This window comes from Mesorhizobium sp. M0778 (assembly GCF_040320105.1).
Lineage (GTDB): Bacteria > Pseudomonadota > Alphaproteobacteria > Rhizobiales > Rhizobiaceae > Mesorhizobium.
This window is the reverse complement of the sequence record NZ_JAMYPA010000002.1, coordinates 225,917-338,559: the sequence shown is the minus strand read 5'-3', so window position 1 is coordinate 338,559 and position 112,643 is coordinate 225,917. Positions and strand designations below refer to the sequence as shown.

Genomic DNA, 112,643 nt, shown 5'->3' with positions numbered 1-112,643 from the left:
CGGCAATGGCCCGACGCCTGGCATCGGCGACCGGGTTTTGGCCAAGACCTTTCCAACCGACGATCCGGCAGGCCCGGCCTATACGGGCCGGGTGATGAAGATCTTCGAGAAGCGCACCGATGCGGTTCTCGGCGTTTTCCGTGTGCTGAAGGACGGCACGTTCCGCATCGAGCCGGTGGAAAGGCGCCAGCCGGAGCTGGTCGTCGACAAGGAATTCCAGAACGGCGCCAAGAATGGCGACCTGGTCGAGGTCGAGCCGGCGCGGGCCTCCCGTTACGGGCTGCCGAGAGCCAAGGTGCTGGCGGTATTGGGCTCCTTGACCAGCGAAAAGGCGGTCTCGATGATCGCCATCCACGCGCACGACATTCCGCATATTTTGCCCGCCGACGTCATCGCCGAGGCAGAGGCGGTCAAGCCGGCGACGCTTGCCGGCCGCGAGGATTGGCGCGAGCTGCCGCTGCTCACCATCGATCCGGCCGACGCCAAGGATCATGACGACGCGGTGTTCGCCATGCCCGACACCGACGAGACGAACGCCGGCGGCGTGATCGTCACCGTCGCCATTGCCGATGTCGCCGCCTATGTGCGCTATGGCACGGCGCTCGACCGCGAAGCGCTGAAGCGCGGCAATTCGGTCTATTTCCCCGATCGTGTCGTGCCGATGCTGCCGGAGCGCATCTCGAACGACCTCTGTTCGCTGCGCGAGGCCCAGGATCGTCCGGCGATAGCGGTGCGCATGACTTTCTCGGCTGATGGCCACAAACTCAGGCACTCCTTCCATCGCATCATGATGAAGTCGGCGGCGAAACTCGCGTATCAGCAGGCGCAAGCGGCGATCGACGGCGCACCGGACGACACGACTGGCCCGATCCTCGATGCGGTGCTGAGGCCGCTATGGGACGCTTACGCGATCCTGAAGCGCGGCCGCGACACGCGCCAGCCGCTCGAGCTCGATCTGCCGGAGCGCAAGATCCTGCTCAAGCAGGACGGCACCGTCGACAAGGTCGTCGTGCCGGAGCGGCTCGACGCGCACAAGCTGATCGAAGAGTTCATGATCCAGGCCAATGTCGCCGCCGCCGAGACGCTGGAGGCGAAGCGGCAGGCGCTGGTCTACCGCATCCACGATGCGCCCTCGCTCGCCAAGCAGGAATCGCTGCGCGAATTCCTGCAGACGCTCGGCCTGTCGCTGGCGCGCGGTGCGCAGATGCGGCCGAACCAGTTCAACAGCATCCTCGCTCGCGTGCGCGGCGCCGACAATGAGGGACTGGTCAACGAAGTGGTGCTGCGCTCGCAGAGCCAGGCCGAATATTCGCCTGCCAATATCGGCCATTTCGGCCTCAACCTGAAGCGCTACGCGCATTTCACCTCGCCGATCCGCCGGTATGCCGACCTGATCGTGCATCGTGGGCTGATTGCCGCACTCGGCCTTGGTCCGGGCGGCCTGACGCAGGACGAGGCGGAACGGCTGGAAGAGGTCTCAGCACTGATCTCGGCGACCGAGCGCCGCGCGATGGCCGCCGAGAGAGACACGGTCGACCGGCTGATCGCCGCCTATCTCGCCGAGCGCATCGACGACCGTTTCGACGCCCGCATCTCGGGCGTCACCAAATCGGGACTGTTTGTCCAATTGCCGCAGTACGGCGCGGATGGCTTCATTCCGGTTTCAACGCTGGGCGGCGACTACTATATATACGACGAAACTGCCCGATCGCTTTTCGGAGAACGCACCGGCAAGGGCTATCAGCTTGCCGACCGCGTCGAGGTTCGCCTGATCGAGGTGGCGCCGATGGCCGGCGCGATGCGTTTCGAGATGCTGACCGAACCAAAGCCGCTGCCCGGCTCCAAACGGTCGTTCCACAAGGCCAAAGGCCGCGCCCGGGCGTCGCAATCGCGCCCAGGCACGCGCGGCAGGAGACGGTAATGCCAACAGAACTGCAGGTGGAAGAACGGGCCTTCGGCGGCGAACATCACTCGGGCCGGACCGCCCGGCCGCTATTGACGGCAATGAAGCGCGGCATGCTCGGCCGCTGCCCGCATTGCGGCGAGGGAAAGCTGTTTCGCGCCTTTGTCAAGACCGTCGACAAATGCGATCACTGCGGCGAGGAACTTCACCACCATCGCGCCGACGACCTGCCGGCCTATCTTGTGGTGGTCATTGTCGGCCATATCGTGCTCGGCGCCTTCATGGGTGTCGAGGCGACCTCGACGCTGTCGACCTGGCAGCACATTGCCATTTGGGTGCCATTGACCATCATTCTCGCCGTCGTCCTGCTGCAACCGGTCAAGGGCGCTGTCATCGGACTGCAATGGGCGTTTTATATGCACGGCTTTGGCGGTGAAAAAGATCTGATCGAGTCGCATCCCGAGGCTTGAAACCGAGGCTGGCGCAAATCCGCATGGCTGGACGCCACTTTCGCATCGGAGAAGATTCCGCTAGGTCGAGCGCATGGACGTTATGACCAAGGCGGAGGCCGACAAGGTTGAGCGGATCGCGCTCGACGCCAAACCTATACGCCCGCGCGACGCCGCGACGCTGATCCTGCTCGACCGCAAGGGCGACGAGTTCCTGGTGCTGATGGGCCGGCGCCACGCCCGTCATGCCTTCATGCCGGGCAAATTCGTGTTTCCCGGCGGCCGCACCGATCCGGCCGACAGCCGCACCCCGATAGCCACCGCACTTCATCCCGAGGAAGAAGCGAGATTGACCGCTGGCATCGGTCGCACCAGCCCGGCCCGCGCCCGCGCCATCGCCTTGTCGGCAATCCGCGAAACCTATGAGGAGGCCGGCCTGCTGATCGGCCAAAAAGGCACCTTCGCGACCGCCAAGCGCGACTGGCAGGGCTTTGTCGAACACAGTGTTATTCCATCACTGCAAGCGCTGCGCTTCGTCGCACGCGCCATCACGCCGCCCAACCGGGTGCGCCGCTTCGATACGCGCTTTCTCGCCGCATGGCGCGACGACGTCGCCGTGGAACTGCCGGGTGGCGGTCCGACCAACGAGTTGGAAGACGTCGTTTGGCTGCCGCTGGCCAAGGCCAGTCAAGCCGACGTTCCAGACATCACGCGCACGGTCCTGGAGGAGCTGGAAACGCGGCTCGCCCAGGATCCGCTGCTGAGGCCCGGCGGTCCCGTGCCGTTCTATCGGCTTGTCCGCAATCGCTTCGTCCGCGAAATTCTCTAGAGCAGCCAGGCATTCCATGACAGTCGATACCCAGCCGCAGAGCGAGGAACGCGTACACTGGCTGCCGATGGTCGCGGCGATCTCTTCGATCAGCGTCGTCGGCATCGCCATCGGCCTCGGCATGCCGCTGCTCAGCGTCATCCTGGAAACGCGTGGTCATTCGGCGTCGATGATCGGTCTCAATACCGCGGTCGCCGGCCTCGCCTCGATCGCCGGCGCGCCGCTCGCCACCCCGCTTGCCATGCGGTTCGGGGTCGCCTGGACGATGCTTGCCATGATCGTCGCCGGGGCGCTGGCCTTTGTCGGTTTCCATTTCGCGCCAGCTTTCTGGATGTGGTTTCCGCTGCGCGTCCTGCTGCACGTCGCGCTGACGGTGCTGTTCATCCTCTCAGAATTCTGGATCAGCACCTCGGCGCCGCCACACCGGCGCGGACTGGTCCTCGGCATCTATGCCACCGTGCTGTCTCTCGGCTTTGCCGCCGGGCCATGGCTGTTCGCTCATCTCGGCAGCAGCGGCTTCCTGCCCTTCGGCGTCACCATCGCTTTGGTGACGCTCGCTGCCATACCGGTTCTGGCAGCACGCAACGAGAGCCCGACGATCGTCGCCGACGGCGAAATCAGCAATTTCCTGCGTTATATCTGGCTGGTGCCGACGGCGACCGCGGCCGTGCTGGTGTTCGGTGCGGTCGAGACCGGCGGCTTTGCGCTGTTCCCGGTCTACGGCAACCGCATCGGCTACTCCGAGGCCGACGCAGCTCTTTTGCTCACTATGATCGGGCTCGGCAACGTGCTGTTGCAGATCCCGATCGGCATGATCAGCGACCGCGTCAGCGACCGCCGCTATCTGCTGATGGCCTGTGCCACGGTCGGGCTTGTCGGCACCGTCTTTATGCCGTTCTTCGCGCAGAATTGGCGCTTGATGGCAGCGCTTCTGTTCGTCTGGGGCGGCGTGGTCGCCGCCATGTACACGATCGGTCTGGCGCATCTCGGTTCCCAGCTTTCCGGCCACGAACTGGCCTCCGCCAACGCCGCCTTCGTGCTTTGCTACGGTGTCGGCATGGTGCTTGGCCCGCAGGCAATCGGCATCGGCATGGATGCTTTCGGGCCGTCGGGCTTCGGTTGGGCGCTCGGCCTGTTCTTCGCCTGCTATATCGTGCTGGTTGGCACCAGGCTGCTCCGCAAAATCCTCTGAGTGGGCCCGCTGCCGACATTGCTCCCACTGCTGACTAACTACTGACACCACCATGTCAGGAGCGCTCGCGTATATGCTCCCTCAAAGTGCATAAGCAGGGAGACCTCGGATGATCGACAGTGGCTTTGAGACGAAATCGGTGCGGATGGAATTGCTGCTGCTGGTGACCTTTCAGGCACCGGCCGCCGATGTCGACCGCATCATGGAGGCGGTGGTCGCGATCGCGCCGCTCAGAATGGGCAAATATGACAGCAATGCCTTTCAGTCAGCGGACGGCATCGAACGCTACCGGCCGCTTGAAGGTGCCGCCGCCGGCGCCGAGACGGAATTGCGCAGGCGGCCGGGCACTGTCGAGGTGTCGTTCGAACTGCCCGACGACCAGAAGCTCGCCGCTCGCGTCGTCGAAGCGATTTACCAGGTTCACAGTTATCAGGAGCCGGTGATCCGCATTCAGCCGCTGCTTGCCAGCCGCTCCAAGGGTCTCGACGACCGCGCCAACCCGAACCGCTGGTGGAACACGACTGGAGACTGGAAGAAGGCGCTGCCAGTCACGGAAGACGCTTGAACCTGGACAAGGGTTGACTTTCCGGGCGCGTTCTTTATGTGTCGCGGCAAGTTTCCCGCGTCCGGGTGTTTCCCCGTGCTCCAGCGGCCAAAACTTCACGTACATTAACGGACGAACATCATGGCCAAAGCCGCAAACATCAAGATCAAGCTTCTGTCGACCGCCGACACCGGTTTCTTCTACGTGACCAGCAAGAACAGCCGCACCAAGACGGACAAGCTGTCGTTCCGCAAATACGACCCGGTCGCCAAGAAGCACGTCGAGTTCAAGGAAACCAAGATCAAGTAATCCGGTTTTCTCTCGCAGTACCGAAACGCCGCCTTCCGGGCGGCGTTTTTCGTTTCCGGGATGCAGGACTAGCCGATGCGATCACCGCTTGCCGGATCGAACAGATGCAGCGACGCCGGGTCGGCCGACAGGCGCACGGCCTCACCCGGTTTCACACTGGCCCGACCCATGGCGAAGACGCACACCTGCTGGCCGGCAAGCTTGGTGTAGAATTGAGTCGACAGGCCGAGCGGCTCCACTACGCCCACCTCGCCTTTCAGCGCGCCATTGTCGGCAAGCCGGATATGCTCCGGCCGTAAGCCGACGGTGATCGCATCGCCATCCCTGAGCGGCAACCCGTCCGGCAGCCGCAGCTTCTGGCCGTCGGCCAGTACGGCATCCGACTTGGCGGTCTTTTCAACCACGGCAGGCAGGAAATTCATGCCGGGCGAGCCGATGAACCCCGCGACGAACATGTTGACCGGTCGGTCATACAGATCGAGCGGCGCACCGACTTGCTGGACGAGGCCGTCATGCATGACGACGATACGGTCGGCCATTGTCATTGCTTCGATCTGGTCATGGGTGACATAGACCGAAGTGGTCTTCAATTGCTGGTGCAGCGCCTTGATCTCGGCACGCATATGGACGCGCAGCTTGGCATCGAGGTTCGAAAGCGGCTCGTCGAAGAGAAAGACTTTCGGGTCGCGCACGATGGCCCGGCCCATGGCGACGCGCTGACGCTGGCCGCCGGACAATTGCCGCGGCAAGCGTTGCAGAAGCGCATCGAGCCCGAGCCGCTTGGCGGCACCGTCCACCCTTGCATCGATCGCCGGCTTGCCGGCCTTCCTCAGCATCAGGCTGAAACCCATGTTCTTCGACACGTCCATATGCGGATAGAGCGCGTAGGACTGGAATACCATGGCAATGTCGCGGTCCTTTGGCGCGATGTCGTTGACCAGGCGCTCGCCAATATGGATTTCGCCGTCGGAGACCTCCTCCAGCCCGGCGATCATGCGCAGCAGGGTCGATTTCCCGCAGCCGGATGGCCCAACCAGGACGACGAACTCGCCGTCGGCGATTTCGAGATCGACCGCGTGCAGGACGCGCACGGCTCCATAGTCTTTGCGGACTTTGTCGAGAGTGACGGAGGCCATCGATCTATCCCTTGACGGCACCAGCGGTAAGGCCGGTGACGAGGTAGCGTTGCAGGAAGGCAAAGAACATGCAGACCGGGATCAGCGCCAGGATGGAAGCGGCCATCATCTGCCCCCAGTCGACCGCGAATTTGCCGATATAGGTGAGCAGGCCGACCGCGAAGGTCTTCTGGTCGTCGCTGGAAATCAGCATCAGCGCAAACAGCAACTCACTCCAGGCGGCGGTAAAGACGAAGCCGAGCGTCGCGCCCATGCCGGGCAGCGTCAGCGGCACGATCACCTTGCGCATCGCCTGCAGGCGCGTGCAGCCGTCGATCATCGCCGCCTCTTCCAGGTCTCGCGGAATGCCATCGAAGAACGACTGCATCAGGAAGGTTGCAAAGGCCGTATTGAAGGCGGTGTAGATGATGACGAGGCCGGTCAAGCTGTTGATGAGGCCGATCTGCCCCATGATGCGGTAGATCGGCGGAATGACCATCACCAGCGGAAAAGTCTGGGTGAGCAGAAGCAGAATGGCCAGGGTCGCCTTGCCGCGGAAGGAAAATCGCGACATGGCGTAGCCGGCCAGCGTGGCAATGATCGTTACGAAGGCCGCCGTCGACACCGAAACAATAACGCTGTTCAGGAAGTAGCGCGGGAAATCGGTGGCTTCGAGCACGGTGACGAAGTTCTGCAGCGTCGTTTGCGACGGCCAGAAAGTGATGCCTTCGGAGTAGAGCAGCCGCTCCGGCGTGACCGAGATCTTCAACGTCCAGAAGATCGGGAACAGCGCGAAGGCCATATAGGCGCCGATGGCGCCGTAGAGGCCGATGCCGCCGAGAACGCGCGAGGAGACGGAGCGTCCTGCAATCATCAGACGTGCCTCACCAGCGAGCGGCGTATGCCGATCAGTGCAATCGCATAGACGATGAGCAGCACAAGCAGCAGCACCGCCACTGCGGAGGCATAGCCCTTGTCCAGCGACTTGAACGCGCTGACGTAGATATAGACCGGCACTGTGGCGGTCGAACCGGCAGGCCCGCCTTCGGTCATGACGAAGATCAGGTCGGCGAAGGTGGCGATCCATATCGTGCGCAGCATGACGGTGATGACGATGGTCGGCGCCAGGAACGGCAGCGTCACCTTGGTGAAGCGCTGCCACGGCGAGGCGCCGTCGATCGCCGCCGCCTCATGCAATTCCGAGGGTATCGACTTCAACGCCGCCAAAAGTGTGATGGCAAAAAAGGGAATGCCGAACCAGACATTGGCGACGATCGGCCCCCACATGGCTGTCGAGGGATCGGAGAGCACGTTGGTCGGCTCGGCTTTCAGCCCCAATGCATAGAGCCAGTGGGGCAGCGGCCCGATGATCGGATTGAACAGCCAGGCCCAGGTCAGGCCTGACAGGAAGGACGGCACCGCCCAGGGCAGGAACACCACCGCCTGCACGATCTTTCTGCCCCGGAACGGCGTGTCGAGCAGCAGCGCCAGGCCAAGGCCGAGGAAGAACTGGAAGAACAGGCTGGCTGCCGTCCACCACAGCGTGTTGACGAGCGCCTGCGCGAGCACGGGATCCGACAGCATCGCCTGATACTGCCCAAGCCCGACATATTCGGATTTGAATGCCGAGAACTTGCGGAACGAGTAGCCGATACCGATGACCAGCGGCACCAGGAGCACGACGACCAGCAGCACGATAGCCGGGCTGAGATAGAGCCAGGGCTCGATCGCGGCATGGGATAGCCGCTTCTTTCGCGGTCTGCCGGCGGATCGTATTTCGGACACGGCATAGGTCATTGGTGCTGGATTGTCTCCTGAGCAGCGTCGAGGACAGCGCCCTTCTCCCCGTTACGGTGAAAAGATGCCGGTCCACCCTCCGCAGCTGCTGCGGAGGACGGGCAGGCAGATGAGAGCCAGCACGAGCCACGACGGGTTGGCGCCGCCCCTCATCCGTCACTTCGTGACACCTTCTCCCCGTGAACGGGGAGAAGGAAGAAAAGCTATTTCTTGTTCTTGGCCAGCCAGTCCTGCTGTTCTTTGGTCAGGAACTTGGCCCATTCGTCGGCCACGTCCTTGGCCGCCTTCTGGCCAAGCAGCACTTCCTGAAAGTTCTTGATCGCCACCTGGTCGACGAAATTGCCGAGATTTTCCAGATGCGTCGGCGGCGTCACCATCTCGTATTTGTCGCCGTTGTTCAGTTCCTCGAACCAGCCTTTGAACTGCTCGGTCCTGAAGTGGGCGTCCTGGTCGGCGCCGTTGTGGATTGGAATGACGCCGACTTCCTTTGCCCATTCCAGATTGTCCTTGGGCGACAACAGCGTCGCCATCAGCTTCCAGGCATCGTCCTTGTGCTGGGAATTGGCGAACATCGCCCAGCCGGCATAACCGAGCGTCGGATAGGATTTGCCGCTCGGCCCGACCGGCATCGGCGCCACGGCGAAATCGTCGGCGCTCATCTTGTCGGCGATGCCGAGCAGCGCGTCGGGATCCTGGTTCAGCATGGCGCAGGTGCCGCTGTAGAAGCCGGTGACGGTCTCGTTAAAACCCCAGCTCACCGCATCTTTCGGCGCCAGGCCATTCTTGTACATGTCGGCGAGCATCTGCAGGCCCTTGACCGAGCCTTCCTCGTTGATGGTCGAGGTGCCGTCCTCGTTGAAATAGCCGCCCTTACCAGCGGCAATGTTCATGAACATGTGCATGCCGTTGAAGGCGCCCGGGCCACCGCGCAGGCAGTAGCCGTATTTGCCCGGTATCGCCGAGATCTTCTTGGAGTCCTCGACGAATTCGTCGAGCGTCGACGGCGGACCGTCCAGGCCGGCCTCCTTGAACAGCTTCTTGTTCCAGAACAGCGCGTTCAGGTAATAGCCGTAAGGGATCATGTACTGCTTGTTGTCGACCGTCGAGCCGAACTGCTTGGCGCGCTCGCCCAGCGTTTTGGCATCGTCCCATTTGGCCATGTATGGCCCGAGGTCCTCGAGCTGGCCGTTGGTCGCGTAGAGGCCCATCCAGCGTTCCGGCATCTCGACGATGTCGGGCGTGTCGCCGGCCTGCACCATGGTGAGGAACTTCTCGAACGCCTGGCCCCAAGGCAGCGACACGAGCTCGACCTTGACGCCCGGATTGGCCGTCTCGAACTCGGCGATTTGCTTCTTGAGGAATTCGGTACGCGGCGGGCTGGTAATGACCTCGACCATCTTGATGGTGGAATCGGCCAGCACGCTGCCGGCGGAAATCGCGAGACCCGCGACGGCACCAAGAAGGATGCTCAGTTTTTTCATGTTCAGCACTCCCATTTTGAACGGCTCCTTTTATCTTTTTGCTCTGTCGAAGGCCTGGGCGACATCCGCCCACAGGTCTTCGACACTTTCCAATCCGACACTGAAGCGGATGGTTCGCGGGCTGACGCCGAAGCGCGCCATCGAATTCAGGCCCGGCGTCTGCTCGAGCGAGGCCTTTGCCGGAACGACCAGGCTCTCATGGCCGCCCCAGCTGACGCCGATGCGAAAGAGTTTCAGCGCATCGACGAAAGCCGGGATGTCGACGTCTTCCGTCACTTCGAATGAGAACAGCCCGGCATAGCCGGCAAGCGTCGCCTTGCCTGGATGGTTGGAATAGGCCGGGTGGTTGACCCGCTCGACATGGCCATGCGCCTTCAGCCGCTCGGCGATGGTCAGCCCGCTCTTCATGTGGTGCGGCAACCGCAGCGGCAATGTGCGCAGCCCGCGCAGCAACAGCCAGGCCTCGAAAGGCGAAAGCTTGCCGCCGAGATAGGAATAGGTCTGCTCGTTGATGTGTCGGATATGGGCAGCCGAACCGGCCACCACGCCGGCGACTGTGTCGCTGTGGCCGCCGAGATATTTCGAGGCAGAATGCAGCACCAGGTCGACACCGTGTGAAATCGGCTTCTGGAACACCGGCGTCGCCCAGGAATTGTCGATCGAGGTGACGATGCCCTGCTCTTTGGCCAGCCGTGCCAGATGCGTTATGTCCTGGAGCTCGAACATCATCGACGTCGGGCTTTCCAGGTAGAGCAGCTTGGCGCCGGGAAGTGCTGCGGCGACCGCGTCCGGATCGGAACCGTCGACATAGTCGACCTTGATGTTGAGCCGAGGCAACAGCCGTTCGAACAGCCGGTAGGCATCGCCGTAGCAATTGCGCACGACAACCATGCGCTCGCCGGCACCGACGAAAGCAAGCACCGTGGCGCTGATCGCCGCCATGCCGCTGGAAAAGCCGCGCGCGGCTTCCGCGCCTTCGAGAGCCGCGACACGCGCCTCGAACTCCATGACCGTCGGGTTGTCGCCACGCGAATAGATCGGCTGGCGTCGCCTGCCGGCGAATGTGTCGGCCATCTCGGCATAATTGGCGAAGGTGAAGAGCGAAGTCTGGTAGATCGGCGGCACCACCGCACCGCCGGGAAAAGGCTCGTCATGGGCGAGAAGCGTCGCAGCCTCGGCGAGATAGTCGTTTTCGAAACCGGCGGGATGGTCGTTCATTTCTGGCCTGAGAGTTTGAGTTTGGCCGCACCGCGTTTCAGATCGTCCTCGACGGTGGCGATCAGCTTCAGCGCCTCGGCCCGGGCTCCCTCCGGATCGTGCGCGGCGATGCGTTCGTAGATGGTGCGGTGGTAAGGAAAGCTGGCGTGGCCGAAGTCGCGCACGCCGAGCGGATGTTCCCAGAAACGGTGGAACAGCTCGTGCATGGCGGCGATGATCTGCTCGAACAGCGGATTGCCGGAAGCGCGGTAGATCGACTGGTGGAATTCCCAGTCCTCCTCCGCCGACATGCCGGCGCGCGTGTGGAAGGCCTGCTCCATAATGTCGAGCTTGCGCCCGATCTCGACGAGATTTGCCTGGCCGGCGCGAACGGCGCAAAGGGCGGCTGCTTCCGCCTCCAGCGCGCGGCGGATTTCCAGCGTCTGCATCAGGCTGGTGAAATCATTGCCGCCGGCCAGCGTCAGCGGCATGTGCAGCATGTCCAGCGACACCACTCCCTTGAGATAAGTGCCGCTGCCTTGCCGCCGCTCGACCAGGCCGAGCCCTTCCCAGCGCGTCAGCGCCTCGCGCACGGTGTTGCGGCTCACCTTGAGGCGCTCGGCAAGGATGCGTTCGGTCGGCAGTCTCTGGCCGGGCCCGAGGGCTTCCCGCATCACAAAGCCGGCCAGGGCCTTGAGCACCGCGTCGTCGCGAGCAGTTGCCTGTATGGGCGAAAGGCCGAATTCGGTCATGCCAACGGGTCACCAAAAATGGCTCAATGGTCCAACCAATTTCTGCATAGAACACAGGCTCTGTCAATCGGCTGCAGGCACATGCGTACCGCCCCCAGCGTGCTGATCAAAAGGCGGCCTACCTGTCACGGCAAAAAGCCAGCATTTTCTGGATGCTGACACAGAGTCCTGATGTGTTTTGAAATTGGGGGCCGGCCGGCGTTTGGCAGCGGTACGAGGAGGCCACTATGTGCCAGCGCCGGCCGGCCGACCCCACGGACCCAGGAGATGCGGCGGACCTGAGCATCATGGGGTATTCTTCGGGTCGAACCGGCGATCTAGCCTCGTGCCGGTTACGTCTAAGGGCTGCACATTTGCGCACCAACTTATGAAAATCAACAGTCTCTTAACCAAGCCTCGCAAATCGCTTGGATTAAGGTAAATTCGTAACCTTGTCGCGTTGACTGGCTAATTGGTGTCCGGGCTATGCCGCCTTGGCGACGACGCGATTGCGGCCGCCGCTCTTGGCCTCGTAGAGCGCGAGGTCGGCGCGTTTCATTAGCGCCGCGACCGTGTCCACCCCTTTCAGCACCGACGACACGCCGACACTGACGGTGACTTCGATGGCCTTTCCTTCTGCGCCGACGGCAAACGGCAGTTGGGCGATTTCGGCGCGAATGCGCTCGGCGACCTTTTCGGCTACCGCACCGTCCGTGTCGGGCATCACCACGACGAACTCCTCGCCACCGAAGCGGCAGGCAAGGTCGATGCCGCGCACATTCTTGCGCAACCGCCGGGCGAATTCGCGCAGCACGTCATCGCCGCCGTCATGGCCATGCGCATCGTTGATGGTCTTGAAGCGGTCCAGATCGGTGATCATCACCGACAGCGGCCGGCGCCGTGCCACGGCGCGGTCGAACAGCGTCTGCAGATGGCTGTCGAGATAGCGGCGGTTGTGCAGGCCGGTCAGGGCATCGGTCACCGCCATCTCGATGGTCTGGGTGACGCTGGCGCGAAGCTGGTCGTTGTAGCGCTTGCGGCGCACCTGCGTGCGCAGCCGCGCGGTCAGCTCCTGCTGGTCGATCGGCCGCATCAGATAGTCGTTGATGCCGAGTTCGAGGCCGCGGATGATGCGCCCCTCCTCGCCCTCGTCCGCCAGAAGGATGATTGGCAGGAAACGGGTGCGATCGAGCGAGCGCAATTGCGAGCAGAGCCTCAGCGGGTCGAAATCGGCGAAGGCCGTCGAAATCATCACGCATTCGTAGGGCAACTCGGCAGCCTGAAAGAAACCGGCATGCGGATCGGTGGCGACGTCGAGATCGGCACTGCCGCGCAGCATCTTCTGGATGCGCTCGAAGGAGGATTTGCGCTCATCGACCAGCAGCACCTTCGGCACCGCGTCGTCGGCCGCGAAGTTGCGGCTCAAAAGCTCCTCGATGCCGATATTGCGCGTCGTCGAGGCGCGCAGCCGCAGCTCGTCTGTCAGCGACTTCAGCCTGACCAGGCTCTTGACGCGCGTCATCAGCTGCAGATCGTTGACCGGCTTGGTCAAAAAATCGTCGGCGCCGGCCTCGAGGCCGCGCACCCGGTCCGAAACCTGGTCGAGCGCGGTGATCATCACGACCGGGATGTGCGATGTCGCCGGATCACCCTTCAGCCGCCGGCAGACCTCGAACCCGTCCATATCGGGCATCATCACGTCGAGCAGCACGACGTCGACCTTGCCGTTCTCGCAGATCTCGATCGCATCCGGCCCGTTGGTGGCGGTCAGAACCTCGAAATATTCGGCGAGCAGCCGAACCTCCAGCAGCCTGACATTGGCTGGGATATCGTCGACGACCAGGATCCGCGCGGTCATGTCACAAAGCTCCGGCTCGGCTGGAAAGATACATCAGGCATCGCCCAGGTAGGATTTGATGGTTTCGATGAAACGCGGCACCGAGATCGGCTTGGAAATATACGCCTCGCAGCCGCCCTGGCGGATGCGCTCCTCGTCGCCCTTCATCGCGAAGGCGGTGACGGCAATGACCGGGATGACGTGGAGATCATCGTCCTCCTTCAACCATTTGGTCACCTCGAGGCCGGACACTTCGGGCAACTGGATGTCCATCAGGATGAGGTCCGGCCTGTGCTGCCGCGCCAGATCCAGCGCTTCCAGGCCGTTGCGTGTACGCACAGTCTCGTAGCCGCTCGCTTCGATCAGGTCGCGAAAGAGCTTCATGTTGAGCTCGTTGTCCTCGACGATCATAACCTTTTTAGGCATCGATTTCCCGTCCCGGCTGGCCTTCCACTCGAAGGGTGCCGTCATGCGCCCCTTGTCGGCACGCACCAAACCTGTTCCCACTATACGGCAATATGATTGACGAAACGGAAACCGGCCGCCGGAAAAGCGTTCGGATTCCAGGTCGGCGAGCTTGCTGCCGGCAACACTTGCCACTACTGCGAAAACAGAACGATTCCCCCACGAAGGAAAAGTAGCGATGGCAAACGCAGCGTCAATGCGCGAGGAAGCCGAAACCATTGCCGTAAAGGCGTTGGGCTTCGTCGCCGCCGATCCGGAACTTCTGCCCCGCTTCCTGGCGATCACCGGCATCGAGGCCCATTCCATCCGCCGGGCGGCCGGCGAGCCGGGTTTCCTGGCCGGCGTGCTGCAGTTCATGCTCGCCCACGAGCCGACGCTGATGCGTTTTTCGGAGGAAACCGGCACGCCGCCGGCCGCAGTGGGCAAGGCGTTGCGGGCACTGCCGCTCGGCGACGATAATCATGAGCATTCGACATAAGCCACGATGCCGAGACTGCGGGCAGATCGAAGAGCCTTCCGCAGACGATGGGCCACTGCTGGTGCTTTATGGCGTTGCCTCTTCCCCACTGTTGTCCGTCCCAACGGGGTCGGCCGGCTTCAGCATGGCGCCGTTGACCGTCACCGAACCGTCGGCTTTGGTGTTGATCACCCATTCAAGCCGGCCGTCCGGCAGCGTCTTGCCAAACCCTTTGATCGCCAGCGCGCCGGTAAAATACTGCGCGGCCTGCGGGTCCGTCTTCGCCGCCGTCTACAAGGTCTCCACGATCTTGTCGTAGCCGGTGATGTCGATTGTCACGTCCGCACGCGGCTTCTTGCCGGGGAAGGTCATCTCGCCTTCCATCGCAATCTCGATGTTGCCGTTCTTGATCGTGCTGTGTCCGAGAATGGCCTTTGGCGTCTTGGCCAGGAAATCGGCGGAGATCTGGTTGCCGAAATCTGCCGGCAGCGGTGGATCCTTGCTGAAATCAAGGGTTTCGATGGTTTTCTTCGCCATGCTGTCCAGATCGATGTTGGCGCCGCCGAAGTTGAGGTCGATATCCGTCGGCAGCAACGCAACGCTCCAGCTGGGCAGCACCTGCTGCGGTATTGTCAGGCCGGAAACCTTGAACGCGTAGTTGATCTTGCCTTCCTTGGCGATGCCGTCCATGCCGACAGCGGTATTCAGTTGCGTCGCACCGAACTTGCCGACCGGACTCTCCACCACAAGGTCCTTGAAGCCGTAGGTGCCGTCGATCCGCTCCCACAACGGCAGTGCTGCCGTCAGAAGCGATTTGAACTCCGCCCCATCCGCCTTGAATTTGGCTGCATCATCAGTCGCCACGATGAAAGCAAGCAGGTCGAGCAGCGGCTTTGTCCGCAAACCCTTGCCGGCCGCATCCACAGAAAGTTCAGGCGCTTTTACAGCAGCCGGAAAACTCAACCCACTTTTGGGATCGTTGACTTTGATCGTTTCGGCGAAGTTCGTTATTTTTTCCGTCACCGTGAAATCGACGCCGCCGTTTGCGGATTTGGTCGAAACTATTACGGCAGTGCCAGGATCGACCGTGACATCCGCCTGCTGCTTGGGCTCTCGGGTGGTCATCGTCATGCCAGCCATCGAACCGGTTGCGCTCGCGAAAGCGGCCAGGTCGGGGTCATAAACTCCGGTGAACTTGTTGTCCGACACGGAGAAGTCGATGTGCTGCGCCCCCTCAGGGCCAACGAAATCGATAGACCCCTTCGGGGACACGTCCGCCGAAACGTCCCAGTGTCCATCTTTGCGCGGCTTGACCAAGATGAAGTAAGGCGTGATGTCGAACTTGAAGGCTTGCGGCTTTGCCATCAAATCCGTGACTGGCTTGAAGTCGAATGCGAGCTTGTAGGCATCGCCGTCGACTGAAATTTTCACGAACCCGATATCGAACAGCTTCTTTCCGATATAGCGCGCCAGATCGTCGGAAAGCTGCTTCGCCCCTTGCCTGTCGACCGCTTGGCCGAAGGCCGGTCCGCTGCAGGCAAGCAGTAAAACAAGTGGCAAAACGCGCTTCATGTCGATCCTCACTTATTCGCGGCCGTCAAACCGTTTCTATCGCTGGTAGGGAATTACCATCACAACCGCAAGGCGAGCCGGACGGATCGATGTCGCCCGCGGCATTGCCTAAAGCACCAGCCGCACCAGCGGCCGGCCCGGCTTGCGCTCGACCAATCGCTGGAACCCGGCCTTTTCGAAGACCCGCGACGAGCCGACGAACAGCCCGATCGAGCGCGAATCCTTCGATAGATCGATCGGGCAGGCCTCGATCAGCCGGGCACCATTTTCCCGTGCGAAGTCGATGCCGCCTGTGACCAGGCGGTGCGACAGGCCCCTGCCGCGTGCCCTGGCGCGGATGAAAAAGCAGGAGATCGCCCAGACGCCGGGATCGGTGGCATCGGCGGGGTCGAGCGGCGCCGACCCCCTGCCCTGGTTGTTCCATTCGGGCACGTCGGCGCGCGGGCCGATCTGCATCCAGCCGACCGCCTGACCACCCTCGAAGGCCAGCAGGCCGGGCGGCGGCCCGGCCTCGATCCGGGCCTTGATATGATCCTTGTTGCGCTCCCGGTCGCTCGCGCGGCGCGCTGCCGGCGACAGCCGGAAATGTGTGCACCAGCAGCCGTAGCAGGCGCCTTGCTTACCGAAAAGATCTTCGAAATCCGCCCAAAGCTCGGGCACTAGCGGCGCTATGGTCGTATTCATGAGCTCTCTCCCGGCCCACCGCCTTGTCGTGGCGTCCGTCCTGACGTACCATTGCATTTGTTCTCTTTATGTTCGCAGCGATGGCGGCCCCTGTCAACAATCCCGAACACGGTTTTTGCCGCGACTGCCTGAATTTTCAGCGCAGCGAGGCACGCCGTTGCGAGCGCTGCGGCAGTCCGCGGCTTGCGCGCCATCCCGAGCTTTACCGGCTGCGCCTTGCCCATATCGATTGCGACGCGTTCTACGCGGCGGTCGAAAAGCGCGACAACCCGGCATTGAAGGACCGGCCGTTGATCATCGGCGGCGGCAAGCGCGGCGTCGTCTCCACCGCCTGCTATATCGCCCGCATCCATGGCGTGCGCTCGGCAATGCCGATGTTCAAGGCGCTCGAAGCCTGCCCGGACGCGGTGGTCCTCCCGCCGGACATGGAAAAATACGTCCGCGTCGGCCGCGAGGTGCGCGCCATGATGCAGGCGCTGACGCCGCTGGTCGAGCCGCTCTCGATCGATGAGGCCTTCCTCGACCTCGCCGGCACCGAGCGCCTGCATGGCCTGCCGCCTGCGGTGGTGCTGGCGCGCTTCGCTCTCAGCGTCGAAAAGGAGATCGGCATCACCGTTTCGGCAGGCCTGTCCTATTGCAAGTTCCTGGCCAAGGTGGCCTCGGACTTCCGCAAGCCGCGCGGCTTTTCGGTGATCGGCGAGGCCGAGGCTATCGGCTTCCTGGCCGAGCAGCCGGTGACGCTGATCTGGGGCGTCGGCAAGGCCTTTGCCGCCACGCTCGAGCGCGACGGCATCCGCACCATCGGCCAGCTGCAGCGCATGGAACGCGGCGACCTGATGCGCCGCTATGGCGTCATGGGCGACCGGCTCTACCGGCTTTCGCGCGGCGAGGACGACCGCCGCGTCGTTCCCGACCAGGACGCGAAAAGCGTCTCGGCGGAAACCACTTTCGACACCGACATCGCCTCCGTCGAGGAACTGGTTTCGGTGCTGAGGGCGCTGGCGGAGAAAGTCTCGGCCCGGCTGAAAAAATCCGGCATTGCCGGACGCACCGTCGTCCTCAAGCTGAAGACCCAGGATTTCAAGATCCGCACGCGCAATCGCCAGCTCGGCGATCCGACCCGGCTGGCCGACCGCATCTTTCAGACCGGGCTCGAGCTGCTACGCAAGGAAGCGGATGGCACGAAATACCGGCTGCTCGGCATTGGCGTCAGCGATCTCTCCGACGATGACCGGGCGGACCCGCCCGACCTGGTCGACGTCAAGTCACGCAAGCGCGCCATGGCCGAAGGCGCCATCGACACGCTGCGCGGCAAGTTCGGCCGCAGGGCGGTGGAAACCGGCTATACCTTCGGCAAGGGCCGTGATGCGCACCCGCCCGAACCGATCGAGGAGTGATAGTGCTAAGTGCGCCGCAGATCGATCCGGCTGGTAATCACGCGCTCGCCGGTTTTCGGGTCGACGTCGATAACGGTCAGCCGCATGCCGTCCTCGCCATTCTTCTCGACCGTCATTTGCGCCTTGCGATCGCCATTGACCTCCTTGGCCCAGCGGATGCCGAGATTGATTGCGTTGCCTTTTCGGCTGCCGCTCAATTGCGCCGGCCCGGTGCGCGATCCGACATAGGTGCCGCTGTATTTCGTCCCGCTGGACCTGAGGTCCGCGCTGATGTCGCGCGTCACCAAGATAAGACCGCGGCAGCTGCCGTCGAGCGACAATGAGTTCGACGTCGCGTCGGAATTGAAGTGACAGGAGACATTCACCGTCGGCGCATCGGTGGTGACCTTGACGATGCCCTTGCCGGCGAAATTCCCCTGGAATGAGCGAAGAAAATCCGGATCGTCGGCATGCGCTGCGCCGGCCCCGGCCGCCAGGCAGCCGGCAAGTACAAATCGTGCGAGTGATTTCATCGGACCGCTCCTCGTTGGTATCCAAACACAGCACGCAAACACTGAGGGACCAACGCTTCCCTCAGCGGCGGGTTCCGGCTTCAACATCACTGTTTGCAACGCTTCACGGCTGGCCCAGTCAAATGCGTCGGCTAGCGGTTGCGATGAAAGCGCCGGCTTGCGACATAGCGCGCATGGTACCCGCACCCTCGATCCCCAAGGCCGCGTTCTGGATGGCGCTGTCGATCGCCTCGTTCCTGGCGATGTCGGTCGCCGGCCGGGCCACGACGGCAGAGCTCAACGTCTTCCAGGTGCTCGAGCTGCGCTCGGTGATCGGCTTTTTCATCCTGCTGCCGCTGGTCATGATGTCAGGCGGTTTTGCGGCGATGCGCACCGGGCGTCCGCTGGCCCATATCGCCCGCAACGTCGTCCACTATACCGGCCAGGCTGCCTGGCTTTACGCCCTGACGCTGATCCCGCTTGCGGTGCTGATCTCGATCGAATTCACCACGCCGATCTGGACCGCCCTGCTGGCGGTCGTTTTCCTCGGCGAAAGGCTCTCCCGGCCACGGCTTGCGGCAATCGTGCTGGGGCTGATCGGCGTGGTGATCATCGTGCGTCCGGGCGTCGGCGCGGCCAATCCGGGGCAGGTTATCGTGCTGGGAGCCGCGGTCTGCTTCGGCGTCTCGGTGGTCCTCGTCAAGTCGCTGACGCGGACGGACAGCGTCGTGCGCATCATCTTCTGGATGCTGATCATCCAGTCGGTGCTTGGCCTCGTCCCGGCGCTGTACGAATGGCGCAACCCGCCGCTCGAGCTCTGGCCGTGGATCCTGCTGATCGCGTTTACCGGCATGTCGTCGCATTTCTGCATGGCCCGCGCACTTGTCTATGCCGATGCGACGGTCATCTCGCCAATGGACTTTTTGCGCGTGCCGTTGTCGGCGGTGATCGGATGGCTGCTCTATCACGAGCAGATCGACGCCTTCACTGCCGGCGGCGCCCTGCTGATCCTGCTCGGCAATCTGCTCAATCTGCAGCGCTCGACGACAAAACCGGCCGAAGTTGCGGCTTTGTAGCCTCGCGTTCAGACGTTGTCAGTGGTGCTCGCGGAGCTGTCGCTAGGGGCTCCATCTTTCTTCAACGCAATGCGCAGCTGATTGCCGTCCGGATCGCTTGAAAGGATTGCTTTCCCATCACTCTTCCAAGGAATATTGGCCGCGTTCAAACGTCGGGTCACACCGTCGAGCGCATCCTTCGTCGGCACTTCAATCAGGAATTGCTCAAGTCCGGCCGTATCCGGCGTGGTGCGGGTCGCGTCGGGGCCCGCCCAAGTGTTGTATGCCACGATGTGACGCCGTGAAGGCGTTCCGGCATCATACATGCCGAAGCGCGGCGCGCATATCCAAGCCTCGAAGCCGAGTATATCAGCATAAAAGGACGTGGTCTTCTTTGGATCAGCGATGTGAAGATGAATATGGCCCACGTAGGTCCCGACAGGGAGAGGATCGTGCAGCGACGTATCTCCCTTGAGTTCTCCAAGCAGCTCTTCGATTCGCAAGGGCTCAAGGCCGGAATGCGTCGACCCGTCCGCTGCGACCGCCCGGACTCCTCCATCGATATTTTCGAACCGTCCGCGATGGAACGTTTCGAAAGTGAGTTCGATTCCGTTGCCGTCAGGATCGGCGAGGTAGATCGATTCGGTCGCAAGATGGTCCGAGGCCGAATGCTTATAGCCGGCTGCACCAAGTCGCGCCGCCGCACGCGCAAACTCCTTGCGGGAAGGAATGTGGATGGCGACGTGATATAAACCCAGGCTTTTTGTCTGAAGGCGTTGTTGCGCAGAAGCATGGAGCACGACAAGCAACCGCCCACCAGCGCCCAATTCTACCTTTCCCTTTTCCTTTGCAAGAACGGAAAGTCCGACAATATCCCGCCACACATCCAAGGCGCGATCAATATCGGTGACGCGTAGATCAACGGCTCCCAATCCGGTGCCGTCAGGGAGCTGACCGAAAGGTTTTCCGTCCCCAGCAGATGTCTGCATTTCGATATGCGTCTAAAACGTGAAAGGACGGAGTTCACGAGGAGCGCTATACTTGCTGTGCGGTGCGATCCAAAGTCAAGTGTTGGCGCGAATTTCCTGACTACACCAGTTCCACCTCGACCACGCCCGGCACCGCCCGCATCGCCGACGCGATCTGCGGCGATACGCGGTAGCGGTTGGGCAACTCGATCTCGACCTCGCCCTCGCCGCCTTCCTTGATGACGATGATGCTCACCTGACTGTCGCCACGCTGGCCAAGCTGCGATTGGATTGTCGATGCCGGTGCGTCATTTCTGACGAAGATGCGCAGCGCTTTCTGGATGCGGCTTGCCTCGTCCTCCAGCGACTGAACGGTCTGGATGCGCAGATTGACGCCTTCCGGCCTGTCCTCGGCCGAAACGGTGATCACCACCGAGCGGCCGGGTTCGAGCAGGTCGCGGTATTGTGCCAGCCCCTCCGAAAACAGCACCGCTTCATACTGGCCCGACGTGTCGGAAAACTGCACGACGCCCATCTTGTTGCCGGTGCGCGTCTTGCGTTCCTGCTTGGTGGTGACGGTACCGGCGAGCCGGCCGGCGGCAGCACCGCGTTTGACGGCGGCCGAAAACTCGCCCCAGGTCTGCACCCGCATTTTCTGCAGCGCCGCCTTGTATTCATCGAGCGGATGCGCCGAGAGATAGAATCCAACCACCTGGAATTCGCGATGCAGGCGATCGGCGGCGAGCCAGGGGTCGGTCGCCGGCAGGTTGAGTGCCCGCGACTGTGCGCCAAGCGAAGCGCCAAAAATGTCATGCTGGCCGGTGACGGCATTCTGCTGCGCCAGCGATGCCAGCCCCATCATCCGCTCGACGCCGGCCATCATCGCCGCGCGGTCGTGGCCGAAGCAGTCGAGCGCGCCAGCCATGATCAGGCTTTCGAAGACGCGCTTGCCGACGATCTTCGGATCTACCCTTTCGCAGAAATCGGCGAGGCTCTTGAACGGCTTTTCGCCGCGCGTGGCGACGATGTGCTCGACCGCCGCGTCGCCGACGCCCTTGAGCGCGGCCAGCGAATAGAAGATGCGGTTCTCGCCGACCTCGAAATCCCGGAACGACGTCATCACCGATGGCGCCACCACTTCGATGCCGAGACGCAGCGCATCCTGGCGGAAATCGGCGAGCTTGTCCGTATTGCCCATGTCGAGCGTCATCGATGCGGCCAGGAATTCGACCGGGTAATGCGCCTTCAGATAGGCGGTCTGGTACGACACGACGGCATAGGCGGCAGCATGCGATTTGTTGAAACCATAGTCGGCGAACTTTGCCAGCAGGTCGAAAATGAAGTCGGCTTGCGGCTTGCCGACGCCACGCTCGACCGCACCGGAAACAAAGCGCTCGCGCTGCTTGTCCATCTCGGCGCGGATCTTCTTGCCCATGGCGCGGCGCAGCAGATCGGCTTCGCCCAGCGAATAGCCGGAAAGCTCCTGCGCGATCTGCATCACCTGTTCCTGGTAGACGATGACGCCTTGCGTCTCCTTGACGAGATGGTCGATCTTCGGGTGGATCGACGCCATCTCCTCCTCGCCATGCTTTCTGGCGTTGTAGGTCGGGATGTTCTCCATCGGCCCCGGCCGGTAGAGCGCGACCAGCGCGATGATGTCCTCGATACAGTCGGGCCGCATGCCGATCAGCGCCTTGCGCATGCCGGCACTTTCCACTTGGAACACGCCGACCACCTCGCCGCGCGACAGCATGGCGTAGGTTTCCGGGTCGTCGAGCGGAATGTGGGCGAGATCGATCTCGATGCCGCGGCGGCGGATCAGCTTGACCGCCCTGTCCAGCACGGTCAGCGTCTTCAGCCCAAGGAAGTCGAATTTCACCAGCCCGGCCTGCTCGACATACTTCATGTTGAACTGTGTGACCGGCATGTCCGAGCGCGGATCGCGGTACATCGGCACCAGTTCCCACAGCGGCCGGTCGCCGATAACGATACCGGCGGCGTGCGTCGAGGCGTGGCGGTAGAGACCTTCCAGCTTCTGCGCCGTGTCGAGCAGCGTTTGCACGATCGGCTCCCGCTCGGCCTCTTCGGCAAAGCGCGGCTCGTTGGCGATGGCGTCGGCGAGCTTGACCGGATTGGCCGGGTTCGACGGCACCATCTTGCTCAGCTTGTCGACCTGGCCGTAAGGCATCTGCAGCACGCGGCCGACGTCGCGCAGCACCGCGCGCGCCTGTAGTGTGCCGAAGGTGATGATCTGGCCGACCTGGTCGCGGCCGTATTTCTGCTGGACGTAACGGATGACCTCCTCGCGCCGGTCCTGGCAGAAGTCGATGTCGAAGTCGGGCATCGACACGCGATCGGGATTGAGGAAGCGCTCGAACAGCAGCGAAAAGCGCAGCGGATCGATGTCGGTGATGGTCGTCGAATACGCAACCAGCGAGCCGGCGCCCGAACCGCGGCCCGGGCCGACCGGAATGCCTTGTGCCTTGGCCCATTTGATGAAGTCGGCAACGATCAGGAAATAGCCCGGATATTTCATCTTCTCGATGACCCCGAGCTCGAAATCCAGTCTTTCGCGATACTGGTCGGCCGTGTAGCCGGGTGTGAGCCCATGCGCCGCCAGCCGCGCGTCCAGCCCTTCATGCGCCTGCCGGGCAAGCTCCTGCGCCTCCGCTTTAACCGCCGCTTCGGCGTCGGCGACATCGCGGCCGGCAAAGCGCGGCAGGATCGGGTTGCGGGTCTTCGGATAGTAGGAGCAGCGCAGCGCGATCTCGACGGTGTTGTCGATTGCTTCCGGCAGGTCGGCGAACAGCCTCGCCATATCGGCCTGGCTTCTCAGGAAGTGGTCGGGCGAAAGGCGGCGGCGATTGTCGGCCGCAACCACGGAGCCTTCGGCGATGGCGATCAGCGCGTCATGCGCCTCATAGTCTTCACGAGAAAAGAAAAACGCCTCGTTGGTGGCAACCAGCGGCAGATCGTGGCGGTAGGCGAGGTCGACCGACGACTGCTCGATCGTGCGGTCGTAGCCGGACACGCGCTCCAGCTCGACATAGAGCCGGTCGCCGAACAGGCCCTTGAGCGCCAGGAGCCGGGTCTCGGCGAGTTCGCGGCGGTCCTCTTTCAAGGCATTGCCGATCGGGCCTCGCGGCCCGCCCGTAAGGCAGATCAGACCGTCGGAGTGGCCCTGCAGCATCTCGGTCGTCAGATGCACCGCTTCGCCGGGCGGTGTCTCGAGGTAGACGCGGCTGACCAGCCTGACCAGATTGCCGTAGCCGGCCTCGGTTGCGGCGATCAGTACGACGGGCCGCATCTCCGGTCCTTGCCGCCTGCGGTCGCGCTGGCTGTCGCTCGCCTCGCCGGAAAAGGCGAGGTCGATCTGGCAGCCGATGATCGGCTGGATGCCGTCCTTCACGGCTTTCTGGGCGAATTCCAGCGCGCCGAACAGATTGTTGGTGTCGGTGACGGCGATTGCCGGGCACTCGTCCTGCACCGCATGGCCGACGATCTTGCCGAGCTGCAAGGCGCCTTCGAGCAGAGAATAGGCCGAATGCACGCGCAGATGAATGAACCGACGCGCCGCCTGCTCCGCCCGCGACGCCTTCGCATAGGCCTCGCGCAGCAAGGGATCGCGTGGAAGTCTCTCATCCGCCATGGTTTTTTCGCGCCGCCTCACAAGGACTCAGTCGATGAAGATGTATTGTCCGGCACCGGGTAACACGAGTCCAGCGGAAGCGATTGGAGCTTTGTGAGTTTAGAGCAACCGCCGAACCTGCCAATCTCCCCCCTCGTGGGGGAGATGTCCGGCAGGACAGAGAGGGGCGCTGTCCCGCCGACGTCAGGCCTGAAAACAAAAAACCCGCCACAGCGGGCGGGTCGTTGGAGCCATTTAGCACCATACCCAGACTAATAGCATAGCTGCCGGCACAAAGCAAGAACAAAATACGTTGCGGCGGCCAACGAATTGTCAGGTCGCGTTTCTTCGCGCCACTCTCTGTCCTGCCGGACATCTCCCCCACGAGGGGGGAGATTGGCCGTCACCTCGGCTTTCCCTAATCTCCAACGTCCCAGGCCGGCGCCGAGGCGGATTTCAGCCTCACGCGAATTGCATGATCACCGCATCGACCGCAAGGCTGTCGCCAGGCTTGGCGTTGAGCTTCGATACGATGAGATCGCGCTCGGCGCGCAGCACGTTTTCCATCTTCATCGCCTCGACCACAGCCAGCGTCTCGCCGGCCTTGACCTCCTGCCCCTCGGCAACCGCGATCGACACGACGAGGCCAGGCATCGGGCAGAGCAGCATCTTCGACGTGTCCGGCGCCACTTTTTCCGGCATCAGCCTTTCGAGTTCGGCCGTGCGCGGCAGCATGGCGCGGGCTGTCACAGACATGCCTTTCCAGGCAAGGCGGAACCCGTTCAGCACCGGCCTGACCTGCGCCGCGACTTTGCGGCCGCCGACCGTGCCGCGCCAGATGAGATCGCCCGGCCGCCAGTCGGAGGTCACCCTCAGTGCCTTGCCGCCGTCGATTGTGAGGTCGAGCTCCATCGGAATGGAAATCATGCCTTCGACGATGGCGACCGAAAGATAATCCCGGCCGATCTTCACCACCCAATCGCGTTTCAAGGCGCCAGAATGCGGCGCCAGCCGCCCGCCCAGCCGGTCGAGCCGGTCGCGGCGCAGCAGTTCGACTGCGGTAGCCATCGCGGCCAGCACCGCTTTCTCCTCGGCGTCTGGCACGATCGGCGCGAAGCCGTCGGGGTATTCCTCGACGATGAAAGCGGTCGATATCAGCCCTTCCCGCCAGCGCGGATGCTGCATCAGCGCCGCCAGGAACGGTATGTTGTGCTCGATGCCGTCGACGACGAAACTGTCCAGCGCTTCCGACATCGCATCTATTGCCGCAAGCCGTGTCGGCGCCCAGGTGCACAGCTTGGCGACCATCGGATCATAGAACATCGAGATTTCCGAGCCTTCGGTGACGCCAGTATCGTTGCGGATGACTATTTCGCCAAATTGCCCCTCGTCCGGCGGCCGGTATCTCGTCAACCGGCCAATCGACGGCAGAAAGTTGCGATATGGGTCTTCGGCATAGAGGCGGCTTTCCACCGCCCAGCCGTTCAGCTTGACGTCGCCCTGCTTGATGGCGAGCTTTTCGCCGGCCGCCACGCGGATCATCTGCTCGACCAGGTCGATGCCGGTGACCAGTTCCGTCACCGGATGCTCGACCTGCAAGCGCGTATTCATTTCCAGGAAATAGAAGTTCTTGTCGCTATCGACGATGAATTCGACCGTGCCGGCGCTCTGGTAGTCGACCGCCTTGGCCAGCGCCACAGACTGCTCGCCCATGGCTTTGCGGGTCTTGGGATCGAGGAACGGCGACGGCGCCTCCTCTACGACCTTCTGGTTGCGGCGCTGGATCGAGCATTCGCGCTCGCCGAGATAGAGCGTGTTGCCATGCGCGTCGGCAAGCACCTGGATTTCGATATGGCGCGGATCGACGATGAACTTCTCGATGAAGACGCGGTCATCGCCGAACGAGCTTTTGGCTTCCGAGCGCGCCCGGTCGAAGCCGTCGCGCACCTCGGCCTTGCTCCAGGCGATGCGCATGCCCTTGCCGCCGCCGCCGGCCGAGGCCTTGATCATCACGGGATAGCCGATTTCGCCGGCGATCTTTTCGGCATGGGCGGCGTTTTCGATGACGCCGAGCCAGCCGGGCACCGTCGAAACCTTGGCCGCGTTGGCGAACTTCTTCGATTCGATCTTGTCGCCCATTGCCTTGATGGCCTTGGGCTTCGGGCCAATGAAGACGATGCCTTCCTGCTCCAGCGCCTCGCAGAAGGATGCCCGCTCGGACAGGAAACCGTAGCCGGGATGCACGGCCTCGGCCCCTGTCGTCTTGCAGGCGGCGATGATCTTTTCCGGGACCAGATAACTTTGCGCGGCGGGAGAAGGCCCGATATGCACCGCCTCGTCAGCCATTTCGGCATGCACGGCATCGCGGTCGGCGTCGGAATAGACCGCGACGGTGGCGATGCCCATCTTGCGCGCCGTCTTGATCACGCGGCAGGCGATCTCGCCACGGTTGGCGATCAGGATCTTTGTGAACATGCAGGCCTCGTCCCTCGGCTGCCCTTCTTTTCTGGGCTTCCCGTTTTATGGGCTTCAGGGGGCCGGTCAAGGCAAAGTCGGAGCCTATCCCGGATGCAAATCGGCGAGCTCTGACGAAAATCCGGGATCAGAACGTCGCTTCGTGCATAGCGCAGAGCTGAGTGGTAAGTTAAATCTAACCTGGATTGCAGACTGCCATGGGAGGATTGCCTGATGAAAACGCGCGCCGCTGTCGCCGTCGCCGCCGGAAAACCGCTGGAGATCATGGAGGTCGACCTCGACGGCCCCAGTGATGGCGAGGTGCTGGTCGAGATCAAGGCAACCGGCATCTGCCACACCGACGAGTTCACGCTGTCGGGCGCCGACCCGGAAGGCCTGTTCCCGGCAATCCTCGGCCATGAGGGCGCCGGCATCGTCGTCGACGTCGGCAAGGGCGTCACCTCCGTCAAGAAGGGCGACCACGTCATCCCGCTTTACACGCCGGAATGCCGGCAGTGCCCCTCCTGCCTGTCGCGCAAGACCAATCTCTGCACCGCGATCCGCGCCACGCAGGGGCAAGGCCTGATGCCCGACGGCACGTCGCGGTTCTCGATCGGCAAGGACAAGCTGTTCCACTACATGGGCTGCTCGACCTTCTCCAACTTCACCGTGCTGCCCGAGATCGCGGTGGCCAAGGTCAATGCCGACGCCCCCTTCGACAAGATCTGCTACATCGGCTGCGGCGTCACCACCGGCATCGGCGCTGTCATCAACACGGCCAAGGTCGAGCAAGGCGCGACCGCCGTCGTCTTCGGCCTTGGCGGCATCGGCCTCAACGTCATCCAGGGCCTGCGCCTTGCCGGCGCCGACATGATCATCGGCGTCGACCTGAACAACGACAAGAAGGCCTGGGGCGAGAAATTCGGCATGACGCATTTCGTCAATCCGAAGGAGATCGACGGCGATATCGTGGCTCATCTCGTCAACATGACCAAGCGCGGCGCCGACCAGATCGGCGGTGCCGACTACACGTTCGACTGCACCGGCAACACGAAAGTCATGCGGCAGGCGCTTGAATCGTCCCACCGTGGCTGGGGCAAGTCGGTCATCATCGGCGTTGCCGGCGCCGGACAGGAGATCTCGACGCGGCCGTTCCAACTGGTCACCGGCCGCACCTGGATGGGCACCGCTTTCGGCGGCGCGCGCGGCCGCACCGACGTGCCGAAGATCGTCGACTGGTACATGGACGGCAAGATCGAGATCGATCCGATGATCACCCACACGCTGAAGCTCGAGGACATCAATAAGGGGTTTGACCTTATGCATGAAGGCAAGTCGATCAGGAGCGTGGTAGTTTACTGAGGAGGAGGAGAAAGCCGCCGGCCAATCAGCCAGCGGCCGAAAATGCACATGTTCAACAAGGGAGGAGACAAAAATGCCGGAAAAACTGCATCCGAAAATCGACAATGGACTGCCCAGGGAAAAGGCCGACTTTGCCGGCGGGACGCTGGTCTGCGCCTGCACCAGCAATCCGGTCAAGGTGAAGGTCAAGGGCCAGATCGCCCACAACCATGCCTGCGGCTGCACCAAATGCTGGAAGCCGGAAGGCGCACTGTTCTCGGTCGTGGCGGTGGCCGGTACAAGCGACGTGACGGTCACCGAAAACGGCGACAAGCTGAGGATCGTCGATCCGGGCGCGCTGATCCTGCGCCATGCCTGCACCGGCTGCGGCGTCCACATGCACGGCCCGGTCGAGCGCGACCACGCTTTCAAGGGGCTGTCCTTCATCCATCCGGAGCGCTTCCAGGAGGACGGCTGGTCGCCTCCGGGCTTCACCGCCTTCGTCTCGTCGATCATCGAATCCGGTGTCGATCCGAGCCGTATGGACGGCATAAGGTCACAGCTGAAGTCGATCGGGCTCGAGCCTTATGACTGCCTCAATCCAGGTTTGATGGACTATATCGCCACCTGGACGGCGAAGAGATCTGGCGCGTTGCCGGCCTAGTAGCCGCTCGACTATCATCGATCGAGCCGGGCGACGTCGCCCGGCTCTTTCACATTTGGAACAACGATGCCCACACCCGCTATTCTCGTCGATGCCGATGCCTGCCCGGTGAAGGCCGAGGTCGAAAAGGTCGCCGAGCGCCACGGCACCGTCGTCACCTTCGTCTCCAATGGTGGCTTGCGTCCGTCGCGCGATCCGATGATCCGCAATGTCGTCGTCTCCAAGGGTGCGGACGCTGCCGACGACTGGATCGTCGAAAATGCCCGGCCCAATGACATCGTGGTGACCGCCGACATCCCGCTTGCTGCCCGCGCGGTGGCGCTTGGCGCCCATGTACTCGGCCCGACCGGGCGCCCGTTTACGCCGGAGACGATCGGCATGGCGGTGGCGATGCGCGACCTCAAGCAGCACCTGCGCGAGACCGGCGAAAGCAAGGGCTACAATTCGAGCTTCGCGCCGCAGGATCGCTCGCGGTTTCTCGGCGAACTTGACCGCATCTTGCGGCGAGCGCTGAAATCCGCCTCAGCGGACTGAAACCATGACGACCGGTACCCCCACCAAGATGCCCATGCAACGCCACACGCCGTTCGCGCTGTCGGCCTGCATCGGCGTGGCAGCCTTTGGCGCAGCACTGATCTGGCGTGCGCCGCTTGCCTATTCGATCGGCGCCAATGTCTTCTTTGCCGCCTATCTCGTTCTTGTCGTCGCCCACATGCCGCGGCTTACCGGCAGCTATCTGCGCAAGAATGCAGGCGACACGGACCTGCCGGTGCTGGCGATCTTCGCGGTCACGCTGGTTGTGGTCGCAATTGCCATCATTTCGTTGTTTCAATTGATCAACAGGGAGAAGAGCGCGGATCCCGTCGAACTTACGGTCGCGTTATTGTCTATCCCGCTTGGCTGGTTGACCATCCACGCGATGGCGGCACTTCACTACGCGCATCTCTATTGGTTGGACGGCGATGCGATGGATGGCGACACCAAAAAGAAAATCCCGGTCGGCGGCCTCGACTTCCCGGGCGGCAAACGGCCGGAAGGCTCGGATTTCCTCTACTTCGCCACGGTGATCGGCATGACGGCGCAAACCGCCGACACCAACATCACGACCTCGCAAATGCGCCGTGTCGTGCTTGTGCATTCGATCCTGTCGTTCTTCTTCAACACGGTCATTGTGGCAGCCGCAGTCAACCTCGCGGTCAGCCTCGGCAGTCCGTAATAAATCCGTGATCGGGTGAAACATCGCTTAAGCTGACGACGTATTGGGAGGAGAAGAGATCTGACAGGCCGCGGCGAACACGCGGCCGGAGGGAACACCAGATGGAATCGCTTGCCAGAAACCAAGCCGCCGGAGCAGATACCGCCGCGCCGAGCGATGCGACGCTGATCTATCGGCAGTCGCGCTGGACGCGGCTGACGCATTGGCTATGGGCGATCGCGCTGTTCTTCATGCTGCTTTCCGGTCTGCAAATATTTAACGCCCGCCCACAGCTCTACATCGGCAAGGAGTCGGGCTTTGGCTATAACAACACCATCTTCGCCATCGGCGCCGAGAACACGGTGACCGGCCCGCGCGGCTACACCGAGATCTTCGGCAAGCGCTTCGACACCACCGGCGTGCTCGGCTGGTCGGGTCCGGCCGGCCAGGAGACCTCCCGCGCCTTCCCGTCCTGGGCGACGATCCCTTCCTACTACGATCTCGGCACCGCGCGCGTCGTTCATTTCTTCTTCGCCTGGGTGCTGACCACCACGCTGCTGGTCTGGCTGGTCGCCAGTCTGATCAACGGCCATTTGCGGCGCGATCTTGCCCCGCGCCTCGATGATTTCAGGCGGCTGCCGCGAGACATTGTCGACCATGCCAGGTTCAGGTTCCACCACAGGCGCGAATACAACACCTTGCAGAAGATGGCCTATGGCGGCGTGCTGTTCGTGCTGCTGCCGCTGATGATCATCACCGGCCTGGCCATGTCGCCGAGCATGAACTCGGTGCTGCCATTCCTGAACGACCTGCTCGGCGGCCGGCAGACGGCGCGCACCATTCACTTCACGGTGATGCTGCTGCTCGTCGCCTTCTTCGTCATCCACATCCTGATGATCCTGGCCGCCGGCCCGATCAACGAGCTGCGTTCGATTATCACCGGCTGGTATCGAACCGACCCGCCGGCGAATGGCGACAAAGCACCCGAGAGGAGCGCCTGACATGGCGAAATTCGAGATCAGCCCCAAGCTACAGATAAGCCGAAGAAAGTTCCTGACCTCGGCCAGCCTCGGCCTTTCCGGCATCATGCTTTCGGGCTGCGACGCCTTCGACAGCCAGCTTGGCGTCGGCGACGGCCTGCGCAGCTTCCTCGAAAGCGCCAATGGGCTGACCTGGCGGGCGCAGCGGCTGCTTGCCGGCCGTGACGCGCTGGCGCCGGAGTTCACCGAGGCCGACATTCGCCAGCCGCAGCGGCCGAACGGCGTCACCGCGCCCGACGACGATTTCTACAAGGGCCTGCTCGCCAACGATTTCGCCGACTGGCGGCTGGAGGTTTCCGGCCTCGTCGAAAAACCGCTGTCGCTGAGCCGCGAGCAGCTGATGAACATGCCGAGCCGCACCCAGATCACCCGCCACGACTGCGTCGAGGGCTGGAGCTGCATTGCCAAATGGACCGGCACGCCACTGTCGCTGGTGCTCGACCAGGCGGTGGTCAAGCCGCAGGCGCGCTACGTCATGTTCCACTGCCTCGATACGATCGACCGCAGCCTTGCCGGCGATATCAAATATTACGGCTCGATCGACCTGATCGATGCCCGTCATCCGCAAACGATCCTTGCCTATGGGGTCAACGGCAAGCCGTTGCCGGTCGAGAACGGCGCGCCGCTACGCGTCCGCGTCGAGCGCCAGCTCGGCTACAAAATGCCGAAATATCTCACCAAGATCGAGCTGGTCGACGGCTTTGCCAATCTCGGCGGCGGCAGAGGCGGCTATTGGGAGGATAATGGCTACGACTGGTACGGCGGCATCTGACCGAAACCTGACCTAAGCCTCAGCTAACTGTCGTCGTCGCTGTCGTCGCCGTCGCTGCGCAGTGCCGGATTCAGGTCAGGATTGTCGTCAGGGGTAACAAGCTTCCCCAGCCCGTGCGGTCCTTGGTAGTTGCCGTGGGTATCGAAGTTGGGGTTGCCCTGATTGTCGAATTGCGGCGTCGGATCGATCGATTGGTCGTAACGGCGCGGGCGCGGCTTCGGATAGTAATTGTCGGAATGATGCCGATGCGAATTGCCGTTGTCGAGAATTGCGCCCACCACGCCGCCGACGATAATGGCTGCGGCGACGTCGCCAGCAGAGGGATTGCGGTTGGGGCCGGCGACTGCGAATTCGGCCGAGCAACCATTGTCGACCCAGATGCCGCCGCCGTCATAGCCCCAGCTTCTACCATATACGCAACGCGCCTTCGAAAGCCTCGAGGTCAACTGCACGCCACGTCGCGTATCGATCCCGCAATAGGAATAGCGGTAATCGGCGCTGGAGCAGACCATGCGTTTCGCCCCCGCAGCCTGCGCTGCCGTCGGCAGCAACGAAAGCTTCGCCGGGTTGCCCAGGATGCAAAGCAGGAACATCATCGAACTGCTAACCGCCATCCGTGCCGACATCGCAACTCTCCATCAGGGTCCGCTATCGACAGAATGGCACCTCTGTGTAAATCTGACAACCGGACGGGCTCAGCGAGGTTATATTAATGCGCGCTAAGATGATCGCCACAACTATACTTGCCCTTTCTGCCTGGTTGGCTTTGTCGCTGCTGCCAGCCCGGGCGGATGACAGCCTCAAGCGCATCATCGACCAGAAGACACTGACGGTCGGCGTGGCGCTCAACCCGCCATGGATCCTCAAGAAGGCCGACGGGAAGTTCGCCGGCTATGATGTCGACCTGACCAATGCGCTGGCGTCTGATCTCGGCGTCGACCTGAAGCTGGTCGAGGTGCATTGGAACGACCTCAAGACACGACTGCTCAAGGGTGATTTCGACATGATCGCGGCGGGCTACGCCAGCACGCCGGAACGCGCACGCGAGGTGGTGTTCTCCAACCAGACCGGTACCGCCGATATCCGCATGGTTGCGACGATCGCCAGCCTTGGGAAAAGGCCGGGAAAGGCAGTAGCGGCGCCGGGATACAAGATCGCCGTGTTGTCCAATTCCACCGATGAAGCCGCCGCGAAGGAAGCTTTTCCCAAGGCGACCATCCTGTCTTTCGACAATACCTCAGATGTTTTCGCCGCGATCATCGGCGGCGACGCACAGGCGATGGTCGCCACATCGCCAACGCCGCAAATGGCCGCCAGGCTCTATGACGCGAAATTGAAAATGGTGGGCGGTCCGCTGTTGCGGACGCCGGAGGCGTTTGCCATGCGGCCGGACGATGTCCGCCTCATCCAATACGTCAACAACTGGATCGGCGCGCGTACCGCTGACGGCACCATAGGCGGCGTGCGCCGCTACTGGTTCGGCAGCTTCAAATGGATGTCGCGGTTCGACACCGGCGCCAAGCCGGAACCTGCCAAGCAATAGGTTGGCGACCTGTTATGCGACCTTGTCGATCAGCGGCTTGAGCGCCGGGTGGATTTCCGGCGAGGCGTGCTTGATCAGCGTCAGCAACGCACGCTCGTTCTCCTGCAGCGGCCGGTCGCCGATGTGTTCAGCTAGCCATTTCGCCTCGCCGGCATCGACCGTCTCGGCGCGGCGGGCCAGTGCCTCGGCTGCGTTGTTCCTCGATTCCCATTCGGCCTCGACGTCGCCCGGTGAACGATAGGCCTCCATAATGCCGGACAGGCCACCCGACACCATGCGGCTGAAGAAACCGCCGATCTCCGGATCGGCCTGCTCGAAAAAAGCATCCCGGCGCAGCGCCACATCGCGCACCGGCGCTTCGTAGCCGGCCGAACACATGACGAAATTGGTGGTCGCCTTGACGAACAGATCGTTCCACGACGGATCATTGTCGCCCGCCACTGTCCGCTCGTTGATCTTGAACAGCACCTCGGCCTCGGCGCGGCTGATGGCGATGTTGCCATCGCCGCCATAGGCGTAAAGGATGCGGCGCAACAGCTCGACCTCAGCCTTGGCTATCGACCCAGGGATAAGCCTGCCGCCGGTCGTCAGCGGCCCCTTGCCATCCACGACCGCATGAGCGACCTGCTCCAGCGCATAGCCGGAAAGCGTGCTCGGCGATGATTTGGCAACTTCCAGCACGTGCACTAGCAGCTCGAGTTCGGTTCGGCTGTCAACCATGCCGTCGCGCGAAATCGCCCGGATCAGCCAGTCGGCATTGTCCTGGGAAACATAGCCGGCCGGCTGTTCCTGGTGGACGATGAAGTCGGTGACGGCCTCGACGAAAAACTCGAGCCATTCCGCGCATTTGTCCCTCGCCGTCGCGTCGAGCGCAAACAGCGCCTCGGCCTCGCCGCGCGTTACCACGCCGTCGCCGAACACTTCGCCGCGCAGCATGACCACGTCTTCCGCCGTGATCCGATTTTTCGAGGTCAGCCCGGCCACTGGCGCGCTCATGATCAATTCGCCCATTTTGTTCCCCGCCCGCCGCCGGCAATTGCCGGCCCTTATCCGGCATATCAGCAAGGTCTTGAGAAACCGGCAAGCGGCGTGGTTAGCGAAGGCTTGCCTGTAAAGAAGGCCCGCAGAAGACTGCCAGTAAAAATGTCGCTGGCAGGTGACAAGGTGTCGTCCACGGGCTATGGATGACGAGTCGAGGGCTCTTAACCGAGTCCTACCTGTTTGCGGGAGAGAGCAGCGAGAGCTGCCGCCGAAGGGGAAATCGCCCGAAATCTCTCAGGCAAAAGAACCGTAGACGGGAAAGACACTCTGGAAAGTCGGGGCTTGCCCCCGCGCCGAAGGTGTAAGCGCTGCCGACAGAGTTACGGGGCGCGAGTCTCTCAGGCTTCAGACAGAGGGGCACGGACTGGTCGCCATTCGCGACCGCTTGCGTGCGACTCTGGAGATGACATGACGGGCGACGACACCAAACACCTTCCCCTCGAAGATCTGCACATGGCAGCCGGTGCGCGCTTCGGCGCCTTCGCCGGCTGGTCGATGCCGCTGACCTATCCGGCCGGCGTGATGAAGGAGCATCTTCACAGCCGCGAGCATGCCGGCCTGTTCGACATCTCGCACATGAAGCTGTTCGAAATCAGCGGCCCGGGCGCAGCAGCGCTTCTGAACCGCGCCTGCCCGTTCGATGCCGGCGCGCTTCAGGTTTCCCAGTCCAAATACACGTTCTTCCTCAATGAGGCCGCCGGAATACTCGACGATCTGATCGTCACCAAGCTCGGCGTCGAGCGCTTCATGATGGTCGCCAATGCCGGCAACGCCGCCGCCGACGAAAAGCATCTGCGTGAACTTGCCGAGGATTTCGACGTGAAGGTGGACGCGCTCGACCGCGTCTTCCTGGCCATCCAGGGCCCCGAGGCATGGGCTGCCCTTTCCCGCGCCGGCATCGAGACCGGTTCGCTGGTGTTCATGCACGGCATCGAGCCGCGCGAAAACTGGTTCATGAGCCGGTCGGGCTATACCGGCGAAGACGGTTTCGAGATCGGCCTGCCGGAAGCGGACGCGCGAACCCTCGTCACCAGGTTGCTCGAGGACGAGCGAGTGATGTGGATCGGCCTTGCCGCCCGCGACAGCCTGCGGCTCGAAGCAGGACTGTGCCTGCACGGGCTGGACATCACGCCGGAGATCGATCCGGCGAGCGCCGGGCTGATGTGGGCCATCCCCAAGGAGGTTCGCGCCTCTGGCGCGTTCATCGGCGCCGATGCATTGCGCGCCATCCTGGAGCGCGGCCCGGCGCAAAAACGCGTCGGCCTGAAGCCGGACGGCCGCCAGCCGGTGCGCGCCGGTGCTGCCCTTTTCGACGCCGACGGCAACCCTGCCGGCCATGTCACCTCAGGCGGCTTCGGCCCCTCGGCCGGTCATCCGGTGGCAATGGGCTACGTCCGGACGCCGCTTGCCAAGCCCGGCACAAGACTGTTCGCCGATGTCCGCGGGACGAAAATCCCGGTCGACATCCACCCCTTGCCCTTCACGCCCCATCGCTACCGCAAAGGATGATTTCAATGGCAAAGACCTATTTCACCGAAGATCACGAATGGCTTCGCGTCGAGGGCGGCATCGCCACCGTCGGCATCACCGATTACGCGCAGCAGCAGCTCGGTGACCTCGTCTTCGTCGAACTGCCTGAGCCAGGGAAAAAGCTGGCCAAGGGCGATACGGCCGTGGTGGTCGAATCGGTCAAGGCGGCATCGGACGTCTACGCACCGGTCGACGGCGAGATCACCGAAGCCAACACCGCGCTGTCGGCCGATCCTTCGCTCGTCAATTCGGCGGCAACCGGCGACGGCTGGCTGTGGAAGATGAAGCTGGCCAATGAGAGCCAGCTCGACGGCCTCCTCGATGAAGCCGCTTACAAAGCCCATATTGGTTGATAGCAGGACCAGCAAGATGACCGCAGCACCCTACCCCTTCTCGGCTCGCCATATCGGCCCGGGCCTCCAAGACGTCAGAGCCATGCTGGCCACGATCGGCGTTCCCTCGGTCGAGACGCTGATCAGCCAGGCAGTGCCGAAGTCGATCCGGCTCGACCGTCCATTGGCCTTGCCCGCCGCTGCAAGCGAAGCGGAAGCGCTGACCGAGCTCGCGGCGACGATGGCAAAGAACACGGTGCTGAAGAGCTTCATCGGTACCGGCTATCATGGCGTCCACGTGCCGCCGGTGATCCAGCGCAACCTGTTCGAGAACCCGGCCTGGTATACGGCTTACACGCCTTACCAAGCCGAGATCAGCCAGGGCCGGCTGGAAATGCTGTTCAACTTCCAGACGCTGGTCACCGAGCTGACCGGCTTGCCGGTGGCGTCGGCCTCGCTGCTCGACGAGGCGACGGCGGTGGCCGAAGCGGTCGGCATTGCGCTGCGCCATCATCGCGACAAGCGCACCAAGGTGGCACTGGCCGGCACGCCGCACCCGCAGACGCTGGACGTCGTTCGCACCCGCGCCGAACCGCTCGGCATCGAGGTCGACGGCGAGGTGATCGACGACAACACCGCCGCCCTGCTGGTCTCCTGGCCCGATACATTCGGCGTCTATGGCAATCACAAGGCAGCGATCGACAAGGCCCGCGCTGCCGGCGCGCTGGTCGTCTTCATTGCCGATCCGTTGGGCCTGACGCTGACCGACGCGCCAGCCAGGCTTGGCGCCGACATCGCCGTCGGCCCGATGCAGCGTTTTGGCGTGCCGATAGGCTTTGGCGGGCCGCACGCCGCCTATTGCGCCGTGTCCGACAGGCTGACGCGGCTGATGCCCGGCCGGCTCGTTGGCCAGTCGACGGACAGCAAGGGCCGTCCCGGATATCGCCTGGCCTTGCAGACACGCGAGCAGCATATCCGCCGCGACAAGGCGACCTCCAACATCTGCACCGCACAGGCGCTGCTCGCCAACATGGCGACGGCCTATGCGATCTGGCATGGCCCTGCCGGGCTGCAGGCGATTGCCGGCCGCGTCCACACGCTGGCCAACCGCCTGGCTGCCGGCCTCAAGGCAGCAGGCGTTTCGGTGCTCGGCGGAAGCCGCTTCGACACGGTGACGGTGGAACTGAAGGGCAGAGCCGCCGCACTTGCCGCCGCCGCCGAGAAGACCGGCCGGCTGCTGCGTGTCATCGACGCCGACCATGTCGGCATCAGCTTTGACGAGACCTCCACCGAGGCCGATCTGGAGGCGATCGCAGCACTTTTCGGCACCAAGGCCGGCGTTGCCGCCGGCAGTTCCATGCCAGGAAAACCGCGCGGCAAGGAGTTCCTCACCCAGCCCGTCTTCCGCGAAAACCACTCGGAAACCGACATGATGCGCTTCTTGCGCCGGCTGTCCGACAAGGACCTGGCGCTCGACCGCGCCATGATCCCGCTCGGCTCCTGCACCATGAAGCTCAACGCCGCCGCCGAAATGATGCCGGTAAGCTGGCCCGATGTCGCCAACCTGCATCCCTTTGCCCCGGCGAGCCATTCGGTAGGCTATCGCGCCATGATCGACGAGCTGGAAGGCTGGCTGGCGGAGATCACCGGCTTCGACGCGGTGACCCTGCAGCCCAATGCCGGCAGCCAGGGCGAATATGCAGGGCTGCTCGCCATTCGCGGCTATCATTTGTCGCGTGGCGAAGGCCATCGCACCGTCTGCCTGATCCCGTCCTCGGCGCATGGCACCAATCCGGCAAGTGCGGCCATGGCCGGCATGAGTGTCGTCGTCGTGCGCTGCACCGAGGACGGCAATATCGACATGGAAGACTTGCAGGCCAAGGCGGCCGAGCATGCAAAAGACCTCGCGGCGCTGATGTTCACCTATCCTTCGACGCATGGTGTTTTCGAGGAAGGCGCGCGCGACCTCTGTACGCTCGTCCACAGCCATGGCGGCCAGGTCTATTTCGACGGCGCCAATCTCAACGCTCTGGTCGGCCTCGCCCGTCCCGGCGATATCGGTGCCGATGTCTGCCACATGAACCTGCACAAGACCTTCTGCATTCCACATGGCGGCGGCGGCCCCGGCGTCGGCCCGATCGGCGTCAAGGCGCATCTGAAGCCATATCTGCCCGGCCACGTCACCGAAGGCTCGGCCCATGCCGTGGCGGCGGCACCGTTCGGCAGCGCCTCGATCCTGCCGATCACCTGGATGTATATCCGCATGATGGGCGCTTCCGGCCTGAAGCAGGCGACCGAGACGGCGATCATCTCCGCCAACTACGTGGCGACGCGGCTTGGCGAGCATTTCCCCCTGCTTTACAAGGGGCGCAACGGACGCGTTGCGCATGAATGCATCCTCGACACCCGCGTGCTCAAGGACAGCGCCGGCATCAGCGTCGACGATATCGCCAAGCGGCTGATCGACTATGGCTTCCACGCGCCGACCATGTCGTTCCCGGTGGCCGGCACGCTGATGGTCGAGCCGACCGAATCCGAGCCCAAGCGCGAGCTGGATCGTTTCTGCGAAGCCATGATCGCCATAGCCGGCGAGGCAGCCAAGGTGGCGAAGGGCGAATGGCCCTTGGCCGACAATCCTCTGGTCAATGCGCCACATACCGCCGCCGAGGCGTTGGCCGGCCAGTGGACCCATCCCTATTCGCGCCTGGAAGCGGCCTACCCCGCCGGCGATGCCGATACGGCGGCAAAATACTGGCCACCGGTGTCACGCATCGACAACGTCGCTGGCGACCGCAACCTGGTCTGCTCCTGCCCGCCGCTGTCGGAATATCTGGGTGCGGCGGAGTAGACCATGATCCCGAAGAGTGGAATCCGGTTTTCGGACAAGATCATGGTCTAACAAGAAGATAGAAGCCTCAATCAGGCAGAACGCAAGGCCGGCCCGTCGGCCTTGCTCGCCCTGTCCCGGGCGATGACGCGATTTCGCCCGGCGCGCTTTGCCGCATAGAGCGCGGCGTCGGCTTCGGCCAGCACATCATCGAGACCGGTGCCGCTCGTCCCACCAAAGCCGATGCCGCCGCTGACTGTGCTTCGCAACGGACCAAGCTGGGTGGCCACGACTTCCGTACCGAAGGCGACGCTGATCTTGCTCGCAATGTCATAGGCCTTTTCTTCCGTCATCCGCGACATGACGAGCACGAATTCCTCGCCGCCCAGCCGGAAGGCGTCGACGCCGGTTCTGGCGTATTTCCTGATGACGGCGGCAAAGCGGCGCAGGACCTGGTCGCCGACCGGATGACCGAATACGTCGTTCGTCCTTTTGAAATGGTCGAGGTCGAACATGGCGACGGACATAAACGGACCGAAGACCCGCTCGCCGTAGAGTGCCGTTAACGCCCGCCGGTTCATCAGCCCGGTCAATGGATCGGTCATCGTCTCGGCCTTCAATTCGATCTGCGCCTGCAAATGGTGCAGGGAGAGCGTTAATGCGCCAAGCCCGGTCATGCAGGCGACGGCTACGACGGAATTCACCCGCTCGGCCCAATTGTCCGGTGCTACGCCGAGCACCCACTGGCCCTTGACCAGCAGGACCGCGCCGCAAAGTCCGAACGACAGCGCACAGACGCCGCTCAGGAACGATACGACCAGCAATATCCGGCGATCATGACCACCCTCAATCCAGAACATCGCCCCGATAAGCGAGAGTAGCGCCGTTACCGTCGCGTAGGTGACAATGAAGCCGACACCATCAAACCCGAGATACGTCGCGCCCGCGCAAACAGCCATCGCAGCCAAGGTCGGCAAGATGGCGCGCCTATAGTCGCGCATGCTGAGATATTGCATGGCCGACAGGCAGATAATCAGGAAGCCGAGGCTGAGAAGAGCAAGCACGATCTGGCAAAGCCAGGGGCTTGGATCTCTTGTGTAATGCCAAAACAAGACCACATGTGCGACGAGCACGAGAATGCCGCACGCCACCGTCAGCACAAAGCGTGCCTGTGGCGCGGTGAACCAGATCGCAAACATGGTGATGCTGAGGCACGTGCCCGACAGCGCCGCTGCGAGCAGGAGCGAACTGTAATCCAACATGCTTAAGCGACAGCCTCTTGAGGGTTTCGCTGCATTCTAGGTCAGCGACAGTCCGCGGATATCGTTTTTCAGCCAACCTTGCGGCGTAACCTTCGGACAAGGTTTACAAAGCGTCGATGCTCCAAGCTTCGACCCCATTTCCGCCGCTTGGTTGTCGAATGGTTTTGCAGTAAGAGGCTCTATCCTCGAACGTAACAGGAACCTCCGTCGCCTGCCCGCAAAAAGCGTGGCAGTATCGGGTGGTGATTCGCAGCATCGGAATCCAGGACCGGCATGGACGACAATAACGATCTTTTCGGCAATTTGGGCAAGCAGCCGCAACCGGCTCGCGCCGCGCGCCCGGCCGACCCGCTGGTGCAGGCGGCGAAGCGGCCGGCGCCCCGCGATGCCAGCGAGAGCTATAGTGCCGCCGATATCGAGGTGCTGGAGGGGCTGGAGCCGGTGCGCCGCCGCCCGGGCATGTACATTGGCGGCACCGACGACAAGGCGATGCACCATCTGTTCGCCGAGGTCATCGACAATTCGATGGACGAGGCGGTCGCCGGCCATGCTACCTTCATCGATGTCGAGCTTTCCGCCGACGGATACCTGTCTGTAACCGACAACGGCCGCGGCATTCCGGTCGATCCGCACCCGAAATTCAAGAAGCCGGCGCTCGAACTCATCATGACCACGCTGCATTCAGGCGGCAAGTTCGACAGCAAGGTCTACGAGACCTCGGGAGGCCTGCACGGTGTCGGCGTTTCCGTGGTCAACGCGCTGTCCGACCATCTCGAGGTCGAGGTTGCGATTGGGCGCAAGCTCTATCGCCAGCGCTTCTCGCGAGGCGTTCCGGTGACCGGCCTGGAGCAGCTCGGCGAGGTGCACAACCGGCGCGGCACGAAGATCCGCTTCCATCCAGACGAGCAGATTTTCGGCAAGGGTGCTGCGTTCGAGCCGGCGCGGCTCTACCGCATGGCGCGGTCAAAAGCCTATCTGTTCGGCGGTGTCGAAATCCGCTGGACCTGCGATCCCTCGCTGATCAAGGAAAAGGACACGACGCCGGCCAAGGCAGAATTCCATTTTCCGGGCGGCCTCAAGGACTATCTGAAAGCCTCGCTCGGCGACGAATTCCAGGTGACCCGTGAAATGTTCGCCGGCAAGAGCGAGAAGCAGGGCGGCCACGGTTCGCTCGAATGGGCGGTGACCTGGTTCGGCGGCGACGGCTTTATAAATTCCTATTGCAACACCATTCCGACCGCGGAAGGCGGCACGCATGAGGCCGGCTTCCGCAACGTTCTGACGCGCGGCTTGCGCGCCTATGCCGACCTGGTCGGCAACAAGCGCGCTTCGATCGTCACATCCGAAGATGTGATGATCTCGGCGGCGGGCATGCTGTCGGTGTTCATCCGCGAACCGGAATTCGTCGGCCAGACCAAGGACAGGCTGGCGACGATCGAGGCCATTCGCATCGTCGAAAGCGCCATCCGCGACCCGTTCGACCACTGGCTGGCCGACAATCCGCAGGAAGCTTCGAAACTGCTCGAATGGGTGATCGCGCGTGCCGACGAGCGGGTGCGCCGCCGCCAGGAAAAGGAAGTGTCGCGCAAGAGCGCCGTGCGCAAGCTGCGCCTGCCCGGCAAGCTCGCCGATTGCACGCAGAATGCAGCGGCCGGCGCCGAGCTCTTCATCGTCGAGGGCGATTCGGCCGGTGGCTCGGCGAAGCAGGCGCGCGACCGCGCCAGCCAGGCGGTGCTGCCGCTCCGCGGCAAGATCCTCAACGTCGCCAGCGCCGGCAACGACAAGCTGGCCGGCAACCAGCAGATAGCCGACCTGATCCAGGCCTTGGGCTGCGGCACGCGCTCGAGATACCGCGACGAGGACCTGCGTTACGACCGGGTCATCATCATGACCGACGCCGACGTCGATGGCGCCCATATCGCTTCGCTGCTGATCACCTTCTTCTACCAGGAGATGCCGAGCCTGGTCCGCGGCGGCCATCTCTATCTGGCGGTGCCGCCGCTCTACTCGATCCGGCAAGGCGGCAAGGTTGCCTATGCCCGCGACGATGCGCACAAGGACGAACTTCTGCGCACCGAATTCACCGGGCGCGGCAAAGTCGAAATCGGCCGCTTCAAGGGGCTGGGCGAAATGATGGCCGCCCAGCTCAAAGAAACCACCATGGACCCGAGAAAGCGCACGCTGCTCAGGGTGGACGTCATCGACGCCGAGGCGGCGACCAAGGATGCGGTCGACGCACTTATGGGCACCAAGCCCGAGGCCCGCTTCCGCTTCATCCAGGAACGCGCGGAATTCGCCGCGACGGAAGTGCTGGATATCTGAGCGTCTTCTGCTAGGCGAGCCGCGGACGGCGGCTGTCACTGTGCGCAAGACTTTTCCGGATTTTTGGCGAAGGATGAGGCCTGGAACGGTTCAGCGTTTCACGGAAACGCCGAACCGCTCAGTTTTTTATTTTGACGCAAGTCGGAAAACCGTTTCACACTTTTCCTGGAATTGCTTTAGGCAGCCGCGATCGCCAGCGCGTGCCCGCGTGCGTTCTCGCGCAGCGCGTCGAGATGGATCGATCTGACCAGCCCGGCGAGATCGCCTTCGGCGGACTGTCCGCCCAATTCCTTCAGCATCAGCCAACTGACTTCCTGGACGCCGGCGAGGCGTTTGCCATTGGCGACCTCACGCCAGACCTTCAGCGCGCGCAGGATGATGGCGTGGGTGGCAGCGGCAAGCCCGGCGCTGCGGAACAGTGCCTGCAACGCTATGTCATGCCCGCCGGCCAGCAGTGCCCTCACCCGTTGTTCGGACTGCTGGCTGAGCGCGACCAGCGCCGAGCCAAAGAAGTCGACCTTGCCGTGCGCGATGGTGCGGATGACGAAGCTTGCGGTCAGGTCGCCGCGCAGGCGCAGATGTTCGACAAGTGCGGTATGTTCCTCCGCCCGCGTGCCTTCGATCAGCGTCACCGAAGCCTTGACGCAAGCATCGCGCGTGATGCGCTCGGCCCTGGCGGCGCCCATCAGCGCCAGCACCAATGGCGACCCCTTGAGCATCTCCCCTAGCTTGACCAGCAGCATATGCCGGCAGTCGGCGGGCAGCCGGGTGTCGGCGATCAGCGCCTCGCGCACCAGAGGCAGATGGCCGTGACGCTCGGCCATGCGGCGAAAGCTGACGGATGCGATGTCGGCGCCGCTATTGGCGAGCAGCGTGGTGCAGGCTTCCGGCTCACCGACCTCGGCGATCGCTGCCGCAACCGACATCGAGACGCGCGGCCGGTCGGCGATCACCTTCTGCGTCGCTTTCTGGCCGCCGGCAACCCGATCAATCAGGTCGGAATCGGTAAGCAGCGGCGAGCGCGCCAGTACCAAAGCGGCCACCTCGGGCTGGTCCGAAGCCAGCGCGCTGACGATCTGCGGCGGCGCATGATGGCTCAGAGAAAGCGCATCGGCGATCGCCAGCCGCACCTTCGACGATGCGTCATCGAGCAGCAACGTCAGCGCCGCCTCGGCAGCGCAGCGGTCCTCGAAAGGCAGGTCCGAGTCGACATAGGCGCGAGCCAGCGCGCTTGCCGCCGCAGCACGCTCCGACACCTTTGCCGTGTGGATCCATTTCAGGAAATGCGAAACGACCATGTCGCCTGCTTACGCCCTTTGCCAGAACGCTTCTGGCGCCTGTCGGGACCGTAGGCACAAATGGTTTACGAACGGTTCACCATGTTCGTTAACTGGCTTGCGGGCGCGATATGCAACGCCTATCAACCCTTAAGCAGCGGAGGAGATCGACCATGGCCGGGCTTTATCTTGAGGAGTTCGCTGTCGGCCAAGTGTTCAAGCACACGCTGCGCAAAACCGTGACCGAAAGCGACAATATGCTGTTTTCGGTGATGACGCTGAACCCGCAGCCGCTGCACATCGATTTCGACTTCGCCGCCAAGAGCGAATGGGGCAAGCCGCTGGTCAATTCGCTGTTCACGCTTGGCCTGATGATCGGCATCTCGGTCAACGATATCACCGTCGGCACCACCATCGCTAATCTCGGCATGAGGGAGACGGTGTTTCCACATCCCGTCTTCCATGGCGACACGATTCGCGTCGAGACCACTGTCGTCTCGGTGCGCGAATCCAGGTCGAAACAGGACCGCGGTATCGTCGAGTTCGAGCACCGCGCCTATAACCAGAGCGACGTGCTGGTTGCCAGATGCACGAGGCAAGCCATGATGATGAAAAAGGCATAGCCGATGCGTTCCCTGCTCTTCGTTCCCGGCGATTCGGAAAAGAAGCTGCAAAAGGGCTTTGGCGTGGGCGCCGACATGGTCATCGTCGATCTCGAGGATTCGATTGCCTCGCAAAACAAGGGGCTGGCGCGCGACACAGCGGCGCGTTTCCTCGCCGGGCACAGGCACCGAACCAACTCCGCGATCTATGTGCGCGTCAATGACCTTTCGACCGGACTGACCGACGACGATCTGGCGGCGCTCGTGCCAGTGAAGCCCGACGGCATCATGCTGCCTAAGTCGAACAGCGGACTGGATGTCCAGCATCTCTCGGCCAAGCTCAGGGTGCACGAAGCTGAAAGCGGCCTGCCGGATGGCGCGATAAAAATCCTGCCGATCATCACAGAAACGGCCGCCGGCGTTCTGGCCGCCGCGACCTACGCCAAGGCAAGCGCGCGGCTTGTCGGCGTCACCTGGGGCGCGGAAGATCTGTCGGCGGCAATCGGCGCGCGCTCGACGCGCGACGCGAATGGCCGCTACACGGATGTATTCCGCTTCGCCCGCACCATGACCCTGCTTGCCGCGAGTGCCGCGGAAGTCGCGGCGATCGACACAGTCTTTCCGGATTTTCGCGACATGGCCGGCTTCGAGGCCGAATGCGCCCAGGCCGAGCGCGACGGCTTCACCGGCAAGATGGCGATCCATCCGGCGCAGGTGCCGGTCATCAACGCCGCCTTCACGCCTTCGGCGCAAGCGGTGAAAAGCGCCCGGGCGATCGTCGAGGCATTCAAGGCGGCGGGAAACCCCGGCGTCGTCGGCATCGACGGCAAGATGTACGACCGGCCGCATCTCAAGCTCGCCGAGCGGCTCCTGGCTCGAGCCAGGGCAGCTGGGCTTGACGCTTAGGGTCTGCCCCGCGTCGAAAATTACCCCACCCACGGCCCCGAATAGTCGGCATAGAGCTTTGCCGGATCGGGGCGTGGCCGCTCCGGTGCCGGCCCCTGATAGGAGCCGATATGGACAAAACCGACGACCCGCTCATGCGGCGCCAGACCGAGGATCGCCCTGCCCTCTGGCACGTCGGAATACCAGTTGCTGATCATGTTGGTGCCGTAGCCCAGTGCATTGGCGGCAAGCATCAGGTTCATCGCCGCCATGCCGCCGGACAGGAACATCTCCCATTGCGGGATCTTTGGATTTTCCCTGGGGATCGAGATCACGCCGATGACCAGCGGCGCCCGCGAAAAGCGTGCCAATTCCTGGTTGCGGCGGCCTTCCGGCAACGGCCCTTCGCGCTGTTCGGCAAGTGCTGCCAGCTTTTTGCCGATCTCGACGCGAGCCTCGCCGCGATAGAGGATGAAACGCCAAGGCTCCAGCCGGCCATGATCCGGCACCCGCGAGGCGGCGGCGATCATCGTCGCGATCTCCGCATCGCCCGGTGCCGGCTCTTTCAAATCCGGGATCGGCGCGGAATTTCGGGTCAGCAGAAAATCGATGATCGGCGACGCCATGGGCGCAAGTCTCCTGGAATTTGAGCTGAAGCGCGCCATCGGGATATCGGGCGGCTCGGGGCATTGGCGCGACGCGCCGGACAAAGAGCCCTCTAGCAGAAGCCGACCGGACTCTTAAGCCTTGAAATTGCCACCGCATTGGGCTTCAACGCAAGGCATGTTTGAGGGGACATTGCGTCTTTTCCTGATATGGCTCGCTGCCGCACTGTTGATGGTGCCGGTTTCGCTTGCCGCCGCCCAGAATGTAGACGGCCTCAGTGATCTGAAACTTCCCGGAATTTCGGGCTATGCGCCTCCGAAAAGCGAGACATCGCTGGCATTGGGCAGCAGCGGGGCGATCACGCTGTCGGCGCAATTGACCGACAAGGGTGCCGACATCACGCGCGGCATCGTCTGGCGCGTCTTCAAGCCCGAATCGGCCAGCGACGGCAAGCTGCCGATGGTCGCCTCCGCTCATGGCGGCACCGCCGTATTCCAGCTCGAGCCGGGTTCCTATCTGGTCCATGCCTCCTACGGGCGGGCCGGCGCCACCAAGCGCATCACCGTCGGCAAGGAAGCCAAGCGTGAGAGCCTCGTGCTCGATGCCGGCGGCCTCAAGCTTGATGCCGTGCTGTCGGGAGGGGTGCGCATACCGCCGAAGAAGCTGCGCTTCTCGATTTATGAGAGCCACGCCGCGGCCGATGGCGATCGCGCGCTGATCATACCCGATGTCGAGCCGAACAGCGTCGTGCGGCTCAATGCCGGCACCTACCACGTTGTTTCGACCTATGGCGCTGTGAACGCGGTCATCCGCTCCGACATCCGCGTCGAGGCCGGCAAGCTGACCGAAGCGACGGTCGAGCATCGTGCCGCCGAGATGACCATGAAGCTGGTGCGCGAGCCGGGCGGCGAGGCGATCGCCGACACCTCCTGGTCGCTGCTGAACGAGTCCGGCGACCCGATCAAGGAGACCGTCGGCGCCTTTGCCTCGATGGTGCTGGCCGAGGGCGACTACACCATCATCGCCAAAAACCGCGACCGCATCTACCAGAAGGATTTTACGGTGGTGGCCGGACACAATCAGGACATCGAAGTCCTGGCAACCGAAGCTTCGGCCATCGATTCCGAGGAAGGCGCCGACTAAGCCGCGCCCCCTCTAGGCTGCTTTGCGCATGCGTCGCGCCAGCAACGGCACGCGGCCAGTCGTCTCGGCCGGCGCCAGATCGAAGACGCCGCGCTGAAGGCGGTCGAGCAAGGCCTTGCGGTCTCGCAGCGGCTCCAGTTCGTCCCACCCCAGCACGTCGCCGACGCGCACGTCGATCGATTTGCCGGAGAGCCGCGCAAATTCACGGATGAGCAGCGATGTGCGCAGTGTCAGCGAGGCCTTGCCGACGAATTTCGCCACACGCCCGTCGCGTTCGGCCATGTTCATCGGTCCGCTGACCAGATGGAACAGCCGGCCGTTCTGGCCCGAAAAATGCAATGGGATGACCGACGCCTTTGCGTCCTGAACGAGACGGGCCGGAAACACCTTCCACGGCAGATCGCGTGCCCGGCCAAACCCCTTCGGCGCGGTGGCGACACCTCCCGCCGGAAAGACGACGATGGTGACGCCCTCCTTGAGCAGCCGCACCGCTTCATGGCGGACCGCCATGTTGTTCTTCAGCGCGTCCTTGGTCTCGGAAAAGTCGATCGGCAGCGAATAGGGCTCCATCTCGCGGATCTTGAGCAGATCCTTGTGGATCATGACGCGGAACGGTCGGCCGAGCTGCTCCGCCAGCGACAACACGGCAATACCGTCGCCGATGCCGAACGGATGGTTGGCAACAATCACCAGCGGCGTGTCGGGCAGGTTTGCCGGCGGCCATTGACCGGCGGTCCGCACCCGGACGTCGATCAGCTCCAGCATGCGGCCGAACACGCGCTCGCCGTTCGGCACCACTTGCCGGCGCCAGAAATCATAGAGTGCGGCGAAGCGATCACGTCCCGACAGGCCTTCGACCGAGTGGATGAACCAGCGCGTCAGCGCCGGCTGATGCGGACCGGCATAGGAGAGCTCGGGAAACGGTCTTTCGCGCATCTTCAGCTTGAGCATGGGGCTCGCTACACAATTGGCGTGACAAGCATATGAAAATGGCGGTGGAGCGATCCACCGCCATTTCGTTGCTGATTGGCCGGCTCAGGCCGCGCGGCGCTTGCGGTCGGGTGTCACCGCCTCGTCGGAAAGCAGTTTCACGGCGGCCGCGAGGCCAAGCGATTCCTGGTCGCGCGACCCGAGACGGCGGACATTGACCGTTTCTTCCTCAGCCTCGCGCTTGCCGCAAACGACGATGACCGGCACCTTGGCAAGGCTGTGCTCGCGGACCTTGTAGTTGATCTTCTCGTTGCGCAGGTCGGTTTCGGCGATCAGCCCGGCCGCCTTCAGCTGCGCAACGACTTTTCGCGCGTAATCGTCGGCATCGGAAGTGATCGTCGCCACCACCACCTGCAGCGGCGCGAACCAGAGCGGGAAATGGCCGGAATAATTCTCGATCAGGATGCCGAGAAAACGCTCCATCGAACCGCAGATGGCGCGATGCACCATCACCGGCTGCTTCTTTTCCGAATCGGAGCCGATGTAGAAGGCGCCGAACCGTTCCGGCAGGTTGAAGTCGACCTGCGTGGTGCCGCATTGCCAGTCGCGGCCGATGGCGTCCTTCAGCACATATTCGAACTTCGGCCCGTAGAACGTGCCCTCGCCCGGATTTACGCCCGTCTTGATCCGGTTGCCCGACCGCGCCGCGATCTTGTCGAGCACGTCCTGCAGCACGCCCTCGGCGTGATCCCACATCGCGTCGGTGCCGACCCGTTTTTCGGGGCGGGTCGCCAGCTTGACCGTGATTTCGTCGAAGCCGAAATCGGCATAGGTCGACAGGATCAGGTCGTTGATCTTGATGCACTCGTCGGCGAGCTGTTCCTCGGTGCAGAAGATGTGGGCATCGTCCTGGGTAAAGCCGCGCACCCGCATCAGCCCGTGCAGTGCGCCGGACGGCTCATAGCGATGCACATTGCCGAATTCCGCAAGTTTTACCGGCAGATCGCGGTAGGACTTCAGCCCGTGTTTGAAGATTTGGACGTGGCCGGGGCAGTTCATCGGCTTCAGCGCAAACACCCGGTCGTCGTCGGTGTCGTCGCCGGCGACCGTCACCTTGAACATGTTGTCCCGGTACCAGCCCCAGTGGCCTGAGGTCTCCCACAGGCTCTTGTCGAGCACCTGCGGCGCGTTGACCTCCTGGTAGCCCTGCTCGTCCAGGCGGCGGCGCATGTAATTGACCAGGTTCTGGAACATCCTCCAGCCCTTGGCGTGCCAGAACACGACCCCGGGGCCCTCCTCCTGGAAATGGAACAGGTCCATCTCACGGCCGAGCTTCCTGTGGTCGCGCTTCTCGGCTTCCTCCAGCATCGTCTGATAGGCTTCGAGCTGCGCCTGGTCGGCCCAGGCCGTGCCGTAGATGCGCGTCAGCATCGGGTTGTTGCTATCGCCGCGCCAATAGGCGCCGGCGACCTTCATCAGCTTGAAGGCGTTGCCGATCTGGCCGGTCGAGGCCATGTGCGGACCGCGGCAAAGGTCGAACCAGTCGCCCTGCGCATAGATCTTGAGATCCTGATCCTCGGCGATGGCGTCGATCAGCTCGAGCTTGTAGCGCTCGCCCTTGTCGGCAAAGATCCTTTTCGCCTTTTCACGCGACCACACCTCTTTGGTGAACGGCTTGTTGCGCGCAATGATCTCGCGCATCTTCTTCTCGATCACCGGGAAATCGTCGGGCGTGAACGGCTCGTTGCGGGCGAAGTCGTAGTAGAATCCGTTCTCGATCACCGGCCCGATGGTCACCTGCGTTCCCGGCCAAAGTTCCTGCACGGCTTCGGCGAGCACGTGCGCGGCATCATGGCGGATGAGCTCCAGCGCACGCGGATCCTCGCGGGTGATGATTTCGAGCTTGCCTGATTTGCCGATCGGGTCGGAAAGGTCGCGCAACGTGCCGTCGATGCTGTAGGCAACGGCCTTCTTGGCCAGCGACTTCGAGATCGATTCCGCCAGGCCGGCGCCGGTCATCGCCGCGTCGTAGTCGCGGACGGAGCCATCGGGAAATGTCAGGGAAACGGAATTCAGCATTAAATTCTCCTATCCAGTCCCGCAAACGAGCGCGGGTGGTAAAATGCACGTCGCCCAAAACTGCGTAGCGATTTTGGGGTTGCGACTTACATCAAGTAAGAGCCGGATGCGTCCGGCGGCGAGCGGTCTTTTATGGGCAGTTTTCGGCGCCGTAAAGCCGGATTTAGGTCACCCGAGGAGATTCGACAGCTCTTTCAGGAACATCGCCCGCGTCTTGAGCCCCTTCGGCGTGTCGGAACGTTTCGTATCGACTACGAGGCAGGCAAAGACGATCTTGCGAGCATGCTTCTGCGCCCAGCCAACAAACCAGCCAAGCGAGCGCTTGTCGGCATCGTCGCCAAGCCTGGTCGTCCCGGTCTTGCCCTGCACCGTCCAGCCGCCCGCCCGGAAGGTCGGGACAATCGCATTGGTCATCGCATGGGCCTTGTCCGAGACCGGCAGATTCCGCGCCAGCAGCTTGCGCAGGAAATCGACCTGCTCGACCGGCGATATCTCGAGCGAAGAATTCACCCAGGAATGGGTGAGGCCGTCATTCTTGCCGGAATTGCCGGAGACGTCGGTGTTGCCATAGTCCAATCTGGACACATAGCCGGCAAACTGTTTGCTGCCGAGCCGGCGCGTGATCTCGCGTGAGAACCAAAGGACCGAATCCCTTTCCCAGATCGTCGGGTCGACGGTCTTGCGGTCCCGTTTCGGCGCGTTGAACTCCGCTTTGTACTCCCAATTCGGTGTATGCTCGTCGCCCAGGATTCCGGCGTCATAGCCGATCAGCGCCAGCGGAATCTTGAATGTCGAGGCGGGGCTGACGCGCTGATCGCAAACCCCTTGCCGGTACAGCGTCTCGCCGCTCGCGGCGTCGACGATCAGCGTGCATTCGACGTCCCCGAGAGGCGCCGATTGCGCACGGATCGGAAAGCCCAACAGCCACGCCAGGACATAGAGAACCACGGCGAAAACGAAGGGAAGACGATCTATCCGGCGCATTTGGCAATCTCTCCTGAAGGGTATCAGGAGCGGCTTAGCGAGGCGTCTTGTCTCGATTTTGTCTTAAATGCGCTATGTCCGCGCAAGCTGCGGTTAACCCTACCAGATCGTAAACAGCGGTGCGGTTGTGTAACGAACAGTTGCGGTCAACTGTCTAGGTCGCCACGTTTTTTCCCGATCCGCCAGTACCGCCACGGCGCAAACCAGACATAGCGCTCAGCCAGGGTTTCGGGCACGCGGTCGATGCCATGCGTCCCTAACGGCCCGCAGCGCAGCACGCGAAAGAATCCCATCCAGCCGCCGGCCCATAGTCCATGCCGGGCGATCGCTTCGTGCGCGTATTCGGAACAGGTCGGCAGATGCCGGCAGGAATTGCCCACAAAGCCGGACAGCGTCAGCTGGTAGAGCCGGACGAGCGACGTGCCGAAGACGCGGCCCGGCGTCTTGCGCCACGGGCCGGGCCAGTTGCGTCCTTGTCGAATCGGCCTGGCGCCGTGCGCATGCCGATGTTGGCCGACCACCACAGTCTCCGCGTCGCGTTTCCCTTCAGGATAGATGTGCGCATCGGGCCGGGAACGCAATGCCGTTCCGGCAATCCCGTCACTGCCTCGAACGGCGAACCGGGTACCGGTCGGGCGTCGGCTTCCGACATGCGGCGACGCTGGTCGGCGGCCTCCCCTCGCACCAGTCGCCATGCGGTTTCTCGTCATGCCATTGAAATGTCGCGATCCGCACGACATCGCTCAGGATGTTGAGAAACTGGATCATGGCAGCACTCCTTTGAGCACCGATTAGAGCGCCGCTGGCCTTGCTCTTCAAACGAGTATAACGTCGACGTCAGATAACTCTGAGTTATGCGAATGAAGCGCGGACGCCTCCCCCTGACGGCTCTTAGAAGCTTCGAAGCAGCCGGTCGTCACCTGAGCTTCAGCCGTGCGGCCGAGGAGCTTTATGTTTCGCAGGCGGCGATCAGCCGCCAGATCCGCGAGCTCGAAACATTCCTGCGCCAACCTTTGTTCTTCCGCCATCATCGCCGCGTCGAATTGACCGACACCGGCCGGCGGCTGCTCGACCAGTTGGTCAGAAGTTTCGGGGGCATCGACAGGCTGCTTTCGGAATTGACGGCGGCCCGACGCAGTCCGTGGTCCGTGTCAGCGTCGAGCCGTCGCTTGCATCCGTATGGCTGGTGCCGCGGCTCAACCGATTTCGCCAGTTGCGACCCGATATCGACGTTTCCCTTGAGGTCGACCCGAGGTTGATAGAGTTCCGCAGCGATCAGCCTGAACCTGCTCTACGCTTCAGTGCACACGCCACTTCATGGCCACGCAGCGAAGCCGAACAGCTTGCCTCGGTCGTCGATTCACCGGTTCTGTCGCCGGCGCTTCTTGCGTCCGGGCCAGCTCTGGAAAAACCGATCGACCTTGGTCGCTATACATTGCTGCACGAAGAAAACCGTCAGGCTTGGACGCGCTGGTTCGAAGCGGCCGGCGTGACCCCTGAAGCCGTGCCTGCGCGTGGACCGATGCTGGCGGATGCCTCGCTTTCGAAACAGGCAGCCTTGCTTGGACATGGTGTCGCACTGGGCGATCTTTTGCAGATCGGCGAAGAACTTGCGTCCGGCGCGCTGGTCAAGCCTTTCGACATCGACGTTGCGTCCGGCGCCTATTGGCTGGTGGCCAGAAGACTGAATGACCTTTCCGAGCCTGCCAAGGCTTTTGCCGACTGGGTCCGGGCGGAATTCGCCGAAAGCCGGCGTTTTCTTGCCGAGGTTTAGGCCGCCTGTTCCGCCCGCTTCTTCTCGATCTGGCCGATCGCATCGACCACCGCGTCGAAGGTCAGCATGGTCGAGGCGTGGCGCGCCTTGTAGTCGCGCACCGGTTCCAGGTATTTCAGGTCGGCGAAGCGGCCTTCGGGCGGCGGGCCATTTTCCTTCAGCATTTTTAGCATCGTCTCGCGCACGCTGCGCAGTTCTTCCGCGCTGGCGCCGACGACATGCTGCGCCATGATCGAAGACGACGCCTGGCCAAGCGCACAGGCCTTCACGTCATGCGCGAAATCGCTGACGACGCCGTCATCCATCTTCAGATCGACGGTCACTGTCGAGCCGCACAGCTTGGAATGTGCTCGTGCGGTTGCGTCGGGCCGGTCGAGCCGACCGATCCGTGCGATATTTCCGGCAAAACCCAGAATTTTCGCATTGTAGACATCGTCGATCATATTTTTCCAATCCGTCGCCGCCCAGCGAACAGCGATTGCCGCTCTGGCGTCTTCCTTTCGCTCGGCACGAACATATATAATGGTCGTAGTCGGGTATCGACAAGGCGACCGCAAGTCTCGTCCTGCCCAAATCTGTTCACGCCACTTACGGGCTGGAAACCGGGCGAGTTTCTAACACCCGAAAGGTCGTGGTCCGTTCAACTCGTTCCTCCTGAGAGAGGAACTACGGGAGACGCCTTTATGGACGCCGTTATCAAGAAACTCATGCCGCAGTCGGCCTATATGGAAAAGCCGGTCACCGACCGGCCGAGTGAGGCCGAAGTCGAAGCCGCGGTGCGCACCTTGTTGCGCTGGACCGGCGACAATCCTGAGCGCGAGGGCCTGATCGACACGCCGAAGCGCGTCACCAAGGCGTTCCGCGAAATGTTCAACGGCTACGATATGTGCCCGGCCGAGGAGCTTGGCCGCACCTTCGAGGAAGTCGCCGGCTATGACGACCTCGTCATAGTCAAGGACATCACGTTCCACTCGCATTGCGAGCATCACATGGTGCCGATCATCGGCAAGGCGCATGTCGGCTATCTGCCTGACGGCAAGGTTGTCGGCCTGTCCAAGATCGCGCGCGTCGTCGACATCTTTGCCCACCGCCTGCAGACCCAGGAAGCGATGACTGCGCAGATTGCCGGCGTCATCCAGGACGTGCTCAATCCGCGCGGCGTCGCCGTCATGCTCGAGGCCGAGCATATGTGCATGGCCATGCGCGGCATCCGCAAACAGGGCTCCACCACGCTGACCTCGACCTTCACCGGCGTCTTCGAGGATACACCTGAAGAGCAGGTCCGCTTCGTCACCATGGTGCGCGGCGGCGGAACTGATCAGACCCACGCCGCCTTCGCTAAATAGGGACCGGCGAATGTCGGCATTGGAATTTCCGAAAGCTCCATCTGACAAGAAGGTACTCGAGGAAGGGATCGTCCTTTCACCGCGCTTCGATGCCGGCGGCCTCGTCACTGTCGTCGTCACCGATGCCGAAGACGGCATGCTGCTGATGGTCGCGCACATGAATGCCGAGGCGCTGGCGCTGACACTCGAGACCGGTATCGCGCACTACTGGTCGCGTTCGCGCGACGCGCTGTGGAAGAAGGGCGAAACCTCGGGCAATGTCCAGCAGGTCGTCGAGATGCTCACGGATTGTGACCAGGACGCGATATGGTTGCGCGTCAAAGTGCTGGGTCACGAAGCAACTTGTCACACCGGCCGACGTTCATGCTTTTATCGGACGGTGGGGCTGAGCGATGGCAAAGGGACGCTTGCCAGCGACGACAGCAAGCCGCTGTTCGATGCGGAAAAAACGTATCGAAAGCCCAAAACACCATCAGTATGAACCATTCGCAGCACTTCAGCCACGTATATTCATGATTTCGATACGGCCCGCCTGTAGGATGACCGTGGGACAAGGGAGATTGTGATGCTCGACTGGGCGTCATTGCGCAACAGACCTGACGTTCGGGAGGCCAATGGCCTCTCCTCGGCCGCAGGCGCATCCGAAACCAAATCTCCAGGTAAAACAGGGATCTCGCTGGCATTGGGCGGCGGCTGCGCGCGCGGCTGGGCGCATATCGGCGTTTTGCGCGCGCTTGACGAAGCCGGCATCGAAGTGTCGATGATCGCCGGCACCTCGATCGGCGCGCTGGTCGGCGGCTGCTATGTTGCCGGCAAACTTGACGAGCTGGAAGAATTCGCGCGCAGCCTGACCAGGCGGCGCATTTTTGGCCTTCTCGACCTCAATCTACGCGGCAGCGGCCTGTTCGGTGGCATGAAGCTCGACGCACGGCTGCGCGAGCACATAGCCGGCATCCGCTTCGAGGACCTGCCAAAACCGTTCGTCTGCGTCGCTGCCGAAATCCGCACCGGCCATGAAATCTGGCTGTCGAGCGGCTCGTTGAGTACCGCCATGCGCGCCTCCTACGCGCTGCCCGGCGTGTTCGAGCCGGTCGCCTGCAACGGGCGCGTGCTGGTCGACGGCGCACTGGTCAATCCGGTGCCGGTCTCGGTCTGCCGTGCCTACGAGCAGCCGCTCGTGGTTGCGGTGAACCTTCACTACGATCTGTTCGGCCGCGCCGCAGTGATCAAGCACAGCGCAGGCGAGCTGATCGTCGAGAGAGACGCGCCAAGGGGTGGCCACGCCGATCCCGAACGTCAGTCGCGCGAGACGCGGCTCGGCATCACCGGCGTCATGGTCGAAGCCTTCAACATCATCCAGGACCGCATTTCGCGCGCCAGGCTGGCCGGCGACCCGCCGGACATGTCGCTGCAGCCGAAGCTCAGCCATATCGGCCTGACCGAATTCCACCGCGCCGACGAAGCGATCCGTATCGGCTACCAGGCAACGATGGCACAAATCGGCGAACTGACCCGACTGCAGACCGTCCTCGCTTAGGCCGAGCGGTCAGCGAGCTCTCAGGCAAGCGCCGCGTCGACGATACGAAATTGCACCGTGCGGTTGCCGTTCCAGTGATTGCCCGACAGCGAGCCGGCGACGTGCACCGGCTTGCCCCTGTTCTTGAACAGGAATTCGCCGAGCGCAGTATCGACGGCGCGAAAGGCGATCGCCTGGATGCGGCCGCCGCTTTCCGACTGCAGGTCGGCGCGGATGTGGTTGGTGCCGACCGCCCGCGCATCGACAAGCCGGTGACGCGGCAGCGCGAACACCGGCGCGACATGCCCGGCGCCGAACGGCCCTGCCCTCTCAAGCGCATCGAGCAGCGCAAGCGTCGCGCCCTCGGCGGCAAGCGCGCCGTCGATCGCCAGGCTCTCCTCGCCTTGCAGCCGGAATACATCCACCGCCGCACGTTCTTCGAAGAAAGCCCTGAGTTCGCCGAGCTTCGCCCGCTCGACAGTGATGCCGGCCGCCATTCCGTGGCCGCCGCCCTTGACGATCAGCCCGGCATCGGCAGCCTCGCGCACCAGCCGGCCGAGGTCGAAGCCCGACACCGAACGGCCTGACCCCGTACCGACGCCATTGGCGTTGAAGGCGATGGCAAAAGCCGGCCGTCTTGCATGGTCCTTCAGCCGCGAGGCAAGCAGGCCGACAATGCCCGGATGCCAGTTGCTGCTGGCTGTGACCACGATGGCCGGACCATTGCCGCCGGCAAGCTCGGCGTCGGCCTCTGAGCGCGCCGCGGCCAGCATCTCCTGCTCCATCGACTGCCGCTCCTGGTTGAGCCGGTCCAGCGTCTCGGCGATGGTGCGGGCCTCGACCGGGTCGTCGGTTGCAAGCAGGCGGCTACCAAGTGCTGCGTCGCCGATGCGCCCGCCGGCGTTGATGCGCGGACCGATCAGAAAGGCCAGATGGAACGTGCTGATCGGCTCGCCGATACGCGAGACCCGCGCCAGTGCCGCCAGCCCCTCGTTTCTCTGCTGCCGCGCCACCTGTAGCCCCTTGACCACGAAGGCCCGGTTGATGCCGGTGAGCGGCACCACGTCGCAGACGGTGCCCAGCGCCACCAGGTCGAGCAGGCCAAGCAGGTCGGGCGCTGCGGCATCCGGCAGCCGGCTGCGCAGGATCTTCGCCGTCTGTACCAGGCACAGGAAGACGACGCCGGCGGCGCAAAGATGGCCTTGCCCGGAAAGATCGTCCTCGCGATTAGGATTGACGACCGCAGCCGCCGCCGGCAACGGCCCGCCGACCTGATGGTGATCGAGCACCACGACGTCGGCGCCGGCGGCCTTCGCCGCGTCGATGGAAGCAGCACTGTTGGTGCCGCAATCGACGGTGACGATCAGCGTCGCGCCGCGCGAGACGAGTTCGCGCATCGCTTCCGGATTGGGGCCGTAACCCTCGAAGATGCGGTCCGGTATGTAGATCTCCGACGGCACCGAGAAATGTGCGAAAAAGCGCTTGAGCAGCGCCGATGAGGCGGCGCCGTCGACATCGTAGTCGCCAAAGATCGCCACCTTTTCCCTTGCCGTCACCGCCTGGGCGATGCGAGAGGCCGCCTTGTCCATGTCGGTCAGCGATGCCGGGTCGGGCAGCAGGTTGCGGATGGTCGGATCAAGGAACCGCTCGGTCTGCTCGGCAGTGACGCCGCGCCCGGCCAGCACGCGTGCCACGATGTCGGGCACGCCATAACCTTGCGCGATGGCGAGCGCAGCCATGTCCTGACGCTCGGTCAGTCGGTGTTCCCAGGAAACGCCGGTGGCCGACTGCCTGACATCTAGGAAAAAGCGTCTTTCCCCCGTCACGTGACGCGCCGTCTGCAATTTGTCATTGCGCACAATATGCAACGGCTAACTGAGTCGAAATCAAAACTTTTCCAGATCCTGGTGCCTGGCCTTGATTTCGCGCACGGTTCGCGACAACGAGCGTAGCACGATCGTGTGCGTGGTGATGAAATTGCGGCCGAACTTGACGCCGGCCAGCATATTGCCGTCGGTGACGCCGGTCGCGGCAAACAGCACGTCGCCGCGTGCCATGTCTTGCGTGTGGTAGATCCGTTTCGGGTTGGAGATCCCCATGTTCGCCGCGCGCGCCAGCTTTTCCGGCGTGTCAAGGATCAGCCTGCCCTGCATCTGGCCGCCGGTGCAGCGCAAGGCCGCCGCCGCCAGCACGCCCTCCGGCGCACCGCCGGTGCCGAGATAGATGTCGATGCCGGTTTCGTCCGGGTCGGTGGTGTGGATGACGCCGGCGACATCACCGTCGCCGATCAGCCGGATCGCGGCGCCTGTCGCCCGCACGGCTTCGATCAACGCGCCATGGCGCGGCCGGTCGAGGATGCAGGCGGTGATCTCCGCCACCGGCACGCCCTTGGCCCTGGCCAGGCTGGCGATGTTTTCGGCCGGCGAGGCATCGATGTCGATGATGCCGTCGGCATAGCCCGGGCCGATCGCGATCTTGTCCATATAGACGTCCGGCGCGAACAGAAGGCTGCCTTTTTCGGCAATGGCGATGACGGCCAACGCATTGGGCAGGTTCTTGGCGCAGATCGTCGTGCCTTCGAGCGGATCGAGCGCGATGTCGACAGCCGGGCCTTTGCCTGTACCGACCTCCTCGCCGATATAGAGCATCGGCGCCTCGTCGCGCTCGCCCTCGCCGATCACCACCGTGCCGTTGATGGCGAGACGATTAAGCTCCTGGCGCATGGCGTCGACCGCGACCTGATCGGCGGCTTTCTCGTCGCCGCGTCCGCGCAATCTGGCGGCCGCGACCGCGGCGCGTTCGGTGACGCGCACCAATTCCATGGTCAGTATCCGGTCGAGGCCGGCGACAATGTTCTGGGCCACATTCATCGATGGATAATCCTCGTTGGCACTTTGTTTCTATGCATGTCGTTGTCCCAAAACCGCCGCACACTTTTGGGCGACATGCATTAGCCTCCCGCCAGAGACGCGCTTCTTGTGTCAAAGCCTCGTGACAACAGCAAGACCTGCGCTGGACCTTTTTGAAAGCGCAGCAATATCAATCGATTAAAGGCAAAACTTGAGACTGCTATCCGGCCCGCTCGATGCGGATGACTTGCGGCTTGTCGGTCAGAAGGCTGTCCCTGGTGATGCCGTCGACGGCCTTGCGCACCGCCGCCTCGGTCGTCTCGTGGGTGACCAGGATGACTGTCTTCTGTGCCTCGGTTTCCGGCCCTGCGGCATGTTGCACGATCGATTCCAGCGAAATGTCGTTGTCGGCCATGCGTTTGGCGATCGCGGCGAAAACGCCGAGGCGGTCGTGCACGGTCAGCCGGATGAAATAACCGCCGGCATGGCTGCGCATCTGCGCCTTTTTGTAGGGCTTCAATTCCTTCGCCGGCCGGCCGAAGACCGGGCCATGCTGGAAGCCAGGCCGGCTCTTGGCAATGTCGGCAATGTCGCCGATCACCGCCGAAGCGGTGGCGTTGCCGCCGGCACCGGGGCCGGAAAGCAGCAATTCGCCGAGGATGTCGGTTTCGATCGCGACCGCATTGGTGACACCGTGCACCTGCGCGATGACCGAGGCCGTCGGCACCATGGTCGGGTGAACGCGCTGCTCGATACCGCTTTCGGTGCGTTGGGCGACGCCAAGCAGCTTGATCCGGTAGCCGAGATCGCCGGCCGCGCGGATATCGGCCTGGCTGATGTTGGAGATGCCCTCCATGTAGATGTCATTGGCCGCAATCCTCGTGCCGAAGGCAAGGCTGGTCAGGATCGACAGCTTGTGCGCGGTGTCGTGGCCCTCGATGTCGAAGGTCGGGTCGGCTTCGGCATAGCCCAGCCGCTGGGCGTCCTTCAGGCAGGCATCAAAGGACAGGCCCTCGGCTTCCATGCGCGTCAAAATATAATTGCAGGTGCCGTTGAGGATGCCGAAGACGCGGGTCACCGAATTGCCGGCCATCGCCTCGCGCATCGTCTTGATGACCGGAATGCCGCCGGCCACCGCCGCTTCGTAGTTGAGCAGCACGCCCCTCTTTTCCGCGATCTCGGCCAGTGACACGCCGTGCTTGGCAAGCAGTGCCTTGTTGGCGGTGACGACATGGCGGCCGGCCTCGAGCGCCGCCTTCACCGAGGATCGTGCCGCGCCCTCGTCGCCGCCGATCAGTTCGACGAATACATCGATCTCGGCGGTCTGGGCCATCTTGACGGCGTCGTCGAACCACAGTGCTGTGCCAAAATCAACGCCGCGGTCGCGTTTGGGATCGCGGGCCGAGACCGCTGACACGACGATCTCGCGGCCGCACTGCCGCGTCAGTTCCGCCGCTTTGTCGCGCAGCACGCGAGCCACCGACGCACCGACGGTGCCGAGGCCGGCAATTCCAACACGCAACGCTTCAGCCATGTCCGGCGACGCCCCATTCGGTCGATTGATGTGTAGAAAACTCAGCGATGCGCGGCGAGCGGTACGACGTTATTCGGCTGCTTGGCGCTGGATGCGAGGAAGCGCTTGATGTTGCGCGCTGCCTGACGGATCCGGTGCTCGTTTTCGACCAGCGCGATGCGCACGTGATCGTCGCCATGCTCGCCGAAGCCGACGCCCGGCGCCACCGCGACGTCGGCGTGCTCGATCAGGAGCTTGGAGAATTCGAGCGAGCCGAGGTGCTTGAACGGCTCCGGGATCGGCGCCCAGGCGAACATCGACGCCGCCGGTGCGGGAATGGTCCAGCCGGCACGGCTGAAGGCGTCGACCATGACATCGCGGCGTTTGCGGTAGACGTCGCGCACTTCGGCGATATCGGCTCCGTCGCCGTTGAGTGCATGCGCGGCCGCCACCTGGATCGGCGTGAAGGCGCCGTAGTCGAGATAGGATTTCACCCGCGTCAGCGCCGAGATCAGCCTTTCATTGCCGACGGCAAAACCCATGCGCCAGCCCGGCATCGAAAAGGTCTTCGACATCGAGGTGAACTCGACTGCGACGTCGATGGCGCCCGGCACCTGCAGCACCGAAGGCGGCGGATTGCCGTCGAAATAGATCTCGGAATAGGCAAGGTCCGACAGGATGATGATGTCGTTCTTCCGGGCGAAAGCCACCACCTCCTTGTAGAAATCGAGCGAGGCGACCAGTGCCGTCGGGTTGGACGGATAATTGAGAATCAGCGCCAGCGGCTTCGGGATCGAATGGCGGATGCCGCGCTCCAGTGCCGGGATGAAACCGTCGTCCGGTTCGGCCTGCAGCGAGCGGATGACGCCGCCCGACATGATGAAGCCGAAGGCGTGGATCGGATAGGTCGGATTGGGGCACAGGATCACATCGCCGGGGGCGGTGATCGCCTGCGCCATATTGGCAAAACCCTCCTTCGAGCCGAGCGTCGCCACCACCTGGCTGTCCGGGTCGAGCTTCACGCCGAAACGGCGGGCATAATAATTGGCTTGGGCACGGCGCAGGCCCGGAATGCCGCGCGACGACGAATAGCGGTGCGTGCGCGGATCACGCACTACCTCGCAGAGTTTGTCGACGATGGCCTTGGGCGTCGGCAGGTCCGGATTGCCCATGCCAAGGTCGATGATGTCGGCGCCACGCGAGCGGGCACTGGCCTTCAGCCGGTTGACCTGTTCGAAGACATAGGGCGGAAGCCGGCGGACCTTGTGAAATTCTTCCATGGCAGTTCCAGACAGTGAGGTTGCGGTCGCGCGTATAAGCTTATTTGCAATTAGGGTCGAGAGCGGGGTCGCATTTGCCTTCGATCTGCTTCAGCGCCTCGGCGCCGTGTTTTTTTGCCAGCTGGTCCAGCGCAGCCTGGTCCGCGACCTTGACGCCGCCGCCCTTCGCGGCCTGGCCCTGCTCCTCGGCCTTCAGCTGGGCGAGCTTGGCGTTCTTTTCCTCGTCGGTGAATTGCTCGGCCGCCACCTGCGGCGGGATGTTCAGGTTCGGGTAGGAACCGGTGTCCTTCGCCCCGACAAGGCCGGTGGCGGGCGCTGCACCTTCTATGTTGCTGCTCGTGCAACCGGCCATCGCCAGCAGGACGAGCGCCATGCGGCAAAAACGACCAGTGCCGGAAAAAACGTTCGTGCCAATATTAATCGTCATATTGTTTTCCTGGCGGCCGGGTTAGAGCACGTTGGACCCTGTCCGATATCCCATGGTAATATGTCAACAAAACGCTTCGGGAGGAACCCCGCGAACCATGTCCAAAACACCCGATTCGGGCAAAGCGGAAGATGACCAACCTTCGACCGTCGAGCAATATCTGGTTAAGGACCCGGAACGCTTCGCTCTGAACATGGCCCGCATGATCGAGCAGGCCGGCAAGGCCGCCTCGGCATGGGCCGAGCCGCGGGAAAAGGGCGAGGTGCGCGATCATGTCGCCGAGCCGGTCGTCGACATGGTGAAGACGTTCTCCAAACTCACCGAATACTGGCTCTCCGACCCGCAGCGCGCGCTGGAGGCACAGACACGATTGTTTTCCGGCTATATGGCCGTCTGGGCCAATGCCGTTCAGCGCATCGGCGCCGGTGCCGAGGAGACCGAGGATGCGGTCAAGCCCGAGCGCGGCGACAAGCGTTTCCAGGACCCGGAATGGGGCCGCAACGCCTTTTTCGATTTCCTCAAACAAGCCTATCTCGTCACCTCGCGCTGGGCGGCCGAACTGGTCGAGCACGCCGACGGTCTGGACGAGCACACCCGCCACAAGGCCAGCTTTTATGTCAGGCAGGTGTCCAACGCCATCTCGCCGTCGAATTTCATCCTGACCAATCCGGAATTGTTTCGCGAGACCGTCGCCTCGAACGGCGAAAATCTGGTGCGCGGCATGAAGATGCTGGCCGAGGACATTGCCGCAGGCAAGGGCGACCTGAAGCTGCGGCAGGCCGATTACTCACCCTTCGAGATCGGCAAGAATCTCGCCACCACCCCCGGCAAGGTGGTCGGCCGCAGCGACGTCGCTGAAATCCTGCAATACGAGCCGGCGACCGACACCGTGCTCAAGCGGCCGCTGCTGATCTGCCCGCCATGGATCAACAAATACTACATCCTCGACCTCAACCCGCAAAAATCCTTCATCCGCTGGGCGGTCGAGCAAGGCCACACGGTCTTCGTCATCTCCTGGATCAATCCGGACGAGCGGCACGGCACCAAGAGCTGGGAGGCCTATATCAGGGAGGGCCTGCAATACGGCCTCGACACGATTGAAAAGGCCACCGGCGAAAAGGACGTCAATGCCATCGGCTATTGCGTCGGCGGCACGCTGTTGGCGGCAGCGCTGGCCTTGATGGCGCAGGAAGGCGACCACCGCATCAAATCGGCGACCTTCTTCACCACGCAGGTCGATTTCACCTATGCCGGCGACTTGAAAGTGTTCGTCGATGAGGAGCAAGTCGCGGCCGTTGAAAAGGCAATGAGCGAAAAAGGCTATCTCGACGGCACGAGGATGGCGACCGCCTTCAACATGCTGCGCTCGGGCGACCTGATCTGGCCCTATGTCGTCAACAATTACATGCGCGGCAAGGATCCCCTGCCCTTCGACCTGCTCTACTGGAACGCCGATTCGACCCGCATGGGCGCTGCCAACCATTCCTTCTATTTGCGCAATTGCTATCTTGAGAACAGGCTTTCGCAAGGCATGATGGAGTTGGCGGGCCGCACGGTTTCGCTGAAGGACGTCACCATCCCGGTCTACAACCTCGCCTCGAAGGAGGATCACATCGCGCCGGCGCTGTCGGTGTTCCTCGGCTCGAAATATTTCGGCGGCAAGGTCGACTACGTCGTGGCCGGCTCCGGCCACATCGCCGGCGTCGTCAATCCGCCGGCGGCGCAGAAATACCACTACTGGACCGGCGGCAAGCCGGCTGGCGACTTCGACCAGTGGTTCGCCGGGGCCACTGACCATCCCGGCTCCTGGTGGCCGCACTGGCAGCGCTGGATCGAAGCCAGGGACAATACCCGCGTACTGGCCCGCAAACCGGGCGAGCATATGCAAGTTCTAGGCGAAGCCCCCGGCACCTATGTCAAGGTGCGTGTGTAACCATCTGTAATGTGTGGTGAGTTGACGCGCCGCCAAAAGCGGGCGAAATGGTGTCGTCAACCCTGAGCAGCCTTGATTCATCCTCTAGCCGCCAAATTACTTTGAGGCTTGCAGATTTGACACAGGTCTCGTTTCCGGTTCGGGGAACAAGGGTCATTCGACGAGACGTTTCGACGCCGCGCCAATGACGAACCGGTCGGATATCGAGGGGGAATTTTGTTTTGAGATCAGCAGGATCGCGCCTCGCGAAGGGAGAAAGCCGCGCCATTGTGGCGGCGCTTTTCTCGGTGCTTCTGGCGTCCTGCACCTCTGCCGGCGACCCGACCATGTCGGTCGGCATGCCAGGCTATAATGCCTCGGCCACCGAAATCAGCACGGCCGCCGGTGCGCCCCAGGCCAGCACGGCCGCCTCATCGTCGCAGATGACAACCGCACAAATGACGATGAATGCAGAGGGCGACGCCAACCTTCCCGAGCAGGTCGCCTATGTGCCAATGGCTAAGCCAGGGGCCAAGTCCGATGCCGGCTTCCCGATCGCCGTTCCCACGTCGGCCGAGACGATCGCGGGACATTCGCCGCAAGCGCTGCAACCAAACGCCGAGGCGGCTGAACAGGCCAACGCTGTTGCGCAGAACAGTGCCGCCGCCGATGCCGGCGCATCGAAGCCCGATTCCAAGGCCGCCGCGCCGGCGATGAACAACCCGGTCTATGTGACCGCCGCCGAGATGCCGCAGCCACAGGCCTATGCACCGAAGAAAAACTTCCTGGCCTCGCTGTTCAGCGCTACGCCTGCTTCGGCGGCATCGCCGGCCAACAGCAGATCGGGCGGGCAGCCAGCGGTCTTGCAGGCCAAGGCGACGCCCGCGGCAAAGCCCACCGTCACCCTGGCCTCGGCCAACCCGGCTGAAAAGCCGGTGCAGTTGGCATCGGCCGGCGATACTAGCCACTTCACGGCCGATGCGCTGCCCGGCGTGCGCCAGACGGCACTGTTCGAGATCAAGCGCAAATCCGGCCTCGACGATGAGAGCGACGTCGACCTCAACGAGGACGAAGGTTCGGGTGGCGCCTACCAGGTCGCCTCCGCCGCCGGCCTCGCCCGGCTGGCACCCAACGGTCTCCTGAAACAGAACGAAAGCGTCGATGTCGCCTGCTTGAAGCCGTCGCTGGTTCGCGTGCTGAAGACGATCGAAGGCCACTACGGCCGCAAGATGACGGTTACCTCCGGCTATCGCGATCCGGCCCGCAACCGTCGCGCCAACGGTGCCAAGAACTCGCTGCACATGTACTGCGCCGCCGCCGACATCCAGGTTCCCGGCGTCTCAAAATGGGAACTGGCGAGCTATATCCGCACCATGCCGGGCCGCGGCGGCGTCGGCACCTACTGCCACACCGAATCCGTCCACGTCGATGTCGGACCGGAGCGCGACTGGAACTGGCGCTGCCGCAGGCGCGGCTAGGGCGAGGTTCTTCCGCCACTGAAGGCCCTTCGGCGGCGTTGCATCATGCCGCAAAAACCAGCTTGGCTGTCGGAAAGACGCGGTTTGGAGCCAAAGGAAAAAAGTTGTCGCAGCCGGCAGCAGACGGGTTGCCGGTTTGTCGCGACGCAACTATAAGCGCTCACATCTGAGCGCGCCCATCGTCTAGCGGTCAGGACACCGCCCTTTCACGGCGGTAACAGGGGTTCGATTCCCCTTGGGCGTACCAGAGACCTCAAGTACTTAGCACATGCCATCGCTAACGCGCTGCGTAACCTTGCCGGACCACCACTCTGATGAGGATGTCGGCAAAGGCTGCCAGACAAATTGAAGATTATGTCGACGGCTCCCTACGCCCGCAGTCCCCTCGCCTCGCCGCCGCGCTTGCGCGGAACCATCATGTCCCTGGCCAGCAGGCCGCTCACCCGGCAAAAGGCCATGAAGGCCCGCCATGCGTCTTCGGTCTCGACGATGTCCACCGTGGCGCCGAAACAGGCGTTGAACGCGGCCTGGTAGGTTGGCCCCTTCCGGCGGACCGGCCACGTTTGCAGGAAATCGAGCGCCTGCTCGACACTGTAGATTTCCTCGACCGGCTGGCCGGGCACAGGCGCGATCCGCACCGGCACCTCGAATTGCAGTCTGTCCATTCGATCTCTCCCGAACCGACGCCCCCGCCGCAACGCCGTTCGTCGCAAAAAGTTGCCGTGACGGCTAATGCTTGGGCCGACTTCTCGCCTGGAAATGTGTCGTCACTGCGGTAGCCAAATGAACCCGGCGGAAGCACGGGCCGCTGCAGGCAAGGAGAATGCCCCTGGGCGTGAATATCGCCGGTCTTCGGCCTCCGTAGGCAGTTCGTCCTTGAACCTTGCGCTTTCCAGTGCCAAATCTGGGGGAATTTCTCTCGCGGGGCTCAGCCAGGCCTCGCATCCCTGCAAGACGGATAAAAATGGTCACCTATCTCGACGCCGCCACGGCACCGCTCAGAAACACCGGCCAGATCCGTCTTTACGACGAGGAAGGCTTTATCGGCATGCGCAAGGCTTGCGATCTCACCGCGCGTTGCCTCGACGAACTGGTGCCGATGGTGGCGCCCGGCGTCACCACTGAGGCGATCGATCGTTTCGTTTTCGAATTTGGCATGGACCATGGCGCGCTTCCGGCGACGCTCAACTACCGCGGCTACACGAAATCATCCTGCACCTCGATCAACCACGTCGTCTGTCACGGCATACCCGATAACAAGCCGTTGAAGGACGGCGACATCGTCAACATCGACGTCACCTATATCCTCGACGGCTGGCATGGCGACTCCTCGCGCATGTATCCAGTGGGCACGATCAAGCGTGCCGCGGAGCGGCTGCTCGAAGTCACGTATGAGTGCCTGATGCGCGGCATCGCGGCAATCAAGCCGGGCGCCCGCACCGGCGCCATCGGCGCCGCCATCCAGACCTACGCCGAAGCCGAGCGTTGCTCGGTGGTGCGCGATTTCTGCGGCCATGGGGTCGGCCGGCTGTTTCACGACGCGCCGAATATCCTGCATTACGGCAGCGCCAGCGAAGGCGTCGAGATGCGGCCGGGCATGATCTTCACCGTCGAGCCGATGATCAATCTCGGCCGGCCGCATGTGAAAGTGCTGTCGGACGGCTGGACCGCGGTGACGCGCGATCGTTCGCTGTCGGCGCAGTACGAGCACACGATCGGCGTCACCGAAACCGGCTGCGAGATCTTCACGCTATCGCCAAAAAACCTCGACCGCCCCGGCCTGCGGGCCTAGTGTCTGGCAGATCGGGCGTTACCTTGCCCGGCAAATGCTGGGTGGGGCAGCCATGAACGGTGACGACGACGAGCGGGCCTTCTTTCCCGAAAGGCCGGTGCGATCGCCCGCAAAGGCGGTGGCCGCCGACAAGCCGCATTATCTCGGCCATCGCGACCGCCTGCGCGAACGCTTTGCTGCCGGCCCCAACACCCTCCCCGACTACGAACTGCTCGAGCTTCTATTGTTTCGGCTGATCCCGCGCGCCGACACCAAGCCGGTCGCCAAGGCATTGCTGGCACGCTTCGGTACATTGGCCGAGGTCCTCGGCGCGCCCGTCGAGCGCCTGCAGGAGGTGAAGGGCATCGGCCCGGCGGTGGCGCTCGACCTGAAGGTGGTTGCTGCAACGGCGCAGCGCATGGCGCGCGGCGAGATCGCCGGCCGCGAGCTTTTGTCAACCTGGACGCAGGTTCTCGAATACTGCCGGTCGGTCATGGCCTTCGAGGAGCGGGAGCAGTTCCGCATCCTGTTCCTCGACAAGAAGAACGCACTGATCGCCGACGAGGTGCAGCAGGTCGGCACCGTTGACCACACGCCGGTCTATCCGCGCGAGGTGGTCAGGCGCGCCTTGGAGCTCTCGGCGACGGCGATTATTCTGGCTCACAATCATCCATCGGGCGATCCGACGCCGTCGCGCGCCGACATCGAGATGACCAAGCTGATCATCGAGACGGCCAAACCGCTTGGCATTGCCGTTCACGATCACATCATCATCGGCAGGAAAGGCCACTCCAGCATGAAGGGCCTGCTGCTTATTTGAGGCTTATTGTTACCGGCCTGGCCTGCCACGCGCATATTGATGCGACGCTCAACGCCGATCGCGCCGGTAAATGCGGGGACTGGCGCTCAGCTGGCTGTGCGCAGCCGCCGGGATCGAACAAAGGCCTTTAGTCCGTCGGAATCGAGCGCGTAGCCGAAGGCATAACCCTGCAACATGTCGCAGCCCAGGCCTTTGAGTATCCGTGCGTGCTGCATCGTCTCGACACCTTCCGCCACGACCTCGATACCCAAGGACTTGCCGATGTCAATGATTGACGAGACAACCTGCCTTCTTTGCGGCGATTTGACGATTGGGGTGACCAGCTGCCGATCTATCTTTAGCCGGCGAGGCTGCAACTTGAGCAAACTGACTATCGAAGCGTAACCAGTACCAAAATCGTCTATTTCGATGTCAATCCCGAGTTCTTTTATCTGCTCGATATTCCAGGTGACAAGGTCGTCGTTCTCGTCCAGGAAAATTGACTCAACAAGCTCGAATGAAACTGTCCCTTTTTCGATATTTTGTTCTCGCAAGCTCTTGATGAGCTCCTCATCTTGAAGGCGTCGCGCCGAAACATTGACCGATACCCGCGGAATGTGGAGTCCCGCAGCGGACCATTCTTTGAAGTCCAAAAGCGACTGCTTCAATATGGCTTGGTCGATGATCGAGACCACATTCAGTTCTTCCGCAATTCTCAGGAAGACATCGGGCGCCAAAATACCCTTTTCTGGATGTCTCCACCTCGCCAGCGCCTCAACCCCCACGATTTCGAGCGTCTTTGCGTCAAATTGGGGCTGGTAGAAGGGGATGAACTCGTTGCGCTCAAGGCCGCCGAGAATTTCGTCGGCAATCCGCTTTGTATCGACGATTTCGCTTTGCATCGCGTCGGTGAAGAATTCGTATCGATTGCGCCCACGCCTCTTTGCTCGGTAAAGCGCGATATCGGCGTTTACCAGCAGGTGTTTGGCTTCGATATTTTTTCCGTTGTCGACTGCGATTCCCACGCTGACACCAAAACGGCATCGATGGCCCTGGTAGTAGACCGGTTCGCGCATCTGGCTGATGACGCGGTCAGCGAGCAGCGCCAGTTGCTTGGTATCGTCGCGCACCACGCACAGAACGATGAATTCGTCTCCCCCGATGCGGGCGACGAATCCCTCGTCGCCGACCTTCGATCTGAGGACTGTTGACGCGTGAACCAACATTGCGTCACCGGCGGCGTGGCCCAGCGTATCATTGATGTGCTTGAACCGATCCAGATCGATGTGAAGCAGTGCCGCATGCCCGCCTGAGCGCCTGGCGTTTGCCGCGTAATCTTCCAGTACCTGGTCGAGGTAACGCCGGTTGGGCAAGCCGGTCAACGAGTCATGAAGCGCGATGTGCTCTATGCGCGCTTTGGCCGACTCGAGTTCTGCATTTTTCGACTCGGACAGCTGTTTTGCTCGAACCAGATCCTGGTTCAGCAGGACATCGGCTGTAACGTCCCATTCCGCGCCTATCATTTTTGGAGTGTTGTTTGCGACCCGGTAAACGATCGCCTTGGACCGGACATGACGGACCTCGCCATCCGGACGCACAATCCGGTACTCCGACAAATAGGGTCGTCCGCTGGCCACCGCGCTGTCGAAATCTGCGTTGGCGGTAGCCAAATCATCTGGGTGGATTGCACCCGCCCAGTCTATGTAGCCCCGGTGCTCCCCGGTTGATTTGCCATATATTTCATTTACGCGATCATCCCACGTAAGCTCGTTGGTCGCGAGATCGTGTTCCCAAACCCCAATAGCCGAGGCTTCCAGAGCGAGTTCCAGGCGTCGTGACAATCGACGCAATTCCGCATAATTGCGCTGTCTTTCGCCGATCAGGCGACCTGTGACCAGGAAGGGGAACACAACCAAGGCCCCGGCCGTCGCCATGATCGCGCGCAACAACCATGCGTTACTTGGCGTCGAAGGCCAGCCATTTTTGGGAATGGCCGCGATCTGCCACGAACCGGACGGGAGCAAAACGTCGGCCGTCACCGGATCGCTTTTGCCGATCCGCTCATTGCCGTAGAATTGGTCTCCATTTTGGCCGAGAGCGTCCCTGCCGATCAGCGCTATGTCAATCCCGAGATCGTCGTCAAGCAGCCCGCTCGCCCGATAGAGACGCTGCACGTCGACAACGGCGGAAATGATGCCCCAGAACCTTTCCGTATTGCCCGCGCTCCGCACGAAAACCGGAAAGCGACCGATAAAGCCTTGTCCTCCCTGCTTCAGATCGACGGGACCGGCAAGCACCAGCTTGCGTTCGTCTCGCGCCCTTAGCGCAGCCGCACGCTGCCGCTCGTTCTTGCGGTAATCGAGGCCCATCGCCTGCTCGTTACCCTCCATCGGGTACATCAGGGAAACGACCAGATCGGGCGCGCCGGCAATATTGTTCAATTGCGAGTTCGCGCCAAACAGATTACTCGCCAGCGAAGCGAAGCGTTGCTGTCCCATATAGGGCTCGGTTACGACCGCAGCGACCAGTCCATGCACGAGTTGAAGGTTTCCGTTGATATTGCCTTCGAGCTTGGCGCGGATGAGGTTGACCTTGGTCAGCACGTCCGCACGGACGGCCTGGTCCGAGACGATCTTGTTCTGGTGCTCCGCGAACGCTGCGCTGATAAGGATGACGACAAACGCGATCGCCGCCGGAATATTTGCCGACGAAAAGACGGCCTCCTTAATGCCGCCGAACCTAGCGCGGAAAAAAGCCAATAGGCGATTCCTCAATTGCCATTTCAGGTTCTCGGGTCGACCCGATGAGGAATATTAGCGTTCAATGTTTAATTTGACCTTCACACTCCTGAAAAATTTCGCATTTTCCGATGGCTGACGCCGGCTGTTATGTCGACATCGACACCACCGCCCGCGCGATGTTGAAGGCAGGCTGCATGAAGCGGACCAACATGAAACGAGATCAGCCTTGCTCGGAAGACCGCAGACACGAGCGCCATTGCACACCTCGATGCTCCGACCCGAGTACGTCAAGAGCGTTGACCTTGGGCTAGTGGCCCTCAATCGACTTGTGAGACACAAGATATGGTATCTTGCCGACGCTCCGCTTCGTCGCGCCAATGGAATAGGCCATCGGTATCTTGGGAGAGTTCTCTGGCAGGCCGTACATATCCTTGCCGGCCCGCACTGCAAATGAAAAGTGCTGCCACGAAACCGTGTCATGCTCATTGAGAAAATCGAGCGTCAGACCAGCTGAAATCAGCGCGTTCACCACGTCACTGATCGGATGGATCCACTCATAATAGCGAGGATGCTTCAAGATACGATTGTCGCCGGTGTAGGTCAGTTCCTCGTTCCAGGCGAGCGGCCGAGCTATCGGCGTTCGCCAGTCGTGCTTCAACTCCAGGGCCGCGGCCTTTCGATCGCACTGAAACATCAATGGATGGCCCTCGGCCATGTAGAGCCGGCCGCCGGGTCGCAGGAGACTGGCAACCACCCGCGCCCAGCGGAACACGTCGTCCAGCCAGTTTACCGAACCCCAGGTAACGTAAGCGATGTCAAAGGTCCGGCCGAGCGCTTCGACGGCCTCGAACAGGGGCGCTTCCACGAAACGTACGTCGGTGCCTGCCTTCGCAGCGAAATCCCGCGCCGCCGCGATCGCCGTCGGTGAAAAGTCGAGGCCGGTCACGCTGCCTGCGCCGAGATTCTTCAGGCTGATCGTGTCAAGCCCGATGTGACACTGCAGGTGGACGATATCCTTGCCGGCAATATCGCCGACCTCGCGCGTTTCCAATTCATAGAGATTGGATCCGCCTGCCAGCACATTCTCGATGTGGTAGCTGCCCGTTGTGTCGGTCGAGTGCAGTTCGGCCCGATCATCCCAATTAAGGCGGTTCGCACCCAGAAACGGTTCCAATTTCCCCCCAACCCTGACTGACGCATGGTAAACAAGTCGTTAAAACACCTTTGCAGCGAAAGTATCGCGCGTCAATCCGGACCGGTCGTCTCTTAAACAAGCTTCGGCGGCAATCAAGACGAGCAAGAGCGTCTCGTCTCAAGAACTGCGATCCACGACCAATGTTTTCACCGGATCGAGAAAAGAATGAGCCTGTCCGCGCCGCTGGCACGTCGCCGCTGACCAAGCCCACTGCGGCTTTGGATCGCTCGATCACCATCAAGTGATCCAGGCGTGCCGGTGCCGAATGGAACATAAAGCCCGGAATTCAGTTAGATAGCCGGATTTGGCTGGAGTACCGCCAGATGCGGAAACTCCGGCCGGGCAAGGGCAATGCCGTAACACGGAGTGAGCGGCTTCGGGCGCATCTCGCCGGACTCAGGCACCACCTTGCCGAACTCGGGAGCCACAAACGCTCCCAATGGAGGATGCCATGAACCAGTGGACAAACGCCAGGCTCTGTGACGTAGCCAACCTGATCCTTGGGGCAATTCTGTTCTTCTCTCCCTGGATCTTCGCCTTTGCGGCAGGCCCGCAGACGCAGAACGCCCTCGGCAGCGGAATCTTGATTGTCGTGCTTTCGATTGCCGCCCTCGCGGCATTTGCCGTGTGGGAAGAGTGGGTGAACCTTGTCGTCGGACTGTGGGTTCTCGTATCGCCCTGGGTGCTTGGATTCCAGGCGACCACGGCGATGACCGTGCATGTCGTGATCGGCATTCTGGTCGCCGTCCTGGCCGCGATCGAGCTCTGGATGATGTACCAGAACCCTCCGACCCAGTCCGCCGCCTAGCAGGCGCAGCCAGCCAGCGCCCTTTTTTGGGCCTGACGGATCGATGTGTCGTCTGCCGGCCTCTCGGCAACAGCTGCCGGAGGCCGTATTGGGGGTTGTTGGACGAGAACTGAGAAGGATTGCGCATTATGGTCGGTGACAATCCGCGTTCGACGGCCAGGATTGCGGGACATCCCATTCATCCGATGCTAGTGCCGTTTCCGATCGCCTGCTTCGTCGGCACCCTGCTGACGGATCTGGCCTATTGGCGAACGGCGGAGATGATGTGGGCGGACTTCTCCGCTTGGCTGGTTACCGTCGGAGTGATCATGGGCTGCCTTGCAGCGATCGTGGGGTTGATCGATTTTCTGGCTAATCCGCTGATAAGGGCACAGCCCCCTGCCTGGCCGCACGTGCTCGGTAATCTGCTGGCGCTGGTGTTGTCCGTGATCAACATGCTCGTGCACACCCGCGATGCATGGACCTCCATCGTTCCCACCGGCTTGATCCTCTCGGCGGTTGTCGTGCTCATGCTCATCTTCACTGGTTGGCTGGGCTGGTCCATGGTGTACCGGCATCACGTCGGAGTGGCGGATTGATGCGCGTAGCAAGCTCCATCAGACAGGCCGGGCGCATCGCGGCGTCCATCCTTACTTGCACTGCGGTGATCACCCTCGCAGCGTGCAGCGGCAACGACCCGGATCCCGGCAGTCAGATAGGGCCGAATCCAAACCTGCCCGAGCCGATCCAATATTTCTTCCCGCCCATGCATCTCGCTTCCGTGGTCGGGTGGAAAAACGACGAAAGGCCGACCGCTGCGCAGGGGCTCCAGATCCAGGCTTTTGCCAACGGCTTGCAGCATCCGCGCTCGCTTTATGTGCTGCCCAATGGCGACGTCCTGGTGATCGAGTCCAAGGCGCCGGGCGGCGAACCGATCAAACGGCCCAAGGATTTGGTGATGGGCTGGATCGAATCGTGGGTCACCTCGGGCGGCGACAGCGGCCCAAGCAACCGCATCACCTTGCTGCGCGACGCCGACGGAGATGGCAAGCCGGAGCTGACCAGCGTCTTCCTCAACCACCTGAGCTCGCCCTTCGGCGTGGCGCTGGTGGGAAGCGATCTCTACGTCGCCAACACCGATTCCATCGTCCGCTATCCCTACAACACCGGTGAAACCAAGATCACCGCGCCCGGAACGCCGCTCACCGCCCTGCCCGGCGGCCCGATCGACCATCACTGGACGAAGAGCCTGGTGGCAAGCCCGGACGGCTCGCTGCTCTATGTCGGCGTCGGCTCGAACAGCAACGTGGCCGAGAACGGCATCGAGGCGGAGAAGGACCGCGCCGCCATCTGGCAGGTGGACAGGGCTACCGGCAGGTCGCGCATTTTCGCCAGCGGTTTGCGCAATCCGAACGGCCTGAGCTGGGAGCCGCAGACCGGGGCGCTCTGGGCCGTGATCAATGAGCGCGACGAGCTCGGCCCCAATCTCGTGCCGGATTATCTGACGTCGGTAAAGGACGGCGGCTTCTACGGGTGGCCATACAGCTATTATGGCCAGCATCTCGATCCGCGCGTCATGCCCCAGCGTCCGGACCTGGTCGCGAATGCGATCGTTCCGGATTATGCGCTGAGTTCCCACGTCGCCCCTCTGGGACTGGCCTTCTATACGGCAACCAGCCTCCCCCAGGCGTATCGCGGCGGCGCCTTCGTTGGCGAGCACGGGAGCTGGAACCGCACGCGCTTCAATGGCTACAAGGTGGTGTTCGTACCATTCAGCGGCGGCCATCCGAGTGGCGCCGCACAGGACGTGGTGACTGACTTCCTGGACAAGGACAACAAGGCGCGCGGCCGGCCTGTCGGCCTGGCCGTCGACAAAACCGGGGCCCTGCTCATCGCCGACGACGTCGGCAACACAGTTTGGCGGGTGACATCTGCCGGCCAATAAAGGGGCTCCACTCCCTTCGTCGAGCTGTCGGTCGAGCAGGGGATCGAACCCTGCGCGCGACGATCCCGACGATCGCCGTTCCGGTGATTCTGCCGGGCACATTCGGCATGCTCACCATTGCCGTTTACTCGACGCTGACGATGTTTGCCGCGCGCTACCGCTGATCACCGCCGAACCGAAGGACCGCCAGCACCGAGAAATGGTATTTTTGCCCTTCCCACAGCCGGCTCTAGAATTTTCATCGCAAATCAAGTTATGATGCACTTGGTATTTCCCGGGACGGCTTTGCGCCGCTTGGAATACCGGGAGGAACCGGGACATGGCCGTTGCGCTTGTACTCGTTCTGATAGTCGTGGGCTCGGTGTTGTTCCACTTCCTGAGCCCATGGTGGTGGACGCCGATTGCCTCGAACTGGGACTATATCGACAACACCATCATCATAACTTTCTGGATCACCGGCGTCGTCTTCGCCGCCGTGGTTCTTTTCATGGCCTATTGCGTCTTCCGCTTCCGCCATCGGGAAGGCAATCAGGCGGCATATGAACCTGAGAACAGGCGGCTCGAATCCTGGCTGACGGTCGTCACTGCCGTCGGTGTCACGGCTTTGCTGGTTCCCGGCCTGTTCGTCTGGAGCCGCTTCGTCAACGTCCCAAGCGACGCAACCGAGGTCGAAGTCGTCGGCCAGCAATGGCAATGGAGTTTCCGCCTGCCCGGCAAGGACGGCAAGCTCGGCACATCCGACACTCGCGACGTCAACGCTGAAAATCCGCTCGGCGTCATCGCCGCTGATGCCAACGGCCAGGACGACGTCGTGGTCGAAGCGGCCGACCTGCATCTGCCGGTTGGCAAACCGGTCAAGATGCTGCTCCGCTCGATCGATGTGCTGCACGATTTCTACGTGCCGGAATTCCGCGCCAAGATGGACATGATCCCGGGCTCAGTCACCTATTTCTGGTTCACTCCGACCAAGACCGGAACCTTCCAGGTCCTGTGTGCCGAACTCTGCGGCCAAGGGCATCCGATGATGCATGGCGTGGTCATGGTCGATACGCAGGAAGATTATCTGGCGTGGCTTGGCCAGCAGCAGACTTTTGCGCAGCTGTCCGCGCCCCAACAGATGGGCTCGGCAGAGTAGACGCCGGAACGACGGCGCGCCGTCGGCATTGAAAAGATTGCGGCAGGCCCGAACTGTCGGGCATGGCCGAAAAGGGCACGGAGGTGTTCCTATGGTCGATATCACACCTGCAGATGCGGTACCGCCGGCCGAAGTCGCGGAAATGGAACTTTACCATCCGCACAGCTGGTGGACGAAATACGTTTTCTCGCAGGATGCCAAGGTCATCGCCATCCAGTATTCGGCGACGGCGACGGCGATCGGCATGGTGGCGCTGGTGTTGTCCTGGCTGATGCGGCTGCAGCTCGGCTTCCCCGGCACGTTCGACTTCATCACACCGGAAGCCTACTACCAGTTCATCACCATGCATGGCATGATCATGGTGATCTACCTGCTCACCGCACTCTTCCTGGGCGGCTTCGGCAACTATCTGATCCCGCTGATGGTTGGCGCTCGCGACATGGTCTTTCCCTATGTCAACATGCTGAGCTACTGGATCTATCTCCTGGCCGTGCTGGTCCTCGTGTCGAGCTTCTTTGCCCCCGGCGGACCGACAGGTGCCGGCTGGACGCTCTATCCGCCGCAGGCGATCATGACCGGTACGCCAGGCGGCCAGGACTGGGGCATCATCCTGATGCTCGTCTCGCTGATCCTGTTCATCATCGGCTTCACCATGGGCGGCTTGAACTATGTCGTGACGGTGCTACAGGGCCGCACGCGCGGCATGACACTGATGCGCCTTCCGCTCACCGTCTGGGGTATTTTCACCGCCACCGTCATGGCGCTGCTCGCCTTCCCGGCACTGTTCGTCGCCTGCGTGATGATGCTGCTCGACCGGGCGCTCGGCACCAGCTTCTTCATGCCGGCGATCGTCGAGATGGGCGAACAATTGCAGCATGGCGGCGGCAGCCCGATCCTGTTCCAGCATCTGTTCTGGTTCTTCGGCCACCCTGAGGTCTACATCGTGGCGCTTCCGGCCTTCGGCATCGTCTCCGACCTGATCAGCACCCATGCGCGCAAGAACATCTTCGGCTACCGCATGATGGTCTGGGCCATCGTCGGCATTGGCGCACTGAGCTTCGTGGTCTGGGCGCACCACATGTATGTCAGCGGCATGCATCCCTATTTCGGCTTTTTCTTCGCCACCACGACATTGATCATCGCGGTTCCGACAGCCATCAAGGTCTACAACTGGGTGCTGACGCTGTGGCGTGGCGACATCCACCTCACCATACCGATGCTTTTTGCCCTGGCCTTCATCGTCACCTTCGTCAATGGCGGGTTGACTGGGCTATTCCTCGGCAATGTCGTCGTCGACGTTCCGCTGTCGGACACGATGTTCGTCGTCGCCCATTTCCATATGGTCATGGGGGTCGCCCCGATCATCGTAATCTTCGGCGCGATCTATCACTGGTATCCGAAGGTCACCGGTCGGATGCTGAACGAGACGCTGGGCCGGTTCCATTTCTGGGTCACCTTCCTTGGCGCCTATCTGATCTTCTTTCCCATGCACTATCTCGGCTTGATGGGCGTGCCGCGGCGCTACAACGAATTGACCGATATGACGGTGATGACGGAATCGGCCCACCACCTCAACTCGTTTATCAGCATCATGGCTTTTATCGTCGGTTTTGCCCAGATCGTGTTTCTGTTCAATCTCATCTGGAGCATCCGCCATGGCCGTGAGGCTGGTGGCAATCCGTGGCGGGCAACGACGCTCGAGTGGCAGACGGCCGAAACACCGCCGGGCCATGGCAATTTCGGCAAGGATCTGCCGATCGTCTATCGCTGGGCCTATGACTACAGCGTACCGGGCGCCAAGGAGGACTTCATACCGCAAAACGTTCCGGGCTCCTTCGGACCTTCCAGGGAGCCGGCATGAGCGTCATTCTGGTTTTCCTGCTCGTGATCGCCGGCATTGCTGGGTGGTGGCTCTCGCATCAGCGGCTAATGACGAGGCCGTGGCTCGAGCAAGGTTTGGTCGGGGATTTTGTCGCCCTGGACCGATCGGCGCTTCCGACCGCAAAGATCGGTCTCGGCGTCTTCCTTGCCGTCGTCGGCTGCCTGTTCGCGCTGTTCACCAGTGCTTACTTCATGCGCATGGCGCTGTCGGATTGGCAGCCGCTGCCCATCCCGCCTCTGCTCTGGCTTAATACCGGCGTACTGGTCTTGAGCAGCATTGCCATGCAGTGCGCTTCGCTCGCGGCGCGCAAGGGTCAAGTGGACATGGTCAGGCTCGGCCTCGCCACCGCTGGACTCACGGCGCTCGCCTTCCTGGTTGGACAGCTTATGGCATGGCGGGAACTGAGCGCGGATGGCTATTTTCTGGCGTCCAATCCGGCCAACAGCTTCTTCTACCTGCTAACGGGAATGCATGGGCTGCATATCCTGGGAGGGCTGGTCGGCCTGGGCAGAACGACCGTCGGTGCCTGGAACGGTGCGCGGCCGCAGCGGCTTCGCCTGAGCGTCGAGCTGTGCGCCATGTACTGGCATTTCCTGCTTTTCGTCTGGCTCGCCATCTTCGCTCTTCTGGCCGGCTGGGCTTCGACTTTAATCGACATTTGCCGAGGGTTGCTGACCTAGGAGGAACGGGCGGATGGCTGAGACGACACTGACCCACATCGGCCGAACGGGGCCGCGGCCCGCAGGCTGGCAAGGCATCGCCGCCGACTGGTCCTCGGATCAGCGGGCGTTCAAAAACGTGTCTTGGGGCAAGGCCATGATGTGGATCTTCCTGCTCAGCGACACGTTCATCTTCGGCTGCTTCCTGCTCTCCTACATGACCGACCGTATCTCCACACGCGTGCCGTGGCCCAATCCGAGCGAGGTCTTTGCCCTGCGCATCGGCGGCTCCGACATTCCATTGATCCTTATCGCCATCATGACCTTCGTCCTGATCTCGAGCAGCGGAACGATGGCCATGGCGGTGAATTTCGGCTACCGCCGCGACCGCCGCAAGACGGCAGTCCTGATGCTTTTGACCGCGGCACTCGGCGCGACCTTCGTCGGCATGCAAGCCTTCGAATGGACCAAGCTGATCACCGAGGGCGTGCGGCCTTGGGGCAATCCGTGGGGCGCTGCACAGTTCGGCGCATCCTTTTTCATGATCACCGGCTTCCACGGCACACATGTGTCGATCGGGGTGATTTTCCTGATCATCGTGGCGCGAAAGGTCTGGCGCGGGGACTACGACGTCGGACGGCCCGGCTTCTTCACCAGCCGGAGGGGCCGCTACGAAAACGTCGAAATCATGGGGCTCTACTGGCATTTCGTCGACCTGGTCTGGGTGTTCATTTTCGCATTTTTCTATCTTTGGTGAGAGGCAGGACATGGCTGAAGCAACCGCAAATGGCCTTGGACAACACACGCTCGACAGCGCCCGTACGCATGATGCGACGGCGACCAGCGTTACCCCTACGGAGGTTCATCAGGAGCACCCGATCAAGCTCTACCTGGTGGTCTGGGCGTGGCTGTTCATCCTCAGCACCTGCTCCTATCTGGTCGACTATTTCGGGCTCCACGGCTATCTCAGATGGTCGCTGATCCTGATCTTCATGATCCTCAAGGCAGGGCTGATCGTCGCCATCTTCATGCACATGGCCTGGGAACGGCTGGCGCTGACATATGCAATCATCCTGCCGCCGGTGCTGGTGCTGGTATTCGTGACGCTGATGGTCTTCGAAGCGGACTACACCCTTCTCACCCGAATGGCGTTTTTCGGGGCCGGGCCCTGACATGCAATCCGGATCCAGGCCGTCCTGTTCTGGAGCCTTCGCCTTGAAACAATCTACGGCTGGACCATTTCTGTTGGTATCGGAAACGACAGGCGATGCCGGCGTTTCCACATGCGTCGCGAACACCAGCAAGGGGCGCCCAAGATGACCATCGCAAACAGACTGAAGGACTTCATCGATAAGAAAGGCATTTCCTACGACACCGTCGAGCATCACCGCACGGCGACAAGCAGACAATCCGCCATTGCGGCACATGTGCCTGGCAGCATAATGGCCAAATCGGTGGTCGTTCACCACGACCGTGGCTACGCGCTGGCCGTGGTTCCAAGCACGCACAGGATAGAACTCGCGACATTGCAGGATGTTATGGACAAGCCTCTTGGACTTGCCTCCGAAGACGAGGTGGTCTCGTTGTTCGGCGATTGCGATGTCGGCGCTGTGCCGCCGATCGGCGCTGCCTATGATGTGCCGGTGGTCCTCGATGAAAGCCTCGGCGACGCTCCCGAAATCTATTTCGAGGGCGGTGACCATAGGACGCTGGTGCATGTGAGCGGCAAGGATTTCCGCGACCTGACAAAAGACGCGCGCCAGGCCCGTTTCAGCCACCCGGCCTATTGAAAGCTCTGCCCCACCCTCCCCGCACCGGCGCTCGGTGCGGAGGACAGGTTTTTCAGCTCACGGTCTGGTAGCCGGCGGCGATTCGACAACTTTCCGATAGACATGCCAGGTGGCATGACCAAGGATCGGCAGCACGACCGCCAACCCGGCGAACACTGGCAGCGAGCCGATGATCAAGGCGACGGCGACAATAAGGCCCCACACTGCCATCACGATCGGGTTGGCCAGGACAACGCGCACCGAGGTGTGGATGGCTTCGTAGGCGCCGACATCGCGGTCGAGCAACAACGGGAATGCGACGACCGTGGTGCACAACACAACCGCGGCGAACACAAAGCCGATGGCGTGACCCAGGATGATGAGTGTCCAGCCGCGTCCCGTGGCGAATATATCACTGATGAAGCTGGACAGCGATTGCGGCGGCGCCGGGCCGAACACGGTCTGGTAAAATATCTGGGCCGTCAAAAGCCAGGCGATGAATATCGCAAGCAGCATGATGCCGACCGCCGCAATAGCCGGCAGCGCCGGAGAACTTCTGACCTCAAAGGCGTGCCTCCACGAGGCATCGAGCCCGGCTTCCCGTCGCCGGCTGATCTCATAGAGGCCGATCGCCGCGAACGGACCAATTAGCGCAAAGCCGGACACAAGCGGAAACAACAATGGCAGCGTGTTGTTGCCTGATGTCCAGACGGCAAGCACGACCCCCGCAAGCGGGTAGATCAGGCAGAGAAAAACGATGTGCGACGGCTTGACCATGAAATCATCGACGCCACGCCTGAGCGCATCAAAAAGATCGGAGACACCGATTTTTCGAATTCTGGTGTGTTCCAGCGTCTCGTTGGCGCCTGCTATCACGTGAAAACTTGCCATGACCATTCCTCCAGACCGGGTCCGGTAAGGTCGCGTTTTACGGTGCTGCCGTTCTGCGTGATTGGCCACGCAAACCGCGACCTGCACCATGATCAATATACTCTCATGCGGGGGACTTGTCGCGCTTTGTACGAAGGCCCCCGGGGGTAAGAGGTCCCGGGTAGCCCGACTAGCTCTGGACACCTTTCTTCGATATGCTCTTCTAGACGAAGGTGAAGGTCATGGATGGAAGGACAGTTCTCATACTCGGCCTTGGCATCGTTATTCTGCTGTTGCTGGGATTTTGTGCTCTGCCAACGTGATGTTTTTAGCCGGGCTCAATAGCCGGCTGACGCGACCACTCGCATTACAATGGTGTCGGCAAGCAGCGCCGCGAAGATCGCGAAAAGATAGACAATCGAATACGCAAACAACGCCTTTGCCGGCTTCATCTCCTTGTCGGCGACGAGGACCTTCCAGGCGTGCCAAATGAACCCTGCGCCCAACGCTGCTGAAGCAGTGCCGTAGTATCCGCTGGCGAAGCCGAAGGCCCAAGGAAGCACGCCGATTGGCGCCAAGACCAGCGAATAGGCGAAGATTTGTTTTCTGGTCGAGTGCTGGCCGGCCACATTCGGCATCATCGGGATGCCCGCCGCGGCATAGTCGCCGACCTTGAAAAGGGCCAGCGCCCAGAAATGAGGCGGCGTCCAGAGGAAAATGATCAGAAACAGAATGACACTTTCGATGCCGATTGCGCCGGTTGCAGCCGCCCACCCGATCACCGGAGGAAGGGCGCCTGCCGCGCCGCCTATGACGATATTCTGTGGCGTCGAGCGTTTCAGCCACATCGTGTAGATAACGACATAGAAAAAGATGGTGAACGCCAACAGCGATGCGGCAAGCCATCCCACCAGCACGCCGAGCGTCATGACCGACAGTGCGGAAAGCACCAAGCCGAAGCCGAGAGCTTCGCCAGGCGTGACGCGGCCTGACGGAATTGGTCGTTTGGACGTGCGAGACATCAAGGCGTCTATGTCTGCGTCGTACCACATATTGAGCGCGCCGGCCGCCCCTGCTCCAACCGCAATTGCGCCGATGGCGATTACGGCGATAACTGGATTCATTACGCCGGGCGCCATCATCAGGCCGACGAACGCAGTAAACACGGCAAGCGCCATGACCCGTGGTTTCAAAAGCGCAAGGAAATCACCCGCCGTCGCCTCCGAGAGGCGGATGCCGGTATCCTTGAGACGGCTTTCTTCAGTCGACATTCAGACGACCACCGATGGGAACGGCAGCCTAGCCGGCCAATGTCTTTTTTGCAACAAGCCGCCCTCCCCACCGACACTGCCGGCAGATTGCGGCCGAGGCTATGCCTCGACCTGTTTGCGATACCAAGATCCGGCGGAAGAGCCGCGTTATTTGGAGAATTGCTTCAGATAGGCAATGACATTGACGATGTCCTCGTCTTTCTTGAGGCCGGGAAACGCCATCTTCGTTCCTTTGACCATCGCCTTGGGATCGCGAAGGTAGCTCGTCAGCGTGGCCTCATCCCATTTGACGCCGGACTTGCCGGCCTCGGTCATCGCCTTGGAATAGCTGAACCCCGGATGCGTGCCGGCCGTTCGGCCGATGACGCCGTTCAACGACGGACCGACCTTGTTCTGATCCTTGTCCGCGACGTGGCAGACCTTGCATTTGGCGAAGACCTTCTCACCCGCCGCGGCATCCTGAGCCCACGAGGGGCCGGCGATGACGGTCGCGACCGACATGATGATAAAAAACACAATGGCACGCATGGCATTTCCTCCCTGATCGCCAATTTGCCCTGGCTGACCTGCACAGGCCGACATCTAGTCCGCTGGCATGCGCTCTTGAATGGCAGAACGGATATCCACTGCCTGGAGTTGCGGCACCTACATACCACGGAACCCGGCCGGCAGGTAGAGTTCGGCCATGCAAAGGTTTCATGCGGACAATCTGCTCAAGGCAATTTGGTGTTGCAGGTGGTGGCGATCCGGCCGACCGCCTCTTCAACTCCGGCGAGGTCAAACTCGGCTTTGCCGCGCCCCGACAGCAGCCCGAACCGCCAGGACAGCAGCAGCCGGTCCGCGGAAATCAGTCGCCTGATGCCGTCGGCACCGTCGCGCACCAGCATCCTGCTGCGCGGGCCGACCGACCAGCTTTCGTTGAGCTTGCCGGATTGGTCGACAGTCACCGACATGGCGATGGTTCGGCTGGCGGAAACAGTATCGCTCAGCTGCAGCCATTCGCTCCAACGCGGTTCGCCGGCGGTCCGGCAGGCAATCGTCAATACCGGGCTGTAGCTCAATGCGCCGCCGCCGGTGATGAGCTTGTTGGTAGCGTAAAGCGAGGCGGTGACAAGACCGTCGCTGGTCTTGTCGAACCGCCAGTTGTCGAGAACCGTGTCAGCCTGGGCGATGCCGTAGACCGACGCAAGCAGGAACGCCGCCGCGACCACGCTTCCGATACCGAAGAACTGTCTCAACGATGCCTCCAACAACCGCTGCGATCCGCAACCCAGCGCAGATAATCATCAAAGCTTCGTATCGCCACCTCGACCGCCAGATGCGTGAAATCCGTTGCGCCTGCGCCACAACGAAAAAGGCCGCCTCGAGAAGGCGGCCTTTTGGAATTCAGCAGGGACGTTATTCAGCGTCCTTGGCGGCCTTTTTCTTCGGCGCAGCCTTCTTCTTGGGCTCTTCAGCGTCGTCGTCGGCCTTCTTGGTGTCGGCTTTTTTCGCAGCCGCCTTCTTCGCCGGCTTGGCCTTGGTCGTCTCCGTATCCTCGTCGTCGGCCAGCAGCTCTTCCTTGCTGACCTTGACGTCGGTGACCGAGATCTGGCCAAGCAGATGGTCGACCACCTTCTCTTCGAACATCGGCGCGCGCAACGTATTCAGCGCTTCGGGATTGTTGCGATAGAATTCGAAGGCCTCCTGCTGCTGGTTGGCCGGATAGCGACGCACCTGCTCGAACAGGCCGCGCTGCAATTCCTCGTCCGTCACCGTGACGCCCGCCTTCTCGCCGATTTCGGCGAGAACCAGGCCGAGACGCACGCGGCGCTCGGCAAGCCGCATATATTCGGCACGCGCTTCCTCTTCCGTCGTCTCTTCGTCGGCAAAGGTGCGCCCGGCGGCTTCGAGATCGCGGTTGACCTGGTTCCAGATGTTGTTGAACTCGGCCTCGACGAGCTTGGACGGCGCCTCGAACGAGTAGGCGGCGTCGAGCTGGTCGAGCAACTGGCGCTTGACCTTCTGGCGCGTCATCGAGCCGAACTGATTTTCGATCTGACCGCGCACCACCTCGCGCAGGCGCTCCAGCGACTCCAGGCCGAGGTTTTTGGCCATCTCGTCGTTGATCTCAAGTTCGCCGGGCTTCGACACTTCCTTGACGGTCACGTCGAAAGTGGCTTCCTTGCCGGCCAGATGCGCCGCCTGGTAGTTTTCCGGGAAGGTAACCGTGACCTGCTTCTCGTCGCCGGCCTTGCTGCCGACCAGCTGGTCCTCGAAGCCAGGGATGAATTCCTTCGAGCCGAGCACCAGCGGCTGATCGGTGCCGGCGCCGCCGCCGAAGGCTTCGCCGTCGATCTTGCCGACATAATCGAGGGTCACGCGGTCGCCCTCGGCGGCCTTGCCGGTCTTCGGCTCATAAGTGCGCGCCGACTCGGCGACACGCTTGACCTGTTCATCGATCTCCTCATCAGGCACTTCGAATACCTGACGCGTCACCTTGATGTCGGAGAAATCCTTGATCTCGATCGGCGGAATGACCTCGTAGTTCAGGCGGAACTCGAAATCTGCGCCACCAGCCAGGATCTTCTCGGCTTCCTTCTCGTCCTCGGTCATGATCACTTCGGGCTGCATGGCAGCCTTTTCGCCGCGCCCGGTGATGATCGAACGGGTCGAGTCGTTGAGGATCTCGTTGACCACTTCGGCCATGAACGATTTGCCGTAGACTTTGCGCAGATGCTGCACCGGCACCTTGCCGGGGCGAAAGCCGTTGATGCGGACCTTGTTCCTGGCATCGGAGAGCCGCGCCATCAGCTTGGCTTCCATGTCACCGGCCGGCACGGTGATCTTGATCTCGCGCTTGAGACCTGAGTTGAGCGTTTCGGTGACCTGCATCATAAAACCTTTGTTTCCACCAATGAGGCCGCCAAACGGCCCCTGCCGTTCACAGCCTGCCGGTATGATCTTGCCGGGAATGGCTTTTGGTGCGGGACTTGGCGATTTGTCCGCCCAACGCGGCACAAATCCTCCAGAAATACGCTCCAAAATGTGAATAAGTCTTTGTTTTTCCTACTTCTTATCACATTCTGCAGAAGCGGATCGTCGCGTCCCGTCACATTCGACACGCCTTTTGTCACAGGCGACGCTGATTTTCAACCATCTTTGCATTCCGGCCAATGATGCCGATGTGGGCTCTGACATTGACAGAATGATGGCTACATGGGATTGGCCGGGCAATGCGGATGTGGCGGAATTGGTAGACGCCCTGGATTTAGGTTCCAGTGCCGAAAGGCGTGGGGGTTCGAGTCCCTTCATCCGCACCACCCTTCGCTCTTCTTCGGGTGGCAGGCCACTCGGAGTTCCTCCGAAGGAGGATCATTGCCAAGGCTGTAGCGCGATCTAGTAAAGCGGCTCCTCGAACAGTGTCTTGTCGCCATCCACCAGCGCCTTGATCTGCGCCGTGCCGTTGGCCGCGATCGCGACGCGGATGCCGAACGGCCGCACCCGCATGTCGTTCTGGATCGCCATCCCCTCGCCTTCCGGCAGATAGAAGCGCTCGATGCCGTAATCCGGCGCGATCGTCGTGGCTGCGCTGAGATCCGAGCCCTCGGAGACGTGTCCGACGATATCGGCTTCACCGGATGCTGCCGGCGCCGGCGCTTGCCCGAACCAAGCCGCGGTCGGACCCCAATAGCCGTCGGCGCCCGGCTTCAGCCTGACCACGATCGGCGTGTCGTCACTCGCCAGCTTGCCGGCTGGAATGTTGCCGATCAGCTTCACCGGTATGCGCGAAATCTCGTAGCCAAGCGAAATATAGTCACCGCGCAAGAGATCGCGCGGATCGATCGGCTCGACCCTGAGCAGGACCTGCTTGCCGTCGCGCAGGATCGCCGCGCGTCCGGCGATGATCCAGCTCAGGAAGCCGATCTGGACAAGCGCCAGGGCCAGCGCCGAGATGATCAGTCTTTTGCCGGTCATCATGCTGCTGCTCCTGTCATATCCGGAGCGTTCATGCGCTTTTCTATGCGGATGATAATGAAAGCAAGAACGGCGAGAAGCACCGCCGCCGCAAGGAAGAAGCCTGCCGTGTCGAGCATTGATTGCAGCATCACCACATAGATGATGGCGAGTTCGAAGGCGAAGCCCGCATAGGCAACCCAGCGCAGTCCTCGGCTCTCGCGGCCGCCCAGCACGATCGCCGCGACGATGCCGGCCAGCGCAACAGCCGAGGCAATGGCGAAGCCGCTGCTGTAGCTGCTTTCATCCGCCAGTTCGAACTGGATCATCGCCAGGCCGGTGAGAAAGCCGATCAGCGCGTGCAGGGGCAGCCTGCCACCCAGTTGCAAGATCCTGTCGACCGGCCCGGCAGCAAAGATCGCAGCGATAAAAAGCAGCACCGACGCGACAACGAGCGGAATGGCGACTTGCAGCGTGTCGTACCGCGTCACCAGGAGCACGAGATAGAACAGCACCGACAGGATGATCAGGTGGCGCGCCGCCTGGCTGCGCGTCCAGAACGAAACGGCAAACAGCACTAGCGCCATGACGACGAAGAGATGCGGGAATTCTGCGCGATACTCGAAGCCTTTCAGGAACAGCCAGGCATCGGCGATGCCGACGGCAGCGACGGTCAGCGGGTTCGAGCGCAGCGCCACCGCCGCCAGCGCCGTGCCGGCGCCCCAGGTGACCACGGCGGAGGCCTCGTCGCCCGACAAATGGTACATCTGGCCGATCAGCGCGATCGATCCGCCGAACGCTGCTGCCGCCACGATCCACAGCGCTTCGCCGATCGCCGCATGGTCACGCATCTTCAGCACCGCGCCGCCGACATAGCCGGCAAGGATAACGGCAAAGAGTGCTGCGACCCGTACCAGCCGCGGGATGACTTCCCAGTTGGCGGCGATGAAGATCAGGATGGCCGCGCCGAACAACAGTGCCGCCATCATCGCCAGGATCGAGCCGAAGCTCAGCGATTTGCGTTCGTTGGCCTCGACGTCGCGCGTCAGCACGTCGGCTGTCGGCGCGTCGATCAGGCCGGCCTGCTGCCATCGTGCGATATCCAACCTGACCCGTGACGAATAGCTCGCCATGCCCCTCCCCCTTTGTTTGGCCCTTTTGGCTCGTCCGCCCAAGCGTTTGACCTGACGGCATTTTCCGATCTGGGCGGAAAACCGGACGCGCGTTAATGCTGCAATGCACAATTTGCATTGCTGCCATGCACCAATAGCGCTTTTAAATCGATATGACCCCTCTTATCTTCACGGTGCACACAAAGACGGAATGATCCGAAAGAAAGACGAAACGAGAATACCATGAACCTGATCCGCAACTATCGCAACTGGCGCCGCTACCGGGACACCGTTTCTGAGCTGAGCCGCCTGAGCACCCGTGAACTGACCGACCTCGGCATCAGCCGCGGCGACATCCACTACGTCGCCCGCAAGGCGGTCTAATCCTTTCGGACCGCAAATGGTCCGAACCAGTTTTGAAAGAGAACGACAATGAACCTGATCCGCAACTATCGTAACTGGCGCGTCTACCGCGAGACGGTTACCGAGCTGGGTCGCCTGTCAAACCGCCAGCTCAACGATCTCGGCATAGTCCGCGACGAGATCAAGATGGTCGCTCGCAGGGCGATCTAACCAGCAGAATTTCGCCAGGGTCGACCTCCTCCCCGACCCTGACGGATACGGTCAGCCTTCACCTCCTCCCGAGGGTTGACCACAAAAACGGCGCCCGCCGGACCTCCTCCCCCGGCGGGCGTTGTTTCTAAGTTGTTTCTAAAAAGGGTTTCGCGCCCTTTCAAATGGCGAAAGGAATTTCGTCAAAGCCGACCTCCTCCCCGGCGATGACGAATACGGTCGATCTTCACCTCCTCCCGAGGATCGGCCAACAAAACGACACCCGCCGGACCTCCTCCCCCGGCGGGTGTTGTTGTTTTCAGGCTCGAAACGCCCTGGGAGCCGTTTTGGCGGGACGTCCCCGTCGTCAGTCCAGCGCGCCGCTCTTCAGCACGCCTCGCTTCTTCCACTGGCTCAGCGGAAAAATATCCGGCGCGCCGCCCATCGGCGCATACCAGGAATCCACCACCCATTCTGTACCGCCGCGGTCGCTGATCACCGCCGTCCAATGCGGATAGCGCCCGTCGACAAACAGGCCTCGCGAGGCCTTGTCCTCGACCTTATGAAACCTGAGCAGTTTTCGCTCGGCAAGATAGACCAGCAACGCATGCGTATTGGTCGATTCGTCGACACAATCCATCTGGCCCCTGACGCGCGATGCACCGAATTTCGACTGCGGCTGGTCGCGGACGCCGATGGCCTGGAAAATGCGCTGTTCGAAATAGCGGACGGCCTTCGAAATAGCGGAGCGCTCGGCCTGGGGCGAACCCGCGCCCGCACGCAGGATAGAGCGGAAACGCGCACCGTCACTGGGGCCAAGCGCCAGCGTCGTGCGATAGTTGCAACCGTAACCATGGCATATGGGGATCCGCTTGGAAGCCGTCGCGGCCGGTTCGCCGGCCGCTGCTGATCCGCCCACGGCGATCACGACTGTCAGAAATGTCGCTCTGGCAAAGACCCCGAGACTCCCACCCATTCGCAATAGTAGACGATTGCAGCGCGTGGCGGCAACAGCGCGGCTGATTCGTGTAATTGCAATCGCCGCGCCAAGGGATTATTTCGGCGCTCATGAACACAAATCCCATTCACGTCATCGGTGGCGGTCTCGCCGGCTCCGAAGCTGCTTGGCAGGCGGCCGAAGCCGGCATTCCGGTTATCCTGCATGAAATGCGTCCCGTCCGCGGCACCGATGCGCACAAGACCGACGGGCTGGCCGAGCTCGTCTGTTCCAATTCCTTCCGCTCCGACGATGCGCAAGCCAATGCCGTCGGCCTGCTGCATGCCGAAATGCGGCTCGCCGGTTCGCTGATCATGAGCGCCGGCGACGCGCACCAGGTGCCGGCCGGCGGTGCGCTGGCCGTCGACCGCGACGGATTTTCCGAAGCGGTCACCAGAAAGCTCGAAGCGCACCCACTCATCACCATCCGGCGCGAGGAAGTGCCTGGCCTGCCGCCGGCGGACTGGGACCAGGCGATCGTCGCCACCGGCCCGCTGACCGCCCCTTCGCTCGCCCAGTCGATCGCGGAAGCAACCGGCGCCGACGCGCTCGCCTTCTTCGACGCCATCGCGCCGATCGTCCATTTCGACACGATCGACATGGATATCTGCTGGTTCCAGTCGCGCTACGACAAGGTCGGCCCCGGCGGCACCGGCAAGGATTACATCAACTGCCCGATGGACAAGGAGCAGTACCTTGCCTTCGTGCAGGCGCTGGTCGACGGCCAGAAAACCGAATTCAAGCAATGGGAAGGCACGCCCTATTTCGACGGCTGCCTGCCGATCGAGGTGATGGCCGAGCGTGGCATCGAGACATTGCGTTACGGGCCGATGAAGCCGATGGGGCTGACCAATGCACACAATCCGTCTGTAAGGGCCTATGCCGTCGTCCAGCTTCGCCAGGACAACGCACTGGGCACGCTCTACAACATGGTCGGCTTCCAGACCAAGCTGAAGCACGCCGAGCAGGTGCGCATTTTCCGCACCATTCCTGGGCTGGAAAACGCCGAATTCGCCCGCCTCGGCGGCCTGCACCGCAACACCTACATCAATTCGCCGACGCTGCTCGACGCTTCGCTGCAGTTGAAGTCGCGGCCCGGCCTGCGTTTTGCCGGCCAGATCACCGGCTGCGAGGGCTATGTCGAGAGTGCCGCCATCGGCCTGCTCGCCGGGCGTTTCGCCGCCGCCGAAAGGCTTGGCCATGCGCCGTCGCTGCCGCCGTTGACCACCGCTTTCGGCGCGCTGCTCAACCACATCACCGGCGGCCATATTGTCTCCGACGACGAGCCGGGAAAGCGCTCTTTCCAGCCGATGAACGTCAATTTCGGCCTGTTCCCGCCCGTGGACGCGCCAAAGATCGAAGGCAAGCGACTGCGCGGCAAGGACAAGACGGTCGCCAAGCGGCACGCGGTGACATCGCGCGCGCTCGCCGACTGCCGCGAATGGCTCGGGCTGCCGGCGCAGGCGGAAGCTGCGGAATGACGGTCGGGTTGGCTACGCGGCAGCCTTTATGCGACCGGCCAGCCCCGCGTTGCGCGCCGGAACAAGAGCCAATGCCGGTGCAAGGCCGAAAGCCGCACCGCGCCATCAAGCGGTGAATGGCGGGAGCCGTCCATCTTGCCGAGATAGGCGCCCGTCAGCGCCAGCGGCAGAAACGCCGGACGCAGTGAAATCGGCAGGGCGGACGCCCCCTGCTCGAAAGCTGAGAGATGCTCGCGTGCCAGCGCGATCATCGCGGCAACGGCGCGTTCCGCGCCCGGCCCGCCGTCACCTGTAGCGAACTCTTGCGGCGACGATCCCGCCGCAGCCAGAATGTCGGCCGGAACGAAGCACTGTCCCCGCTTACGATGCAGCGGCAGCAGAAGCAGGAGACCGGTCATCGCCTGCGCACAACCTGCCCTGCCGGCAAGTTCGGCAAAGCGCGGTGCTTCGACCGGATCGAGCACCATCGCCGCAAGCTGGATGAGCGCGGCGGCAGTCTCGCCGCAATAGCCTTCGAGATCGGTGCGCGACGGCATCGGGTCGTCATAGAGATCGAAGACGCGCGCTTCGAGCATATTGTCGAAAGCGGCCTTGGGCAGGCGGTGAGCGGAAATAGTCGCCCTCAGCGCGTCCGCCACGGGATGGCCGACCTTAGCGCGATCCTCTTCGGCGGCGATGACGTCTCGCCACCATTGCAGCCGGACTTCACCCGGCAGCGCTTCGCGGATGCGATCGCGTATGCCGGCAATTTCGGCGTTGAAGGCATAGAGCGAAAACACCGCGTCCCGCTTGTCTTCGGGCGCGTAGAGCGCGGCGAGATAGCGGTCATGATCGGCGGCGCGCACCGTCTCCATGACGGCTTTGGTGTTTTCGGCCACGTCAGTCGACGGCGATGAGTGCTGCGGCCACGGCGCGGTCTTCAGCCAGCAGCACATTATAGGTCCGCACTGCCGCCCCGGTCGACATCGGATCGGCGGAAATGCCGGCATCCTTCAGCGCAGCACGCAACGCCGCCGGCAATGGCCTCAGATCCTTGCCGCTGCCGACCAGCAGGATCTCGACCTTGTCGGCCTCGTTGAACAGCTTGGTGAAATCCGCTGCCGTCAGCGCCAGCGGATCGGCCGGCTCCCAGCCATAGATGCCAGAAGGCAGGCACAGCAGCGAGCCGCGGTGCGACATGTCGGCAAAGCGGAAACCGCCATTGCCGTAAGCCTCGATCGGTGCGCGGCCGGGGAAATGCGCCTCGCGGATGACGATGCCCTTGGCCACTTTTGCGGCAAGCCGTCAGGTGGCTATGGCTTTGCCGCCGCCCACCGGCTTTTCCTCATCAGATGCTGTGGCCTGCGGCCGCAGCTTGAACAAGATAAGCAGTGGCGCGGCGATAAAGATCGACGAATAGGTGCCGAACACGACGCCGAACAGCATGGCCATGGTGAACGAGCGGATCACCTCGCCGCCGAACAGCACCAGCGCCAGCAGCGCCAGGATCGTCGTCACCGAGGTCAGCGTCGTCCTCGACAGCGTCTCGTTGATGGCGTTGTTCAGCAATTGCGGCAGCGGCATTCGCTTGTATTTTCGCAGATCCTCGCGAACACGGTCATAGACGACGATCGTATCGTTGAGCGAATAACCGATGATGGTGAGGATCGCCGCCAGCGACGACTGGTTGAATTCCAGGCCGGTAATGACGAAGAAGCCGATCGTCATGACCACGTCATGCACGGTCGCAACGATGGCGCCGACCGCGAACTGCCATTCGAAGCGGAACCAGACATAGATCAGGATGCCGAGCAGCGCGACAAGCATGGCGATGGTGCCTTGCTTGGCAAGCTCGCCCGAGACCGTCGGCCCGACCACTTCGACGCGGCGGAAATCGTACTGGTCTTGCAGTTCGCCGCGCACCTTGTCGATGACGGTCTGCTCGGCATTCTCGCCGCCCTCCTGCGTACCGACGCGGATCAGCACGTCGTTCGGCTCGCCGAACTGCTGAACCTGCACCTCACCGATATTGAGTTCCGTCAGCCTGCCGCGGATGTCGGCCAGATCGGCATTGCCGGTCTTGGACTGCACCTCGATCAGCGAGCCGCCCTTGAAATCGATGCCGTAATTGATGTCGATGGTCATGAACCCGACGACCGACAGGACTGAAAGCACGCTGGACAGCGTGAACGTCCAGCGGCGGATGCCCATAAACGGAATTTTCGTTCCGGGCGGAACGAAAGTCACAGGCGCCCGCGGCAACTCCTTCGGACGGGCCCGGCGAAGCCAGATCGACACCAGCAGGCGGGTGAAGGTGAAGGCGGTGAAGACCGTGGTCAGGATGCCGATGGCATAGGTGACGGCAAAGCCCTTCACCGGCCCGGTGCCGAGATAGAACAGCACCACGGTCGCGATCAGCGAGGTGACGTTGGAATCGACGATTGTGGCCAGCGCCTTGCTGAAACCGGTATCGATCGCCTGGATGACCGAGCGGCCGGCACGTCGCTCCTCGCGGATGCGTTCATAGATCAGCACGTTGGAATCGACCGCCATGCCGATGGTCAGCACGATACCGGCGATACCGGGCAAGGTCAGCGTCGCTCCAAGCAGCGACAGCAGCCCGACGATCATCGCCACATGCACCGCCAGCGCGATGTTGGCGAGGAAGCCGAAGAAGCCGTAGGCGACGAACATGAACGCCACAACCAGGATCGAACCGATGATGCCGGCGATTTTGCCGGCATGAATGGAATCCTGTCCGAGGCCAGGGCCCACCGTGCGCTCCTCGATCACCGTCAGCGTCGCCGGCAAGGCGCCGGCGCGCAGCAGCACGGCGAGGTCGTTGGCGCTCTCAGCGGTGAAATTCCCCGATATCTGGCCGGTGCCGCCGGGGATCGGTTCGCGGATCTGCGGTGCCGAAATCACCTGATTGTCGAGGATGATGGCAAACAGCTTGCCGACGTTCTGTGATGTCGCCTGGCCGAACCGCTGCGCCCCTTTCGAATCGAAGCGAAACGAAACAACCGGCTCGTTGTTCTGGGAGTTGAACGTCGCCTGGGCATCGACGAGGTTTTCACCCGAAACGATGACGCGGTTCTCGATCAGATACGGAACCGGCGGGTCGTCCTGCGAATACAGCACCGAGGATCCCGGCGGCGGACGGCCGTTCAGCGCGTCCTGCACCGGCATCGATTGGTCGACCATCTGGAAGGTCAGCTTGGCGGTCTGGCCAAGAATTTCCTTCAGCCGTTGCGGGTCTTGGAGACCCGGCACCTGCACCAGGATGCGGTCGTCACCTTGCCGCTGCACGATCGGCTCGGTCGTGCCGAGTTCATTGACGCGGCGGCCGACGACCTCGATCGACTGCGTCAGCGCTGCCGAAGTACGATATTTGATGCCCGCATCGGTGACGGTGAACTTGAGCAGGCCGGGCTCGGAATCATCCAGCGTCATCTCCTGGATCGAGCCGCCGCTGAACAAGCCGGCCGCCACCGGATCGGTCAACGTCTTCAACGCCTTCTTGGCAGCCTCGATCTGTGCGGGATCGGTGATGCGGACCTGCACCGTGCGGCCCGTTCCGGCAAGGCCGGTATAGCCGATCTTGGCATCGCGCAGCAGCGTCCTGATTTCGTCGCGCGTCGTCTCCAGCCGATCTTTGACCAGATCGTTCGGATCCATCCTGAGCAGGATATGCGAGCCGCCCTGCAGGTCGAGGCCAAGCGTCATCTGCCGCTTCGGCACCCAGTCGGGCAGCTTGGCCAGCGTGCTGGCGGAAAAAAGGTTGGGCGCAGCGAGGACCACTGTGGCGGCCACGGCCAGCCAGATCAGGATCATCTTGAAGCGCGAAAAATAAAGCATATGGCGTCGTCCGTCAGGGCGTACTGGCGGATCGTTCCGCCGACAATTCGGTTATTTCTTGGCGTTCTGGTTCGCCACCGGCTCGCCCTTGACGCGCACGTCGGCAAGCGTCGAGCGCAGCGCCGTCACCTTGGTGCCGCCGCCAAGGTCGATCTCGAGCTCGTTGTCGTCGATCACCTTGGTAACCTTGCCGACCAAGCCGCCGCCGGTGACGACGGTGTCGCCGCGGCGAACCGCCGCCAGCATCTCGCCGCGCTTCTTCAGCTGCGTGCGCTGCGGCCGGATGATCAGAAAATACATGATCACGAAAATCAGAGCAAACGGCACGATCTGGATAAACATTGCGGACGAGTCCCCGCCGATGCCTTGGGCGTATGCCGGTGTCACGAACATCGAGGTACTCCTGAACTTTGAAAAACAGCCGCAAGGCGGCCCCGCCAAATTTGGCCGGAATATAGTCGGTAACGTTGCCAATGCAACTGCGCTGCCGGGCAAATCGGCTGCTTTTCCGGCCTGGTGAGCCGTGTTAGACGGTGATCACGAAAAGCGATGCTCGGTTTTCGCAAAAGATCATGCCCGAACAAATGCTTGGGACGAGTTTCGAAACCGCTGAAATCAGGTAGGTTGCCCTACCGCACCGTCCTGAACGCGAAACAAAACGCGAAACAAAAAGACAAGAGATGACCGACAGCCCTATCGATATCCTGCACCAGAAGCTCGACCGCCTGATCGAGGCGGTCGCCCGCCTCGCCCCGCCGCCGGTGCCTCAAACCGACCTCCGCGAGGCCGATTGCTTCGTCTGGCAGGCCGATCCCGGCTATCTGGAACCGGTGCGCAAGGTCAACCGCGTCGATATCGGCCTGATCCGCGGCGTCGACCGCGTCCGCGACATATTGGTCGACAACACCGAGCGCTTCGCCTCCGGCTACGCTGCCAACAACGTGCTGTTATGGGGCGCGCGCGGCATGGGCAAATCGTCGCTGGTCAAGGCGGTACACGCCTCGGTCAACGCTTCGGCGAAGCCCGACGTGCCGCTCAAGCTTATCGAGATCCACCGCGAAGACATCGACACGCTGCCGAAGCTGATGGGCCTGCTGAAGGCAGCGCCGTTTCGCTTCATCTTGTTTTGCGACGACCTGTCATTCGACCATGACGACACATCCTACAAATCGCTGAAGGCAGCACTTGAAGGCGGCGTCGAAGGCCGCCCGGCCAACGTCATCTTCTATGCCACCTCGAACCGGCGGCATCTGTTGCCGCGCGACATGATCGACAATGAGCGCTCGACCGCGATCAACCCGTCGGAAGCGGTCGAGGAGAAGGTTTCGCTGTCGGACCGCTTCGGCCTGTGGCTTGGCTTCCACAAATGTTCGCAGGACGAATATCTCGACATGATCGATGGCTATGTCCGCCATCATGATCTGGCCATCGATCCCGAGACGCTGCGCGCCGAGGCGCTGGAATGGGCGACGACCCGCGGCAGCCGTTCGGGCCGCGTCGCCTGGCAGTTCACCCAGGATCTGGCAGGCCGGCTCGGAAAATCGCTCAAGGACTAGCCGCTCAAGGACTGGCAACAGAAGAAGCCCGCACCTTGCGGAGCGGACTTCCTCGGCGGGCTGAAGGTCAGGCGGCCCGCAAAATCGGATTTTTCTCTATTCGAGATAACCCGACGGATCGACCGGCGCCGAGTTCTTGCGCACTTCGAAATGCAGTTTCGGCGAGTCGGTGGTGCCGCTCATGCCGGACAGGGCGATTTCCTGGCCGCGCTTGACCTTCTGGCCGCGCTGCACCTCGATCGAGCTGGCATGGCCGTAGACGGTGACCAGACCGTTTTCGTGACGCACCAGCACTGTGTTGCCGAATTCCTTGAGGCCGTCTCCGGCATAGATGACGACACCGTTTTCGGCTGCCTTGACCGGCGTCCCCTCAGGCACGGCGATGTCGACGCCGTCCTTGCCGCCGCCGAAGCTGGAAATCACGCGGCCGCGCACCGGCCAGCGCATCTTGCCGATGCCGGTTGCATCCGGCGCCACCGCATCGTCGTCCTCGGCCTGCTGGAGGACTTTCGCGTCCTTCTTCGGCGGCGTGTAGGAGGCGAGCGTCTGCGTCGGCGTGCCCTTGGCCGGCGGCTGGGTGGTGGCCGTCGTCACCGGATCGACCTTTGCCGGCTTCGCACTGGCGACGACAGCGGTTCCGCCTGCCGGCACTTTCAGGGTCTGGCCGATCTTGAGCAGTCCATCCTGCATGCCGTTCGCCTGCTTCAGCGCAACGACGCCGACGCCGGTCTTCCTGGCGATGGCGGACAGCGTATCGCCTTGCTGAACCGTGTAGGTGCCGCCGGCTCCGGCCGGCTTGGCCGTCGCCGAAGCAGTTTTTGGCGCGGCCTTTCCATCCTTCGGCTGGCTTGCGGCAGCCGAGGCATCCACCTGCGCGGCGGACTTGCCTTCCCTGACCTTCGGCTGCTGCGGCAGCACGGCCACCTTCTCCGGCGCATCGGCCGGCTGGTCGTGCCTGGTGCCGTTCGCGGGCTTGGCGTCGGCGACTTTCGGCGCGGCGCCGTTGCTCGAATACGCATAGGCCGGGATGACGAGCTTCTGGCCGGTCTTCAGCCCTTTGGTCGCGCTCAGCCCGTTCACTTTCATGATGGCGTCGGCCGGCACGCCGTAGCGCCGCGACAGGCCGGAAATGGTCTCACCGTCCTTGACGACGATCTCGGTTGCATGCGGTGCGCCGGCGGCCGTCGCCACGCGCGGCGCGTCGGGCTCGGCGTTCTTGAACGGCCTTGCCGCAGGAGCGACGGTGCCGGTTGCCGTCCTGTCGACACGAGGAGCGGCAGGCGCCAGGGCCGGCGCGGCAGCGGTACGCACCGGGCGAGCGGCGGGTGCCAGGGCGGGAGCCGGCGGCGGCAATTGCTGCGCCGTAACCGGTTCGAGGCTTGAGCGGCTGACCGACTGGGTGTGGCTGCCGTCGATCGGCGCGGCCGCAACATCGCCCGGATAGGGCTGGGCAGCATCCTGCTTGTCGATGATGGCGCGCTGGTTGTTGGTCGAGGCGGTGAACACGTCGTCGACGCTGTTGAACCGCGCCACCTGGGAACTACACCCCGTCGCAGCCCCTGCGATCATGAGGACGGCGCAGCCACGCGCCAGATTGCGTCCGTTTGCCTTCAAAACACTGAATTGCATCGCACTAACCCGCACAGACCCGGTACAACTGAGCCTGATTAAAGCGCGTTAATGTTACCGGTCGGTTAAACCTGTAGAATCAGACGCAAATTTTCTTAAAAATGTTTCGAGGATCGAGCGCCGGGTGTGTTGAGATTCAGGTCAGGCCGAGCCGAAAATGGTGGATTCCGAGAACCGGAGCGGAGCGTACATTTGGGTACGTGAGCACCGGAAGCGGAGGAAGCCGCAATTTGCAGGCCGGCCTCACCTGAATATCGACACACCCTAGATGACCGCCGCGACACTGCGCAGGATCGGCTGCAGACGCACCAGGCCGATATCCTCGCGTTCGAAGCGGCTGCCGACCTTGGTCAGCTTGGCCAGCACCTGCTCGCCCTCGTCGGGTCCGATGGGCGCAATGACGATGCCGCCGCTCGACAATTGGTCGAGCAGGAAACGCGGCAGGCTGTCGAAGGCCGCCCAGGCGACGATGCGGTCGAACGGCGCTTCGTTGGCCAGCCCGTTGGAACCGTCCGCCTGGCGCACGATGACGTTGCCGATGGCGAGTGCCTCGAGACGCTGCCGGGCCTGTTCGGCCAGCGTCTTGTAACGGTCGATGGTGACGATCCGCGCGGCAAGCCGCGACATCACCGCCGCCGTGTAGCCGGACCCGGTGCCGATCTCGAGCACGCGGTTGCCCGGTTCGATGGCAAGTGCCGCGATCACCGCCGCCTGCAGGTCGGCGCCTTCGATGGCCTCGCCGCATTCGATCGGCAGCATACGGTCCGACCAGGCAATCGAGTGGAAATGCGGAGACAGGAAGCCGCGCCGCGGCGTCGCCTCGAAGGCGGCGATCAGCGCCTTCGGCACCGTGCCCCTGCCGCGCAGGCGAAGCAGGAAGGCAGCGAAACCTTCGCGGTCGTCGACCGTTGCAGCGTGATTCAAGTTCATGCGAGCGCCTTGGCCAGTTGATCGCGGATTTCATGCGCGGTGAGATCGAGCTGCAGCGGCGTCACCGACACCAGCCGATTGCGCAAGGCATGGAGGTCGCTGCCTTGCTTGCCCTCGACCGGCTCGCGGCCGAAGCGCAGCCAGTAGTAAGGCAGGCCGCGCCCGTCGCGCCGCTCGTCGACCCACAGGCTGTGGACCAGCTTGCCCTGCGAAGTGACCACAGTTCCGGCGATCTCTTCCGGCGCACAATTCGGAAAATTGACGTTGAGCAGCACGCCGTCCGGCAACGGCATGGCGACGAGCTTTTGAAGCAGCGCTGGCGCCAGCGCCTCGGTTGTCTCATAGGGAACGACGCGGTCCTCGCCGACATAGGAATAGGCTTGGCTGATGGCGATCGAGCGCACGCCGAGCAGCGCGCCTTCCATGGCGCCGGCGACGGTGCCCGAATAGGTGACGTCGTCGGCGATGTTGGCGCCGGAATTGACGCCGGACAGGATCAGGTCGGGCGCTTCGGGCAGGATCTTCTTCACGCCCATGATGACGCAGTCGGTCGGCGTGCCGCGCACGGCAAAGTGTTTTTCGCCGATTTTCCTCAGGCGCAGCGGCTCCGAGATCGACAGCGAATGCGCATAGCCGGACTGGTCCTGTTCCGGTGCCACCACCCAGACGTCGTCCGACAGCGTGCGGGCGATGCGTTCGAGTGATGCAAGGCCCTCGGCATGGATGCCGTCGTCGTTGGTCAGAAGGATGCGCATTATTTCGATTCGATCTTTTCCAGACCGCCCATGTAAGGCCGAAGCGCTTCAGGAATGGTTACGCTGCCGTCCTCGTTCTGGTAATTTTCGATGACGGCGATCAGAGCGCGGCCGACGGCGGTGCCCGAACCGTTCAGCGTGTGGACGAAGCGGTTGCCCTTGCCATCCTTGTCCTTGTAGCGGGCGTCCATGCGCCGGGCCTGGAAATCGCCGCATACCGAGCACGACGAGATTTCGCGATAGGTATTCTGGCCGGGCAGCCAGACCTCGATATCGTAGGTCTTGCGCGCGCCAAAGCCCATGTCGCCGGTGCACAGCGTCATGGTGCGGAACGGCAGGCCCAGCCGCTTCAGCACCTCCTCGGCGCATTCGGTCATGCGCTCGTGCTCGGCAATCGACGAGTCCTGATCGGTGATCGACACCAGCTCGACCTTATTGAACTGGTGCTGACGCAGCATGCCGCGCGTGTCGCGGCCGGCCGAACCCGCCTCGGAGCGGAAGCACGGCGTCAGCGCGGTATAGCGCAGCGGCAGTTTTTCGTGCGGCGTGATCTCCTCGCGCACGAGATTGGTGAGTGGGACTTCGGCGGTGGGGATTAGGCCAAGCCTGCCATCCCCATGCCGGGCGAAGAACAAATCTTCCTCAAACTTTGGCAGCTGCCCAGTCCCGAAAAGCGCCTCGTCGCGCACCATCAGCGGCGGGACGATCTCCTCGTAGCCGTGCTCGGTGGTATGCAGGTCGAGCATGAACTGGCCGAGTGCGCGCTCCATGCGCGCCAGCTGGTTCTTGAGCACCGTGAAGCGCGAGCCGGAAAGCCTTGCCGCGTGCTCGAAATCCATCATGCCGAGCGCTTCGCCGATCTCGAAATGCTCTTTCACCCAATTCGGCCGCGTCGGCAGCTTGCCGACGACGCGCTTGACGACGTTGTCGTGCTCGTCCTTGCCGACCGGCACATCGTCGAACGGCACGTTGGGCAGCACCGCCAGTGCGTCGTTCAGCGCCTTGTCGAGTTCGCGTTCGCGCGCCTCGCCGTTCTGGATGAAGGCCTTGATCTCGCCGACCTCAGCCTTCAGCCGTTCGGCAAGCGCGGCATCGCCCGAGCGCATGGCATTGCCGATCTCCTTCGATGCGGCGTTGCGGCGCTCCTGCCTGGTCTGCAGCTCGGTCAGATGCTCGCGCCGTGCCTCATCCGCAGCGATCAGATCGTCGACGGTGGACTGCGCCGCCTCGGCCGACCACGAGCGCTTCTGGAGCGCGTCGACAAGGGCCTTCGGGTTGTCGCGAATCCATTTGATGTCAAGCATGGTCTGTTCGTCCTCGAGGGCATGTCGCCCAAAAAATGCGCAGCGGTTGTGGGGCAACGACATGCCCAAAACAAAGACCAGAGGGCGTAAACCGCATCTTTCATTGATGCAAGACGGGAACGCCGGCGTTTCTTCACGCCGCCATCTGTCCCGCCGACTTCACAGACGGCAGCACTCGCAACATTTGGTCGAAAGGGAACCTGAAACAAAAAAACCCGCCTCAGAGGGCGGGTCGTCGGCGCCGAATCAGCACCATACCCAGATTAGTAGCATAGCTGCCGGCACAAAGCAAGAACAAAGTTGCTGCGGCCGGAAGAAAGATGCCAGCCGGTAACCCCACCTACGTCGACGACGCGTCCGCCGGCTTTTCGGCCACCTCTTCCGTGGCGTCCTGCTTTTCGCGGGCGACACGGTCGCGCTCCTTGCTGCGCTCGATCAAGCGAGCCGACCAGATCGAGACCTCGTAGAGCAGGATCGTCGGAATTGCGAGGCCGATCTGGCTCATCGGGTCGGGCGGCGTCAGCACCGCCGCCACGACGAAGGCGATGACGATCGCCCATTTGCGCTTCTCGGCCAACCCTTGCGACGACAGCATGCCGACTCGCGTCATCAGGCTTGTCACCACCGGCAACTGGAACACCAGGCCGAAGGAGAAGATCAGCGTCATGATCAGGCTGAGATATTCGGACACTTTCGGCAGCAGCGAAATCTGCACCTGGTCGTTGGTGCCGGTCTGCTGCATGGCGAGGAAGAACCACATCACCATCGGCGTAAAGAAGAAATAGACCAGCGACGCGCCCATCAGAAACAGGATCGGCGAGGCGATCAGGAACGGCAGGAAGGCATTGCGCTCGTTCTTGTAGAGGCCGGGCGCGATGAATTTGTAGATCTGCGTGGCGATCAACGGAAAAGCGATGACCATGCCGCCGAACATGGCGAGCTTGACCTGGGTAAAGAAGAACTCCTGCGGCGCCGTATAGATCAGCTCGACCTTGTGCGGATCGAGCCCGGCCCATTGGGTCGCCCATCTGAACGGGATCACCAACAGGTTGAACAGCTTCTTGGCGAAGAAGAAGCACACAAGAAAAGCAACGAAAAAACCGCCGATCGACCACATCAGCCGCCGGCGCAACTCGATCAGGTGCTCCATCAGCGGAGCCGACGATTTTTCGATCTCGTCCTTTTCCGTGTCCGAAGTGCTCACTTGGCGGCTCCCGCCGTTTTCGTGGCGGCCGGCTTCTTCGTTGCTGCCGCAGGCTTCTTCGCTGCTGTCGCCGGCTTCTTCGCTGCTGATGACTGCGCTTTCGGCTCAGCTTTTGTGGCGACCTTTGGCGTAGCGGCCTTTGCCGGCTTGGCCGGCACGGCAGCCGCGGCTTTCGCGAGCGCCGGCTTCTTCTTTGCCGCCGGCGCTTTTTGCGGCACGGCCGCTGCAGTCGTTTGCGCCTCTACTGCCGGCGCCACGACGGACTCGTCCGTCATCGCCGGAAAGATCGGCGTGGCCGGCGTCGGCTCCGGCGGGCTGACGCCCGGCATCGTCGTCGCGCCGTTCTTCAGCGGCTCGGCTGCCTGCTCTGTCGAGGCGGCCTCGACCGCCGGCTTGGGTTTCATCACGGCATCGACGCCGGAACGGACGTCGGCGGCGGCCTGCTCGAATGGATTGAGCTGCTTCCTGATCTCGGCTGCCGGATTGAGGCTTCTCAGCGAATCGACCGACTTCTTGACGTCGTCGAGTTCGGCTTCCTTCAGTGCGTCGTTGAACTGCCGCTGGAAATCCGACGCCATGGCGCGCAGCTTCGCCGTTGTGCGGCCGAAGGTGCGCAGCATGTTGGGCAAATCCTTGGGCCCGACGACCACGATCATGACGATCGCGATCACCAGCATCTCGGTCCAGCCGACTTCGAACATGGCTATACGTTCCGACTCAAGTTTCAGGCCGACTCAAGTTTTGGCCAACCAAAGTTTTGGGCTCAGCTTTTGCTGGCCTTTTCCTTCGGTACCGACACGGTCTCGTCGGAACGGTGTTCGACGGTGCGCTTGTCCTCGGCAGTCTCGTCGTCGGCCATGCCCTTCTTGAAGCTCTTGATGCCCTTGGCCATGTCGCCCATCAGCTCGGGGATCTTGCCGCGGCCGAAGACCAGCAGCACGATCACCAGAACGATCATCCAGTGCCAAATCGAAAATGAACCCATAGCAAATCTCTCTCGAACGGTTTCCCAGACGCTGATCTATGCGCTTTCGGGTTCGGATTCAAACAGAACTGCGACAGAGTTCATGAATGAGTGGCCGAAGTCACGCACTTTCGGCACGGCGGCCCGCTACCAATCGGCGCAGTTCCATCCTGGCTGTGGCTTAAAGATGGCGCTCGGCTCAATCGTCCGTGACGCGCGGCGTCAAAAGGCCGAGTTCCTCGAGGTCGATGTCGGTCAGCGGATCCTCGTCGTCGGTGAGCGCATCGGGGTCGGCCGGCGGCAGCGGCACCGAGAAATTCGACGGCATGCGGCCGGACAGCAATCCTGCACCCTTCAATTCCTCCATGCCGGGGAGATCGCGGATCTCCTCCAGTGCGAAATGGTCGAGAAAAATGTCCGTCGTGCCGTAGGTGACGGGACGGCCGGGCGTGCGGCGCCGGCCGCGCATTCTCACCCATTCCGTCTCCATCAGCGTGTCGAGCGTCCCCTTTGACGTCTCGACGCCGCGGATGTCCTCGATCTCGGCGCGCGTCACCGGCTGGTGGTAGGCGATGATCGCCAGCACTTCGAGGGCAGCGCGGGACAGCTTGCGCTGCTGCACCGTGTCTCGGCTCATCAGGAAGGCGAGGTCGCCGGCGGTGCGGAAGGCCCAGGCATCGCCGACGCGCACCAGATTGACGCCGCGCCGCGCATAGATCTGCTGCAGTTCGGCCATCGCCGCGGCAATGTTGATGCCGTCGGGCAGCCGCGAAGTGAGCTGTTTTTCGCTGACCGGCTCGGCGCTGGCGAATACGATCGCCTCGGCCATCCGTACGGCCTCCGCCATATGCAGCCGCTCGCCGGGATTCTGCGACAAATTCTGCCCCTGGTTTTGTGCCGGGTTCTCGGCAACCGCGCCTTGCTCGGCGTCGTCCTCGACCTTGAACGGAATGACCGAAGCGTTGGCGCGTTCGCTCATGGTGTCACCTCGACTATCTTGATGGCTTGAGCGCGGCCGCGCAGATAAAGCGGCGCGAACACCTGGTCCTGCCGCATCTCCATCTTGCCTTCGCGCACCAGTTCCAGCGTTGCGGCAAACGAGCTGGCGACAGCGGTGCGCCGCTCTTCCGGGCCGGCCAGATATTCGACCAGGAAACTGTCGAGCGCCGTCCAGTCGCGCAGCGACCCGATCAGCCTGATCAGCACGTCGCGCGCATCCTTGAGCGACCACACGCCGCGCCTGGCGATCGTCACATTGGTGATCGCCTGCTTTTGGCGCTGCTGGGCATAGGCGGTCAACAAATCGTAGAGCGAGGCCGAATAGGCATTTCGCTTCTCGATGATGACCATTTCCGGCATGCCGCGCGCAAACACGTCGCGTCCGAGCCGGTTGCGGTTGACCAGCCGTGCCGCCGCGTCGCGCATCGCCTCCAGCCGCTTCAGCCGGAACTGCAGCACTGCCGCCAGTTCCTCGCCGCTTTCGCCTTCGTCGCCGGGCTGCTTGGGGATCAGGAGCTTCGACTTGAGGAAGGCCAGCCATGCCGCCATCACCAGATAGTCGGCGGCAAGCTCCAGCCGCAGCGCCCTCACCTTCTCGACGAAGGCCAGATATTGTTCGGCCAGCGCCAGGATCGAGATGCGCGACAGGTCGACCTTCTGGTTGCGGGCAAGATGCAGCAGAAGATCGAGCGGACCTTCGAAACCGGCCACATCGACGACCAAAGCGGGATCGCCGGTCAACCGGGAATCGTCGTTCTCGGCCCACAGACGGTCCATCGGTGCGGCCTTGCCGGCCTTCAGGTCCAATGTTTCCGCCACTTCGCTTCCTTTGATGCTAGGCCACCGCGTCGAAATAACTGGCAAATTCGGCCCGAATCTCGGTCTCGTCCGCTACGTCACGGTTCCTGATATAGGTCAGCGCCCGCTCCGCGCGGTCAAACGACTTGCCTTCAAGTCCGGTCGTTCGCGATGCAATGCCGGCCATCTCCTCAAACACGCCGTTGCAGTGAAGGACCAGATCGCAGCCCGCCGCAAGGATAGCGGCCGCCTTTGACGGGAAATCCCCAGAAAGTGCCTTCATCGAGGTGTCGTCGCTCATCAACAGGCCGTCGAAGCCGATTTCGCCGCGGATGATCTTTTCGATGACCTTGCCGGATGTCGTGGCCGGGTTCTTCGGGTCGATCGCGCTATAGACGACATGCGCCGTCATCGCCATCGGCAAATGGTTGAGCTCCCTGAACGGGGCAAAATCATGCCGCTGCAGGTCGCCGATCGAGGCGTCGACGGTCGGCAGTTCGAAATGCGTGTCGGCGAAGGCCCTTCCATGGCCGGGAATATGCTTCATCACCGGCAGCACGCCGCCCGCCATCAGGCCTTCCGCCGCGGCGCGACCCAATTCGATGACGGCGCGCGGCTCCTTGCCATAGGCGCGTGCGCCGATGACGTCGCTGGCGCCCTCGATCGGCACGTCGAGCACCGGCAGGCAATCCGCCGTGATGCCGTAGCGCAGCAGATCGAAGGCATGCAGCCGCGCCATCAGCCAGGCGGCACGGGTGCCGGCGTCATGGTCGTCGCGCCATAAGGCGCCGAGTGCGCCGGCAGCCGGATAGTTCGGCGCCAGCGGCGGCCGCAGGCGCTGCACCCGGCCGCCCTCCTGGTCGATGAACACCGGCGCGTCCGCACGCCCGACGCAGTCGCGCATAGCGGCGACCAGATCGCGGATCTGCTCGGTCTCGCCGATATTGCGCGCAAACAGGATGAAACCCCACGGGCATTCGTTGCGGTAGAAACGGATCTCGTCGCGGGTCAGTGATTTCCCGGCGCAGCCGAGGATCATGGATTTTGATTCGGTCATGCGGAACAGTTTAGAGCTTCGCGCCGACAAAGGGAATCGCCCGCAATTGCCTCCAGGGATTTCCGTTCACGCAAAAAAGCCGGCGCGAGCGCCGGCTTTTCGAGAGGTTTTTGGTGCCGCTAGTGGGACACGAAGCAATTGCCGCCGGCAGCCTTGTAGCTGGTGCACAGTTTGATCGCCTCGTTGCGCGACTGCGCTGGAACGCGGACGCGGTAGAAGGTGCCCTTGCCGGCAATTTCGGCCTTGACGATGTTGGCGGTGCGGCCGGAAAGCACGCTGCCGTAGCGGCGCTGCAGATCCTGATAAGTCGACTGGGCGCTTTCGACTGTCGGCTGCGAAGCGATCTGTATCGACCACGAACCAGCGCCGGCCGCGGCCGGATCGATGGAAGCAACCTGATCGGGCTTGACTTCGCCGACTACGTCGACCGGCTGGTCGGACGGACGCTGCGGCGCCACTGGGACCGTGGCCGGGGTGTTGGCGGACTGCTTGCTGGCTGAGGGCTGGGCCTTGGCTTCGGCCTTGGTGTCGGGCTTGGGCGCCGGCTGCAGCTTGGTGGTTTCGGCCTGATCGCCACTCGCCTGATCGCCACTCGGCTGGTCACCAATCTTCTGATCGCCAATCTTCGGATCACTTGTCATCTGCTCGATCAGGGGCACGGTGCCAGTCTGCGCGGCGGCGTCGGCCTGGGCCGACGGAGCCACTTGCTGCGGCGCCGGATCTGCCGGCTCGGCAGCAGCCATCTGCGGGGCGGCAGGCGCCGGATCCTCGCGCGCCACCAGCGAGCCGTCAGGTTTCACGACCATGGTCCGTACCTTGCGCGGCGCAACGGCGACGATCTCGGGGTTGGCACCCTTCTCGGCCTCCTGCAGAACCTGCGCGATGCGATCCTCGGACTTGGGCGCCGGTGCGGCGGCAGTTTCGGTACCGCCAGCGGCATTGGCGCCAAGCGCATCGGTGTCAGGCGCGTTGGTATCAGGCGCGTTGATACCAGAGGCGTTGGTGTCGGACGCCACTGTGCCGGGCGCGTCGAGATCGTCCGCGGCGTCGGGGTCATTGGGCGAAAGATCGACGACGCGGCTCTCCGGTTCGTTGGCTTTCAGGTCCACAGGCTCTTCGGTGTTGGTGACCAGCTTCTGCTGAACGGGCTCGGCGGGCTTGGCGCCCTTGACCACAGCGTCATAGACCTTGTTGTCCTGGTTCGGCACGACGGTGCCGCCTGGATTTTCCGGCTTGATCTTGATCGGCCTGTTGTCGGCCTTGACGATAACCGGCGCATCGCTGCCGCTCTTGCCGCCGAGGGTCAACGCAAAGGCGCCAAGGCCTCCGGCGATCGCCACCGCGCCAACCACCGCTCCTATCAGCAGCCCGCGCCTGCGCGGCTGCCTTTCGGCCCCGCGTTCGGCAAGACCCGGAACCGACATCTCCTCGTCCAGTTCGGGATCGTAATCGAGCTCATCGAAGGTGAAATCGTCGGCTTGCGAAACCGGCTGGCCACTGGGCAATGGGCCCAGATCGAAACCGTCCGCTGCATCGGCATAGGAAGCGGCCGCCGCGCTGACGGGGGCCTCCGCAGGCTTGGCGCCATAGCCGCGCGTCTCGCCACGATCTTGCTTATAGCCAGACGCGAAGCCGGCATCGTATTCATCGTCATAGCCAGCACTGCGCACCGGGGCAGGCGCTATATCCGTGGCATTCATTTCGGTGAGAAGGCTGGCAAAATCGGCATCAAGATCGTCGTAGGCGGGCGCCACCGGCTCGTCATCGTCGAAATTGAGCTCCGGAATATCGAGATCGTCCGCCAGCGCCACGACGCGCTCAGGCACGTCGACCGTCTCGACATCGGGCATCTCGTCATAGGCGGAAGGTTGTTGATGCGAAGTTGGTGCAGCTTCCGTGTAGGCGGGCCGATCTTCATAGGACGGCCTCTCTTCACGGGATCCCTGGCCTTCATAGGACGGCGCCTCTTCGACCGGTGCGGCCCGATAGGACGGCGTTGCAGCCGGCTGCGGCGGTGGTGCCGGACGCGCCGAAGCCACCGGCTGGCTTGCAAAAGCGGGCTGAGGCTGGGCGACCGGCGTCACGCGGCTCCACGAGCGGGCCGGCTCGGGCGGCGTGGCGCGTGTCGTCAGCCAGTTCAGCGCATCGAGCGGATCTTCTTCGGAAGCAGCTGCGGCACTCTTGTCGGCCGAGTCATGATCCAGGCCGATATTCCTGGCGAAGTCGGCATCGAGCGCATCGTTGTCCAAATCATCCGCAGGTCTGGCAGCGGCTTCAGCACCGAAATCCTCGCCTTCAAGCTCATCCAAGAGGACACTGCCAAGATCGGCGTCATCGGCGGCACTGGACTGCTGCGGCTCAGCGGGCTCGTGCTCGTCGAGTTCCCAATCCAGCTCGTCGACAGGATGCACCGGTTCGTTGGTGACGTCTTCAGCCGCCGCCATGGGCTGTTCAGCGGCCACTGCTGGCTCCTGAATTGCGGGCGCCACGGGCTGCTGAGCAGCAGCCATCACAGGCTTCTGGGCAGGCTGCTGGCTTGTCTGAGGTTCGTTGGCCGCTTGTGCCGGCCGTGTGCTCATCGCCCCCAGCAGCGCGTTCAGCTCGTCTTCCAGGCTGCGTTCCTCAGCCACTGGGGCCGTCGGGGCGACAGCGGCGGCCGGCGGCACGGGTTCGGCCGCAACGACCTGCGCCACGGGCTCTTCGACGTCTTCGGCAAGCGCATCGTCGAAGTTCAGATCGAAATCGTCGTCGAACGCCGCTTCAGCAGCCGTGCCGGAAAGCTCGACGGCCTCTGGTTCTTCGATTTCGGCAGGCTCGTTCGGGCGAACGTCTAAGTCCATGTCGACGTCGGCCATGGCATCATCGAAATGGCCGGCAAAATTCTCATCGTCCGAAACCGCCTCAACCGGCGATGCCGGGGCGGCGACGGTTTCCGCCGGCTCATGCTCGTCGACCATCAGCTCGTCTTCGAGCGAGCTTGCAACGGCATCGTCGAACTCGTCATCGAACGCAGGCTCGGCGGCTTGCGCCGCGGTTTCAACGGCGACGGCCTGCTCCATCGGCTCATGCTCTTCGAGCATCAGCTCGTCTTCGAGCGAGTTGGCCACGGCGTTGTCGAACTCATTGTCGAAGGCAGGCTCGTCGTCGAAGGCGGGCTCGTCGACCGGCGCGTATGCATCGGCTGCGGCCCTGGGTCCGTCCTCGCCCGTCGCCCCGATCTTGCCCGTCACATCGTCGTCGTGCCGAAAATCCTGATCGAGCGAGGCGGCAAGTTCGTCGTCACTCGAAAGGTCGTCCTCGAACGGCGACACGTCTTCGAGCGAGCCGGCGACGGCGTTATCGAACTCCTCGTCGAACTCGGGCTCGACAGCGGGAGCGAACGCCCTTTCGGGGGCGAAGGCAATTTCGTCGGCGGCAACAGGAGCGGCCGCAACGGGAGCAACATCATCCACCGCACTGTCGTCGAACGCGAAATCCTGTTCGAACGAGGCGGCAAGCGCGTCCTCCATCTCATCCGTGGTAGCCGGTTCGGGTGTCGGCTCGCGAAGCTCGGCATGGGAAGCATTGTCATTGGCGTCGGCGCCGAACTCGCCCATCAACTCCTTCTCGAGATCGATGTCGAAATCGGCCTCGCCCTCCGGCGGCCCGGCGGCAGCGGCTTTCGGCTGGGCCGGCGTTTGCGGTTTGACCGGTTGGCGCGGGTCGAACCCCATGATCCTGGTCAGTTCCGCGAACGGATCATCGTTGGCGATGTCGTTGTGGTCGGCTGCTCTCAGCTGGGTTCTGTCTGCCATTATTGTTCCCGAACTCGCACTCATTCGGACGCCATGGACGTCGCGTAGGGTTGGCCCTTACCAGCGCAATGTGGGCAAAAGGTGACAGGTTTTTTACTCAAACCTAACGCATTTCGGTGGGCGCATTGGCTCCGATCAGCGTCAGGCCGGACGTCAAAACGTCCGAAACAGCCTGCACCAGCCCTAGTCTGGCATGCGTCAATTGTCGGTCGTTAACCTTAACAAAACGTAAGTCAGGATTATCGGTGCCGCGGTTCCAGTGTCCGTGGAAGCTGGAAGCGAGTTCGTAGAGGTAGAATGCCAGCCGGTGGGGCTCAAGCGCGAGCGCCGCGGCTTCGATCAGCCGCGGATATTCGGCAAGCTTTCTGATCAGGCCGATCTCACCCTCGTCGGTCAGCAAAGCCACTTCGGCGGCCAGCTGGTTGCGGTCGAACATGGCCTCGCCCAATTGCTCGCTTGCCTGCCGGAACACCGAATGGCAGCGCGCCGAGGCATACTGCACGTAGAACACGGGATTGTCCTTCGACTGCTCGGTCACCTTGGCGAAGTCGAAATCGAGCGGCGCGTCGTTCTTGCGGTAGAGCATCATGAAGCGGATCGGGTCGCGGCCGACCTCCTCGACCACTTCACGCAAGGTCACGAACTCGCCCGACCGCTTCGACATGCGCACCGGCTCACCGGCGCGAAACAGCCTCACCAGCTGGCAAAGCAGCACGGTAAGCTTGACCTCGTCGCCGGCAATCGCCCGGGCAAGCGCTTCCAGCCGTTTCACATAGCCGCCATGATCGGCGCCAAGCACATAGATCAGGTCAACGAAGCCGCGATCGACCTTGTCCTTGAGGTAAGCGACATCGGCAGCGAAATAGGTGAAGGTACCGTCCGACTTGACCAGCGCCCGGTCCATGTCGTCGCCGACCGCGGTCGAGCGGAACAGCGTCTGCTCGCGGTCCTCCCACTCGTCCGGCTTCTCGCCCTTGGGCGGCGGCAGCTTGCCCTTGTAGATGTGGCCCTTCAGCGTCAGGTCGCTGATCGCCGAGCGGATCTTCTTCGCATTGTTGGCATGCAGCGTCCGCTCGGAAAAGAAGACGTCGTGATGCACGTTGAGCAGCGCCAGATCCTCGCGGATCATCGCCATCATCGCGTCGATCGTCCTGTCCTTGACGATGGCAAGTGCCTCCTCGTCCGGCATCTGCAGTAGGGAGCGGCCGAATTCGCTGGCCAACGCCTGACCAACGGGGATCAGATAGTCGCCTGGATAAAGCCCGGCCGGAATCTCGCCGATCTCATCGCCAAGCGCCTCGCGGTAGCGCAGGATGACCGAGCGTCCGAGCACGTCGATCTGCGAACCGGCATCGTTGATGACATATTCCTTGGTCACGTCGTAACCGGCGAAGGCCATCAGGTTGGCGAGCGCGTCGCCGACCACGGCACCCCGGCAATGGCCGACATGCATCGGCCCGGTCGGGTTGGCCGAGACATACTCGACATTGGTTTTCTTGCCGCCGCCGACTGTCGAGCGGCCGTAATTGCGGCCCTCGCCGAGCAGCGCCGTCAGATGTGCCTGCCAGAAGTCGTCCTTGAGCTTGAGATTGACGAAGCCCGGGCCGGCGATCTCGGCGGCCGCGATATCCTCGTCGGCGCGCAGCGCCTCGGCCAGCCTTTCGGCCAGCGCGCGCGGGTTCTGGCCGGTCGGCTTGGCCAACACCATGGCAGCGTTGGTGGCGAGATCGCCATGGCTGGCATCGCGCGGCGGCTCGACGGCGATGCGCGACAGATCCGGCGGCACGCCATCCTTGTCTTTCAAATCAAGCGCTTCGACGGCCTTTATGATTCGCGCGTTGAAATCGGCGAAGATGTTCATTGCTATGGCTCTGACGGTTTTGCAGGGATCCGGCTCGTTGGCCGGCAAAATCGCGCCCGCCCTAGCTCAAATCCGGCGTATGGTCAAACAAACGCCTGTGTTCCTTGAGTGCATAAGTGTCCGTCATGCCAGCCAGGAAATCGGCAACACTGCGCGCCTTGACGCGATCCTCCGCCCGATCGAGCCCTTCGCGCCAGCCATCCGGCATGGCGCGCGGATCGGCGAAATAGACGTCGAACAGGTCCCTGACGATCTGGTCGGCGTCGGCGCGCACCCGCATGACCTCCGCGTGCCGATAGAGATGCTTGTAGAGAAAGGCCTTCAGCTCCTTTTCCGATACGGCCGTCTCGGCGGAGAAGCTCACCATCGTCTCGCCGGCCGCCCTTACCGCCTCGGCGCTGTCGGGCTTGATGCGCGCCAGATTGGCCGTCGTCGAGACGATCACGTCCTCGACCATGATAGTGATCTGCCGGCGCATCAGCTCGTGGCCGGTGCGTACGTCATCGAGCGCCGGATAGCGCTCACGCACCCCCTTGAGGATCGACCCCGGCAGCGAGAGGTCCTCCAGCATGTCCAGCGTCAGCAGCCCTGCCCTCAGCCCGTCGTCGATGTCATGGGTGTTGTAGGCGATGTCGTCGGCAATCGCCGCGCACTGCGCCTCGATACCGGCGAAGCGGTCGAGCTCGAGGTCGTGCAGTTCGGAATAGTCGCGGATCGCCTGCGGCACCGGCCCCTTCAGCCCTTTGCCCTTGGCATCGGTCAGTGGGCCATTGTGCTTGACCAGCCCCTCCAGCGTTTCCCAGGTGAGGTTCAGCCCATCGAACTCGGCATAGCGCCGCTCCAGCCGCGTCACCACGCGCAGCGATTGCGCATTGTGGTCGAAGCCGCCCCAGGCGGCCATCTTCTCGTTCAGCGCGTCCTCGCCGGTATGGCCGAAGGGTGTGTGGCCGAAGTCGTGCACCAGGGCCACCGCCTCGGCCAGGTCCTCGTCGCCGCGCAGTGCCCGCGCCAGAGCGCGTGCAATTTGCGCCACCTCGATCGAATGCGTCAGCCTTGTGCGGTAATGGTCGCCTTCGTGTGCGACGAACACTTGCGTCTTGTGCTTCAGCCGGCGGAACGCCGTCGAATGGATGATGCGGTCGCGGTCGCGCTGGAACGGCGTGCGCGTCGGGCTTTCCACCTCGTCGAACAGCCGGCCGCGCGACTTCGCCGGGTCGCTGGCATAGGCCGCGCGCGGCCGATAGCCGAATCCGATGTCGCCCAACTCGTTGGTCATAGCGTATGCCGCAGTTGACTTGCCCCGTCGCGCTTCATACCTATCATACGAAACCGAAAGCAAGGTGACGCCCATGGGCGCTGATGCCAAGACCGCCATGAAAGTCGAGATGACCGACGCCGCCGCCAAGCGGATCGCCAAGATCGTGGCGAGCGAAGCCGGCAAGACGGCCCTGCGCGTCTCGGTCGAGGGCGGCGGCTGTTCCGGCTTCTCCTACAAGTTCGATCTGGTCGATAGGCGCAATGATGACGACGTCGCCATCGAGAAGGACGGCGCAACCGTGCTGATCGACGACCTGTCGCTGGTCTATATGGGCGGCTCGGTGATCGATTTTGTCGACGATCTGATGGGCCAGTCGTTCCAGATCAGGAACCCCAATGCGGTCGCCTCCTGCGGCTGCGGCACCAGCTTCTCGATCTAGAAATGCCCGACATCGGCGCGGTCCGTCAGATCGCGCTTTCCGCCGGACGCGATCTCGACGCAACGCTGGCCTTCTGGCGCGAGGTGCTCGGCATGAGTCTGCATGCGCGTTTCGATCCTCCAGGCATCGCCTTCATCATGGCAGGTGACGTGCGCCTGCTTTTCACCGACGGCCTGCCGGCCGGCACCGTCTATCTCGACATATCGGACCTCGAAGAGTTCCACGCTTCGGCAAGGGCCGCCGGTGTTCCCTTCACCGCGCCGCCGGCGCTCGTCCATCGCGACACCGAAGGCCTGTTCGGCCAGGCGGGGGAAAGCGAGTGGATGGCCTT

Annotated in this window: 105 protein-coding genes, 2 tRNA genes, 1 pseudogene and 1 riboswitch (2 of these 109 running past the window's edge); of the genes and pseudogenes, 49 read left to right on the top strand and 59 right to left on the bottom strand. The window is 62.6% G+C overall.

Annotated elements, in window-relative coordinates; genetic code table 11:
• The 6 genes from rnr to rpmG form a co-directional block, all read left to right on the top strand.
• Positions 1–1,921: the 3' portion of a ribonuclease R gene (gene rnr / locus NKI22_RS05390; protein WP_502897682.1), read on the top strand. 386 nt of this gene lie to the left of the window's left edge; 1,921 of the gene's 2,307 nt are visible here — the last part of the coding sequence; its start codon lies beyond the left edge, outside the window; its stop codon occupies positions 1,919–1,921.
• Complete coding sequence (locus NKI22_RS05385; protein WP_352587013.1) at positions 1,921–2,373, top strand: DUF983 domain-containing protein; 453 nt, start codon at positions 1,921–1,923, stop codon at positions 2,371–2,373. The genes rnr and NKI22_RS05385 overlap by 1 nt, the downstream gene beginning before the upstream one ends.
• A 73-nt stretch (positions 2,374–2,446) precedes the next feature.
• Positions 2,447–3,181 (top strand): NUDIX hydrolase, encoded by a 735-nt coding sequence (locus NKI22_RS05380; protein ID WP_352587010.1) that lies wholly within the window; start codon positions 2,447–2,449, stop codon positions 3,179–3,181.
• Between the two features lie 16 nt (positions 3,182–3,197).
• Positions 3,198–4,373: an MFS transporter gene (locus NKI22_RS05375; protein WP_352814538.1), complete on the top strand. Its 1,176-nt coding sequence runs from the start codon at positions 3,198–3,200 to the stop codon at positions 4,371–4,373.
• A gap of 109 nt (positions 4,374–4,482) precedes the next feature.
• Entirely contained in the window at positions 4,483–4,938 is a 456-nt protein-coding gene (locus tag NKI22_RS05370) for a YqfO family protein (protein WP_352814540.1), read from the top strand.
• 120 nt (positions 4,939–5,058) lie between these two features.
• A complete protein-coding gene (rpmG, locus tag NKI22_RS05365; RefSeq protein WP_006201775.1) occupies positions 5,059–5,226 on the top strand; it encodes a 50S ribosomal protein L33 in 168 nt (55 codons plus the stop codon).
• A 68-nt stretch (positions 5,227–5,294) separates the two neighbouring features.
• On the opposite strand, the gene NKI22_RS05360 is transcribed toward rpmG, so the two are convergent.
• The 8 genes from NKI22_RS05360 to NKI22_RS05325 form a co-directional block, all read right to left on the bottom strand.
• Entirely contained in the window at positions 5,295–6,362 is a 1,068-nt protein-coding gene (locus tag NKI22_RS05360) for an ABC transporter ATP-binding protein (protein ID WP_352587004.1), read from the bottom strand.
• A 4-nt stretch (positions 6,363–6,366) separates the two neighbouring features.
• On the bottom strand, positions 6,367–7,215 hold the full coding sequence (locus NKI22_RS05355) for a carbohydrate ABC transporter permease (protein WP_352851695.1): 849 nt from the start codon (positions 7,213–7,215) through the stop codon (positions 6,367–6,369).
• On the bottom strand, positions 7,215–8,138 hold the full coding sequence (locus NKI22_RS05350; protein ID WP_352814544.1) for a carbohydrate ABC transporter permease: 924 nt from the start codon (positions 8,136–8,138) through the stop codon (positions 7,215–7,217). The genes NKI22_RS05355 and NKI22_RS05350 overlap by 1 nt, the downstream gene beginning before the upstream one ends.
• A 203-nt stretch (positions 8,139–8,341) precedes the next feature.
• Positions 8,342–9,619 carry an ABC transporter substrate-binding protein gene (locus NKI22_RS05345; RefSeq protein WP_023720111.1) on the bottom strand — a complete coding sequence of 426 codons (1,278 nt, stop codon included), beginning with the start codon at positions 9,617–9,619 and terminating at the stop codon, positions 8,342–8,344.
• Between the two features lie 30 nt (positions 9,620–9,649).
• The gene (locus NKI22_RS05340; protein ID WP_023720112.1) at positions 9,650–10,837 is read right to left on the bottom strand and encodes a PLP-dependent transferase; all 1,188 of its coding nucleotides are present in this window, start codon (positions 10,835–10,837) and stop codon (positions 9,650–9,652) included.
• Positions 10,834–11,568, bottom strand: coding sequence for a FadR/GntR family transcriptional regulator (locus tag NKI22_RS05335; RefSeq protein ID WP_023720113.1), 735 nt, complete (start codon positions 11,566–11,568; stop codon positions 10,834–10,836). Before NKI22_RS05335 ends, NKI22_RS05340 begins: the two co-directional genes overlap by 4 nt.
• Before the next feature lie 463 nt (positions 11,569–12,031).
• Positions 12,032–13,405 (bottom strand): PleD family two-component system response regulator, encoded by a 1,374-nt coding sequence (locus tag NKI22_RS05330; RefSeq protein ID WP_352586987.1) that lies wholly within the window; start codon positions 13,403–13,405, stop codon positions 12,032–12,034.
• Between the two features lie 33 nt (positions 13,406–13,438).
• Positions 13,439–13,855, bottom strand: a complete 417-nt coding sequence (locus NKI22_RS05325; protein ID WP_348625950.1) for a response regulator — start codon at positions 13,853–13,855, stop codon at positions 13,439–13,441.
• A gap of 172 nt (positions 13,856–14,027) precedes the next feature.
• Here NKI22_RS05325 and NKI22_RS05320 point away from each other — a divergent pair, with 172 nt between their 5' ends.
• The gene (locus NKI22_RS05320) at positions 14,028–14,327 is read left to right on the top strand and encodes a DUF3572 domain-containing protein (protein ID WP_352814548.1); all 300 of its coding nucleotides are present in this window, start codon (positions 14,028–14,030) and stop codon (positions 14,325–14,327) included.
• 270 nt (positions 14,328–14,597) lie between these two features.
• Here the strand turns inward: NKI22_RS05320 and NKI22_RS05315 are convergent, their stop codons facing one another.
• Both NKI22_RS05315 and NKI22_RS05310 read right to left on the bottom strand, forming a co-directional pair.
• The gene (locus NKI22_RS05315) at positions 14,598–15,878 is read right to left on the bottom strand and encodes a hypothetical protein (protein ID WP_352814550.1); all 1,281 of its coding nucleotides are present in this window, start codon (positions 15,876–15,878) and stop codon (positions 14,598–14,600) included.
• Between the two features lie 108 nt (positions 15,879–15,986).
• Positions 15,987–16,562: a GNAT family N-acetyltransferase gene (locus NKI22_RS05310; protein WP_023720117.1), complete on the bottom strand. Its 576-nt coding sequence runs from the start codon at positions 16,560–16,562 to the stop codon at positions 15,987–15,989.
• A gap of 68 nt (positions 16,563–16,630) precedes the next feature.
• Between NKI22_RS05310 and NKI22_RS05305 the strand changes: the two genes are divergently transcribed.
• Positions 16,631–17,959, top strand: a complete 1,329-nt coding sequence (locus tag NKI22_RS05305) for a DNA polymerase IV (RefSeq protein WP_023720118.1) — start codon at positions 16,631–16,633, stop codon at positions 17,957–17,959.
• Between the two features lie 5 nt (positions 17,960–17,964).
• Here the strand turns inward: NKI22_RS05305 and NKI22_RS05300 are convergent, their stop codons facing one another.
• Positions 17,965–18,471 carry a hypothetical protein gene (locus tag NKI22_RS05300; RefSeq protein ID WP_023720119.1) on the bottom strand — a complete coding sequence of 169 codons (507 nt, stop codon included), beginning with the start codon at positions 18,469–18,471 and terminating at the stop codon, positions 17,965–17,967.
• A gap of 173 nt (positions 18,472–18,644) precedes the next feature.
• Here NKI22_RS05300 and NKI22_RS05295 point away from each other — a divergent pair, with 173 nt between their 5' ends.
• A complete protein-coding gene (locus tag NKI22_RS05295) occupies positions 18,645–19,526 on the top strand; it encodes a DMT family transporter (protein WP_352789264.1) in 882 nt (293 codons plus the stop codon).
• Positions 19,527–19,534: 8 nt separating this feature from the next.
• Here the strand turns inward: NKI22_RS05295 and NKI22_RS05290 are convergent, their stop codons facing one another.
• From NKI22_RS05290 to NKI22_RS05280, 3 genes are all read right to left on the bottom strand, one after another.
• The gene (locus tag NKI22_RS05290) at positions 19,535–20,494 is read right to left on the bottom strand and encodes a VOC family protein (RefSeq protein WP_352789168.1); all 960 of its coding nucleotides are present in this window, start codon (positions 20,492–20,494) and stop codon (positions 19,535–19,537) included.
• Between the two features lie 100 nt (positions 20,495–20,594).
• A complete protein-coding gene (dnaE, locus tag NKI22_RS05285; protein ID WP_352814555.1) occupies positions 20,595–24,122 on the bottom strand; it encodes a DNA polymerase III subunit alpha in 3,528 nt (1,175 codons plus the stop codon).
• Positions 24,123–24,563: 441 nt separating this feature from the next.
• A complete protein-coding gene (locus NKI22_RS05280) occupies positions 24,564–26,576 on the bottom strand; it encodes an acetyl-CoA carboxylase biotin carboxylase subunit (protein WP_352792018.1) in 2,013 nt (670 codons plus the stop codon).
• Between the two features lie 213 nt (positions 26,577–26,789).
• Here NKI22_RS05280 and NKI22_RS05275 point away from each other — a divergent pair, with 213 nt between their 5' ends.
• From NKI22_RS05275 to NKI22_RS05250, 6 genes are all read left to right on the top strand, one after another.
• Positions 26,790–27,917: an S-(hydroxymethyl)glutathione dehydrogenase/class III alcohol dehydrogenase gene (locus NKI22_RS05275; RefSeq protein ID WP_352814557.1), complete on the top strand. Its 1,128-nt coding sequence runs from the start codon at positions 26,790–26,792 to the stop codon at positions 27,915–27,917.
• Positions 27,918–27,990: 73 nt separating this feature from the next.
• Positions 27,991–28,560 (top strand): S-(hydroxymethyl)glutathione synthase, encoded by a 570-nt coding sequence (gene gfa / locus NKI22_RS05270; RefSeq protein ID WP_023720122.1) that lies wholly within the window; start codon positions 27,991–27,993, stop codon positions 28,558–28,560.
• A gap of 66 nt (positions 28,561–28,626) precedes the next feature.
• Complete coding sequence (locus tag NKI22_RS05265; RefSeq protein ID WP_352814559.1) at positions 28,627–29,094, top strand: YaiI/YqxD family protein; 468 nt, start codon at positions 28,627–28,629, stop codon at positions 29,092–29,094.
• 4 nt (positions 29,095–29,098) lie between these two features.
• Entirely contained in the window at positions 29,099–29,776 is a 678-nt protein-coding gene (locus NKI22_RS05260; protein ID WP_352814561.1) for a DUF1345 domain-containing protein, read from the top strand.
• 101 nt (positions 29,777–29,877) lie between these two features.
• Entirely contained in the window at positions 29,878–30,756 is an 879-nt protein-coding gene (locus NKI22_RS05255; RefSeq protein ID WP_352814563.1) for a cytochrome b/b6 domain-containing protein, read from the top strand.
• 1 nt (position 30,757) lies between these two features.
• Positions 30,758–31,567: a molybdopterin-binding protein gene (locus NKI22_RS05250; RefSeq protein WP_352482180.1), complete on the top strand. Its 810-nt coding sequence runs from the start codon at positions 30,758–30,760 to the stop codon at positions 31,565–31,567.
• 23 nt (positions 31,568–31,590) lie between these two features.
• Here the strand turns inward: NKI22_RS05250 and NKI22_RS05245 are convergent, their stop codons facing one another.
• Complete coding sequence (locus NKI22_RS05245; RefSeq protein ID WP_352814564.1) at positions 31,591–32,193, bottom strand: DUF3011 domain-containing protein; 603 nt, start codon at positions 32,191–32,193, stop codon at positions 31,591–31,593.
• A gap of 86 nt (positions 32,194–32,279) precedes the next feature.
• On the opposite strand from NKI22_RS05245, the gene NKI22_RS05240 reads away from it, so the two are divergent.
• Entirely contained in the window at positions 32,280–33,110 is an 831-nt protein-coding gene (locus NKI22_RS05240) for a transporter substrate-binding domain-containing protein (protein ID WP_352640640.1), read from the top strand.
• Positions 33,111–33,122: 12 nt separating this feature from the next.
• On the opposite strand, the gene NKI22_RS05235 is transcribed toward NKI22_RS05240, so the two are convergent.
• Positions 33,123–34,121, bottom strand: a complete 999-nt coding sequence (locus NKI22_RS05235; protein ID WP_352814566.1) for a hypothetical protein — start codon at positions 34,119–34,121, stop codon at positions 33,123–33,125.
• Positions 34,122–34,324: 203 nt separating this feature from the next.
• Positions 34,325–34,411: riboswitch (glycine riboswitch) on the top strand.
• 148 nt (positions 34,412–34,559) lie between these two features.
• On the opposite strand from NKI22_RS05235, the gene gcvT reads away from it, so the two are divergent.
• From gcvT to gcvP, 3 genes are read left to right on the top strand one after another with little or no spacing between them, the layout of a single operon-like run.
• Positions 34,560–35,660 carry a glycine cleavage system aminomethyltransferase GcvT gene (gcvT, locus tag NKI22_RS05230; RefSeq protein ID WP_352640638.1) on the top strand — a complete coding sequence of 367 codons (1,101 nt, stop codon included), beginning with the start codon at positions 34,560–34,562 and terminating at the stop codon, positions 35,658–35,660.
• Positions 35,661–35,665: 5 nt separating this feature from the next.
• Positions 35,666–36,034, top strand: a complete 369-nt coding sequence (gene gcvH, locus NKI22_RS05225; protein WP_352482176.1) for a glycine cleavage system protein GcvH — start codon at positions 35,666–35,668, stop codon at positions 36,032–36,034.
• Positions 36,035–36,050: 16 nt separating this feature from the next.
• Positions 36,051–38,861 carry an aminomethyl-transferring glycine dehydrogenase gene (gene gcvP, locus NKI22_RS05220; RefSeq protein ID WP_352814568.1) on the top strand — a complete coding sequence of 937 codons (2,811 nt, stop codon included), beginning with the start codon at positions 36,051–36,053 and terminating at the stop codon, positions 38,859–38,861.
• A gap of 71 nt (positions 38,862–38,932) precedes the next feature.
• On the opposite strand, the gene NKI22_RS05215 is transcribed toward gcvP, so the two are convergent.
• The gene (locus tag NKI22_RS05215; RefSeq protein WP_023720133.1) at positions 38,933–40,102 is read right to left on the bottom strand and encodes a GGDEF domain-containing protein; all 1,170 of its coding nucleotides are present in this window, start codon (positions 40,100–40,102) and stop codon (positions 38,933–38,935) included.
• 273 nt (positions 40,103–40,375) lie between these two features.
• Between NKI22_RS05215 and parE the strand changes: the two genes are divergently transcribed.
• Positions 40,376–42,424 (top strand): DNA topoisomerase IV subunit B, encoded by a 2,049-nt coding sequence (gene parE, locus NKI22_RS05210; protein WP_352640633.1) that lies wholly within the window; start codon positions 40,376–40,378, stop codon positions 42,422–42,424.
• A 176-nt stretch (positions 42,425–42,600) separates the two neighbouring features.
• Here the strand turns inward: parE and NKI22_RS05205 are convergent, their stop codons facing one another.
• Entirely contained in the window at positions 42,601–43,722 is a 1,122-nt protein-coding gene (locus tag NKI22_RS05205; protein WP_352640631.1) for a DUF2336 domain-containing protein, read from the bottom strand.
• Between the two features lie 110 nt (positions 43,723–43,832).
• Here NKI22_RS05205 and NKI22_RS05200 point away from each other — a divergent pair, with 110 nt between their 5' ends.
• Together NKI22_RS05200 and NKI22_RS05195 are read left to right on the top strand one after the other, a co-directional pair.
• Complete coding sequence (locus tag NKI22_RS05200; RefSeq protein WP_352640629.1) at positions 43,833–44,324, top strand: MaoC family dehydratase; 492 nt, start codon at positions 43,833–43,835, stop codon at positions 44,322–44,324.
• Between the two features lie 3 nt (positions 44,325–44,327).
• Positions 44,328–45,209 (top strand): HpcH/HpaI aldolase/citrate lyase family protein, encoded by an 882-nt coding sequence (locus NKI22_RS05195; protein ID WP_352640627.1) that lies wholly within the window; start codon positions 44,328–44,330, stop codon positions 45,207–45,209.
• A 20-nt stretch (positions 45,210–45,229) separates the two neighbouring features.
• Here NKI22_RS05195 and NKI22_RS05190 read toward each other — a convergent pair whose 3' ends face one another.
• Entirely contained in the window at positions 45,230–45,814 is a 585-nt protein-coding gene (locus NKI22_RS05190) for a nitroreductase family protein (RefSeq protein ID WP_352640625.1), read from the bottom strand.
• 157 nt (positions 45,815–45,971) lie between these two features.
• On the opposite strand from NKI22_RS05190, the gene NKI22_RS05185 reads away from it, so the two are divergent.
• On the top strand, positions 45,972–46,937 hold the full coding sequence (locus NKI22_RS05185) for an RgsD C-terminal domain-containing protein (protein WP_023720140.1): 966 nt from the start codon (positions 45,972–45,974) through the stop codon (positions 46,935–46,937).
• A 12-nt stretch (positions 46,938–46,949) separates the two neighbouring features.
• Here the strand turns inward: NKI22_RS05185 and NKI22_RS05180 are convergent, their stop codons facing one another.
• From NKI22_RS05180 to NKI22_RS05160, 5 genes are all read right to left on the bottom strand, one after another.
• A complete protein-coding gene (locus NKI22_RS05180; RefSeq protein ID WP_352640623.1) occupies positions 46,950–47,888 on the bottom strand; it encodes a lysophospholipid acyltransferase family protein in 939 nt (312 codons plus the stop codon).
• A gap of 84 nt (positions 47,889–47,972) precedes the next feature.
• Complete coding sequence (gene thrS, locus NKI22_RS05175) at positions 47,973–49,946, bottom strand: threonine--tRNA ligase (RefSeq protein ID WP_023720142.1); 1,974 nt, start codon at positions 49,944–49,946, stop codon at positions 47,973–47,975.
• Between the two features lie 168 nt (positions 49,947–50,114).
• Entirely contained in the window at positions 50,115–50,930 is an 816-nt protein-coding gene (gene blaOXA, locus NKI22_RS05170) for a class D beta-lactamase (RefSeq protein WP_352640621.1), read from the bottom strand.
• Between the two features lie 146 nt (positions 50,931–51,076).
• Positions 51,077–51,451 carry a membrane protein insertion efficiency factor YidD gene (yidD, locus tag NKI22_RS05165; RefSeq protein WP_031194332.1) on the bottom strand — a complete coding sequence of 125 codons (375 nt, stop codon included), beginning with the start codon at positions 51,449–51,451 and terminating at the stop codon, positions 51,077–51,079.
• Positions 51,452–51,530: 79 nt separating this feature from the next.
• Positions 51,531–51,698, bottom strand: a complete 168-nt coding sequence (locus tag NKI22_RS05160) for a hypothetical protein (RefSeq protein WP_352482166.1) — start codon at positions 51,696–51,698, stop codon at positions 51,531–51,533.
• Positions 51,699–51,790: 92 nt separating this feature from the next.
• On the opposite strand from NKI22_RS05160, the pseudogene NKI22_RS05155 reads away from it, so the two are divergent.
• Positions 51,791–52,704: pseudogene (locus NKI22_RS05155) on the top strand (LysR substrate-binding domain-containing protein).
• Here NKI22_RS05155 and NKI22_RS05150 read toward each other — a convergent pair.
• Positions 52,701–53,147, bottom strand: coding sequence for an iron-sulfur cluster assembly scaffold protein (locus NKI22_RS05150; protein ID WP_023720146.1), 447 nt, complete (start codon positions 53,145–53,147; stop codon positions 52,701–52,703). The pseudogene NKI22_RS05155 and the gene NKI22_RS05150 overlap by 4 nt on opposite strands.
• 240 nt (positions 53,148–53,387) lie before the next feature.
• Between NKI22_RS05150 and folE the strand changes: the two genes are divergently transcribed.
• From folE to NKI22_RS05135, 3 genes are all read left to right on the top strand, one after another.
• Positions 53,388–54,050: a GTP cyclohydrolase I FolE gene (folE, locus tag NKI22_RS05145; RefSeq protein ID WP_352640617.1), complete on the top strand. Its 663-nt coding sequence runs from the start codon at positions 53,388–53,390 to the stop codon at positions 54,048–54,050.
• Between the two features lie 10 nt (positions 54,051–54,060).
• Complete coding sequence (gene hisI, locus NKI22_RS05140) at positions 54,061–54,531, top strand: phosphoribosyl-AMP cyclohydrolase (RefSeq protein WP_352640615.1); 471 nt, start codon at positions 54,061–54,063, stop codon at positions 54,529–54,531.
• Positions 54,532–54,615: 84 nt separating this feature from the next.
• Positions 54,616–55,587 (top strand): patatin family protein, encoded by a 972-nt coding sequence (locus tag NKI22_RS05135; protein ID WP_352482159.1) that lies wholly within the window; start codon positions 54,616–54,618, stop codon positions 55,585–55,587.
• A gap of 20 nt (positions 55,588–55,607) precedes the next feature.
• Here NKI22_RS05135 and recJ read toward each other — a convergent pair whose 3' ends face one another.
• The 5 genes from recJ to NKI22_RS05110 form a co-directional block, all read right to left on the bottom strand.
• Entirely contained in the window at positions 55,608–57,392 is a 1,785-nt protein-coding gene (recJ, locus tag NKI22_RS05130; protein ID WP_352640613.1) for a single-stranded-DNA-specific exonuclease RecJ, read from the bottom strand.
• Between the two features lie 60 nt (positions 57,393–57,452).
• Positions 57,453–58,436, bottom strand: coding sequence for a class II fructose-bisphosphatase (gene glpX / locus NKI22_RS05125; protein WP_352938390.1), 984 nt, complete (start codon positions 58,434–58,436; stop codon positions 57,453–57,455).
• Between the two features lie 199 nt (positions 58,437–58,635).
• Complete coding sequence (locus NKI22_RS05120) at positions 58,636–59,949, bottom strand: homoserine dehydrogenase (RefSeq protein ID WP_352482155.1); 1,314 nt, start codon at positions 59,947–59,949, stop codon at positions 58,636–58,638.
• A gap of 41 nt (positions 59,950–59,990) precedes the next feature.
• The gene (locus NKI22_RS05115) at positions 59,991–61,208 is read right to left on the bottom strand and encodes an LL-diaminopimelate aminotransferase (protein WP_352466981.1); all 1,218 of its coding nucleotides are present in this window, start codon (positions 61,206–61,208) and stop codon (positions 59,991–59,993) included.
• A gap of 40 nt (positions 61,209–61,248) precedes the next feature.
• Complete coding sequence (locus NKI22_RS05110; RefSeq protein WP_352482154.1) at positions 61,249–61,581, bottom strand: hypothetical protein; 333 nt, start codon at positions 61,579–61,581, stop codon at positions 61,249–61,251.
• Positions 61,582–61,732: 151 nt separating this feature from the next.
• Between NKI22_RS05110 and NKI22_RS05105 the strand changes: the two genes are divergently transcribed.
• From NKI22_RS05105 to NKI22_RS05095, 3 genes are all read left to right on the top strand, one after another.
• The gene (locus NKI22_RS05105) at positions 61,733–63,568 is read left to right on the top strand and encodes a PHA/PHB synthase family protein (RefSeq protein WP_352495375.1); all 1,836 of its coding nucleotides are present in this window, start codon (positions 61,733–61,735) and stop codon (positions 63,566–63,568) included.
• Between the two features lie 326 nt (positions 63,569–63,894).
• Positions 63,895–65,025: a YcbK family protein gene (locus NKI22_RS05100; protein ID WP_352958276.1), complete on the top strand. Its 1,131-nt coding sequence runs from the start codon at positions 63,895–63,897 to the stop codon at positions 65,023–65,025.
• 172 nt (positions 65,026–65,197) lie between these two features.
• Positions 65,198–65,272: transfer RNA gene (locus NKI22_RS05095), tRNA-Glu, on the top strand.
• Between the two features lie 121 nt (positions 65,273–65,393).
• Here the strand turns inward: NKI22_RS05095 and NKI22_RS05090 are convergent.
• Positions 65,394–65,690 (bottom strand): DUF982 domain-containing protein, encoded by a 297-nt coding sequence (locus NKI22_RS05090; RefSeq protein ID WP_023678889.1) that lies wholly within the window; start codon positions 65,688–65,690, stop codon positions 65,394–65,396.
• 299 nt (positions 65,691–65,989) lie between these two features.
• On the opposite strand from NKI22_RS05090, the gene map reads away from it, so the two are divergent.
• Complete coding sequence (map, locus tag NKI22_RS05085; protein ID WP_352495376.1) at positions 65,990–66,817, top strand: type I methionyl aminopeptidase; 828 nt, start codon at positions 65,990–65,992, stop codon at positions 66,815–66,817.
• A 52-nt stretch (positions 66,818–66,869) separates the two neighbouring features.
• Complete coding sequence (gene radC / locus NKI22_RS05080; protein ID WP_023720155.1) at positions 66,870–67,616, top strand: RadC family protein; 747 nt, start codon at positions 66,870–66,872, stop codon at positions 67,614–67,616.
• Positions 67,617–67,702: 86 nt separating this feature from the next.
• Here radC and NKI22_RS05075 read toward each other — a convergent pair whose 3' ends face one another.
• The 3 genes from NKI22_RS05075 to NKI22_RS05065 form a co-directional block, all read right to left on the bottom strand.
• On the bottom strand, positions 67,703–70,282 hold the full coding sequence (locus NKI22_RS05075) for a bifunctional diguanylate cyclase/phosphodiesterase (RefSeq protein WP_352482301.1): 2,580 nt from the start codon (positions 70,280–70,282) through the stop codon (positions 67,703–67,705).
• Between the two features lie 361 nt (positions 70,283–70,643).
• On the bottom strand, positions 70,644–71,510 hold the full coding sequence (locus NKI22_RS05070; protein WP_352482151.1) for a class I SAM-dependent methyltransferase: 867 nt from the start codon (positions 71,508–71,510) through the stop codon (positions 70,644–70,646).
• A 311-nt stretch (positions 71,511–71,821) separates the two neighbouring features.
• Positions 71,822–71,959 carry a hypothetical protein gene (locus NKI22_RS05065; RefSeq protein ID WP_352958259.1) on the bottom strand — a complete coding sequence of 46 codons (138 nt, stop codon included), beginning with the start codon at positions 71,957–71,959 and terminating at the stop codon, positions 71,822–71,824.
• Between the two features lie 23 nt (positions 71,960–71,982).
• Between NKI22_RS05065 and NKI22_RS05060 the strand changes: the two genes are divergently transcribed.
• From NKI22_RS05060 to NKI22_RS05020, 9 genes are all read left to right on the top strand, one after another.
• On the top strand, positions 71,983–72,339 hold the full coding sequence (locus NKI22_RS05060) for an SPW repeat protein (protein ID WP_051409696.1): 357 nt from the start codon (positions 71,983–71,985) through the stop codon (positions 72,337–72,339).
• Positions 72,340–72,467: 128 nt separating this feature from the next.
• Complete coding sequence (locus NKI22_RS05055; RefSeq protein WP_352814572.1) at positions 72,468–72,917, top strand: DUF2231 domain-containing protein; 450 nt, start codon at positions 72,468–72,470, stop codon at positions 72,915–72,917.
• Positions 72,917–74,263 carry a PQQ-dependent sugar dehydrogenase gene (locus NKI22_RS05050; protein ID WP_352814574.1) on the top strand — a complete coding sequence of 449 codons (1,347 nt, stop codon included), beginning with the start codon at positions 72,917–72,919 and terminating at the stop codon, positions 74,261–74,263. Before NKI22_RS05055 ends, NKI22_RS05050 begins: the two co-directional genes overlap by 1 nt.
• 319 nt (positions 74,264–74,582) lie before the next feature.
• Positions 74,583–75,398 carry a cytochrome c oxidase subunit II gene (coxB, locus tag NKI22_RS05045; protein WP_023720162.1) on the top strand — a complete coding sequence of 272 codons (816 nt, stop codon included), beginning with the start codon at positions 74,583–74,585 and terminating at the stop codon, positions 75,396–75,398.
• A 91-nt stretch (positions 75,399–75,489) separates the two neighbouring features.
• On the top strand, positions 75,490–77,259 hold the full coding sequence (ctaD, locus tag NKI22_RS05040; protein WP_023720163.1) for a cytochrome c oxidase subunit I: 1,770 nt from the start codon (positions 75,490–75,492) through the stop codon (positions 77,257–77,259).
• Entirely contained in the window at positions 77,256–77,960 is a 705-nt protein-coding gene (locus tag NKI22_RS05035; RefSeq protein WP_352482148.1) for a cytochrome c oxidase subunit 3, read from the top strand. The genes ctaD and NKI22_RS05035 overlap by 4 nt, the downstream gene beginning before the upstream one ends.
• 13 nt (positions 77,961–77,973) lie before the next feature.
• Positions 77,974–78,696 carry a heme-copper oxidase subunit III family protein gene (locus tag NKI22_RS05030; RefSeq protein ID WP_352482147.1) on the top strand — a complete coding sequence of 241 codons (723 nt, stop codon included), beginning with the start codon at positions 77,974–77,976 and terminating at the stop codon, positions 78,694–78,696.
• Between the two features lie 10 nt (positions 78,697–78,706).
• Positions 78,707–79,111: a cytochrome C oxidase subunit IV family protein gene (locus tag NKI22_RS05025; RefSeq protein WP_023720165.1), complete on the top strand. Its 405-nt coding sequence runs from the start codon at positions 78,707–78,709 to the stop codon at positions 79,109–79,111.
• A 144-nt stretch (positions 79,112–79,255) separates the two neighbouring features.
• Entirely contained in the window at positions 79,256–79,729 is a 474-nt protein-coding gene (locus NKI22_RS05020; protein WP_023720166.1) for an aminoacyl-tRNA deacylase, read from the top strand.
• Positions 79,730–79,786: 57 nt separating this feature from the next.
• Here the strand turns inward: NKI22_RS05020 and NKI22_RS05015 are convergent, their stop codons facing one another.
• The 5 genes from NKI22_RS05015 to tig form a co-directional block, all read right to left on the bottom strand.
• Positions 79,787–80,599, bottom strand: coding sequence for a DUF2189 domain-containing protein (locus NKI22_RS05015; protein WP_352482145.1), 813 nt, complete (start codon positions 80,597–80,599; stop codon positions 79,787–79,789).
• A gap of 317 nt (positions 80,600–80,916) precedes the next feature.
• Positions 80,917–81,849 (bottom strand): heme o synthase, encoded by a 933-nt coding sequence (locus tag NKI22_RS05010; protein ID WP_352495382.1) that lies wholly within the window; start codon positions 81,847–81,849, stop codon positions 80,917–80,919.
• Positions 81,850–81,996: 147 nt separating this feature from the next.
• Positions 81,997–82,350 (bottom strand): c-type cytochrome, encoded by a 354-nt coding sequence (locus tag NKI22_RS05005; protein ID WP_502896297.1) that lies wholly within the window; start codon positions 82,348–82,350, stop codon positions 81,997–81,999.
• A 212-nt stretch (positions 82,351–82,562) separates the two neighbouring features.
• Positions 82,563–83,087 (bottom strand): hypothetical protein, encoded by a 525-nt coding sequence (locus NKI22_RS05000; RefSeq protein WP_352482143.1) that lies wholly within the window; start codon positions 83,085–83,087, stop codon positions 82,563–82,565.
• Between the two features lie 160 nt (positions 83,088–83,247).
• The gene (tig, locus tag NKI22_RS04995; RefSeq protein ID WP_352482299.1) at positions 83,248–84,723 is read right to left on the bottom strand and encodes a trigger factor; all 1,476 of its coding nucleotides are present in this window, start codon (positions 84,721–84,723) and stop codon (positions 83,248–83,250) included.
• Positions 84,724–85,066: 343 nt separating this feature from the next.
• Between tig and NKI22_RS04990 the strand changes: the two genes are divergently transcribed.
• A tRNA-Leu gene (locus NKI22_RS04990) sits at positions 85,067–85,151 on the top strand.
• A gap of 76 nt (positions 85,152–85,227) precedes the next feature.
• Here NKI22_RS04990 and NKI22_RS04985 read toward each other — a convergent pair.
• Together NKI22_RS04985 and NKI22_RS04980 are read right to left on the bottom strand one after the other, a co-directional pair.
• Positions 85,228–85,809, bottom strand: a complete 582-nt coding sequence (locus tag NKI22_RS04985; protein WP_031194340.1) for a GDYXXLXY domain-containing protein — start codon at positions 85,807–85,809, stop codon at positions 85,228–85,230.
• Positions 85,806–86,918 carry a DUF2157 domain-containing protein gene (locus NKI22_RS04980; RefSeq protein WP_352790524.1) on the bottom strand — a complete coding sequence of 371 codons (1,113 nt, stop codon included), beginning with the start codon at positions 86,916–86,918 and terminating at the stop codon, positions 85,806–85,808. Before NKI22_RS04980 ends, NKI22_RS04985 begins: the two co-directional genes overlap by 4 nt.
• 222 nt (positions 86,919–87,140) lie before the next feature.
• On the opposite strand from NKI22_RS04980, the gene NKI22_RS04975 reads away from it, so the two are divergent.
• Both NKI22_RS04975 and NKI22_RS04970 read left to right on the top strand, forming a co-directional pair.
• Positions 87,141–87,281 (top strand): DUF1127 domain-containing protein, encoded by a 141-nt coding sequence (locus tag NKI22_RS04975; protein WP_023720174.1) that lies wholly within the window; start codon positions 87,141–87,143, stop codon positions 87,279–87,281.
• Between the two features lie 48 nt (positions 87,282–87,329).
• Entirely contained in the window at positions 87,330–87,470 is a 141-nt protein-coding gene (locus NKI22_RS04970) for a DUF1127 domain-containing protein (RefSeq protein WP_023678914.1), read from the top strand.
• 346 nt (positions 87,471–87,816) lie between these two features.
• Here NKI22_RS04970 and NKI22_RS04965 read toward each other — a convergent pair whose 3' ends face one another.
• Positions 87,817–88,368 (bottom strand): hypothetical protein, encoded by a 552-nt coding sequence (locus NKI22_RS04965; RefSeq protein ID WP_245278626.1) that lies wholly within the window; start codon positions 88,366–88,368, stop codon positions 87,817–87,819.
• A 149-nt stretch (positions 88,369–88,517) separates the two neighbouring features.
• Here NKI22_RS04965 and trmFO point away from each other — a divergent pair, with 149 nt between their 5' ends.
• The gene (trmFO, locus tag NKI22_RS04960) at positions 88,518–89,927 is read left to right on the top strand and encodes a methylenetetrahydrofolate--tRNA-(uracil(54)-C(5))-methyltransferase (FADH(2)-oxidizing) TrmFO (RefSeq protein WP_352938396.1); all 1,410 of its coding nucleotides are present in this window, start codon (positions 88,518–88,520) and stop codon (positions 89,925–89,927) included.
• 26 nt (positions 89,928–89,953) lie between these two features.
• Here trmFO and NKI22_RS04955 read toward each other — a convergent pair whose 3' ends face one another.
• Genes NKI22_RS04955 through yajC form a run of 4 tightly spaced genes read right to left on the bottom strand, consistent with a single transcriptional unit; the run spans position 89,954 to position 94,157 of the window.
• Complete coding sequence (locus NKI22_RS04955) at positions 89,954–90,781, bottom strand: phytoene/squalene synthase family protein (protein WP_023720177.1); 828 nt, start codon at positions 90,779–90,781, stop codon at positions 89,954–89,956.
• A 25-nt stretch (positions 90,782–90,806) separates the two neighbouring features.
• Positions 90,807–91,196 (bottom strand): Mth938-like domain-containing protein, encoded by a 390-nt coding sequence (locus NKI22_RS04950; protein ID WP_023720178.1) that lies wholly within the window; start codon positions 91,194–91,196, stop codon positions 90,807–90,809.
• 15 nt (positions 91,197–91,211) lie between these two features.
• A complete protein-coding gene (secDF, locus tag NKI22_RS04945) occupies positions 91,212–93,764 on the bottom strand; it encodes a protein translocase subunit SecDF (RefSeq protein ID WP_352938399.1) in 2,553 nt (850 codons plus the stop codon).
• Between the two features lie 51 nt (positions 93,765–93,815).
• Positions 93,816–94,157 carry a preprotein translocase subunit YajC gene (gene yajC / locus NKI22_RS04940; RefSeq protein ID WP_023678921.1) on the bottom strand — a complete coding sequence of 114 codons (342 nt, stop codon included), beginning with the start codon at positions 94,155–94,157 and terminating at the stop codon, positions 93,816–93,818.
• Between yajC and NKI22_RS04935 the strand changes: the two genes are divergently transcribed.
• On the top strand, positions 94,063–94,284 hold the full coding sequence (locus tag NKI22_RS04935) for a hypothetical protein (RefSeq protein WP_210164500.1): 222 nt from the start codon (positions 94,063–94,065) through the stop codon (positions 94,282–94,284). The two genes, yajC and NKI22_RS04935, sit on opposite strands and share 95 nt — an antisense overlap.
• Positions 94,285–94,444: 160 nt before the next feature.
• Positions 94,445–95,320, top strand: a complete 876-nt coding sequence (locus NKI22_RS04930; protein ID WP_023720180.1) for an ATP-binding protein — start codon at positions 94,445–94,447, stop codon at positions 95,318–95,320.
• 96 nt (positions 95,321–95,416) lie between these two features.
• On the opposite strand, the gene NKI22_RS04925 is transcribed toward NKI22_RS04930, so the two are convergent.
• The 13 genes from NKI22_RS04925 to NKI22_RS04865 all read right to left on the bottom strand — a co-directional run bounded on the left by NKI22_RS04925 (position 95,417) and on the right by NKI22_RS04865 (position 111,891).
• Positions 95,417–96,949: a peptidoglycan DD-metalloendopeptidase family protein gene (locus tag NKI22_RS04925; protein WP_352938402.1), complete on the bottom strand. Its 1,533-nt coding sequence runs from the start codon at positions 96,947–96,949 to the stop codon at positions 95,417–95,419.
• A 264-nt stretch (positions 96,950–97,213) separates the two neighbouring features.
• Positions 97,214–97,879, bottom strand: coding sequence for a protein-L-isoaspartate(D-aspartate) O-methyltransferase (locus tag NKI22_RS04920; RefSeq protein ID WP_352482133.1), 666 nt, complete (start codon positions 97,877–97,879; stop codon positions 97,214–97,216).
• The gene (gene surE, locus NKI22_RS04915) at positions 97,876–98,634 is read right to left on the bottom strand and encodes a 5'/3'-nucleotidase SurE (RefSeq protein ID WP_352482131.1); all 759 of its coding nucleotides are present in this window, start codon (positions 98,632–98,634) and stop codon (positions 97,876–97,878) included. Before surE ends, NKI22_RS04920 begins: the two co-directional genes overlap by 4 nt.
• Complete coding sequence (gene serS / locus NKI22_RS04910; protein ID WP_352482130.1) at positions 98,634–99,938, bottom strand: serine--tRNA ligase; 1,305 nt, start codon at positions 99,936–99,938, stop codon at positions 98,634–98,636. The genes surE and serS overlap by 1 nt, the downstream gene beginning before the upstream one ends.
• A gap of 340 nt (positions 99,939–100,278) precedes the next feature.
• Entirely contained in the window at positions 100,279–101,142 is an 864-nt protein-coding gene (tatC, locus tag NKI22_RS04905; protein WP_023720061.1) for a twin-arginine translocase subunit TatC, read from the bottom strand.
• The gene (tatB, locus tag NKI22_RS04900; RefSeq protein ID WP_352938405.1) at positions 101,139–101,843 is read right to left on the bottom strand and encodes a Sec-independent protein translocase protein TatB; all 705 of its coding nucleotides are present in this window, start codon (positions 101,841–101,843) and stop codon (positions 101,139–101,141) included. Before tatB ends, tatC begins: the two co-directional genes overlap by 4 nt.
• Positions 101,844–101,905: 62 nt before the next feature.
• A complete protein-coding gene (locus NKI22_RS04895; RefSeq protein ID WP_023678929.1) occupies positions 101,906–102,127 on the bottom strand; it encodes a twin-arginine translocase TatA/TatE family subunit in 222 nt (73 codons plus the stop codon).
• Positions 102,128–102,305: 178 nt separating this feature from the next.
• Positions 102,306–103,085, bottom strand: a complete 780-nt coding sequence (gene scpB / locus NKI22_RS04890; RefSeq protein WP_023720059.1) for an SMC-Scp complex subunit ScpB — start codon at positions 103,083–103,085, stop codon at positions 102,306–102,308.
• On the bottom strand, positions 103,082–103,882 hold the full coding sequence (locus tag NKI22_RS04885) for a segregation and condensation protein A (RefSeq protein WP_023720058.1): 801 nt from the start codon (positions 103,880–103,882) through the stop codon (positions 103,082–103,084). The genes scpB and NKI22_RS04885 overlap by 4 nt, the downstream gene beginning before the upstream one ends.
• 58 nt (positions 103,883–103,940) lie before the next feature.
• Positions 103,941–104,960, bottom strand: a complete 1,020-nt coding sequence (gene nagZ, locus NKI22_RS04880) for a beta-N-acetylhexosaminidase (protein WP_352814584.1) — start codon at positions 104,958–104,960, stop codon at positions 103,941–103,943.
• 119 nt (positions 104,961–105,079) lie between these two features.
• On the bottom strand, positions 105,080–108,754 hold the full coding sequence (locus NKI22_RS04875; protein WP_352814586.1) for an SPOR domain-containing protein: 3,675 nt from the start codon (positions 108,752–108,754) through the stop codon (positions 105,080–105,082).
• A gap of 103 nt (positions 108,755–108,857) precedes the next feature.
• Positions 108,858–110,615: an arginine--tRNA ligase gene (gene argS / locus NKI22_RS04870; RefSeq protein ID WP_352495389.1), complete on the bottom strand. Its 1,758-nt coding sequence runs from the start codon at positions 110,613–110,615 to the stop codon at positions 108,858–108,860.
• Between the two features lie 61 nt (positions 110,616–110,676).
• A complete protein-coding gene (locus NKI22_RS04865; RefSeq protein ID WP_352495390.1) occupies positions 110,677–111,891 on the bottom strand; it encodes a deoxyguanosinetriphosphate triphosphohydrolase in 1,215 nt (404 codons plus the stop codon).
• Between the two features lie 73 nt (positions 111,892–111,964).
• On the opposite strand from NKI22_RS04865, the gene erpA reads away from it, so the two are divergent.
• A complete protein-coding gene (gene erpA, locus NKI22_RS04860) occupies positions 111,965–112,312 on the top strand; it encodes an iron-sulfur cluster insertion protein ErpA (protein WP_352467016.1) in 348 nt (115 codons plus the stop codon).
• A gap of 2 nt (positions 112,313–112,314) precedes the next feature.
• Positions 112,315–112,643, top strand: partial view of a VOC family protein gene (locus NKI22_RS04855; RefSeq protein ID WP_352495391.1) — the 5' portion only. 61 nt of this gene lie beyond the right edge of the window; the window shows 329 of its 390 coding nt (coding positions 1–329); the start codon lies at positions 112,315–112,317; the stop codon falls past the right edge of the window.

What these genes read in the sequence shown, in the direction of transcription:
- blaOXA (WP_352640621.1), bottom strand. Translation starts at nt 50,930, where the DNA reads ATGCGCCGGATAGATCGTCTTCCCTTCGTTTTCGCCGTGGTTCTCTAT.
- NKI22_RS05025 (WP_023720165.1), top strand. Translation starts at nt 78,707, where the DNA reads ATGGCTGAAGCAACCGCAAATGGCCTTGGACAACACACGCTCGACAGC.
- NKI22_RS05250 (WP_352482180.1), top strand. Translation starts at nt 30,758, where the DNA reads ATGGCGAAATTCGAGATCAGCCCCAAGCTACAGATAAGCCGAAGAAAG.
- parE (WP_352640633.1), top strand. Translation starts at nt 40,376, where the DNA reads ATGGACGACAATAACGATCTTTTCGGCAATTTGGGCAAGCAGCCGCAA.
- NKI22_RS05100 (WP_352958276.1), top strand. Translation starts at nt 63,895, where the DNA reads ATGTCGGTCGGCATGCCAGGCTATAATGCCTCGGCCACCGAAATCAGC.
- hisI (WP_352640615.1), top strand. Translation starts at nt 54,061, where the DNA reads ATGTCGGCATTGGAATTTCCGAAAGCTCCATCTGACAAGAAGGTACTC.
- radC (WP_023720155.1), top strand. Translation starts at nt 66,870, where the DNA reads ATGAACGGTGACGACGACGAGCGGGCCTTCTTTCCCGAAAGGCCGGTG.
- NKI22_RS05275 (WP_352814557.1), top strand. Translation starts at nt 26,790, where the DNA reads ATGAAAACGCGCGCCGCTGTCGCCGTCGCCGCCGGAAAACCGCTGGAG.
- argS (WP_352495389.1), bottom strand. Translation starts at nt 110,615, where the DNA reads ATGAACATCTTCGCCGATTTCAACGCGCGAATCATAAAGGCCGTCGAA.
- NKI22_RS04970 (WP_023678914.1), top strand. Translation starts at nt 87,330, where the DNA reads ATGAACCTGATCCGCAACTATCGTAACTGGCGCGTCTACCGCGAGACG.
- folE (WP_352640617.1), top strand. Translation starts at nt 53,388, where the DNA reads ATGGACGCCGTTATCAAGAAACTCATGCCGCAGTCGGCCTATATGGAA.
- NKI22_RS05385 (WP_352587013.1), top strand. Translation starts at nt 1,921, where the DNA reads ATGCCAACAGAACTGCAGGTGGAAGAACGGGCCTTCGGCGGCGAACAT.
- NKI22_RS04980 (WP_352790524.1), bottom strand. Translation starts at nt 86,918, where the DNA reads ATGGCGAGCTATTCGTCACGGGTCAGGTTGGATATCGCACGATGGCAG.
- NKI22_RS05255 (WP_352814563.1), top strand. Translation starts at nt 29,878, where the DNA reads ATGGAATCGCTTGCCAGAAACCAAGCCGCCGGAGCAGATACCGCCGCG.
- tig (WP_352482299.1), bottom strand. Translation starts at nt 84,723, where the DNA reads ATGCAGGTCACCGAAACGCTCAACTCAGGTCTCAAGCGCGAGATCAAG.
- NKI22_RS05135 (WP_352482159.1), top strand. Translation starts at nt 54,616, where the DNA reads ATGCTCGACTGGGCGTCATTGCGCAACAGACCTGACGTTCGGGAGGCC.
- NKI22_RS05180 (WP_352640623.1), bottom strand. Translation starts at nt 47,888, where the DNA reads ATGCTCAAGCTGAAGATGCGCGAAAGACCGTTTCCCGAGCTCTCCTAT.
- yajC (WP_023678921.1), bottom strand. Translation starts at nt 94,157, where the DNA reads ATGTTCGTGACACCGGCATACGCCCAAGGCATCGGCGGGGACTCGTCC.
- NKI22_RS05280 (WP_352792018.1), bottom strand. Translation starts at nt 26,576, where the DNA reads ATGTTCACAAAGATCCTGATCGCCAACCGTGGCGAGATCGCCTGCCGC.
- NKI22_RS05375 (WP_352814538.1), top strand. Translation starts at nt 3,198, where the DNA reads ATGACAGTCGATACCCAGCCGCAGAGCGAGGAACGCGTACACTGGCTG.
- NKI22_RS04930 (WP_023720180.1), top strand. Translation starts at nt 94,445, where the DNA reads ATGACCGACAGCCCTATCGATATCCTGCACCAGAAGCTCGACCGCCTG.
- coxB (WP_023720162.1), top strand. Translation starts at nt 74,583, where the DNA reads ATGGCCGTTGCGCTTGTACTCGTTCTGATAGTCGTGGGCTCGGTGTTG.
- NKI22_RS05030 (WP_352482147.1), top strand. Translation starts at nt 77,974, where the DNA reads ATGGCTGAGACGACACTGACCCACATCGGCCGAACGGGGCCGCGGCCC.
- surE (WP_352482131.1), bottom strand. Translation starts at nt 98,634, where the DNA reads ATGCGCATCCTTCTGACCAACGACGACGGCATCCATGCCGAGGGCCTT.
- NKI22_RS05120 (WP_352482155.1), bottom strand. Translation starts at nt 59,949, where the DNA reads ATGGCTGAAGCGTTGCGTGTTGGAATTGCCGGCCTCGGCACCGTCGGT.
- NKI22_RS05295 (WP_352789264.1), top strand. Translation starts at nt 18,645, where the DNA reads ATGGTACCCGCACCCTCGATCCCCAAGGCCGCGTTCTGGATGGCGCTG.
- NKI22_RS05330 (WP_352586987.1), bottom strand. Translation starts at nt 13,405, where the DNA reads ATGACCGCGCGGATCCTGGTCGTCGACGATATCCCAGCCAATGTCAGG.
- NKI22_RS05300 (WP_023720119.1), bottom strand. Translation starts at nt 18,471, where the DNA reads ATGAAATCACTCGCACGATTTGTACTTGCCGGCTGCCTGGCGGCCGGG.
- scpB (WP_023720059.1), bottom strand. Translation starts at nt 103,085, where the DNA reads ATGAGCGAACGCGCCAACGCTTCGGTCATTCCGTTCAAGGTCGAGGAC.
- NKI22_RS05380 (WP_352587010.1), top strand. Translation starts at nt 2,447, where the DNA reads ATGGACGTTATGACCAAGGCGGAGGCCGACAAGGTTGAGCGGATCGCG.
- NKI22_RS05370 (WP_352814540.1), top strand. Translation starts at nt 4,483, where the DNA reads ATGATCGACAGTGGCTTTGAGACGAAATCGGTGCGGATGGAATTGCTG.
- NKI22_RS05005 (WP_502896297.1), bottom strand. Translation starts at nt 82,350, where the DNA reads ATGTCGGTCGCGACCGTCATCGCCGGCCCCTCGTGGGCTCAGGATGCC.
- NKI22_RS05150 (WP_023720146.1), bottom strand. Translation starts at nt 53,147, where the DNA reads ATGATCGACGATGTCTACAATGCGAAAATTCTGGGTTTTGCCGGAAAT.
- NKI22_RS05205 (WP_352640631.1), bottom strand. Translation starts at nt 43,722, where the DNA reads ATGGTCGTTTCGCATTTCCTGAAATGGATCCACACGGCAAAGGTGTCG.
- ctaD (WP_023720163.1), top strand. Translation starts at nt 75,490, where the DNA reads ATGGTCGATATCACACCTGCAGATGCGGTACCGCCGGCCGAAGTCGCG.
- NKI22_RS04875 (WP_352814586.1), bottom strand. Translation starts at nt 108,754, where the DNA reads ATGGCAGACAGAACCCAGCTGAGAGCAGCCGACCACAACGACATCGCC.
- NKI22_RS05015 (WP_352482145.1), bottom strand. Translation starts at nt 80,599, where the DNA reads ATGGCAAGTTTTCACGTGATAGCAGGCGCCAACGAGACGCTGGAACAC.
- NKI22_RS05315 (WP_352814550.1), bottom strand. Translation starts at nt 15,878, where the DNA reads ATGAAGCGCGTTTTGCCACTTGTTTTACTGCTTGCCTGCAGCGGACCG.
- NKI22_RS05235 (WP_352814566.1), bottom strand. Translation starts at nt 34,121, where the DNA reads ATGGGCGAATTGATCATGAGCGCGCCAGTGGCCGGGCTGACCTCGAAA.
- gcvT (WP_352640638.1), top strand. Translation starts at nt 34,560, where the DNA reads ATGACGGGCGACGACACCAAACACCTTCCCCTCGAAGATCTGCACATG.
- NKI22_RS05350 (WP_352814544.1), bottom strand. Translation starts at nt 8,138, where the DNA reads ATGACCTATGCCGTGTCCGAAATACGATCCGCCGGCAGACCGCGAAAG.
- serS (WP_352482130.1), bottom strand. Translation starts at nt 99,938, where the DNA reads ATGCTTGACATCAAATGGATTCGCGACAACCCGAAGGCCCTTGTCGAC.
- secDF (WP_352938399.1), bottom strand. Translation starts at nt 93,764, where the DNA reads ATGCTTTATTTTTCGCGCTTCAAGATGATCCTGATCTGGCTGGCCGTG.
- NKI22_RS05245 (WP_352814564.1), bottom strand. Translation starts at nt 32,193, where the DNA reads ATGTCGGCACGGATGGCGGTTAGCAGTTCGATGATGTTCCTGCTTTGC.
- erpA (WP_352467016.1), top strand. Translation starts at nt 111,965, where the DNA reads ATGGGCGCTGATGCCAAGACCGCCATGAAAGTCGAGATGACCGACGCC.
- NKI22_RS05340 (WP_023720112.1), bottom strand. Translation starts at nt 10,837, where the DNA reads ATGAACGACCATCCCGCCGGTTTCGAAAACGACTATCTCGCCGAGGCT.
- NKI22_RS05115 (WP_352466981.1), bottom strand. Translation starts at nt 61,208, where the DNA reads ATGGAAGAATTTCACAAGGTCCGCCGGCTTCCGCCCTATGTCTTCGAA.
- NKI22_RS05265 (WP_352814559.1), top strand. Translation starts at nt 28,627, where the DNA reads ATGCCCACACCCGCTATTCTCGTCGATGCCGATGCCTGCCCGGTGAAG.
- thrS (WP_023720142.1), bottom strand. Translation starts at nt 49,946, where the DNA reads ATGCTGAATTCCGTTTCCCTGACATTTCCCGATGGCTCCGTCCGCGAC.
- NKI22_RS05105 (WP_352495375.1), top strand. Translation starts at nt 61,733, where the DNA reads ATGTCCAAAACACCCGATTCGGGCAAAGCGGAAGATGACCAACCTTCG.
- NKI22_RS05310 (WP_023720117.1), bottom strand. Translation starts at nt 16,562, where the DNA reads ATGAATACGACCATAGCGCCGCTAGTGCCCGAGCTTTGGGCGGATTTC.
- NKI22_RS05240 (WP_352640640.1), top strand. Translation starts at nt 32,280, where the DNA reads ATGCGCGCTAAGATGATCGCCACAACTATACTTGCCCTTTCTGCCTGG.
- NKI22_RS05110 (WP_352482154.1), bottom strand. Translation starts at nt 61,581, where the DNA reads ATGGCGCTCGTCCTGCTGGCGATGGCCGGTTGCACGAGCAGCAACATA.
- NKI22_RS04985 (WP_031194340.1), bottom strand. Translation starts at nt 85,809, where the DNA reads ATGATGACCGGCAAAAGACTGATCATCTCGGCGCTGGCCCTGGCGCTT.
- NKI22_RS04935 (WP_210164500.1), top strand. Translation starts at nt 94,063, where the DNA reads ATGATCACGAAAATCAGAGCAAACGGCACGATCTGGATAAACATTGCG.
- glpX (WP_352938390.1), bottom strand. Translation starts at nt 58,436, where the DNA reads ATGAATGTGGCCCAGAACATTGTCGCCGGCCTCGACCGGATACTGACC.
- NKI22_RS04925 (WP_352938402.1), bottom strand. Translation starts at nt 96,949, where the DNA reads ATGCAATTCAGTGTTTTGAAGGCAAACGGACGCAATCTGGCGCGTGGC.
- NKI22_RS05090 (WP_023678889.1), bottom strand. Translation starts at nt 65,690, where the DNA reads ATGGACAGACTGCAATTCGAGGTGCCGGTGCGGATCGCGCCTGTGCCC.
- gcvP (WP_352814568.1), top strand. Translation starts at nt 36,051, where the DNA reads ATGACCGCAGCACCCTACCCCTTCTCGGCTCGCCATATCGGCCCGGGC.
- NKI22_RS05345 (WP_023720111.1), bottom strand. Translation starts at nt 9,619, where the DNA reads ATGAAAAAACTGAGCATCCTTCTTGGTGCCGTCGCGGGTCTCGCGATT.
- NKI22_RS05050 (WP_352814574.1), top strand. Translation starts at nt 72,917, where the DNA reads ATGCGCGTAGCAAGCTCCATCAGACAGGCCGGGCGCATCGCGGCGTCC.
- NKI22_RS05355 (WP_352851695.1), bottom strand. Translation starts at nt 7,215, where the DNA reads ATGATTGCAGGACGCTCCGTCTCCTCGCGCGTTCTCGGCGGCATCGGC.
- NKI22_RS04885 (WP_023720058.1), bottom strand. Translation starts at nt 103,882, where the DNA reads ATGGACCGTCTGTGGGCCGAGAACGACGATTCCCGGTTGACCGGCGAT.
- NKI22_RS04895 (WP_023678929.1), bottom strand. Translation starts at nt 102,127, where the DNA reads ATGGGTTCATTTTCGATTTGGCACTGGATGATCGTTCTGGTGATCGTG.
- NKI22_RS05290 (WP_352789168.1), bottom strand. Translation starts at nt 20,494, where the DNA reads ATGCAGACATCTGCTGGGGACGGAAAACCTTTCGGTCAGCTCCCTGAC.
- NKI22_RS05335 (WP_023720113.1), bottom strand. Translation starts at nt 11,568, where the DNA reads ATGACCGAATTCGGCCTTTCGCCCATACAGGCAACTGCTCGCGACGAC.
- NKI22_RS04955 (WP_023720177.1), bottom strand. Translation starts at nt 90,781, where the DNA reads ATGGAGACGGTGCGCGCCGCCGATCATGACCGCTATCTCGCCGCGCTC.
- NKI22_RS05360 (WP_352587004.1), bottom strand. Translation starts at nt 6,362, where the DNA reads ATGGCCTCCGTCACTCTCGACAAAGTCCGCAAAGACTATGGAGCCGTG.
- NKI22_RS05160 (WP_352482166.1), bottom strand. Translation starts at nt 51,698, where the DNA reads ATGATCCAGTTTCTCAACATCCTGAGCGATGTCGTGCGGATCGCGACA.
- NKI22_RS05260 (WP_352814561.1), top strand. Translation starts at nt 29,099, where the DNA reads ATGACGACCGGTACCCCCACCAAGATGCCCATGCAACGCCACACGCCG.
- NKI22_RS04920 (WP_352482133.1), bottom strand. Translation starts at nt 97,879, where the DNA reads ATGAACTTGAATCACGCTGCAACGGTCGACGACCGCGAAGGTTTCGCT.
- rpmG (WP_006201775.1), top strand. Translation starts at nt 5,059, where the DNA reads ATGGCCAAAGCCGCAAACATCAAGATCAAGCTTCTGTCGACCGCCGAC.
- gfa (WP_023720122.1), top strand. Translation starts at nt 27,991, where the DNA reads ATGCCGGAAAAACTGCATCCGAAAATCGACAATGGACTGCCCAGGGAA.
- NKI22_RS05305 (WP_023720118.1), top strand. Translation starts at nt 16,631, where the DNA reads ATGTTCGCAGCGATGGCGGCCCCTGTCAACAATCCCGAACACGGTTTT.
- map (WP_352495376.1), top strand. Translation starts at nt 65,990, where the DNA reads ATGGTCACCTATCTCGACGCCGCCACGGCACCGCTCAGAAACACCGGC.
- NKI22_RS05185 (WP_023720140.1), top strand. Translation starts at nt 45,972, where the DNA reads ATGTTTGAGGGGACATTGCGTCTTTTCCTGATATGGCTCGCTGCCGCA.
- NKI22_RS05195 (WP_352640627.1), top strand. Translation starts at nt 44,328, where the DNA reads ATGCGTTCCCTGCTCTTCGTTCCCGGCGATTCGGAAAAGAAGCTGCAA.
- NKI22_RS05320 (WP_352814548.1), top strand. Translation starts at nt 14,028, where the DNA reads ATGGCAAACGCAGCGTCAATGCGCGAGGAAGCCGAAACCATTGCCGTA.
- nagZ (WP_352814584.1), bottom strand. Translation starts at nt 104,960, where the DNA reads ATGACCGAATCAAAATCCATGATCCTCGGCTGCGCCGGGAAATCACTG.
- dnaE (WP_352814555.1), bottom strand. Translation starts at nt 24,122, where the DNA reads ATGGCGGATGAGAGACTTCCACGCGATCCCTTGCTGCGCGAGGCCTAT.
- NKI22_RS05325 (WP_348625950.1), bottom strand. Translation starts at nt 13,855, where the DNA reads ATGACGGCACCCTTCGAGTGGAAGGCCAGCCGGGACGGGAAATCGATG.
- NKI22_RS05060 (WP_051409696.1), top strand. Translation starts at nt 71,983, where the DNA reads ATGAACCAGTGGACAAACGCCAGGCTCTGTGACGTAGCCAACCTGATC.
- tatB (WP_352938405.1), bottom strand. Translation starts at nt 101,843, where the DNA reads ATGTTCGAAGTCGGCTGGACCGAGATGCTGGTGATCGCGATCGTCATG.
- NKI22_RS04865 (WP_352495390.1), bottom strand. Translation starts at nt 111,891, where the DNA reads ATGACCAACGAGTTGGGCGACATCGGATTCGGCTATCGGCCGCGCGCG.
- NKI22_RS04975 (WP_023720174.1), top strand. Translation starts at nt 87,141, where the DNA reads ATGAACCTGATCCGCAACTATCGCAACTGGCGCCGCTACCGGGACACC.
- NKI22_RS05010 (WP_352495382.1), bottom strand. Translation starts at nt 81,849, where the DNA reads ATGTCGACTGAAGAAAGCCGTCTCAAGGATACCGGCATCCGCCTCTCG.
- NKI22_RS05190 (WP_352640625.1), bottom strand. Translation starts at nt 45,814, where the DNA reads ATGGCGTCGCCGATCATCGATTTTCTGCTGACCCGAAATTCCGCGCCG.
- NKI22_RS05200 (WP_352640629.1), top strand. Translation starts at nt 43,833, where the DNA reads ATGCAACGCCTATCAACCCTTAAGCAGCGGAGGAGATCGACCATGGCC.
- NKI22_RS05020 (WP_023720166.1), top strand. Translation starts at nt 79,256, where the DNA reads ATGACCATCGCAAACAGACTGAAGGACTTCATCGATAAGAAAGGCATT.
- NKI22_RS05035 (WP_352482148.1), top strand. Translation starts at nt 77,256, where the DNA reads ATGAGCGTCATTCTGGTTTTCCTGCTCGTGATCGCCGGCATTGCTGGG.
- NKI22_RS05215 (WP_023720133.1), bottom strand. Translation starts at nt 40,102, where the DNA reads ATGTTGGATTACAGTTCGCTCCTGCTCGCAGCGGCGCTGTCGGGCACG.
- NKI22_RS05055 (WP_352814572.1), top strand. Translation starts at nt 72,468, where the DNA reads ATGGTCGGTGACAATCCGCGTTCGACGGCCAGGATTGCGGGACATCCC.
- gcvH (WP_352482176.1), top strand. Translation starts at nt 35,666, where the DNA reads ATGGCAAAGACCTATTTCACCGAAGATCACGAATGGCTTCGCGTCGAG.
- trmFO (WP_352938396.1), top strand. Translation starts at nt 88,518, where the DNA reads ATGAACACAAATCCCATTCACGTCATCGGTGGCGGTCTCGCCGGCTCC.